This is a genomic window from Pseudomonas sp. MB-090624, assembly GCF_003205245.1.
Lineage (GTDB): Bacteria > Pseudomonadota > Gammaproteobacteria > Pseudomonadales > Pseudomonadaceae > Aquipseudomonas > Aquipseudomonas juntendi.
This window is the reverse complement of sequence record NZ_QJRK01000018.1, coordinates 1-102,308: the sequence shown is the minus strand read 5'-3', so window position 1 is coordinate 102,308 and position 102,308 is coordinate 1. Positions and strand designations below refer to the sequence as shown.

Below are 102,308 nucleotides of genomic sequence, written 5' to 3'. Positions count from 1 at the left end.
TGGCTAACACTTCCCCTTGCCGGGTGTGTAGAGGACTTTCACCTCCAAGTCACCCGCTCGGCTACCGCAACCAAACGGGTTGCGCTAACGCGCAACGCGCCATGCCTGGCGCACAACAAAAAAGCCCCGGCATTTCTGCCAGGGCTTCTTCTTGTAGCTTGCAGCTTACAACTTGCCGCTCAGCTTACGCCTGTACCACCGGGATCTTGGCGTTGGCAGCCGCTTCGCGGAACTCGGCGATCTGGTCGAAGCTCAGGTAGCGGTAGACGTCGGCAGCCATGCTGTCGATGTCTTTGGCGTACTGCATGTACTCTTCGACGGTCGGCAGCTTGCCGATGATCGAAGCCACGGCAGCCAGCTCGGCCGACGCCAGGTACACGTTGGTGGCGTCGCCCAGGCGGTTCGGGAAGTTACGGGTCGAGGTGGAGACCACGGTCGAACCGGTCTGCACACGTGCCTGGTTACCCATGCACAGCGAGCAGCCTGGCATTTCCATGCGTGCACCGGCCTTGCCGTAGATGCCGTAGTAGCCTTCTTCGGTCAGCTGGTGTGCGTCCATCTTGGTTGGCGGGGCCAGCCACAGACGGGTCGGAATACCGCCCTTGACCTTCTCCAGCAGCTTGCCGGCAGCGCGGAAGTGGCCGATGTTGGTCATGCACGAACCGATGAACACTTCGTCGATTTTCTCGCCCTGAACCGAGGACAGCAGGCGCGCGTCGTCTGGGTCGTTCGGCGCGCAGAGCACAGGCTCTTTGACGTCGGCCAGGTCGATCTCGATGATTTCGGCGTACTCGGCATCGGCGTCGGCCGACAGCAGCTCAGGCTTGGCCAGCCAGGCTTCCATGGCCTGGGCGCGGCGCTCGAGGGTACGGGCGTCGCCGTAACCTTCGCCGATCATCCAGCGCAGCAGGGTGATGTTGGACTTCAGGTACTCGGCGATGGCCTTTTCCGGCAGCTTGATGGTGCAGCCGGCAGCCGAGCGCTCGGCCGAAGCGTCGGACAGCTCGAAGGCTTGTTCGACAGTCAGTTCGTCCAGGCCTTCAATTTCCAGGATGCGGCCGGAGAAGGCGTTTTTCTTGCCTTTTTTCTCGACGGTCAGCAGGCCTTGCTTGATGGCGTAGTAAGGGATGGCATGGACCAGGTCACGCAGGGTGATGCCAGGCTGCAGCTTGCCCTTGAAGCGCACCAGGATCGACTCTGGCATGTCCAGCGGCATGACGCCGGTGGCCGCGGCGAACGCAACCAGGCCGGAACCGGCCGGGAACGAGATGCCGATCGGGAAGCGGGTGTGCGAGTCGCCGCCAGTACCCACGGTGTCGGGCATCAGCATGCGGTTCAGCCAGCTGTGGATGATGCCGTCGCCTGGGCGCAGCGACACGCCGCCACGGGTGCGGATGAAATCTGGCAGGGTGTGGTGGGTGGTGACGTCGATCGGCTTCGGATAAGCCGCGGTGTGGCAGAACGACTGCATCACCAGGTCAGCGGAGAAGCCCAGGCAAGCCAGGTCTTTCAGCTCGTCACGGGTCATCGGGCCGGTGGTGTCCTGGGAGCCGACGGTGGTCATCTTCGGTTCGCAGTAGGCACCTGGGCGCACGCCCTGGCCTTCAGGCAGGCCACACGCACGGCCGACCATTTTCTGGGCCAGGGTGAAGCCCTTGCCGCTGTCGGCTGGCTGCTCCGGCTTCTTGAACAGCTCGGATGGGCCTTGGCCCAGTTCGGCACGGGCTTTTTCGGTCAGGCCACGGCCGACGATCAGCGGGATACGGCCGCCAGCGCGCACTTCATCCAGCAGCACTTCGGTTTTCAGGGCGAAGGTGGTGACCAGCTCGTCGCTGCCATGGCGGCGCACTTCACCTTTGAACGGGTAGACGTCGATCACGTCGCCCATGGCCAGGTTGGTGCAGTCGAACTCGATCGGCAGGGCGCCGGCGTCTTCCATAGTGTTGTAGAAGATCGGGGCGATCTTGGTGCCGAAGCAGAAACCACCGGCGCGCTTGTTCGGCACGTACGGGATGTCGTCGCCGAAGAACCACAGCACCGAGTTGGTGGCGGATTTACGCGAGGAACCGGTACCGACCACGTCACCGACATAGGCAACCGGGTAGCCTTGGGCCTTGACCGCTTCGATCTGGGCGAGTGGGCCTACCGAACCCGGCTGCTGCGGCTCGATGCCGTCACGGGCCATTTTCAGCATGGCCAGGGCGTGCAGCGGGATGTCAGGGCGCGACCAGGCATCGGGTGCAGGGGACAGGTCGTCGGTGTTGGTCTCGCCAGGCACCTTGAACACGCTCAGGGTGTACTTGTCGGCGATGGCCGGGCGCGAGGTGAACCACTCGCCGGCAGCCCAGGATTCCAGCACGGCCTTGGCATTGGCGTTGCCAGCCTTGGCTTTTTCGGCCACATCGTGGAAGGCATCGAACATCAGCAAGGTGTGCTTGAGCTGTTCGGCCGCGACGGCGCCCAGTTCGGCGTCATCCAGCAGCGCGACCAGCGTTTCGATGTTGTAGCCGCCCTGCATGGTGCCCAGCAGTTCGGTGGCGTGCTTGCGGTCGATCAGCGGCGATTGGGTTTCGCCCTTGGCGACGGCAGAGAGGAAAGCAGCCTTGACATAGGCAGCTTCGTCGACCCCTGGCGGTACACGGTGGGTGATCAGTTCTACGAGGAAGGCTTCTTCGCCGGCCGGCGGGTTTTTCAGCAGCTCGACCAGGCCTGCGGTTTGTTCGGCGTTCAGCGGCTGGGGCACGATGCCCAGGGCGGCGCGCTCTTCGATGTGTTTGCGGTAGGCTTCAAGCACAGTTATTTCCCTCATCAGTGGTCCCTAAAGGGGGTCCGGGACGCTCATCCAGCATTCAATGCACCCATGCGCCGCCACGGCTTTTTGAGCCGCCCGGCCAGGGTCGCAAAGAATCCTTACGGAAGCTGCTTTCAAAGTTTTACGCCTGCAGAACGGGGTGCTGATGAGGGCTGGCGCGGGCATGCGAGGGATGCATGGCCCGGGCCAACGCCGTTCTACCGGATCAACTGTGCTCGTGACGCTTTGAAAACAGCTTCCTACGGACATTGTTGCCTGTGAAAAGGCGGGATGATTCTACGGCAAAAAAAGCCCGAAGGTAAGGCGCAGAACATCACTTTAACGAGTGACCCTGGTTAGACAAAGGGCTAACATGGGCGCGTGTTCCACCGCCATGCTGTTGTTTTTCATGTCCAACAACTCCATCAAGACCCCTTGCGTCGGCCTGTGCTCCACGGTGTATGGGGATACGGTTTGCCGCGGCTGCAAGCGCTTCCACCACGAAGTGATCCACTGGAACGGCTACGATGACGCGCAAAAGCGCGCTGTGTGGCTGCGCCTTGAGCAGTTGCTGGTGCAGGTCATGATGGCCAAGCTCGAGGTGTTCGACAAAAGCCTGTTGCGCCAGCAACTGGAGCAGCGCTCCATCCGCTTCGTCGACCAGCAGTCGGAATATTGCTGGGCGTACCAGCTGATCGCCCGCGGTGCGCGGATGATCCGTGATCTGGAAGCCTACGGCATGGTACTGCTGCCGGAATTCCGCGATTGGGAACTGCCGCAGTTGCGCGATGCCATCGACCGCGAATTCTTCCTTTTGTCCGAAGCGCACTACCAGCGTTACATCGCCCCTGCGTTTCTCGCCAGCTCGCTGGGCTAAGCGCTGGCATCAGCGCCTTCGCCGCGTTCACGCCTTGTTTGCATGGCCTGGGAGCGGGTTCCGGCTGCAAGCGGGCAACAGTACTCACTACTGTCTTCCTTTTCCGCCAGTGAAGAGGGCTCGACGGCATGTCCCACTACCAATTCCAACCTCAGAAAAGCTTCACTGCCAGGCTGTACTGGCAGCCACGCTTGAGCACGCAAGGGCAGGTTCAAGGCGTGCCCATCGGTGACACAGGTAATGGCGATTCGCCCTTTACCAGTGGTGGCTGGCTGCACGCCGGTGAAGACCATTACACCGACACGGTGGCACCGGCGTATGTGATCTCACGGCGCAAATTCCGCACGCTGTTCTGGTTCGGCTGCTACGAGACCGATGGTGAGTACGACTTCGAGATCCGCGCCGTGGGTGACGAAGACAGCCATCCGCACTGGCGGCGGCTCGGTCACCGCCTGGATGTCAGCCGCAACGGCTATCTGGCCCTGTACTCGGCCGCGCAGACAGTTGGCCATGACGCCCTGGCTGCCGGCACCATGCTCTGGCGCCTCGATGGCCTGGCGCCAGAGCAGCTTGCCGAAGGCGATGCGGTCAGCGACGTGAGCCTGGTTAGCCTGCATGGCAAGACGGTCAGGCGGCTGGTCGAGGACGGCTTTCCCTACCTCAGCGAGGTGCAAGGTGAAGCAGGCTACCTGCATTTGCAGGTGCTGAGCATAGGGGCCGCCTGACCCTGGCGGTGTTTCAGTCGCCGTAGTATTCGCACCCGCTGGTGCAGGTCTCGTGGATGCGGACTTTGGACAGCTCCGGCAGCAGCGGCTTGACCTGATCCCAGATCCACTTGGCGATTACCTCGCTGGTAGGGTTTTCCAGGCCGGGGATGTCGTTCAGGTAATTGTGGTCGAGCTGCTCGTAGATCGGCTTGAAAATGGCCTTCACCTCGGCGAAGTCACGGATCCAGCCGGTGTGCGGGTCCAGCGGGCCGGTCAGGTGCAGGCCGACCTTGAACGAGTGGCCGTGCAGGCGGCCGCATTTGTGCCCGGCAGGCACGTGGGGCAGCCGGTGGGCCGATTCGAATGTAAATTCCTTGAAGATTTCCACGCTGTCAGAACTCTGAGTGAATCAATAATGCGCGCAGTTTAACAGCATGACCGCTACAAGGCTTGCAGGCGTTCATGCAGCCGCCCGGTGGCGATCAGTTCCAGCAATTCGTCGCCCAGCCGCTGGCTTTCGGCAATGGCCTTGTACCAATAGCGTTTGCGCCCCGCGGCATCGCCCATGAAACGCTTGAAGTCGTTGCGGTCTGGCAACTTGCCGAAGGGCAGGGCGGCCAGATAGTGCGGTGAGGGCGTCATCAGCAACACGTTCTGCAGTCGCCTGGCATCGCCCTTGCGCCAGGGCAGCGCCTTGTCGAACCAGCCGGGTATGACCTTGTCGGTGAAGTGCGGGTACAGCACCAGGTCGTCGCCGTGGTAAGGCAGGTCGAGGTGGTAATCGAGCAAGCCGCCGTCGCGGTAAGTACCGGCGCCCGCTCCAGGAATATCCTTCACCCCCTGCATGACCATCGGGATCGAGCCCGAGGCGAGCAGGGCCTGGCGCAGGTTGGCCAGGTCCAGCGGCAGGCAGCGCGAAGGGAAGTCGGTCAAGGCATCGAGCGGCGGCGCGCTACGCCCGTCATGCAGGATGATGCGTTCGAAGTGGCGCGCCAGGCGTGCCCGGCCCAATAGATTGCTGGCGACCACCGAGCCCAGGCCGAGGCCCAGGCGGGCACGCTGGTCGTGGGCGAGCTGACCGTGGCTTTTCACCACCAGAATGTTCAGGCGATAGTGCGGGTTGGCCAGCAACTGGGCGTCGCGGCCCTGCAGCAGGTCATCGAGCATTGTTGCGCAACTGCGGCTGATTTCGGCCGGTGTTACCCCTTTGGCGAAGTCTTGCTCGGTATACAGTTCGCCAAGCCGGCGGATGCCGGCCACCGGGTCTTGCAGGCAGGCACTGGCGAACCGCCAGGCGCCGATCGAGGCGCCGATCAGCGCGCGTTGGCGCGGTGCCGACGGTAGCCACTCACCGAACAGGGCCAGGTCCAGGCCTTGGATGCCGAGTGGCTTCGGCCCGCCCGCTGCGCCTGGCAGCACACCCACATCGGCCGCCTGTAGCCCACGCTCGCGGATGTGCTGCAGGGCACGTTGGCCCGCCTTGAACGTGAGCGCAGGGTATTTGATGTGGATGGCGCTCATGACGGATCTCCTGGGTATCGAGCCGGTGATTATAAGGTTCGGTGAAGCGAATACTGCGTGCCGATGCAACGGCGCGGTGGAACATCACACGGCCCCGCAGGCTGCGCTATCATGCCGCCCGTTGCTTTCAGGTTGAATTAAGGACCGCCGGGTAATCTTAACCCCGTAGACAACTTGTACAGCTCTCAGGAGAGAAGCACGATGAAAACCTTGACTGCCCTGTTCACCGCCGCCGCCCTTGCCCTGGGCGCCAATGCCGCTTTCGCCAAGGATGTGCAGCCCGACGAAGTGGTCAAACTGGTAAACACCAAGACAATCAAGTCGCTGGACGAACTCAAGGCCACTGCCATGGCCAAGCACCCCGGCGCCACCGTTACCGATTCCGAGCTGGAAGACGAGTACGGCCGTTACATCTACAAAGTCGAGCTGCGCGATACCCAGAACGTGGAATGGGACGTGGCACTGGATGCCAAGACCGGTGAAGTGGTGAAGGACGAGCGAGACAACTGATGCGTCGCTTACCACGGCCAGCGCGCTACCTGGCGCTGGCGCTGCTGGCCGTGTGCTCGCTGGCAGCCGCCCGCGACCTCGACCAGGATGAAGCCCTGAAACTGCGGCAAAAGGGCGTCATCCTGCCACTCGAACAGTTGCTGGAAACCGCCCTGGGGCGTTACCCCGGGGCGCGTTTGCTGGAAGCCGAACTGGAAGAGGACGATGATCGCTACGAATATGAGGTGGAGCTGCTGACGCCTGCTGGCGTGGTTCGCGAAATCAAGCTTGACGCCAGCACCGGCGCCCTGCTCAAAGATGAGGAAGACGACTGAATGCGCCTGTTGCTTGTCGAGGACAACGTACCGCTGGCCGATGAGCTGATTGCCGGCTTGCAACGCCAGGGCTATGCCGTGGACTGGCTGGCCGATGGCCGTGACGCGGTGTACCAGGGCCAGAGCGAGCCTTATGACCTGATCATCCTCGACCTCGGCTTGCCGGGCATGCCGGGCCTGGAGGTGCTCGCCCAGTGGCGTGCCGCTGCGTTGGCCACGCCGGTGCTGATCCTGACCGCGCGCGGCTCTTGGGCCGAGCGTATCGAAGGGTTGAAGGCAGGGGCCGATGACTACCTGAGCAAGCCGTTTCACCCCGAGGAGTTGCAGTTGCGCATACAGGCGCTGTTGCGCCGTGCCCGCGGCCTGGCCAACCAGCCCAGGCTGGAAGCCGCCGGCTTGCATCTGGATGAAGGCCGCCAATGCGTGAGCCGCGACGGTGTAGATATCCAGCTGACCGCTGCCGAGTTTCGCTTGCTGCGCTACTTCATGCTGCACCCGCAGCAGATCCTGTCCAAAAGCCACTTGGCCGAACACCTGTACGACGGTGAAACCGAGCGTGACTCCAATGTATTGGAGGTGCACGTCAATCACTTGCGCCGCAAGCTGGGGCGCAGCGTGATCGAAACCCGTCGTGGGCAAGGTTACATCTACGCCGGGAGCGCCGAGTGAAGTCGATCCAGGCGCGTTTGAGCCTGGGCCTGGTCGCTGTGCTGGTGGTGGTAGGCGTGGTGCTGGCACAACTGACCCTGTGGTTGTTCGAAGCCGGCCTGCAACGCTACCTGGAAAACGGCCTGCGCAAGGAAAGCGAGAACCTGCTGGTGGCCCTGGTGCGGGGTCCGTCCGGCCTGCAGCTGGACGAGCGGCGTATCTCGGCGGCTTACCAGCGGCCGTTTTCCGGCTACTACTTCCGTATCGACTTCGACCAGGGCACCTGGCGTTCTCGTTCATTGTGGGACCTGGATATGCCCAAACCGGCGGCCCCAGGGCTTTCCGACAGCCATGAGCTGCGGCCGGAAGGGCAGCACCTGTTGGCACTGCGTGCCGACTACCGGCGCCTGGGGCAGGATATTTCCATCAGCGTGGCCCAGGACTATTCCCCGGTACGCCAGGGGTTCCGGCGCCTGCAACAGATCGGCCTGGGCATGGGCCTGGTGGCGCTGATCCTGGTGCTGGTGTTGCAGCGCATCACCGTCACCCGCTCGTTGCGGCCGCTGGAGCGGGCACGCCAGCAGATCGCCCAGCTGCAGCAGGGGCAGCGTTCGCAACTGGATGCCGAAGTCCCCAGCGAGCTGGCCCCGTTGGTGGGGCAGATCAACCATTTGCTCAGCCACACCGAAGACAGCCTGCGCCGTTCCCGCAATGCCCTGGGCAACCTTGGCCATGCGCTGAAAACACCGCTGGCGGTGCTGCTCAGCCTGGCGTCGAGCGAGCGCCTCAAGGATTTGCCGCAAGTCAGCGCGCAGATGCGTGAGCAACTGGAGCAGATCCAGCAACGCCTGGCCCGTGAGTTGAACCGGGCGCGCCTGGCCGGCGACGCCCTGCCAGGCGCGCAGTTCGATTGCGATGCCGAGTTGCCCGGCCTGCTCGAAACCCTGGGCATGATCCATGGCGAAGGTTTGCTGCTGGCCAGTGATGTGCCGCCCGGGCTGTCACTGCCATGGGACCGGGAAGACGTTCTGGAGCTGCTGGGCAACCTGCTGGACAACGCCTGCAAATGGGCTGACAGCGAAGTGCGCCTGGGGGCCGAGGCGGATGCCGAAGGGTATCGGCTGTGGGTCGATGATGATGGGCCGGGCATTCCCGAGGGGCAGCGCCAGCAGGTGCTGGGGCGCGGGTCGCGGCTGGACGAGCAGGTGGACGGGCACGGCCTGGGCTTGGGCATCGTGCGTGACATCGTGGAGGCCTGGGGAGGGCAGTTGGCGTTGCAGCAAAGCCCGTTGGGCGGGCTGCGGGTGAGCCTGAACCTGCCGCGCAAGGCCTAGTGGTCCCGAGCCGCGCCTGCGGCTGCGGCGGCCTGCTTTGCCGATAGGCACTGCAAAAAAATTGCAGTACAGGCGCATTTTTTTGAATTGGCCCAATCGCGCCGCGCTCGGCACAATGCCTTCACGAAACCGTGCGGTTTCCATCTCTCCATGGACGGAGCCCCTTGTGATATTGCCTGCGCAATACCAGGCCCAGGCAGCTGCCCTGGGCTTTCTTTTCAAACCGAAAAAAACACGACCCGATAGTTCAAATGCCTGTCTCGCGTTCCGAAAGTCGTCTGCTGCGGTTATTGCCGCCCGCCCTGAATATCCCCCCCAAAGAATGGTTGCGTGCCGGTATTGGCGCACTGCTTGGCTTGTTCCTCGCCGGCTGGCTGACCAGCATGGCCTACGGCCCGGGCATTGCTCTGCACTTGCTCGGCCCGTTGGCCGCGTCGGCGGTGCTGGTGTTCGCGGTGCACTCCGGCCCGTTGGCCCAGCCTTGGCCGGTGCTGGGCAGTTACGCCCTGGCAGGCGCTGTTGGCCTGGCCATGCGCCAGGGGTTCGGCCCCGAGTTGTGGGTAGCCGCCGTGGCGCTGGGGATCTCGATCCTGGTCATGTGCCTGCTGCGCTGCCTGCACCCCCCGGGTGGCGGGGTGGCCGTGAGTGCGGTACTGGCCGACCCGGGCCTGACCGCCCTGGGCGACCACCTGTTGCAACCGGTGTTGCTCAATGCACTGATCCTGGTAACGGTGGCAGTGCTCTACAACCGCCTGACGGGCGTGCGCTACCCCAAAGGCGCGGTAATCCGCAAGGACCTGCACCATACCCATGACCCACTGCCTACCGAGCGCGTTGGCGTGCGCAGCGAAGACCTGGACCATGCCCTCGAAGAGCTGGGCGAGTTCGTGGACGTCACCCGGGACGAACTGGAGCGCATTATCCTGGCCACCGAGCAGCATGCCTTGCAGCGCAGCCTGGGCGGCATCACCGCGGCGTCAGTGATGTCTCGCGATGTGCAATTCGCCAGCCCCGACACGACGTTGGAGCAGGCCTGGGCCATGCTGGCCAGCCATCATCTGAAAACACTGCCGGTGCTGCAGCACGGCAAACTGGTGGGCATTGTCAGCCTCAGCGATCTGGTTGGCCCGGCCATGCAGCGTGGCCGTTTCACCTGGCGCGGACTGTTTGGCCGCCCGCCCGTGCGCCTGGCCCAGGTGATGATGCAGCCAGTGGTCAGCGTCAGCAGCCAGCACCCGCTGGAGCGCCTGCTGCCGCTGCTGTGCGAACAAGGCCTGCATTGCCTGCCGGTGCTCGACGATGGGCGCCTGGTGGGGGTGATCACCCAGACCGATCTGATCGCCGGCCTCAAGCGCCAGTTGCTCAGCAAGGCCCAACAGGTTTCAGAGAACAGGGTCCCAGCGTTGTGACCAGTCGCTTGCGCCGGCGGCCACCAGCCGGCGCAGCACGCTGAATGCCTGTTGCAGGGCTTCGCTGTCGCGTTTGCGCGGGTAGACCAGATAGGTTGGGTAAGTGAATTCCGGCGCGTGCGGGACTCGCTCGAAAACCCCACTGTCGAGGTAGGCCTGGACCACCCGTGTGCGGAAGTAGCCACTACCGCCTTGGTCGAGAATGAACTGCAGCGCCAGTGGCCCGAGGTTGAAGCTCAGCGCCGGGCGCGCGCAGTCGGGCAAGGCCGCGTCATGCTGGCGGCGGAAGGCCTGGCCCCAGTCGATGTAGATATACGGCTCGGGCCGATCGACCCGGCGCACGCGGATCAGCTTTTCTTCCATCAACTGCTCGACCTGCAAACCCGGGCCATAGGTTGGCTGGTAGACCAGCGCAGCGTCCAGCAGGCCCATCTCGACCTTGCGCAGCAGCGCCTCGCCGTCGCTGACCTCGCTGCGGATCGCGTGGCTGGGCAGTTCGCGATGCAGGGCGCTGACCCAATCGAGCATCATCGGGTTGCCCAGGCTCACTTCACCGCCTACATGCAGCACCTGCTGGCAGCCCTCGGGCAGCGGCAGGTCACGGCGCGCCGCCTCCCAGGTCTGCACCAGCTGGTTGGCATAACTGACGAAAGCTTCGCCATCGCAGGTCAAGCTGGCGCCACTGCGGCTGCGCACGAACAACTGGCAACCCAACTGCTGTTCAAGGCGCTGCACCCGGGCGGTGATCGCCGTTTGCGAAACGAACAGGCGCTCGGCGGCAGCGACCAGGCTGCCGCAACGCACGATCTCCAGAAAGGTACGGGCCTGTTCGATATCCATGGGCTGCTCGGTGGCTTGAGGGGGGCCTATTCTAGGGGTTTTGCACCGAAATAGGGCGCATTGGCGCGTTATGCAAATTTGCAGGTCGGTTGTGACTTTAGTCGCCTGGCGAGGCGGGCGGTGCAGGCCATACTTCAGGTTCGCCCTTCAATAACAACAAAATCGGGTTCCTTTCGATATGAGCTACCAGCACAGCTACGCCCAGTCCATCTCCGACCCTGCCGCTTTCTGGGCGGAACAGGCCGCTCACCTGGCCTGGTATCAAAAACCTGCCCAGGTCTTGCAAAAGAACGCCGATGGCACCCACCGCTGGTTCGCCGATGGCCGGCTCAATAGCTGCTATCTGGCCCTCGATCACCAGATCGAGCAGGGCCGCGGCGAGCAATTGGCGCTGATCTACGATTCGCCGGTGACTGGCGTGCAGCAAACCTACACCTACCTGCAGTTACGCGACGAGGTGGCGCGCCTGGCCGGCTTGCTGCGTGAACTGGGCGTTAACAAAGGCGACGGCGTGATCATCTACATGCCCATGGTGCCGCAGGCGGCCATGGCCATGCTGGCCTGTGCGCGGATTGGGGCGGTGCACTCGGTGGTGTTCGGTGGCTTCGCCGCCAACGAGCTGGCCCTGCGCATCGATGACGCGCGGCCGGCGCTGCTGCTGACGGCTTCCTGCGGGCTGGAGTTCGACAAGGTGATCCCCTACAAGCCACTGGTCGACCGTGCGCTGCAACTGGCCAGGCACCAGCCGCGCTCGGTGCTGGTGCTGCAGCGGCCGCAGATGAAGGCCGATCTGCTGCCAGGGCGCGACCTGGATTGGCAGGTGGCGGTGCAAACTGCCAAGCCGGTTGAGCCGGTGGCGCTGGATGCCGGTGACCCGCTGTACATCATGTACACCTCGGGCACCACGGGCAAACCCAAGGGCATCGTCCGCGAAAACGGCGGCAACGCGGTGGCACTGTGTTACGCCATGCGCCATATCTACGGCATGCAAGCCGGTGATGTGTGGTGGGGCATTTCCGATGTGGGCTGGGTGGTGGGGCACTCGCTGATCGTCTACGGGCCGTTGATGAGCGGCTGCACCACGATATTCTACGAGGGCAAGCCGATTCGCACGCCAGACGCCGCTGCCTACTGGCGGGTGGTCGAGCAGTTTCGGGTCAATGCGCTGTTCTGTGCGCCCACGGCCATGCGTGCCATTCGCAAGGAGGACCCGCAGGGCGAGCGGGTGCGCAACCATGACCTCAGCTCGCTGCGCCACGTATTCCTGGCGGGTGAAAAGCTCGACTCGAGCACCCATCAGTGGCTGGAGCAGGTGAGTGGCAAGCCTGTGCACGACCATTGGTGGCAGACCGAGACCGGCTGGCCAGTCACCGCGCCCTGCGTAGGGCTGGAGGGCAGCGCGGCACGGCCGGGTTCGAGCAACCGCGCCGTGCCCGGCTATCACGTACGTGTGCTGGACGACGAAGGGCGCCTGCTGGGCCCCCACCAGCAGGGCTCGATCGTGATCGCCCTACCATTGCCGCCCGGTTGCAGCCAGACGCTGTGGGGCGACCACGCACGTTACCTGCAGGCCTATCTGCACAGCTACCCTGGCTACTACCACACGGGCGATGGCGGCTACCTGGACGATGATGGCTTCGTTTACATCATGGGGCGCACCGATGATGTGATCAACGTATCCGGGCATCGGCTTTCCACGGGGGAAATGGAAGACCTGGTGGCGCGCCACCCGGCGGTGGCCGAGTGCGCGGTGATTGGCGTGCATGACGAAATAAAGGGCCAGGTGCCGTTGGCGCTGGTGGTGCTCAAGGACGGCGAGGGCATTGCCGAGGCGCAGTTGCTGGTCGACCTGGTGGGCTGCGTGCGCGAGGAAATAGGCCCATTGGCGTGCTTCAACCGAGTGCGGCTGGTGAAGCGCCTGCCCAAGACCCGCTCCGGGAAGATCCTGCGGGCGGTGTTGCGCAAGATTGCCGATGGGCAGGACTACGTCCCGCCTTCGACCCTGGACGACCCGGCAGTGTTGGGGGAAATCGAGGTGCTGCTGGCTGATCTGCCCAGGGCGGTGTAGCCCTGCGGCCCGACCACCTGCAGCTGCCCCAGGCGGCTGCGGGTGCGCATCAGGTCGGCAAGCGGCCCACCCAGGCTTTCTTCCAGTGGTCGTTTGCCGATCACCGTCACCTGCCTGTCCTGGTCGTACAGCACATCCACCAGGTTGACGAAACGTTGTTGCGCCGCCAGGGAGCAGTCCGCCAGGTCCTCCAGCCCATCGATGACCCATTCGTCGTACTGCTCGGCCAGCACCAGGTAGTCGATCACCGCCGTGGCCTTTTCGCACAGGTCGTCGAAGCCGAGCACCACGCGCCGGCCCTCCACCGCAAGGGCGCGCAGTGGGCGCTTGTTCACGTCCAGCTGCACTGGCCGTGGCGCGGGTACCTGCAACGCCTGGCGCTGCGCGGCAGTGCCGGGCCATACATAATGCCCCTGGGTGAACCGCTGCTGCTCGCGGTTGGCCGGCAGGCTGCGAAAGTCGGTATCGCCACCGACTTCCAGGACCTCCATCGAGCTGTTGATCAGGCGGATCACTGGCAGGAAACGCTCATGGTACAGGGGGTTGGGCAGCAGCCCCTCAGGCGCGTAGTTGGACGTCACCAGCAAAAACACCCCGCGGCTGAACAAGGCATTGAACAGCCGGGTGAGCAGCATGGCATCGCCAATGTCATGTACATGGAATTCATCGAAACACAGCACCCGGCAATCGCCTATCAGCTCGTCCAGGGTCGCGCCCAGTGCGTCGTCCAGCGCCCGGTGGCGATGCATGCCTTGGTGCAGGCGGGCAAAAAAATCATGAAAGTGCAGGCGCTTCTTGGCTTCGACCGGTACGGCCTGATAGAAGCCGTCGAGCAGCCAGCTTTTGCCCCGGCCGACCGAGCCGTACAGGTACAGGCTACGCGGCTGGCCTTGCTCCAATTGTGCCAATTGCCTGGCCATGCAGTGGATCACCCGGCGCTGGCCATCGCTGAGCTGATAACCGCGGCTGTGCGCCTTGTCTTCGAACCAGGTGAGCAGTTCGCTCTGATGCGCGGCAGCGCCGCGCAGGCGTTGGCCAAGTTGGCGCAGCGGGGTAGGGATCCAGGCAGGCAAAAGCACAGCTCCTTGGGCATTGACGGGGCAGTGTGCAGCTTGCCCGAGGGCGGCGATTTTGACCAATAGAGAAATTGCGCGGCAATCATCACTTCTCGCGATAGGTGTCGCCGCCACGGCTGTCGCTGGGCTATGCCTTGCGTTCCAGCTGGCGCTCGATCATGTACTTCACCGCCAGGCGGCGCTCTTTCAGGTGGCGCAGGTCCTCGTCGACGAAATTGCCTGCCGAGATGGCCTCGGCGGCCAGTACCTGGTTGTCGATATCGACGTACTCATCCAGCAAGCGATCCAGTGCCTTGTCGGCCTGGCGACGTTGTTGAACGATCTCGCGTGGGTAGTGCAGGTCCTGGTAAAGGTCGTGAGAGACAGGCATGGGTTCCTCCTTGGTCAATGCAGATGGGTTATCTGATTTGAAGGGAGGAACGCGAATGTGTTGAAGCGAAGCGAGAAGAAAACGACGGATGGTAGGCGGCGGCGGCAGAAATGACTAAGCCGCTGTTTTTTGGCAATTTTTTTTCATCAGGGGGTTCACAGACCGAAACTTTGTTGTTAAAGTGCCGCGCATTCCAAGACAACACGCAGTTGTCACTCACTTGGAATTGTCAGAGCAGCTCACGCTGCATCCGATACAGGGGCGTCGCCAAGCGGTAAGGCAGCAGGTTTTGATCCTGCCATGCGTTGGTTCGAATCCAGCCGCCCCTGCCATTTCCCAGTTCCAAACGTAACTTGCCCGGTGCTTATTCTGATGAGCGTCGGGTTTTGTCGTTTCTGCGCGTGCGAAATGCCACACTCACTGTGGCCGCAGCGTTGCGTTGGCCCAGGGCCGCAAAGCGGCCCAGCCATTGGTCAGCCCTGGCGCACTGCCAGGCCGCCCAGCATCTCGTTGAGCACCCGCGCCAGTTCATCGGCTTGCACCGGTTTCTGCATCACCAGGCTGCCCGGCAATTCCAACCCTTGCAACTCCGCATAGCCGGTAAGAAACACCACCGGCAAGTGCGGGCGCCGTTCGCGGGCCGCCAAGGCCAGTTGCCCACCGTTGAATTCCGGCATGGCGAAATCGGTCAGCAGCAAGTCGATCTCGTCATCCAGCAACGCCAGTGCCTGTTCGCCGCTGTGCGCCTGGCGCACCTGGTAGCCGTACTGGCGCAGTACATCGCCGAGCATGTCACGTACCAGGTGGTCATCGTCCACCAGCAGTACGGTCCGGTTACGGCCGCTATCGTTGATCGAAAGGCTGAGCACGGCAGCTGCCGGTTCACTGACCGCGCGGTCTTTCACTGCTGGCAGGTATACCGCCACCTCGGTACCACGCCCTGGCTTGGTGTCGATGCGCACACCACCACCGGACTGTTTGGCGAAACCAAAGACCTGGGCCAGCCCAAGCCCTGAACCCTTGCCGATATCCTTGGTGGTGAAGAACGGCTCGAACACCTTGGCCACCACCTCTTCGCTCATGCCGCACCCGGTGTCGCGAATGCTCAGCATCACGTATTCGCCTCGCTCAGGGTCTTCCGGGCGCTGTGGGGGGTTGTCGATGCAGGTGTTGTGGGTCGCCAGGATCAACTGGCCGCCATCGGGCATGGCATCGCGGGCATTGATGGCCAGGTTGAGAATGATCATTTCAGTCTGGGTCGGGTCGGTCAGCGCCTGCCACAGGCTTGGGTCCAGGTCCAGGCGCACCGAGATATTGCCGCCCAAGGTGCGGCGTAATAGTTCCTCAAGGCCCGCCAGGGTGCGGTTGAGGTTCAGCGGTACCGGTTCCAGGCGCTGGCGACGGGAGAAGGCGAGCAATTGCGAGGTCAACTTGGCACCGCGCTCACCCGCTTCGCGAACATGCTTGAGGCGCGACCGGGCTTTGTCCAGGTCGCCCCGGGTCAGATCGCGCTCAAGGAAACTGGCACCGGTGAGGATCACGGTCAGCAGGTTGTTGAAGTCGTGCGCCACGCCGGCAGTCAGCTGGCCGACCGCTTCCAGGCGTTGCATCTGCTGCAAGGCGGCCTCGATGCGCTCGCGCTCATCGATCTGCTCGCGCGGCGGGCATTGGCTTCGGCCAGGCCCAGCGCGGTTTCGCGCTCGCTGGTGATGTCCCGGGCGACCACGTAAAGCAGGGTGTCTTCGGGGACCACGACCCACGACAGCCAGCGTTGCTGGCCACTGGCGTGAAGGATGCGGCCAACGAAACGCACGCTGGTACGGCCGTGCGCGAGCGCGGCCAGTTCGGTCAACAGCAGTTCCTGATCGCTGTCGGGCAACAGGTGCAACAGCGACGACTGGCTCAGGCGCTCGCGGGAAAAGCCCAGGCTGGCTTCCCAGGCGGGGTTCAGCGCCACCGGGGTGAGGTCCTTGTTCAGCACTGCCAGCAGATCCTGTGACAGCTCCCAGGCGCGGTCGCGTTCACGGGTACGGCGTTCCACCCGCTCGCCCAGCATCTCGTTGAGCTGGCGCAGTGCCTGGGTGGCCAGGCGCTGGGTGTTGATGTCTTGCAGCACGCCGGAAAAGCGCACGCACTGGCCGTTCACGAACTGGCTCTGGCCACTGCTGAGCAACCAGCGCGGCTCCTGGCCACTGGGTTGGGCAGTGCGAAATTCCACCCGGTATTGGCCACCGCTTTCGGGCAGCATGGCGTATTCGACGGCATTGCGCACCAGCGCAAGGTCGTCTGGGTAGATGCCGTCGTAGAACACCTGCATGGTCATTTCCATGCTGGCGGGCAGGCCGAACAGGGTCTTGCAGCGCTCGTCCCATATCAACGAGCCATCTTGCGGGCGCAGGTCCCAGGTGCCCATGCCTGCGGCGTCGATGGCGATGCGCGCCCGCGCCTCGACATCGACCAGTGCCTCCTCGGCGCGGCGCCGGCGCTGGCGCTCCTGCACTTCGGTCATTGCCCGGCGTACCGCCTTGGGCAGTAGCGGCAGGTTCTTCTTCAGCACATAGTCGGTAGCGCCCAGGCGGATCATTTCCACGGCATGCTCTTCGCCGTAGATCCCGGAGAGAAAAATGAACGGGGTATCGGCAGCCAGGCGCTGGGCGATGGCCAGCACCTCGGTGCCGGACGAGCCCGGCAGCACGCAGTCGCAAAGGATCAGGTCGTAGTGGTCCTGCTTCAGGGCATGCTCGACCCCCGTATGGTCGAATACCAGATGCGATTGCACATGCAGCCCGCTGCGCTCCAGGCGCATCAAGGTCAGCTCGGCGTCCATCGAGCTGTCTTCGACCATCAGTAGTTTCAACGGCGTTTGCGGCATCGTTGCGGCGGCCTCAATTGCTACCGCGACGGTTCAGCCGCAGCGAGCCAGGTGGTGGTTCATTCAGTACGGCCCAGAAGATGCCCAGGTCGGAAATGGCGGCGACGAATTCCTTGAATTCCACGGGTTTGACCACATACGCGTTCACCCCTAGCTCGTAGGCGCGCAGCAGGTCGGGCTCTTCGCGGGACGAGGTCAGCATGACCGTGGGGATACTACGCAGCTCGGCAGTGGCGCGCACTTCCTTGAGCACCTCCAGGCCGTCGACTTTGGGTAGCTTCAGGTCCAGCAGCATTACAGCAGGGTTGCCGTCATCACGATCGGCATAGGCGTTGCGGCGCAACAGGTAGTCCAGCGCCTCGGCACCGTCGCGCAGGACGATGACCTCGTTGGCCAACTGGCTACGCTCCAGAGCCAAAAGCGTCAACTCCAGGTCTCGTGGATTGTCTTCGACCAGCAGGATGGGTTTGAGCATGATTGTTCAGGTGCCTCGGGTAGTCGCGGGTTGGCGCGGTAGAGAAAAGTGGAAACTGGCGCCATGGTCGATCTGGCCCTCGGCCCAGACACGGCCATCATGGCGCTCGATGATACGGCGCACGCTTGCCAGGCCAATCCCTGTGCCTTCGAACTCTTCCATGCGGTGCAGGCGCTGGAATACCCCGAAAAGCTTGTTGGCGTAGGCCATGTCGAAGCCCACGCCGTTATCGCGGATACAGATTTCGGTTTCGTCCGGGTGTTGCTCGGCGCTGATCGAAATGCGCGCGGGCTCACGACCGCGGGTGTACTTGATGGCATTGGCGATCAGGTTGTGCAATGCCAGGTTGATGAATGCCGGGTCCCCGATCACCTTCGGCAGTGGCGCGATGTCCCAGATGATCTCGCGGCCTTGGTAATCGGGCGCCAGTTCGCTGCGGATAGCCTCGACCAGGGCGTTCAGGTCGACATCGGACATGCGCAGGGCAGAGCGGCCCATTTGCGAGAAGTTGAGCAGGTTGTCCACCAGGCTGCCGGCGAAATTGGCGGCTTCACCGATGTGCTGCAGGAAGCGCTGGCCACGCTCGCTCAACCCTGCGCCCTCGATTTCGCCGAGCAGCTCGGTATAGCCGGCAATGTGCCGCAGCGGCGCGCGCAGGTCGTGGGAAACGCTGTACGAAAACGCCTCGAGTTCCTTGTTGGAACGGCGCAGTTCACCGGCCAGCTGTGCCAACTCTTCGGCCTTGCGCAGCACAATGCCAAGCACTGCGGTGCGCAGCTCCTGTACGCCCTCGACCACCAGTGGCTCCCAAGGTGCGCAGTAGCCATGCAGTCGCTCCTGCCAGCGCTCGAAACTGTGCCGCGGGTCGAGGTTGCCCTGCGGCCCCACCTGCTTGGTCGGCTGGCCTGCCCAATTCACCGTGCGTACCTGTTCGGGGCGGAACCACAGCAGGTAGTGCGAATGGATCTGCGAAATCGCGACGGCCAGAACGCCACCGGCATGGTCTGCCAGCTCGGGCAACTCGTCGATGTCGCGGCGCACGTTGTCGGTGCAAAATACATGTTCGTCGCCACGTTGGCTCAGCCAGTGCACCAGCGCCGTGACCTGGGCGGTGGGTGGCGTCTGGCCGAACAGGTGGCAGCGCTCTGCCGAGATCACCGCGGCGCCCTGGGCGTCGGCAAAGGCCAACAGGACTTCGGGCACCTCGCGCAGGCCATCGCTGACGCTGTCATGGTCGGCCATGGACGAAATCATGCGGACAATGTGCTGGCGCAGTTCCAGGACCTTGCTGGTGCTGGCATGTGACTCGCGGGATTCGACCTGCAACGACAGCACGCTGGCCAGTAGCTCGCAGGCGGTGCGCGTACGCAAATCTACAGGCCTGGGTTGCTGATGGTGGCAAGAGATCAGCCCCCACAACTCGCCATCGGCCACGATCGACAGGGACATCGACGCCAGGGTACCCATGTTGCGCATGTATTGCAGGTGCACCGGTGAAACGCTGCGCAGTGTCGCAAAGCTCATGTCCAGCGCCTTGCCGGTACGCGGGTTGGCTGCCGGCAGCAGCGGCGAAGGCTGGTAGTTGGCGTCCTCGATCACACGGATACGGTTGACCCTGTACAGTTCGCGCGCCTGGCGCGGGATGTCCGAGGCCGGAAAGCACAACCCCAGGTAGCTTGGGTAGCCCGGGTCGGCGACCTCTGCCAGAACCTGGCCATTGCCTTCTGCATCGAAGCGGTAAGCCTTGATCCGGCCAAAACCGGTGATGCGCTTGAGTTGAACCACCGTTTGCTGCAGCAGCTCTTCAAGGCTGCCGGCCAGGTGCAGGGTGCTGACGAAGTTGCGCACCAGCGGGTAGTAATCGCCTTGCCCGGTGAGGTCGGACGGCAGCCGCGGTGGTTCGAGTTCGGCGATCAGCACCTGATCGTGACGGTGGGCCAGCAGGTGCAAGGCGGCGGTGTGCGGTGCCCCTTCGCACAGGTGCACATCACCAATGTGAAAGGGGAATACTTCGTCTTCGGGTAACCGCGAAAGGTGCATGCGCAAGTCGAACCCGCCACTGACCAGCTCGGCGAAATGGCAACCGATAAGCTCCCTGGCCGGCTTGCCCAGCCACTGTTCGACGTTTTCACTGGCCTGGAGTACCCGCAAGTCGGCTTCGTCGACGACCAGCAGGAAACCGTGGGGCTGGACGCTGCCGGGCACCTGGATCGGTTCCTGAGCGCAACGCTCCACGGCTTGGGCGAGCGTGCTATCTGCAGTCATCAATTGAAAGCTCCTGTCTTGTCGGTCCATGCTTGCCGCACGAGTTTGAGGCAGGATGATGGAGGTACACCTTATCAGAATATCGGCCCATTCGCCGGCTTCTGGCCATTTGAGGTCTGTGAATCACGATGGGTTCTGCCCCTTGCAGGTTTTTTTTCATCGAACGCTATCGCTTTGTTGCTAATACCAAAAAACGGTCGGTTGCAGCTTTTGGCGCCGTGCCTTGCTGCTAGGCTCAACTGAGCATAGAGCGATAAGGACAACAAGGTGAAGGAGCGCTTACTGGCCGGGTTGTTTGGCCTGTTACTGAGCAACGCTGGGGCAGCGGCAGACTTCCTGGTGGAGGTGCGGGTACTGGTGCAGCGCGGCTGCATTCTGGTCACCCAGGCCCGCGACGCGGGCGCGCAGGCTGCTGGGCGAATCGACCTGGGTGCTGCGCCGCGGCTGGATGGCCCGGCGGCACCGCTGGCCGGGGTGTTGCTGAGCCAGCGCCCCCCGCGCCTTGAGTGCAACCCCGACACGCCTTATCAAGTACAGGTCGACGGCGGCCAGCACGGCGGCACTGGCGACGTGCGTTACCTGGCCAGCGACGACGCCCCGGGCCGGCCTATTCCTTATCGGCTCTATCGCGACGCGGCCTGGCGCGAGCCACTGCCAGTGAACGTTGCGCAGGCGGCCCGGGTGCCCGATAGCGGCTCGGCCGAATTGCCGCTGTATGCGCGAATCGACACGCTGGCCTGGGTGCCGAAAGCCGGCCTGTACGCCGACCTGTTGAAAGTCACGGTCACTTGGTGAGGATGCTGCCATGCACAAGGACGCGCAGCCATGAACCGCACCTCGATCCTGCTGTTGACCCTGGGGCCTTTACTGGTACCAGGCGGTGCAGCGCATGGCAGCGCCACTGGCTTCATTCAGGCGCGGCTGGTGATCAGCGCCGCCTGCCAGATCAGCAGCAACGAAGCGCAACCGGCGACCCTGGCCAACCCGGGCTTGCTGGACTTCGGCGAGCGGGGCCCGAACTGGGACCAGCCGCTGCGTAGCCGGGTGGATGAAGCAGGCGGCGAGGGCAGCCTGCAAATCAGTTGCACCCCCGAAGTGCGTGCATTCAACGTGCGCATCAATGGTGGCATGCATGGCGACGACGGCATTCGCCGCCTCAGCAACGGCAGCCAGCTGATTCCTTATCAACTGGCACTCGACCCGGGCGGCAACAGCCGCTACGGCATTGGCCAGGCACGGGCCTTCACCATCAGCAGCACGCAACAGATACCGATCCCCATCTATGGCGTGGTTGTGGCGCAACCGCGCGCGCTGCCAGCCGGGCTGTACCGCGACACCCTCCGGGTGACCCTGGACTGGTAACCACGCAAGGAGACTCCGATGCGAACGACCCTTTCATGCTGCATCCTCGCCGGCCTGGGTTTGGCCCTGGCCACGCAGGCCCAGGCCGCCACGGTGACCGGGACCATCAACTCGACGCTGACCTTGACGGCGGCCTGCCAGGTCAATGGCAGCTCAGGCACCTCGGGGTTGAACTTCGGCTCGCTGGATTTCGGCACCCAGGATGCCTTGTTCACCACGGCCAACGCACAGGTGCTGGGTAGCGGTGGCGCGCTGAGCATCCTGTGCTCGGCGGGCACGGTGCCGGCGATTCGCGTGCGTGCAGGGTCGCATGACGGCCAATCGACCGGCGGCACCCGTGCACTGGCTGACGGCGCGGGGAATTTCGTGCCCTACGACTTCTATACCGACTCCGGGCGCACCACCGTGTTGGCCATCGATGGCACCATCACCCTGCCAACCAGTACCGGTGTGGCGCAAACCGTCAACCTGTACGGCCAGGCGCGTGGCAAGGCCGGGTTGCCGGCTGGGGTGTACACCGACACGGTAGCCGTCGAGTTGTCGTTCTGAGCCATGCGCCATTGGCTGACGGTGGGCCTGGCTGGCCTTGGTGCGCTACTGGCGGCGCCACTGGATGCGGCCACTACCAGCACCTTCACGGTCGCGGCGCAGGTCGCTGCCGGTTGCCTGGTGGTGGGCGGTGTCAGCCAGTATGGGGTGCTGAACTATGGCACCCAGTCGGCGTTGTCCACCAGCGTGCTCAGTACCTCACTGGGCGGCACCACGGTGACCTTCCAGTGCACCCCGGGTGTGGCGGTGAGCATGAGCCTGGGCGGTGGCCAGAACAGTACCAGCGGCACGCGCTATCTGAAGAACACCAGCGGCAGCCAGGTCCTGGCCTACCAGTTGTACCGGGATGCCGCCTACAGCCAGCCGTTGGGCATAGGGCAGAGCGCCACAGTGAGCTACAGCGACGCCACGGCGATCAAGCTGCCGGTGTATGGGCGGGTTCAGCTGACCGGTAAGCTGCCGGCAGGGACTTATACCGATGTTGTGCAAGTGATGGTGACCTGGTGAACGCCAGCGGCGCCAATGACCAGTGCTAAGGAGAGCTTGATGGCAGTAGGCGCGAAGTGGGCGCGAGGGCTGATCGGGTTGTGGTGGCTGGCCAGCCTGCCGGCTGGTGCAGCCACCTCGGTGTTGATCTGGCCGATCGACCCGGTGCTGGAGGCCGACCAGAAGGCCGGCGCACTGTGGCTGGAAAACCGCGGTACCGAGGCTGCCAACTTGCAGGTGCGGGTGTTTGCCTGGCACCAAGGGCGTTACCAGGAGCAGTTCCAGGCCCAGCGCGAGATCATCGGCAGCCCCCCGGTGGCCAATATTCCTCCTGGGCAGAAGCAATTGATCCGCCTGACCCGCACCGGCCCTTCACCTGCCGGCCAGGAAAAGGCCTATCGCATCATCATCGACGAAATTCCGCCGGCCATCCCGCTCGACAAGGCCGGCCCCGGCACCACGGCCGCCATTCGGCTGCAGATGCGCTATTCCGTACCGCTGTTCGTCTACGGCGAAGGGCTGTGGGGCAAGGCGGACCCCGAGGGCCGCCGCACCGCCGCCAGCGTGGGCAAGCCCCAGTTGAGCTGGCGGCCTGTCACGGTGCAGGGCAAGCCTTATGTGGAGCTGCGCAATACCGGCCCGGTGCATGCACGGCTGACCGACGTGGTGCTGCAGCAGGGCGGCCAGCGCAAGGCGCTGGTCGAAGGTTTGCTGGGCTATGTGCTGCCGGGCGCGAGTATGCGTTGGCCGGCACCCGTGGCGCCGAATACAGGCAGTGTGCTGCAAGGCCGGGTCAACGGCCAGGCCACGGCCGACACCCTACCCCAGGGGCAGTGAACCCGCACCAGAATGCAGCGCAGGGGCCAAGGAGGACCCGGCAATGGTTGGATACCGTGTGTGAAATGGCTAGCGCTAAGGTTGCGCTGCGGGTGCCTGCAGTTGGCCGTGCTTGGCCCAGCGCTGGCGCTGGCCGACGACCTGCCGCCGCCGCCCACGGAGCTGTCCGCCATCGCCGACGCCACGCTGTTCCTCGACCTGATGGTGAACCGCATGCCCAAGGCTGAGCTGGTGCCGGTGCAGCAGCGGGCCGGCCAGTTGTACCTGGACAGCGCCGTGTTGCGTGCGGCGGGCGTGACACTGCCCGGCGACCCGCAGGGCGAGGTCGCCCTCGACGCGGTGAGCGGGCTGCACGCCGATTACGACAGCCGGAACCTGCTGCTGTTGCTGCAGGTGCCGGCGGCCTGGTTGCCCGAGCAGCAGGTCGGCGATCGTAACCTGTACCCGCCCAGCGATGCGCGGAGCAGCTTCGGCGCGTTGTTCAACTACGACCTGTACCTGAACGACACCGATGACGGCGGCACCTACCTGGCGGCCTGGAACGAACTGCGCGTGTTCAACGGCTGGGGCACCTTCGCCAGCACCGGGCAATGGCGCCAATCGTTCAATGGCGCGCAGGCCGACCCGGCAAGGCGGGGCTTCCTGCGCTACGACACCACCTGGCGCTTCACCGACGAGCAGCGCCTGTTGACCTACGAGGCCGGCGATTTCGTTACCGGGGCACTGCCCTGGACCCGTTCGGTCCGGGTGGGCGGCGTGCAACTGTCGCGCGACTTCGCCGCGCGGCCGGACCTGGTCACTTACCCCTTGCCGGCCTTTGCCGGCGAAGCCGCGGTACCGACCTCGCTCGACCTGTTCATCAACGGCTACAAGGCCAGTTCCAACGAATTGCAGCCAGGCCCCTACACGCTGACCAACGTGCCGTTCATCAACGGCGCCGGCGAAGCAGTGGTGGTCACCACCGATGCCCTGGGCCGGCAGGTTTCCACCACCTTGCCGTTCTACGTCACCAGCAGCCTGTTGCAAAAAGGCCTGTCAGACTATTCGATAGCGGCCGGGAGCCTGAGGCGTGACTACGGTGTGCGGGACTTTGCCTACGGCGCGGGGGCGGCCAGCGCCAGCCTGCGCCATGGGGTAAGCGACACGTTCACCGTGGAAACCCACCTTGAAACCGCTGCCTCGCTGATGCTGGGTGGCCTGGGTGGCAACCTGCGGCTGGGCAACTTCGGTGTGCTCAATGCCGCGCTCGCGCAGAGCCGTTTCGACGGCGATCAGGGGCAGCAGGTCGCGCTGGGTTACCAATACAACAGCCAGCGCTTCGGTTTCAGCTACCAGCGCCTGCAACGGCGTGCCGACTATGCCGACCTGAGCCGGGTCGACACCCCGGACATACAGGCAAGCACACGCAGCGAGCAGGTCAGCCTCAGCCTCAACCTTGACAGGTACGGCAATGTCGGTGCCGGCTACTTTGACGTGCGCGCTGCAGACGGCACGCGTACCCGGCTGATCAACCTGAGCTACAGCAGGCCGTTGTCAGGCAGCAGCAGTGTGTACCTGTCGGCCAACCGCGAAATCGCTGGCGGGCAGTGGGCCGTGCAGGCGCAAATGGTGATTCCGTTCGACACCCATGGCACGCTGGCGCTAGGCCTGGAACGCAGCAACACCGGTGAAACCCTGCAGCGGGTCAATTACGGGCGCGCCGTGCCGGTAGGCAGCGGCGTGGGCTATAACCTCGGCTATGCCCAGGGGAGCGACCGCGATGCCTATCGCCAGGCCGATGTGACCTGGCGCTTGCAGTCGGTACAGCTACAGGCCGGCGTATATGGCAGCAGCGGCGCAACGACCCGCTGGGCCGATGCCAGTGGTTCGCTGGTATGGATGGATGGGCTGTTCGCCGCCAACCGGATCGACGACGCTTTCGTCGTGGTCAGTACCGACGGCTATGCCAATGTACCGGTGCGCTATGAAAACCAGGAGGTCGGCCGTACCGATGCCAGCGGCCACCTGCTGGTGCCGTACAGCAGTGGCTACTACCGCGGCAAGTACGAGATCGACCCCATGGACCTGCCGCCCGATGTGCTGGCGCCGAATGTGGAGCAGCGTGTGGCCGTGCGCCGCGGCAGTGGCTACCTGCTGGAGTTCCCGCTGAAACGGGTACTGGCGGCGAGCATCGAGCTGGTCGATGCCAGCCAGCAGCCGCTGAAGCTGGGCAGCCGGGTGACCCACGAGCAATCGGGCAGCCAGGCTGTGGTCGGTTGGGACGGGCTGGTGTACCTGGAGAACCTGTCGCCACGCAACCGCCTGCAGGTCGCGCTGGAGGGGGGCGGGCGCTGCCAGGTCGAGTTCGACTTCCCCGAAGCGCAAGGTTCGATCCCATTGCTTGGGCCGTTGGTGTGCCGATGATGGCCTGGCAGCGGGGCCTGCTGGCAAGCTTGCTGTGGTTGCCGATGGGGGCCGCCTGGGGGTTGTGCTCATCGGTGGCGACCCTGCCGGCCGCGTTCGGCAGCCTCAATTCCACGCAGGTGCGCACCACGGCACAGAACGCCTCGACCCTGAACTCGGGGTTGCAGTGCACAGGGTCGCTGCTGAGCGTGCTGAGCAACAGCGACCATTTCTATCTCACTATCACGTCGCCCAGCAGCGGCCTGGTAGGCCCGACGGGGGATGTGATTCCTTACACGGTGTACGGCGACAACACCACCAATTACCCGATTGCCCGCGGCGTGGCCTATGACTTCGCCCGTACCGGCATTCTCGACCTGTTGGGTTTGCTCGGCGGCACCACCCCCAAATCGGTGCCGCTGTACATGCGCACCCAGGTGGGTAGCAATGTCGCCGCTGGCCTGTACCAGGAAACCCTGACCATTGCCTGGAGCTGGGACTACTGTTCGGGCATTGGCTTGCTCGGCGCCTGCCTTGGGCGCGACATCGGTTCAGGCAGCAAGACCCTGACCGTGAGCCTGACAGTGACCAACGATTGCCAGATCACCACGCCCAACATCAACTTCGGCAGTGCCCCGGTGGTGGCAGGGTTCGCCACGGTCAGCCAGAGCCTGAGTGTGTCCTGCACCAAGGGCAGCAACTACACGGTTGGCCTGGACGACGGGCAGAACGTGGCCAATGGCAGGCGGCGCATGAAATCTACCACCAGCAATTACCTGGCATACGACATTTTCAAGGGTGCCGGTACGGTGCGGTGGGGCGCGGTCGGTGCGGCACGCCGCGCGAGCACTGATGCGGATGTGAACCCCGGTGCCGGTACCGGCACCGGCAGCCAGGTGTTCAACTACAACGCCAAGGTCTACACCGACCAGGCCACGCCGCCCGCGGCCAGCTATACCGACAGTGTGATCCTGGATGTGCAGTTTTGAAGGCATGCGCCAGCCGCGGGGTCAGCGCAAGTCGCCAAGCATGCCTGCCAGCGTCTCCAGCACGGCGCCGGCCAGTGCCTTGGAGCGCGCGCCCGACCAGCCGGTGGCGGCGTTGGGCGCATCATCATGGTCCTTGAATGGCATTTCCAGGGTCAGCGACAGGCAGTCGTACGCCATGCCCACCGCATTGCAGGCCAGGGTGGTGTTCGCCTGGCCAGGCTCGTCGCGGGTGTAGCCATGTACCGTCTGGAAGTCGCGGGTAAGGCTGCACAGGGTGCTGCGGAACTGCGCCTCGAGCTTTGCCAGCCGGGGTGTGTAGCCTGGGTTGCCCTCGCACGCCGCCGTGAATACATGGGGGATTTCTTCATCACCGTGCACGTCGATGAAGGCGTCCACACCATATTGCTTCATCTGCGCCTGGGCGAAGAACACTTCCGGGGTGAGTTCGACACTGGCGTCCTGCCAGGCACGGTTGAGGTCCTTGCCTTTGAAGTTGGTGCGCAGATGGCCAAGGAAGGCGCCGTCGGGGTTCATGTTGGGGATCAGGTACAGATCGGCTTTGCCCAGCAGTTGCTGGATCACCGTGTCGTTAGCCTGCAGGCGGTCTATCACGCCCTCCATGAACCATTCGGCCATGTGCTCGCCGGGGTGTTGCTGGGCGATCAGCCATAGCTTGCGCTTGCCCTCGGCACCATCACCCGCCCGTAGCAGGGGAATGTCCCGGCCTTGCACGCTGCGGCCGCTGGCCAGCAATTCGACACCGGGCAGTTGCCGGGCCCGCTCGATCAACTGGTTGTGGCGGGCGCGCGGGTATGGTTCGAAGTAGGCGAACCAGACCTGCGGCTGCTCAGCCTTGAGCTCGAACGAAAGCGCGCTGCCATCGAACTGGCTGGGTACCCGGAACCAGCGTTGCTGGTCGTAACTGGCAACGGCGTTGTAGCCGCTCCAGGCATGCTTGTACGAAGCGCCAGAGGCGTTGTCGAGGCTGAAGCGGTGGACCTGGCCCGGCGTCAGCCCGCTGACCCTGAAGTGGAACCACTGGTAATGGTCGCTGTGGGTGTCCGGGCGGATGGCCAGGCGCACCTGCGCCGGGTTGCTGGCATCCAGTACCTGGATATTGCCAGAATCGAAATCGCAGTCGATGTGCAGGGGGGACAGCGTTACGCTCATGGGCCGGGCTCCTTTGTGGGCATTGTTGTAGGCGTACTGTACACGGCTTGGCCGTGCAAAGTGGCGCTCGGTCCCATGCCCCCCTGCAGAGTGTCTCAGTCCCAATCAGGGGCAAGGCCCGGCGGGCTGACTTCACGGCCATTGCGTTCCAGCGTGGCGATGCGTGCCATGTCCTGGTCATCCAGCTTCAGGCTACGGGCCAACAGGTTGCTGGCCAGGTTCTCGCGCTGGGTCGACGAGGGGATCACCGCGTAGCCCAGTTGCAGGGCCCAGGCCAGGGCAACCTGGGCCACGGTGGCCTTGTGCTTGGTGGCGATCTCGGTCAGCACCGGGTCCTTCAGCACCTTGCCGTAGGCCAAGGTCATGTAGGACGTGACAGTGATGCCTTGCGCTTCGAGGTAGGCAGCGAGCTTGCTGTTCTGCAAGTACGGGCTGAGCTCGATCTGGTTGGTGGCGATTTCGCCTTTGCCCACCACCTCGATGGCTTGCTCGGTCAACGCGATATTGAAGTTCGACACCCCGATCTGGCGGGTCAGGCCCGCTTTCTTGACCTCGGCCAAGGCGGCCATGTAGGCGGGCAGGTCAACGCCGTTGCCCGGGGCTGGCCAGTGGATCAGCAACAGGTCCACGTAGTCGGTGCGCAGTTTTTTCAGGCTTTCCTTCAAGCTGTCTTGCAGCTTGTCATGGGCATAGTTGTCGACCCAGATCTTGGTGGTAATGAACAACTCACCGCGTGGTACACCGCTCTCGGCGATGGCCTGGCCGACCTCTGCTTCGTTCTTGTAGACCTGCGCGGTGTCGATGGCCCGGTAGCCCAGCTCGAGGGCGGCCTTGACCGAGTCGATGACCGTCTGGCCTGTGAGGCGAAAAGTACCGAGACCAAAAGATGGAATGCTCATGAGGTGGCTCCTGCTAGGTGAGGGAAGGGGCTGGAATTCAGCCAGGGGGTGCAGCCCCGTCCGTTGTTTGAGTGTGGAGCAGTGTGCAAGTTTGATGCGGTTTGATTAAGGCGGGGTTCGACCAAGGACATTTGATCCCCAGACAAAAGGGCGCAGGCGTGGGTGGGCTGGGAGGAAGCTGGGGCAGGGTTGAGCGGTACCGGCGGGTACAAATGAAACGGCCCGCCATTGCGGCGGGCCGTGGTGTTGCAGGTGGCAATCAGCGGCGACGGAACAGCGGCAGCGGCTCGTCGGTAGCGGCCTGGTAGGTCACCGAGAAGTCCTTGAGGCCCTGCAATGCGTCTTCCGGGTCCTTGTCGGCACGGATGGCGAATGCATCGAAACCGCAACGGGCCATGTAGAACAACTGGTCGCGCAGTACGTCACCAATGGCACGCAGCTCGCCCTTGAAGCCGTAGCGGTCACGCAGCAGGCGCGCATTGGAGTAGCTGCGCCCGTCGGTGAAGGCGGGGAAGTTCAAGGCGATGACCTGGAAGTACTGCACGTCTTCACCGATTTCTTCGGCTTCCTGGTCGCTGTCCAGCCACACGCCAAGGCCGCCGTCGCGGGCCTTGAGCACATGGGCATGGTCACGCCACATCTGCAGCGGAACGATGTAGTCGTCGCAGTTGGTCAGCTCGTCGAAAGCCGTTTCCTTGGGCAGCAGGTGCCAGGTTTCGTCGACGATCTGATTGTTCTTAATGATTCGCTGCATAGACGCGTTCCTTGAAGGGGTCGATACCGATACGCTGGTAGGTGTCGATGAAACGCTCTTCCTCGGTACGTTGCTCGACGTACACCGCGATCAGCTTTTCGATCACATCGGCCATGTCATCCTGGGCGAAGGACGGGCCGAGGATCTTGCCCAGGCTTGCGCCGCGTGCAGCGTTGCCGCCCAGCGACACCTGGTAGAACTCCTCACCTTTCTTGTCCACGCCGAGGATGCCGATGTGGCCCACGTGGTGGTGGCCGCAGGCGTTCATGCAGCCGGAAATGTTCAGGTCGATTTCGCCGATGTCGAACAGGTAGTCCAGGTCGTCGAAGCGGCGCTGGATGGACTCGGCAATCGGGATCGACTTGGCATTGGCCAGCGAGCAGTAATCACCGCCCGGGCAGCAGATGATGTCGGTCAGCAGGCCGATGTTCGGGGTGGCGAAGCCGCTTTCGCGCAATTCCAGCCACAGCGCGTGCAGTTGGCGCTGCTCAACATCGGCCAGGATGATGTTCTGCTCGTGCGAGGTACGCAGGAAGCCGAAGCTGTAGCGCTCGGCCAGGTCGGCCACGGCGTCCAGCTGCTTGTCGGTCAGGTCACCCGGGGCCACCCCGGTGGGTTTGAGCGACAGGGTAACGGCCACGTAACCCGGCCGCTTGTGAGCGCGGGTGTTGCGCGAGCGCCAGCGGGCGAAGCCAGGGTACTCAGCGTCCTGGGCGGCGAAGTCGACGTTGTCCAGGGCCAGGTATTCGGGGTCGACGAAGTGGCGCGATACCCGCTGCACTTCGGCTTCGGTCAGGGTAGTGCTGCCGCCACGCAGGTGGACCATTTCGGCCTCGACCTTTTCGGCGAACACTTCCGGGGTCAGGGCCTTGACCAGGATCTTGATCCGCGCCTTGTACTTGTTGTCACGGCGACCGTAACGGTTGTACACGCGCAGGATGGCGTCGAGGTAGCTGATCAGGTCTTGCCACGGCAGGAATTCGTTTATGAACGAGCCGACCACCGGGGTACGCCCCAGGCCGCCGCCTACCAATACGCGGAAGCCCAGCTCACCGGCCGCATTGCGCACCGGCTCCAGGCCGATATCGTGCACTTCGATGGCGGCACGGTCTTCCTGCGAGCCATTGATGGCAATCTTGAATTTGCGCGGCAGGAAGGCGAATTCCGGGTGGAAGGTGGTCCACTGGCGCACGATTTCGCACCATGGCCGCGGGTCGATGACCTCGTCTGCAGCAACCCCGGCGAACTGGTCGGTGGTGGTGTTGCGCAGGCAGTTGCCGCTGGTCTGGATCGCGTGCATCTGCACTTTGGCCAGCTCGGCAAGGATGTCCGGAACATCTTCCAGCGCCGGCCAGTTGTACTGCACGTTCTGCCGGGTGGAAATGTGGGCGTAGCCCTTGTCGTAGTCGCGGGCGATCTTGGCCAGGGTGCGAACCTGGGTGGCGTTCAGCTGGCCGTACGGCACGGCGACACGCAGCATCGGCGCGAAACGTTGGATGTATAGGCCGTTCTGCAGGCGCAGAGGGCGGAATTCTTCTTCGCTCAGCTCACCGGCCAGGTAGCGGCGGGTCTGATCACGGAACTGCTTGACGCGGTCCTCGATGATCCGCTGATCGTACTCGTCGTATACGTACATAAAAGTCCTGTCTCAGGCATGCAGCTATTCGCGCGCACGGCCGCGCACTCCGGTACGGAGCCGGGGAACGATAGCAGGTTGCGTTTATGCGCTAAAGTGATGTTTTTGCATATGAAAAGAACCAAATGGACTATGTGAGACTGACTGCCATTTGTGCCCAGTATACCGGCGCGGCGGGTATAATCCGCGGTTTGCGTTACAGGGATGCCAGCCTATGTTGAAGGCGTTGTGCCAAAGCATTTGTCTTGCCTTGCCGCTGGCGGCGAGCGCACAACCGGCTTCGGTGGTGTTCCTCAACCCGGGGCTGTCCAACGAGACGTTCTGGAACAGCTACAGCCGGTTCATGCAGGCCGCCGCCCAGGAGCTGGGCATGACCCTGCGCGTGCAATACACCGAGCGCAACCCCGACCAGGCGTTGACCCAGGCCAGGGCGATACTCACCGCGGCGCAGCGGCCCGATTACCTGGTGGTGGTCAACGAGCAATACGTGGCGCCGGAAATCCTGCGCCTGTCGCGCGGCACGGGGGTGAAGCTGCTGCTGGTGAACAATGGCCTCACGGCCAGCCAGGAGCGCAGTATCCTGGCCCAGCCCGACAAGTTCGCCGCGCCACTGGGCACACTGACCAGCAATGACGAACAGGCGGGTTTCGAGATGTTGCATCAGATGGTCGCGCAATTGCCACGTGGCCATGGCCCGGTGGAGTTGCTGGCGTTTGTCGGCGTCAAGACCACGCCGGCCTCGCAACTGCGCGAGCAGGGCATGCGCAGGGCGCTGGCCGATTTCCCCCAGGTGCGCTTGCGCCAGGTGGTATATGGCGGCTGGAGCCGACAGCGGGCCTACGAGCAGGCACAGCTGCTGCTGCAGCGTTACCCGAACATCGGCCTGGTGTGGTCGGCCAATGACGAAATGGCCTTCGGCGCCATGCAAGCTTTCCAGGAAGCCGGCCATACGCCGGGGCGTGACGTGCTGTTCGGTGCTGTGAACAGCTCGCCCGAGGCGCTGCGTGCACGCATCGACGGCCGCCTGAGCGTGCTGTTGGGTGGGCATTTCACCCTCGGTGGCTGGGCCATGGTGATGCTGCACGATGATGCCCAGGGGCTGGCGCTGGGCCGTGATGGCTTGGGTGTACACACGGCGCCGGTCATGCAGGTGATTGACCAGGCCAAGGCCAGGCGTTGGCTGAAACTGCTGGAGCGGGACGACTATGGCGTGGATTTTCAGCGTTACAGTGCCGAAGGGCGGCCTGCCAGTTACCAGTACCCGTTTTTGACGTCGCCGGTCGAATATTGAAAGACCCTGCTTGAGAGAAGGGCATTGCTCGTCTTAACTGCTGGTTGTGAAGTGCATTCCCATAACCACTACAAGAGGCAATGCAATGGGAAACTCAACCAAGGTCCGCAAAGCTGACAGCAGCGTCGATGCCTGGGCGATCCTCTGCCTGATCGTGCTGGTGGTCGTCACCGCCGTGTACTGGGTCAGCCACCAGTGACTTGAACCTTCCGACCGTGATGCAGCCACGGCGCCTGCGGCAGCCATTGCGCAGGCGTTGTGCTTTGCGGCCCCGTGATTAACGCGCGGAAAGGTGTAGCGCCAGTTGCACCAGGCCAATCAGCACGGCAATGAACACCAAGGTGAACAGTGTGCCCATGACGATGAAATGGCTTGCCTTGCCATGGGTGAAGTCGCGGGCGCGGTTCTTGCCGCTTTGCACGCCGAAGGCGGCGGCCAGGATGCTGTGCAGCATCTGCCAGAAGGTCGGCGGTTTGCCTTGGCTGGAATCGTCCATGGTGGCTCCTGAATAATCAGAGGCAATCAGGGACAGTGTAGGTGGGGTTTGCCACTGCCGTGCAACCCGTTCGCGACCTGAGCCCGCACCTGCCGAAGCAACCGGGCCCGGGCAGCCGCCCCCAGGTGTCGCGAAGGGCCGCAAGGCGGCCCCGGCAGACTCAGCTGTCGTAACCCAGGTTAGGGGCCAGCCAGCGCTCGCTGACGCTGACATCCTGGCCTTTACGCGCGCTGTAACACTCGATCTGGTCCTTGTCGACCTTGCCCACGGCAAAGTACTGCGCCTGCGGGTGGGCGAAGTACCAGCCACTGACCGCCGCGGCCGGGAACATCGCGAAGTGCTCGGTGAGGAACACGCCGCTTGGCCCGGTTTCGCCAATGGCCGTGCCATCGAGCAGGCGGAACAGGGTCTCTTTTTCGGTATGGTCCGGGCAGGCCGGGTAGCCCGGTGCCGGGCGGATGCCGCGGTACTGCTCCTTGATCAGCGCTTCGTTGTCCAGTTGCTCGTCGCGGGCATAACCCCAGTGTTCCTTGCGCACCTGTTCGTGCAGCCATTCGGCACAGGCTTCGGCCAGGCGGTCGGCCAGGGCCTTGACCATGATCGAGCTGTAGTCGTCGCCTTTGTCCTGATACGCCTTGGCCACTTCCTCGGCACCAATGCCGGCCGTGGTGATGAAGCCCCCCACGTAATCGGTCACGCCGCTGCCTTTGGGCGCGACGAAGTCGGCCAGCGACCAGTTGGCCTTGCCGTCCGGCTTGATGGTCTGCTGGCGCAGGTGGTGCAGGGTGGCCAGGGTCTGGCCATCTGCACCGTAGACTTCGATATCGTCATCGGCGACCTGGTTGGCCGGCCAGAAGCCGAACACCGCCCGGGCACTGATCAGCTTTTCGTCGATCAGCTTGTCGAGCATTTCGCGGGCATCGTTGTACAGCGCCGTGGCCGCTTCGCCGACCACCTCGTCGGTGAGGATGCGCGGGAACTTACCGGCCAGGTCCCAGGAAATGAAGAACGGTGTCCAGTCGATGTATTCGGCCAAGGTGCGCAGATCGATGTCTTCCAGCACCTTCACGCCGGTGAAGGAGGGTACCGCTGGCTGGTAGCCGGCCCAATCGTATTGCGGCTTGGCGGCGATGGCCTGGGCGTAGCTCAGGCGCTCGGTACGGGCACTGCGGTTGGCGGTGCGTTCGCGTACTTCCACGTACTCCTGGCGGGTCCGCTCGATGAAGCCTGGCTTGAGCTCCCTGGACAGCAGCTGGGTAGCCACGCCAACCGCGCGCGAGGCGTCGGTGACGTAGACCACGGCATCGTTGCTGTACTTCGGTTCGATCTTGACGGCGGTATGCGCCTTGGACGTCGTGGCGCCCCCGATCATCAGCGGCAGCGTGAAGCCCTGGCGCTGCATTTCGCGGGCAACGTGGACCATCTCGTCCAGCGACGGCGTGATCAGGCCGGAGAGGCCGATGATGTCGCACTTTTCGTCGCGAGCGGTTTGCAGAATTTTCTCGGCCGGCACCATCACGCCAAGGTCGACGATATCGTAACCGTTGCAGCCCAGCACCACGCCAACGATGTTCTTGCCGATGTCGTGCACGTCGCCTTTCACCGTGGCCATCAGGATCTTGCCTTTGGCTTCGGGCTTGTCACCTTTCTCGGCCTCGATGAAGGGGATCAGGTGCGCCACTGCCTGCTTCATCACCCGGGCCGACTTGACCACCTGGGGCAGGAACATCTTGCCCGCGCCGAACAGGTCCCCGACCACGTTCATGCCGTTCATCAGCGGGCCTTCGATCACTTCGATCGGGCGTGCGCACTGCTGGCGGCAGGCTTCGGTGTCCTCGACGATGAATGCGGTAATGCCCTTGACCAGCGCGTGCTCCAGGCGTTTTTCCACCGGCAGCGAGCGCCACTCTTCGTTTTCCACCTCTTTGGTGGCGCCGCCGCCGCGGTAGTCTTCGGCGATTGCCAGCAGGGCGTCGGTGCCGTGCGGGGTGCGGTTGAGCACCACGTCCTCGACCTTTTCGCGCAGCGCAGCGGGAATTTCGTCGTAGATTTCCAGCTGGCCGGCATTGACGATACCCATGGTCAGGCCGTTCTGGATCGCGTGGTAGAGGAATACCGAATGGATCGCCTCACGCACCGGGTTGTTGCCACGGAACGAGAACGACACGTTGGACACACCGCCCGAGCTCAGCGCATGCGGCAGGTGATCGCGAATGTAGGCACAGGCCTCGATGAAATCGACGGCGTAGTTGTTGTGCTCTTCGATACCGGTGGCGACGGCGAAGATGTTCGGGTCGAAGATGATGTCTTCCGGCGGGAAGCCCACTTCGTTGACCAGGATGTCGTAACTGCGCTGGCAGATTTCCTTCTTGCGCGCAGCCGTGTCGGCCTGGCCCACTTCGTCGAAGGCCATGACCACCACGGCGGCGCCGTAGCGTTTGCACAGGCGGGCATGGTGCTTGAACTGCTCCACGCCTTCTTTCATGGAAATGGAGTTGACGATGCCCTTGCCCTGGATGCACTTCAGGCCCGCCTCGATCACTTCCCACTTCGACGAGTCGATCATGATCGGCACGCGCGAGATGTCCGGTTCGCCAGCGATCAGGTTGAGGAAGCGGACCATGGCGGCCTGGGAGTCGAGCATCCCTTCGTCCATGTTGATGTCGATCACCTGGGCGCCGGCTTCGACCTGCTGCAGGGCGACTTCCAGGGCTTCGGTGTAGTTCTCTTCACGGATAAGCCGGGCGAACTTGGCGGAGCCGGTGATGTTGGTACGCTCGCCAACGTTCACGAACAGCGACTGGCGGTCGATGGTGAACGGCTCCAGGCCCGACAGGCGGCAGGCCTTGGCGATTTCCGGAATTTCGCGCGGCGGGTATTTGGCGACCGCTTCGGCAATCGCCTGGATGTGGCCCGGGGTGGTACCGCAGCAACCGCCGATGATGTTGAGGAACCCGCTGGCGGCGAACTCCTCGACCACCGCGGCCATTTCGGCAGGGCTTTCGTCGTATTCACCGAAGGCGTTGGGCAGGCCGGCGTTGGGGTGTGCCGAGACATGGGTGTCGGCCTTGGTCGACAGTTCTTCCAGGTACGGGCGCAGGTCCTTGGCGCCCAGGGCGCAGTTCAGGCCCACGGAAATCGGCTTGGCGTGGCGTACCGAGTTCCAGAACGCTTCGGTGGTCTGGCCCGACAGGGTGCGCCCGGAGGCATCGGTAATGGTGCCGGAGATCATGATCGGCAGTTCGATGCTGTCTTCCTCGAACACCTGTTGTACGGCGAAGATCGCCGCCTTGGCGTTGAGGGTGTCGAAGATGGTCTCGATCAGGATCAGGTCGGCGCCGCCTTCGATCAGGCCACGGGTGGCCTCCACATAGTTGACCACCAGCTCGTCGAAGGTGACGTTGCGGTAGCCAGGGTCGTTGACGTCCGGTGAAATCGAACAGGTGCGGCTGGTAGGGCCGAGCACGCCAGCAACGAAGCGCGGCTTATCGGGGGTTTCCAGCGTCTTGGCATCGGCCACTTGGCGGGCAATGCGCGCGCCTTCGACGTTCAGCTCGTACACCAGCGATTCCATGCCGTAGTCGGCCTGGGAGATTTGCGTGGCATTGAAGGTGTTGGTTTCGAGAATATCCGCGCCCGCATCCAGGTAGGCTTTCTCGATGGCAGCGATCACGTCTGGGCGGCTGAGCAGCAACAAATCGTTGTTACCCTTGACATCGCTTGGCCAATCGGCGAAACGCGTGCCACGATAGTCGTGTTCCTCGAGCCGGTAGCTTTGGATCATAGTGCCCATGCCGCCGTCGAGGATCAGGATGCGCTCTTTGAGGGCGTTCTGGAGTGCTTGGAGACGAGCGCTGCGGTCGGACATAGGAACTACCTGGTCGGGCGAATATCAGAAGGGGCCGAATCATAACAAAGCTGCGCGGTTTTTAGGTGCATCGCCCATTTCCATGAATTCTGCTCATGTTGGCCTAGCCGGTGAAAAACGGTGGCCAAGGACGACCAGGCAATAAATCGTGATGGCTTCAAGAACCAGGACTTTCCGCACATGGTGCAACGTATCCTTGCCGGCGCTTTCGCCCTGCTCCTCAGTGGCGCGGTGCTTGGGCAAGCTCCCCAGTCGAGCCCGGCCATATCCTACACCCGGGACATTCAACCCATCTTCACCGAGAAATGCGTGGCCTGCCACGCCTGCAACGATGCCGCCTGCCAACTGAAGCTGGAAAGCCCCGAAGGCGCAGTACGCGGGGCCAGCAAGGTTCCGGTGTACCAGGGCGAGCGCAGCCAGGCAGTGCCCACCACGCGGCTGTTCTACGACGCCCACAGCGAGAGCGAGTGGCGCAAGAAAGGCTTCTATTCGGTGCTCGACAACCAGGGCAGCCAGGCCGCGCTGATGGCGCGCATGCTCGAACTGGGGCACAAGACGCCACTCACGCCCAATGCCAAGGTGCCTGACGAGATCGTCCTGGGCCTGAACCGCAACAACATGTGCCCCTTGCCCCATGAGTTCGATGCCTACGCCGGCGCCCACCCCGGGGAAGGCATGCCGCTGGCCGTGACCGGGTTGACGGACCAGGAATACGACACCATGCGCCGCTGGCTGGCCGCCGGCGCGCCGGTCGAATACCAGCCGATCCAACCCAGCGCTGCCGAAGCCCGGCAAATCGCCGAATGGGAGGAGCTGCTCAACCGCCCAGGCTCCACCGAAGCGCTGGTTGGCCGCTGGCTGTACGAGCACCTGTTCCTGGCGCATATCTATTTTGCAGGGGGCGAGCAGGGCCACTTCTTCCAGTGGGTGCGCTCGCGCACGCCAAGCGGCCAGCCGGCTGACATCATCGCCACGCGGCGGCCCAACGACCCGCCCGGTACCGACTTCTATTACCGGTTGATCCCGGTGCAGGGCGTGATCGTGCACAAGACGCATATCACCTACCCAATGGGGCCGCAAAAGCTCAAGCGGGTAAAGCAGCTGTTCTATGCCGGTGACTGGCATGCCAGCGCGCTGCCCGGCTATGGCCCACGCCACCGCGCCAACCCGTTCGAAACCTTCGAGGCCATCCCGGCGGTGGCGCGCTACCAGTTCATGCTGGATAACGCCGAGTACTTCGTGCGCACCTTCATCCGCGGGCCTGTTTGCCGGGGCCAGATCGCCACCGACGTGATTCGCGACAACTTCTGGGCGTTGTTCCAGGAGCCCGCGCACGACCGCTACATCACCGATGCGCACTACCGCGGCGAAGCCACGCCGTTGCTGGCCATGCCAGGCCAGAACGACGACGTGGGCAGTGTGCTGAGCCTGTGGCACGCGTACCGCGACAAGCGCAACGCGTATGAAAAGCTGCGCCGGGAAGCCTATGCCGAGATGCCGGCCCCAGGCTGGGCGACGCTGTGGGCCGGTAACGACAATGCCCTGCTGAGCATTTTCCGTCATTTCGACAGCGCCTCGGTCACCAAGGGCCTGGTCGGCGATGTGCCCCTTACCGTCTGGCTGTTCGACTACCCGCTGCTCGAACGCACCTATTACCAGCTGGCAGTCAATTTCGATGTGTATGGCAACGTGTCCCACCAGTTGCAGACGCGCCTGTACTTCGACCTGATCCGCAACGGTGCCGAGGTCAATTTCCTGCGCCTGATGCCGGCAGACCAGCGCAAGGCGATTCTTGGCGACTGGTACCAGAACAGCGGCAAGGTCAAGATGTGGCTGGACTACGAGGACATCGACAGTGACACGCCGAGCGGTATCAAGCTTGACCCGCGCAACCCCACGCGCGACTTCGGCCTCAAGCTGTTGCAGCGCACCGGCAGCCTGAATGCCGCGCCCGACCCGATCAACCGCTGCCAGGGCGCCTTCTGCTCGCGGCCGCAAATGAGCGAAGAGTTCCGCAATGCCGAGCAGTCGCTCAGCCGCCTGGTCTCGCGCCCGGCGGCCGGGCTGAAGGTGATCAACCAGCTGCCCGAGGCGACGATGTTGCGCATCGAAGGGCAGGGCGGCCAGCGCCAGGTGTACAGCCTGCTACGCAACCGTGCGCACAGCAACGTGGCCTTCCTGCTTGGCGAGGCCTATCGCTACCAGCCTGGCCTGGACACCCTGACCCTGTACCCCGGTGTGCTCAGCAGTTACCCCAACTTCATGTTCAACATCCCGACCAAGGATGTGCCGGAATTCGTCGAGGACATGGAGGCCGCGAAGGACGATGCAGCTAAGTTCGAACGCATTGTCATGCGTTGGGGCGTGCGCCGCAGCCACCCCGAGTTCTGGCGTTACTTCCATGACCTGAACAGCTACATCAAGGAAACCGAGCCGGTCGAGGCCGGGGTGCTGGACATGAACCGCTACGAAAACCTCTGATCGGTTTGGCTGACCTTTCTGATACACCTGCGGTCGGAAAGTGTTAGGTGGCCTGTATCGGTGCTCATGCAGCCGATACGGGCCTCAATGCACCGAAAAGCGCAGGTTATTTCATGTTGTATTCGCTTCAGGCATTGCGGGCGTTCGCCGCTTGGGTGGTGGTCTGCCACCATTTCATGCAGATCTTCTTCGACTTCCATGCCACCGGCCCCGTCGGCCAATTGCTCACTGACCGGGGCGCTGTGGGCGTGGACATCTTCTTCGTGATCAGTGGGCTGGTTATCTACCTGTCGACCTGCGACAAGCCGGTCGAGCCCCGCCAGTTTCTGCTCAACCGGGTGCTGCGCATCGTTCCCGCCTACTGGTTCTATACGGCCCTAATGGCCTTGCTGTTGCTGGCGTTCAGCCAATGGATGCCGCACCAGGTGTTCAGTTGGCATCACCTGCTGCTGTCGCTGCTGTTCATCCCGGCGGAGAACCCCGGCGGTTACGGCCTGTATCCCACCTTGAACGTGGGCTGGACGCTGAACTTCGAAATGTTCTTCTACCTGCTGTTCGGCCTGGCTTTTCTTGTGCGCAAACGTCACCACCTGCTGCTGGTGGCTGGCGCCTTGCTGCTGGTCAGCGAGGTGCTGGGGCGGTTTGGCTTGCTCAGCCGCTTTTACAACAACGACATCATCTATGAGTTCTTGCTCGGCATCGGCCTTGGGGTCTTGTACCGCCATGGGCTGATCCGCCAGGGCCGGGTTCTGGCGTTGCTGCTGCTGGGGGCGGCAGGCCTGGCCATCTATCACCTCGATGCATCGCAGCGCTTGCTGCATTGGGGCGTGCCGAGCGCAATGATCGTGCTGGCCTTCATCGCTCTGGAACCGATGTTCAAAGGCAACCGGCTGCTCAAGGCGCTGGGCGACTGCTCGTATTCCGTGTACCTGATCCATGTGCTGGTGCTGTATGCCGGCTGGTTCGCCAGCCAGCGTTTGCAGTTGAATCCTTACTGGGTATTCGCGGTGTGCGTGCCGTCCATTGGACTAATGTCGTGGTTCAGCTATTGCTGGCTGGAACGTGGCCTGTACCGGCGCATGCAGGCGTGGCTGGCGGCGCCGCGAGGGGGCGAGCCGGCCTACGCGCTTTCCCGAGTCAAATACTAGGACTTTGTTCGATGCGCCGGTTGGCGTACACTTGGCGGCAAGTCTGTGAGGAACCTACATGAGCGCTATAACCATTACCGACGCCGCCCATGACTACCTGGCCGATCTGCTCTCCAAGCAGAACACGCCTGGCATCGGCATTCGTATTTTCATCACCCAGCCGGGCACCCAGTACGCCGAAACCTGCATCGCCTACTGCAAGCCGGGCGAAGAGAAGCCTGACGACACCGCCGTTGGCCTCAAGAGCTTTACCGCTTACCTGGATGCGGTCAGCGTGCCGTTCCTGGAAGATGCCCTGGTCGATTACGCCACCGACCGCATGGGTGGCCAGCTGACCATCAAGGCGCCGAACGCCAAGGTGCCGATGGTCAATGAAGACAGCCCGATCAACGAGCGTATCAACTACTACCTGCAGACCGAGATCAACCCTGGTCTGGCCAGCCATGGCGGCCAGGTCAGCCTGGTAGACGTAGTGGACGACGGCATTGCTGTGCTGCAGTTTGGCGGTGGTTGCCAAGGGTGCGGCCAGGCTGACGTAACTTTGAAAGAAGGCATCGAGCGCACCCTGCTCGAGCGTATCCCGGAGCTGAAGGGCGTGCGTGACGTGACTGACCACAGCCAGAAAGAAAACGCCTACTACTAAGCCTTCCGGCGGCTGCTGGGCTGCAGCCGCACCGTTGCCTTGGCGCATGCTTGCTGGGGCTGCGTTGCAGCCCGATCGCGACACGAGGCCGCGCCTGAACAGGCCGCTAAAGTCCGCGCACTTAGCAATAAAGTGTTACGTTTTCAAGCCCTGCGACAACAGGCCGCAGCCCGTATTTCAAGGGCTGCAGGCCTTACCTGCTCAGGTCGGGTAGAACCCCTCTGGGTGTCATGCCAGAATGCCCCGGTTTTTCGACCGGCCCGTCCCGAGGGCCGGCACCTTCCCTGTAAAGGATGGTTTCATGAATGATCTATATAGCCGGCGGGCAGTCGTCGCCGGCATGGGCGTTCTCGGGCTCGGCCTGCTGGCGGGCTGCAGCCCGGCGCGGGGGCTCGAGTTCAAGTACGGCAAGAACATGAGCAACGAGATCCTCGGGCGCAAGTTCAGCCTCAAGGACCCGCAAGGCAACGTGCGTACCCTGTCGAGCTTCTACGGCAGCATGCCCATGATTTTCTTCGGCTTCACCCAGTGCCCGGCGATCTGCCCGACCACGCTGGCGCGTGCGGCGCAGATCCGCAAGACGCTGCGCGGCCGCGACCGCGACCTGTTCCAGGTGGTGTTCATCACCCTGGACCCGGAGCGCGACACCCCCGAGGTGCTCGATGCCTACGTCAAGGCCTTTGACCCCACGTTCATCGCACTGACCGGCACCCCCGAAGAAATTGCCGCAGTAGCCAAGGAATTCAAGGTGTTCTACGAGAAAGTCCCGGCCGGGGACACCTACACCATTTCTCATTCGTCCACCAGCTACGTCTACGATACACGTGGCACCCTGCGCCTGAGCCTGGGCCATTCCCTGACAGCCAAGGAATGCGCCGAAGACCTGGTCACCCTGATGGAGATCTGCTGAATGTTGATGCAACCGATCAAACGCGGCTTGGCTGCCCTGGCCCTTGCCGGGCTGGCACTGCCGGCCCTCGCCCAGACCACTGTGAGTGAAGCCTGGGTGCGTGCCAGCGTGCCGCACCAGCAGTCCACCGGCGCATTCATGACCCTGACCGCCAGCAGCGACAGCAAGCTGGTGAGCGTGGCGTCGCCAGTTGCCAAGACCGTTCAGGTACACGAAATGACCATGAATGGCGATGTGATGGGCATGCGTGAGGTGAAGGCTGTCGAGCTACCAGCGGGCAAAGCCGTTACGCTGGACCCCAATGGCCTGCATGTGATGCTGATGGGTCTGAACGGCCAGGTCAAGGAAGGCGAGAAAGTACCGCTGAGCCTGACCATCGAAGACGCCAAAGGCGCCAAGGAAACCGTGGAAGTGCAGGCTGAAGTGCGCGCGCTCACCGCCGAGGCGGGCGGCGGCCACGACCACATGCACATGCAGCACTGACAGGTTCCAGCAAGGTAGCCTTGGCGCGCCGGTCAACTGCGAAACTTGGGCAGTGGCCGGTCGAGGGTCAGCGAGGTCAAGGTCTTGCGGACTTGCGCCTCATCGGCTTCCAGCGCCCGTAAACTCGCGCGAATCTTGCCTGCGGCGGGCACATCGCCCTGCCGGTCGATCCAGTCGGCAATCTCCTTGCACGCGCTACTCAGGCAGGCCTGGCGCTGGTTCATCAGCGACAGTAGGGTGGTGAGCTCTCTTTGGGACATGGCAGGATCCTCCGTTCAGCCCTGTTAGTGTAGCAGTGGCTAGGCGGCCTGCCTGTGGCGAGGTGCCACAGCTCAGCCTGGCCGGCAGGCGCTGCGATAGACGCCCGGCGGCACGCCGTAGGCCTGCTTGAACTGCCGGCTCAGATGGCTCTGGTCGGCAAAGCCCAGGTCGAACGCGACCTGCGACGCCACCAGGCCGTTTTTCAGCATTTCCCGTGCACGGGCCAGGCGCCGCTGTTTGAGCCAGGCGTGCGGCGGCAGGCCGGTAGCCTGGCGAAACACCCGGGCGAAGTGAAATGGCGACAGGTTGACCGCCGCTGCCAGCGCCTCCAGCGAAGGCGGGTCGGCCAGCCGGCTTTCCAGCAGTTCGCGCGCGCGGGCCACTGCCAGGGGCTCTTGGCCGGGGGCCGAAGGCGCCGCGCATTGCCCATGGCGCTGCACCAGCGCCAGCACCGCCTGGCGCCAGGCCGTCTGTTGCTGCAGGGCGCTGGCACCGGCTTCGGACAACTTGTGCAGTTGGCTGAATGCAACGGCCAGCGCCGGGTCTTGGATCACGCTGGCCTTGAAGCTGGGCATGCCGTGACGCCCCAGCTCCAGTTCCTCGAGCACCCCTGTGACCCGTTCATGGTCGGGGTAGAAACCGCGATAGCGCCAACCTGCTTCGTGAGCGGTGGCGCCGGTGTGCAGTTCGTCCGGATTGATGAGCACCATGCTGCCGACCGGGGCCAGGTGCTCGCTGCCGCGGTGCCAGAAACGCTGGGCGCCGGACTCGATCACGGTGAACACATAGCCCTCGTGAACGTGCGGGGCGAAGCGCTGCTGAACGTAACGCGCGTGCAGCATCTCGACGTCGCCTAGCGCTGGCGCCTGCCAAAGGTGTGTCTGCTCGCGCAGTGCCCCGCTCATGCCAGCCAACTGCGCAACAGGAAGAAGATCAACATGCTCACCAGCATGCTCAGCACTACGCTGCGGGTCAACAGCACCAAGGTGATGGCCGCCAGTGAGCCCAGCAGGTAGGGGTTGAGCAGGCTCAGTTCGAGCTGGTGCTCGGGCAGGAAAATGATGGGGCCGCAGATGGCCGTGAGCATGCCCGGCACGGCAAAGCCCAGAAATTGCCGCGCGTTGGAGCTAAGCCGTAAGGGCAGGCGTGGTTCCAGAAACGCGTAGCGGTTGAGAAACACGATGGCCCCCATGGCAAAAATCAGCACCCAGGTCATGTGCGTGCTCCGGCAAATTTCTGGCAGATGAAACCGGCGCTCATGCCCAGCAGCCCGGCGGCGACCAGCGCGGTCTCCCAGTGCCAGTAGCTGAACAAAACCGAGCAGAACAGCGACACGGCTACGCACGCCAGCGTGGCGAGGTTGCGCACCAGTGGCGCGATCAAGGCCACGAAGGTGGCGACGATGGAAAAGTCCAGCCCGTACTGGTCCAGGTGTGGAATGCTCTGGCCCAGCAGGATACCGGCCAGGGTGAACAGGTTCCAGGCAACGTAGAAGGTCAGGCCCACCCCTAATGCGTACCAGCGGTTGAACTGCTGCTGGTCGTACTGGCTGGTCAGGGCGAAGAATTCGTCGGTCAACAGAAAGCCCAGGCCCAGCCGCCAGCGCAGCGGCTGGTTGGACAGCACTGGGCGCATCGACAGGCCATATAGCAGGTGCTGTGAGGTCAACAGCAAAGTGGTCAGCAGTATCGATGCCAGGTTGGCGCCGCCCTTGAGCATGCCGATGGCCACCAGTTGCGCGGCGCCGGCAAAGACGATGGCCGACAGCCCTTGGCCCTGCCAAGGGCTTAGGTTGGCCTCGATGGCCATCGACCCGGCGAGCAGGCCCCAAGGGGCGACGGCAAGGGACAGCGGCAGGATGGCGATGGCGCCGTGGAGAAAGGCTTGGCGAGCAATGGTGGGCATGGTGTCTGCAATGCATTTACAGGGCAGGCCAGCATGCCAGACGGGCAGGGAGTTGGCTTGAACGATCTTGCTGGTCGACAGCGCTTTTGGCATGGGCGCCCGTAGTGCCCCCGGGCACCGGCTAGGGGTGCCGGGTCAGGTGTTGCTGCGCTGTCACGCAGCCATTGATGTCGACCGCCTTCTGCAGCAGGCTCAACCGGTGCTGTGGGTCCAGTTCGCTGAGCAGGCGGTACACCTCGGCCTGGTAGTCACGCTGGCGCCCCCACAGCATTTCCAGGCCTTGTGGCTGGTTGCGTCGGCAGGCCAGGTGGGTGGCAGGCTGCGGGTAATAGGGGGCGTACACGGTGGCCATGCTGGGGATGGCCTCCAGGGCTGTGCGGTAATCGCTACTGGCATTGTAGGGCTGGCACCAGGTGGCGATGGCCGGTGCGGGTGCGGCAAAGCCCTGCTTTAGGCTGGCTTCGAGCAACGGGCAGGCAGCTTCAGGGATCTGCGCCGCGGGAAGGTAGGTCATGTAGTACAGGGCCAACCGGTACTGGGCGACCGGGTGGCCCAGCTCGACCGACTTTTTCAACAGGGCCACCGCTGTAGGCAAGGTGTGAGCCATTGCCTGCCCCTGGCGGCTGAGCTCCGGGTCGGCGCCCAGCGACGTGCGCAGGGTGCTGCTGCCTTCTTCCTGATTGTCGGCCTGTTCCAGCAATGGCAACGCCTGGCGGTAGAGCAGGTCGGCATGCGGGTCGATATTAACCTCCAGCGCCTGGGCAGCCAGCGGCAGTAACGCAACCAGCAGCGCGGGCAGGCGCATGGCCAGGCTCACAGGTGAACCCCATGGGCGGCCAGGTAAGAGTGCACGGTTTCGACGGTCATGGCGGTCAAGCATTGCGCCTCGGGGAAATCGGAACGACCACGTATTCTAGCCAGCCAAGGGGCCTGGCCGAAAGGCCGCTGTGCAAATGTCAGACGAGTCTGATAGGGGTGACATTACGCAGGGCGTGTTTTTCCTGGGCCAGGCCCAGCTTGGCGGTGATCACCTTGGCCAAGGCATTGTTGCCCAGGTCGTTCAGGTGCAGGCGATCGATGAACAAATCTGCCCCGAACACGGGCGAGCTGCTGAGCATGCCGTTCATGTCGTAGCAGGGGACCGGATCGGCCTGGCTTTTGATGCGGCGGAAAAACGCCGAGTGCAGTTGGCTGTCGAACGCGCCGTCGAGCAGCCGGTCGAAGTTGCCCGGCTGCTGCTCCAGTGCCGCCAACATGGCCTGTTCACCGGCAGGCAGGGTTTCCCGGCACCAGGGCAGCAATGGCTGCAGGATGAAGGTCAGGGTGGCATGGCTGTCGGCCAGCAACCGGTCCCACTGCCGCAGCGTGCGGCCAATGGTGTCGGCGGCGCGAGCCAGGCGCTTCTCCGGGGCGGATAGCGGCCAACTGCCCACGGCTTCGGCTGGCGGCGGCGGCGCCAAGGCTTGACCAATGCGCCGCCACAACGATTGCCGGCGGGCGGCGGTGGCAGGCTGCAGGCCTTCGCTGAAGCTGTTGAGAAAGTCCTGGTAAGCCTTGCCATGGGCCGCTGCGGGGCTGGCGAGCACTTCGCACAGGGCTTCGTGGGCCAGGCTGTTCAGGCCGCTGAGCACGACCACGTGGCCGAGCTGGCCCAGGCGATGCTGGTGGGTCAGGAACAACAGCAGCTCCTGGCTGGCATTGAGCCCGCAACCGGCCAGGCTCAGCCAGACTTCGCCGGTGAGCATCGACAGGTGCGAGGCCACGGTGTGCTCGTCGGAGCTGGCGCCGATGCCCAGGGCTGTCGAGCCGCCCACCAGCAGGTTGATGCGCGAAGCGCCGCCGCGCTCGCCCGCAGAAAAGCGCTTGCCGGCGCAATGGCTGTAGCGCAGGCCCAGGGCATCGGTGTTGATGGTGCCGGAGCGGTAGCCGGATTCGTGCACATGCACGGTGTGTGGCGCGCGGCGGCTGCCGCGCAGCAGAAAGCGCTGGTAGTCCTGTGGCAGCGGCGAAGGAGGCGGGCTGGTGCGGGTGGGGTTCATGAATGCTCCTTCAATGGCGCCGTTGGGTGCACAGCAGTTTCAGGCCGCCAGTTCTTTCAGGTTGTACAGCAGGCCGCCTGCGGCGATCAGCAGCAGCGCCACGCCGGACGCCAGGCTGATGACCCGGTTGCTACGCTGCGAGGCGATCTTGCCGATGGCGAAGATGTACAGGCTGAGCACGGCAAAGTCGATGGCCACCCAGAGCAGCGACAGGACCACCATGCTTTTGCCGAACGACTCGGTGATCTGGATGAACTGCGGGAAGAAGGCGATGAAGAAGATGATGTCCTTCGGGTTGGAAATGCCCACCATGAACCCTTGCAGCAGCCCGCCACGGCCGGGCTTGGCCACCTCGTTCGGGGCCTCGTTCGAGGCCGCAGCAGCCGGCGCCTGCAGCGCCTCGCGCAGGGTACCCACGGCAATGTGGCCGATGAACAGGCAGCCCAGCAGGCTCATGATGTTGAGCCAGGTCTTGTCGATGGCCGCGCTGGTGAGGATGATCCAGGCGGCTGCGCCAATCAGCACCAGGGACGCCCAGTTGGTGCCGACGGCGGTGAACATGGCCTTGCGCGAGCCCGAAGCGGCCGCAGTGTTGACGATCAGTGCCACCACTGGGCCGGGCGTGGCGATCAGCAGCAGGACGGTGAGGGCATAAGTGGCGGTGAGTGCGGTATTCACGGTCAGTTCTCGATCAGGATGTCGGGTGTCGGCTGGTGTGCGGTGTGGGTATGAAACGGGCAGCGCGACGGGTTCAGCGAACCTGCCTCCTGCAGCTGGTACTGCTTCCATTCGTAGTTGTCGGCATCGCCAAAAGCGCCAAGGGTGTCGGGCACGACGCCATCGTTGTAGTGGTGTACCCGCTCGCGGATGCGCGCGCGGATGCGCCGGCCGCTTTCGCTGCGGGTGTCGGCCACTTCGTCGAAGTTTTCCCGGGGGTTGATGACGAAGGTGATGTGTTGGCCCAGGTTGCGGCTTTTCATGCGCTGGTGGCCGGGGAAGTTCATGTTGATGAACAAAGGCATGCCGGCGTAGCAGAACGACCAGCCGGTATCGGCGGGGTCGGTCGGTATGCCCTGTGGCCAGGGGTGGGGGTCGCGCGCATGCACCCCGCGCAGCACCTTCCAGGCCAGCGCCTGCTGTTCGCTCAGGCTGCTGTCGGCTGCCGTCTGCAGAAACACCACCAGTGGGCTGCCGATGCGCTGCCGGGGTGTGACAGGTGCGATGAGGCGCACATAATCGGCCAGGCCCTGTGCGATATCATCCGACAGTTGCTCGGCGCGTGCGAACAGGATGTAACAGGTTTCGCCGTTTACCGCCTTGCGGCCGAACAGGCACGGAAATTCGGGGTTGGCGAGAATGGTGCGAAATTGTTCTACGGTGGTGTACGTCCAGTGTTGCATGTCATGACCATGTTCAGCGGCGAGCTCTAGCGCATCCAGGCGATAGCAATTTCCATATCCCGTAAACATGATTTCCCCAGGCGTGAATTTAAATGAACGTTCCAGTCATATGCAGGCAGGATCTTGGTTATATTTGTTTTTTACCTGCATTTTCCGAGACGCACTTCACGTTGTAAAACGCGTGGAACTATGACCTACTATTAGTCTCACTCATGCTCGGGATATCGCCATGTCGGAACGCATCCAGGCCCTGCACGCATTGCGTGCCTTCGAGGTGGCGTCACGCTATGGCTCCTTCACCCGTGCGGCCGAAGAGCTTGCCTTGACCCAGGGTGCAGTCAGCCACCACATCAAGACCCTCGAAGCCATGTTTGGTTGCGACCTGTTCGAGCGCCGTGGGCCCAAGCTGAGCCTGACCGAGCATGGCCGTGTGCTGGCCCAGGAACTGAAAGTGGGCTTCAAGATCATCGAAAATGCCTGCGCGTTGTTGCGCCAGGACCGTTACGGGTTGCGCCTGAAGGCGCCTTCCACGCTGACCGTACGCTGGCTGCTGCGGGCGCTGGATGCGTTCAAGAAGCACGAAGACCACTGCAGCGTGCAGCTGTCGAGCGTGTGGATGGACATCGACAGCGTCGACTTCTATTCCGAGCCTTACGACTGCGCCATTCTTCTGGCCAGCGGGCGCTTCCCTGCCGACATCGACAGCTTCAAGCTGTTCGACGAGTGGCTGATACCAGTATGCCACCCCGATTACATGGCGCAAGCGCAGCCAGCCCTGAGCGACCTGCCGCAGTGCGAGTTCCTGCACCCTTCCCCCGACCGGCGCGACTGGCGGCGCTGGTTGGCGCGGATGGACGCGCTGCACATCAGTATCGACCAGGGGCAGGTATTCGACACGCTGGACCAGGGCATTTCGGCTGCCCAGCAGGGCCTGGGCATTTCGGTCGTCGACCTGGTACTGGCCAGTGCCGACCTGGCGGCCGGGCGCCTGGTTACGCCATTCAAGCATGCCGTGGCCACCGGCGACGGGTACTACATGACCTGGCTCAAGGCCAGCCCCAAGGCGCGGCAGATGCACAAGCTGCGTGACTTCCTGATGGGCCAGGTGCCGCCGCTGGCCTACAAGGATATCGACTACCTGTACGGTTGAGCCGTACTGCTTCGCGGTGGCAGAGCGCTGTGGCCAAAGTGCCTTGCAACGGCTGCGCGCATGCCAGCCAGCGGTTTAGAATGGCCGGCTTGTCATTTTGTTACCCGGAGCCTGCCCATGAGCAACCTGCAATTCCGCCAGCCCGTCATCACCGACGCCGAGCGCTGCTACCAGATTGAGGTGAGTGCCTACGAGGGCGACGAGGCGGCCACCCTGGAAAAGATCCGCACCCGTATCAGCCAGTACCCACAAGGCTTCCTGTTGCTCGAAGAGCAGGGCGGCATCGTGGGGTTCATCAACAGCGGCTGTGCCCATGCCGTGGTGATGGCTGACGAGGCGTTCAAAGAGTTGGTCGGGCATGACCCGCTGGCAGCCAATGTGGTGATCATGTCGGTGGTGGTGGACCCTGCGCACCAGGGCAAAGGCTACGCCAAGCGGCTGATGGATGAATTCATTGCGCGGACCAAGGCGCAAGGCAAGCGAACCATTCACCTGATGTGCAAGGAGCAGCATGTGGAGCTGTACCGCAAGATGGGCTACCAGTACGTGCGGCCTTCGCCCTCCGACCACGGCGGCATGGCCTGGCACGAAATGGTCATGGCCCTCTAGGCAACCGTGAGGCGGGCCTCAGCAGCCTGTGGCTGCTGAGGTTGCTGGGGTATCAGTACTCCCAGAAGATCCGCTGCAGCTCCTTGCTGTCCTGGGTCTTGGTCATTGCCACCATGGCCAGAATCCGCGCCTTCTGCGGGTTCAGGTCGTGTGCCACCACCCAGTCGTTCTTGTCATCTGGCTGTTCGGCGTTACGCAGCACGAGGCCACCCTGGTTGACGTGCGACGAGCGAATGATCTGCACACCCTCCTTGCGCAGTTCCTGCAGCGCCGGCACTACCCGTGAAGACACCGAGCCATTGCCGGTACCGGCGTGGATCAGCGCCTTGGCGCCATGTTGCGCCAACGCTTTGTAGGCGGTATCGGTCACGTTGCCATAGCCATAAGCAATGTCCACCTGTGGCAGGCTGCTGATCTGTTTGATGTCGAACTCGGAGTTGACCGTGTGACGCTTGGCCGGCAGGCGGAACCAGTACGACTTGCCTTCCACGACCATGCCCATTGGCCCCCAGGCGCTCTTGAACGCTTCTGTCTTGATGTTGACGGCCTTGCTCACGTCACGGCCAGACTGGATCTCGTCGTTCATGGTCACCAGCACGCCCTTGCCTCGCGACTGCTGGTCGCCGGCCACGGCCACTGCATTGTAGAGGTTGAGCATGCCGTCGGCGGACATGGCGGTGCCCGGGCGCATCGAGCCGACTACCACGATTGGCTTGTCGGTTTTCTCGACCAGGTTGAGGAAGTAGGCGGTTTCTTCCAGGGTGTCGGTACCGTGGGTGATGACGATACCGTCCACATCCTTGCTGTCGGCCAGTTCGGCGACGCGTTTGGCCAGCTTCAGCAGGTCATCGTTGCTGATGCTTTCCGAGGCGATCTGCATCACCTGCTCGCCGCGCACATTGGCGATGTCAGCGAGCTCCGGCACGCCGGCGATCAGCTTGTCCACCCCCAGCTTGGCAGCCTGGTAGGTGGCGCTGTTGGCGGCGCTGGCGCCAGCGCCGGCGATGGTGCCACCGGTGGCGAGGATGACCACGTTGGCCAGTTTCTGCCGGGTTTCGGCTTCCTTGGCCGAGGCGGCGGTGGGCAGGACCAGCAGCAGGGCGAGGGCGCTGGGGGCAAAGGTTTTCAGTGCGGCATTCATCGTTCTTGTGCTCTCTTCCAAATGAGATGGTTTTTGAATCGCGCAGCTTGCAAGGCATCTTTCATACCAGCTTGCGCGCGCAGTGGTGCAGGCATCGCTTTGTGTTGCAGTGCTGTGCGCAGCAGCCCCGAAACCACGGCCGCAGTGCAGGTCGGCGCAGGTGCAGCGCAGCCCGGCGCGACCCAGGGGGGCGTTGCGGGGGTAGTGTTCCATTCGAGAATCCGAACAGGCGTAGGAAAAGGTGTTCGGTTTTGCGGAAAGATTCTGGATAATCAGCGCCAACGGTTTCGGCCGCTGACCTGAAAAACGGATTTGACAAACCCTGGTACTGTTTCCATAGTTACGTACCGCAAACGTTTGCGATCCGATAAAAAAACAAGATTCGGAGTCATCGTCCATGAAACTGCCGTTCCCCGGTCGTCTGCTGGCCCTCGCTGTCGTTTCCTCACTCTCCCTTGCCTTGCCGTTTTCTGCCGCCCACGCCGAAGACAAGCCCAAGGTCGCCCTGGTCATGAAATCGCTGGCCAACGAGTTCTTCCGCACCATGGAAGACGGTGCCAAGGACTACCAGAAAAGCCACGCCGCTGAGTTCGATTTGATTGCCAACGGCATCAAGAACGAAACCGACACTGGCGAACAGATCCGCATCGTCGAGCAAATGGTCAACGCCGGCGCCAAGGCGCTGGTGATCGCGCCGGCCGATTCCAAGGCGTTGGTATCCGCGGTGAAGAAAGCCATGGACAAAGGCGTGGTGGTGATCAACATCGATAACCGCCTGGACCCCGACCTGCTCAAGAGCAAAGGCATCAGCGTGCCCTTCGTCGGCCCTGACAACCGCAAAGGCGCGCGTATGGTGGGCGAGTACCTGGCCCAACAGAAGCTCAAGGCCGGTGACCAGGTGGGCATCATCGAAGGGGTGCCAACCACCACCAACGCCCAGCAGCGCACTGCAGGCTTCAAGGACGCCATGGAAGCCGCCAAAATGAACATCGTCTCGGTCCAAAGCGGTAACTGGGAGATCGACAAAGGCAACGCCGTCGCCGCTTCCATGCTCAACGAATACCCCGACCTGAAGGCCCTGCTGGCCGGTAACGACAGCATGGCGCTGGGTGCGGTTTCGGCTGTGCGTGCCGCCGGCAAGGCGGGCCAGGTGCAAGTGGTCGGCTATGACAATATCAACGCCATCAAGCCCATGCTGGCCGATGGCCGCGTGCTCGCCACCCTTGACCAGGCCGCCAGCCAGCAAGCCGTATTCGGTATTCAGGCAGCATTGAAAATGGTCAAGGGCGAAAAGCCTGACGTGGATGCCGACAACGTCATCCAGACCCCAGTCAAGCTCGTTACCAAGTAGCCCCGACCCTGCCAGGAGAACCGGCCATGCCTGCATCGGCCAACGAAGTGGTGCTCGCTGCCAGCGGCCTTGGCAAGACCTACGCCCAGCCGGTGCTGGGTGAGGTCAGCCTGAACCTGCGGGCCGGCGAAGTGCTGGCCCTGACCGGCGAAAACGGTGCGGGCAAGAGCACGCTGTCCAAGTTGATCAGCGGCCTGGAAACCCCCACCACCGGGCACATGACCTACCGCGGCCAGGCCTACGCCCCCGCCAGCCGCAGCGAGGCCGAGCGCCTTGGCGTGCGCATGGTCATGCAGGAACTGAACCTGCTGCCAACCTTGACGGTGGCGGAAAACCTGTTTCTCGACAACCTGCCCAGCCGTTTTGGCTGGATCAACCACAAACGCCTGCGCCAGTTGGCCACGGCGGCCATGGCCAGGGTCGGGCTCGATGCCATCGACCCGGATACCCCGGTCGGCGAACTGGGTATCGGCCACCAGCAAATGGTCGAAATCGCCCGTAACCTGATCGGCGACTGCCACGTGCTGATCTTCGACGAACCCACCGCGATGCTGACCGCGCGTGAGGTTGAACTGTTATTTACCCAGATCGACCGCCTGCGCGCGCGCGGGGTGGCCATCGTGTACATCTCGCACCGCCTGGAAGAACTGCAGAGCGTCGCCCAGCGGATCGTCGTACTGCGCGACGGCAGGCAGGTGTGTGACGAGCCCATCCAGCGCTACAGCAGCGCCGAACTGGTCAACCTCATGGTGGGCCGCGAACTGGGCGAGCACATCGACCTGGGCCGGCGGCAGCTTGGCGCACCCTTGCTCAAGGTCGACCGGCTTACCCGCAGCGACAAGGTGCGCGAGGTATCTTTCGAGGTCAGGGCGGGGGAGATATTCGGCATCTCCGGCCTGATCGGGGCGGGCCGCACCGAGTTGTTGCGCCTGATCTACGGCGCCGACCGTGCTGACAGCGGCAGCATCGCATTGGGCCAGCCACCGCAGCCGGTGACCATCGATTCGCCCAAGGCGGCCGTGCGCGCAGGCATAGCCTTGATCACCGAAGACCGCAAAGGCGAGGGCCTGCTGCTGAGCCAGTCGATCAGCGCCAACATTGCCTTGGGCAACCTTGGCGCCGTGTCACGGGCCGGCGTGCTCGACGGCGAGGCGGAAAGGGCCTTGGCCGAGCGCCAGATCCAGGCCATGCGTATTCGCAGCGCCGGTGCGCAACAGGTGGTTGGCGAGCTGTCGGGTGGCAACCAGCAGAAGGTCGTGATCGGCCGGTGGCTGGAGCGCGACTGCCAGGTGCTGCTGTTCGACGAGCCCACCCGGGGCATCGATGTCGGTGCCAAGTTCGACATTTACGGCCTGCTTGCCGAGCTGGCACGCCAAGGCAAGGCCCTGGTGGTGGTGTCCAGCGACCTGCGCGAATTGATGTTGATCTGCGACCGCATCGCCGTGCTGTCTGCCGGCCGCCTGATCGACACCTTCGAGCGTGAGCACTGGACGCAGGATCAACTGTTGGCGGCAGCCTTTGCCGGTTATCAGAAACGTGACGCTCTGCTGCATGAGGCAGCCCCCAGGATGGACGTATGAAAACCACACCGCTCGACAGCCAAGGCGCCGCCGTGCGCCGCAACGGTTCCTATTACGGCCTGGGCACCTACCTGGGCCTGGCCGGCGCCTTGCTGGCGATGATCGTGCTGTTCTCGTTCCTCAGCAGCCACTTCTGGTCGTACAACACCTTCAGCACATTGGCCAACCAGATCCCGGACCTGATGGTACTGGCGGTCGGCATGACCTTCGTGCTGATCATCGGCGGTATCGACCTGTCGGTGGGGTCGGTGCTGGCCCTGGCCGCGTCGACGGTGAGCGTGGCGATGCTCGGTTGGGGCTGGGGCGTGCTACCCGCCGCGCTGCTGGGCATGGCCTTGGCTGCGCTGGCCGGCAGCATCACTGGCAGCGTGACCGTGGCCTGGCGCATCCCGTCGTTCATCGTCTCGCTCGGCGTGCTGGAAATGGCCCGTGGCCTGGCCTACCAGTTCACCGACTCGCGCACCGCCTATATCGGCGATGCCTATGCCTGGTTCTCCGACCCGGTCGCCTTTGGCATCTCGCCAGCGTTCATCATCGGCTTGCTGGTGATCGTGCTGGCCCACCTGGTGCTGACCCGCACAGTGTTCGGCCGCTACCTGATCGGCATCGGCACCAATGAAGAGGCCGTGCGCCTGGCAGGTATCGACCCACGGCCCTACAAAGTGCTGGTGTTCGCGCTGATGGGCTTGCTGGCCGGGCTGGCTGCGCTGTTCCAGATTTCCCGGTTGGAAGCGGCCGACCCGAATGCGGGCTCTGGCCTGGAACTGCAGGTCATTGCCGCCGTGGTGATCGGCGGCACCAGCCTGATGGGCGGGCGTGGCTCGGTCATCAGCACCTTCTTCGGCGTGCTGATCATTTCCGTGCTGGCCGCGGGGCTGGCGCAGATCGGTGCCAGCGAACCGACCAAGCGCATCATCACCGGGGCGGTGATCGTCATTGCCGTGGTGCTCGACACTTACCGTAGCCGGCGTGCAGGCCGGCGGAACTGACAACATGGCAACCATCAAAGATGTCGCGGCATTGGCGGGTATTTCCTATACCACGGTGTCCCATGTATTGAACAAGACCCGACCGGTCAGCGAGCAGGTGCGGCAGAAAGTGGAGGCCGCGATTGTCGAACTCGACTACGTGCCCAGTGCCGTGGCGCGTTCGCTGAAGGCTCGTAGCACGGCGACCATCGGGCTGTTGGTGCCCAGCAGCGTGAACCCTTACTTTGCCGAGCTGGCGCGGGGCATCGAGGATGCCTGTGAACGCAACGGCTATTGCGTGATTCTGTGCAACTCCGACGACAACCCGCAAAAGCAGCGCAGCTACCTGCGCGTGTTACTGGAAAAGCGCATCGACGGGCTGGTGGTGGCGTCGGTGGGCGAGGACAGCGACCTGCTGCAGAGCCTGGCCGGCGTACGTACGCCCATGGTGGTCGTCGACCGCGAGCTGGAAGGGGTGGACGCTGACCTGGTGCGCATCGACCATGAGCACGGCGCTTACCTGGCGACCCAGCACCTGCTGGCCCTGGGGCACCGCGACATCGCCTACATCGGTGGCCCCGCCGATACCGGGGTAACCCAGCTGCGCCTGCGCGGCTTTCATCGGGCCATGGCCGGGGCGCAGGCGCCGGTGCACAGTGACCGTGTGCTGCACTGCGACTTCACCAGCCCGGGCGGCCATGCCGCCGCTGCGCAAGTGTTGCACGGGCGGCGCCCTACGGCCATTTTTGCGGGCAACGACATGATCGGTTTCGGCGTGCTGCGCGCTGCCGCCGAACGCAATATCAACGTGCCCGGCGAACTGTCGGTGATCGGCTTCGACGACATCGAGCTCAGCCGCTACGTGTACCCGCCGTTGACCACCGTGGGCCAGTCGATCCGCGAACTGGGCGAGAGCGCTGCCTCGCTGTTGCTGGCGCGCATCGGCACACCCCGGCAAGGCATGGCCGAGCAGCGCATCGTCGCCCCGCGCATTGTCTTGCGCGAATCCACCGGGCCGCGCCCGGACCTGTTCAACGATTACCGCTAACGCTAAGGAACTGTCATGAATGCCAAGGTTGTGGTGGTCGGCAGCCTCAACATGGACCTGGTGGTCCGCGCCCAGCGCTTGCCTCGCGCCGGCGAAACCCTGCCCGGCGAACGTTTTTTCACGGTGCCGGGCGGCAAGGGGGCCAACCAGGCCGTAGCGGCTGCGCGCCTGGGCGCCAGCGTGGCGATGATTGGCAATGTCGGCGATGACGATTATGGCCGCCAGTTGCACCAGGCATTGTCCGCAGAAGGCATCGACTGCCAGGGCGTCAGTACCTGCCCCGGCGTGTCCAGCGGTGTAGCCCTGATCACCGTGGATGCCGCCAGCCAGAATTGCATTGTCATCATCCCCGGCGGCAACGGCCTGCTGACGCCGCAGTCGGTGCAGCACTTCGAGGCGTTGTTGCAGGCTGCGCAGGTGGTCATCTGCCAGTTGGAGGTGCCGGTCGACACGGTGGCCTGGACGCTGAGGCGGGCGCGTGAACTGGGCAAGCAGGTGATCCTCAACCCGGCGCCTGCCACCGGCCCGTTGCCTGCGCAATGGTTCGCGTTCATTGATTACCTCACCCCCAATGAAAGCGAGGCCGAAGCGCTGACCGGCATTGCGGTGACCGACCAGGCGAGCGCGCAGCTTGCCGCAGAGCGCTTGCTGCAGGCGGGGGCGGGCAAGGTGATCGTCACGCTGGGCGCGCAAGGGGCGTTGCTGGTAACGCCCGAGGGGCACCAGCATTACCCCGCACCGGTGGTGCAGCCGCTGGACACCACTGCTGCTGGCGACACCTTCATTGGCGGCTTCGCTGCAGGCCTGGTGCGTGGTTTGGAGGAGGGCGAGGCCATCGCCTTCGGTCAGCGTGCTGCGGCGCTGTCGGTGACACGCGCTGGCGCGCAGCCATCAATCCCTTACCTGGCGGAGCTGGTGCCATGAAGAAAACCCCGCTGCTGAACGTTGCCCTGTCGCGCACCATCGCCGGCATGGGCCATGGCGATATCCTGGTGATCGGCGATGCGGGCCTGCCGGTGCCGCCAGGCGTGGAAATGATCGACCTGGCGATCACCCCTGGCTTGCCGGACTTCGCCAGTGTGTTGCGCGCCGTGCTGAGCGAGCTTCAGGTGGAGCGGCATGTGCTGGCCGAGGAAATGCAGAAAGTGGTGCCGCCAGCGCTGGTCGAGCTCGAGCGTCTCAAGGGCAAGCTGGGCAAGCGCGAATGGCTTAGCCATGAAGCATTCAAGGTGCTGTCGCGCAGTGCGCGCGCGGTGGTGCGTACCGGTGAGTGCCAGCCCTACAGCAATATCGCGCTGGTTTCCGGCGTCACGTTCTGAGCCGTTGACCAGCCGCCGGTGCCACCCGGCGCGTCGGCCGTTATTCACCAAAGGCAACAGGAGTGCCATTCCATGCTCAAGCCCTGGCTTCAAGGACTCGCTTCATGCTCACTGCCACCAGCTTGCAGGCTGCCCCCATCGACCTGATCATCGACACCGACCCCGGTGCCGACGACGTGGTCGCCTTGTTCCTGGCCCTGGCCTCGCCAGAAGAACTCAATATTCGCGCCATCACCACCGTGGCCGGCAATGTGCGCCTGGATAAAACCTCCCGCAACGCCCGCCTGGCGCGCGAATGGGCTGGCCGCGAAGACATCCCGGTTTACGCGGGGGCCGGCCGCCCGCTGGTGCGCGCACCTGTCTATGCCGCAGAAGTGCACGGCGAAGAAGGCCTGGCCGGCGTTCAAGTGCATGAGCCGAAGGCCCCGCTGGCCGCCGGCAACGCCGTGCAGTACCTGGTAGACACCTTGGCGGCCGCCAAGCCGCACAGCATCACCGTGGCCATGCTCGGCCCACAGACCAACCTGGCCCTGGCGCTGATCCAGCGCCCGGAGATTGCCACGGGCATCAAGGAGGTGGTGGTCATGGGCGGCGCCCACTTCAACGGCGGCAACATCACCCCAGCGGCAGAATTCAACCTCTACGCCGACCCCCATGCAGCTCAGGTGGTTCTGGCCAGCGGGGTGCAACTGACCTATCTACCGCTGGACGTCACCCACAAGCTGCTGACCAGCGACGCCCGGCTGCAGCAGTTGGCCGCGGTGAATACACAAGCCAGCAAGCGGGTGGTGGACATTCTCAACGTGTACATCAAGCACGACATGGCGTTGTACGGCATGCCCGGCGGTCCGGTGCATGACGCCAGCGTCATTGCCTACTTGCTCAAGCCCGAACTGTTCAGCGGCCGGCGCATTCACCTGAGCATCGACAGCCGCGAAGGCCCGACCTTTGGTCAGACCGTCGCTGACTGGTACGGCGTGCTCAAGCAGCCGGCCAATGTGCTGTGGGTGGAACAGGGTGACGCCCAAGGCCTGTTCGACCTGCTTAGCGCCCGGTTGGCGCGGCTGCAATAGCTGCGTGCGGGGCGTAGCGCTCCAGCACCTGCTCGATGAAGCTGCGTGCTGCCTCGGGGCCGCGGTCGCGCACCAGCAGGTCGATGCCGATCAACAGCAACTCCTCTGGTGTGCCAGGGCTGTACGCACTCTGGCCCTCGGCCCACTTGACCTTGATATCGGCATCGATGGTGTGGCTGCTCATGAAAAGCTCTCGCTAGGGGCCCGGAACGAAGGGGTGAACACCTGACCCTGGTGTTCGATGGAGGCGGGATGCACTCCACTTCTTGCAGCAAATCATGGCTTTGCGCCAGTGACCGTGCGCGCTAAGCATATGGCAAACGCAGCGGGTTGTGCAAAATCCGGTCACGATTGCTTTTCCCCCTCATTGATCGAGTTCAGGCAGACTTGACCGGTTTTGCAACAAATGATGAGCGGAACTGTCGGATCAGACATTCCCATACCGATTTAGGAGGCTTCATGTTCCGTACCCGTGCTTACCTGGCAACCCTGGCGATGGCTGCTGTCCTGGCTGGTTGCAGCACTGGTGGCGATGCTGGTGGTAATGCCGGTGGGGCTGCACCGGCTGCGCCGGCCGGCAACGACGGCCGCTGCGATGCCAGCGGCGCAGACTTTGCCATGGGCAAGCAGGCCAGTGCCGAGTTGCTGGAGCAGGCGCGCAAGGCCAGTGGTTCGCAAATAGCGCGTATTCTCAAGCCGCACGACGTGGTAACCCTGGAGTACCGGTCCGAGCGCTTGAACCTTAACGTCAATGAGCAGGGTGTGGTCAACCGCGTCAACTGCGGCTGATTCAGCTACCCCCGGCCCCTGGGGCGCGCCCAAAAAAAACCCGCCACAAGGGCGGGTTTTTTACAGCTATCCGAATTACTCCGGACGAACCTGTGCAGCCTGCATGCCTTTCTGGCCGCGCTCGGCGACGAAGGAAACAGTCTGGCCTTCTTTCAGGCTCTTGAAGCCGTCAGATTCGATGGCTTTGAAGTGAACGAACAGGTCGTCGCCGCCGCCTGCTGGGGTGATGAAGCCGTAGCCTTTCTCATCATTGAACCATTTGACGGTGCCTTGTTGGCGATTGGACATGGGTGAATCTCCAGAACATTTAGTTTTTTCGGTGGTGCAATGCGGCCGAGGCTACGGAGCACGGGACGTATCATAGTCCATTTCTGCGCATCTAGCGCCTTTTACCTTCGCCGGATATTGATCCAGCTCAAAGATTTACCGGCCGCCTTTGGCTTTAAGGTTTCAGCCCTTTGGTGCGCAGGCCTGTTTCACAACCGTTTGCGCTTTCTGCATCAGCTTGGCGTCCACGCCATCCTTGCTGTCCAGGTCGGCAATTTCGGCATCGGTGAAGTTCTTCTTGATGGCTTGGGCGCCACAGTCGCAGTGTTTCTTCGCAGTTGCAGCATCAACGCCCTGGCCGCTGGCCACCTGCGTGCACTGGGCCATGTAGCCGGCCTCTTTCCCCGGTGGGAAGTTGCCAGCGTTCGCGGCTACCGGCAGCAGCAGGGCAGCAGTGGCCGCCAGGGCCAGAAGAGACGGAACTCGCATAACCAGTTACTCCTTGGGTTAAGGTCTCATCAAGAGTAGGTTGCTTCCCAAAGTCTGATAGGGCTTTTTCCGGGTTAGTTCACCCCAACCCCGTAATTTCCAAATATTTCTGCCTGCGGCGCAACCCGCGTGCTAGCATGCTCGGCTTGTGTTCGCGCCTTTGCCTGGCGCAGCCATTTTTCTTTCCAGTCACTCTGGTTCGTCCCTCGCAAGCCGAAAGGCTTCTGCCACTGTGAGGCAGGCTTCCTTTGCAGGAAGGCAGGTCGGATCTTGTACTGGCTCATCCCAACCCACGTGACCTTTGGTAGGGGTCACCACTAGGAGAGGAGGCGCCATGCCCGTTATTACTCTTCCCGATGGCAGTCAGCGTTCGTTTGATCACGCCGTATCCGTAGCCGATGTCGCCGCATCCATTGGTGCAGGCCTCGCCAAGGCCACCGTGGCCGGCAAGGTCGACGGCAAGCTGGTCGACGCCTGCGACCTGATCAGCCACGACGCCACACTGCAGATCATCACCCCTAAAGATGCAGAGGGACTGGAGATCATCCGCCACTCGTGCGCCCATTTGGTTGGCCACGCGGTGAAGCAGCTGTACCCGACCGCCAAGATGGTGATCGGCCCGGTGATCGACGAAGGCTTCTATTACGACATCGCCTACGAGCGCCCCTTCACCCCTGAAGACCTGGCCGCCATCGAAAAGCGCATGATGGAGCTGATCGACAAAGACTACGACGTGGTCAAGAAGGTCACCCCGCGCGCCGAAGTCATCGACGTATTCACCGCCCGTGGCGAAGACTACAAGCTGCGCCTGGTCGAAGACATGCCGGACGAACAGGCCATGGGCCTGTACTACCACGAAGAATACGTTGACATGTGCCGTGGCCCGCACGTGCCCAACACCCGCTTCCTCAAGGCTTTCAAGCTGACCAAGCTGTCCGGCGCCTACTGGCGTGGCGATGCCAAGAACGAGCAGTTGCAGCGCGTGTACGGCACCGCCTGGGCGGACAAGAAGCAGCTGGCAGCCTACATCCAGCGCATCGAAGAAGCCGAAAAACGCGACCACCGCAAGATCGGCAAGCAGCTCGACCTGTTCCACCTGCAGGAAGAAGCCCCGGGCATGGTGTTCTGGCACGCCAACGGCTGGACCGTCTACCAGGTGCTCGAGCAGTACATGCGTGGCGTGCAGCGCGAAAACGGCTACCAGGAAATCAAGACCCCGCAGGTTGTCGACCGTATTCTGTGGGAGCGTTCCGGCCACTGGTCCAACTACGCCGAGAACATGTTCACCACTTCGTCGGAAAGCCGCGACTACGCGGTAAAACCGATGAACTGCCCGTGCCACGTGCAGGTGTTCAACCAGGGCCTGAAAAGCTACCGCGACCTGCCGCTGCGCCTGGCCGAGTTCGGTGCCTGCCACCGTAACGAGCCATCCGGTGCCCTGCACGGCATCATGCGCGTACGTGGCTTCGTACAGGACGACGCGCACATCTTCTGCACCGAAGAACAGGTGAAGAAAGAAGCAGCCGACTTCATCAAGCTGACCCTGGACGTGTACAAGGACTTCGGCTTCAGCGACATTGCCATGAAGCTGTCCACCCGCCCGGCCAAGCGTGTCGGTTCCGAAGAGCTGTGGGACCGTGCCGAGGGTGCACTGGCCGACGCCCTCAACGAATCCGGCCTGGAGTGGGAATACCAGCCAGGCGAAGGTGCCTTCTACGGTCCGAAGATCGAGTTCACCCTGCGTGACTGCCTTGGCCGTAACTGGCAGTGCGGTACCCTGCAGTACGATCCGAACCTGCCAGAGCGCCTGGATGCCAGCTACATCGCCGAAGACAACAGCCGCGTGCGCCCGGTGATGCTGCACCGCGCCATCCTCGGCTCGTTCGAGCGCTTCATCGGCATGCTGATCGAGCACTACGCTGGCGTGTTCCCGGCCTGGCTCGCACCGACCCAGGCGGTGATCATGAACATCACCGACAAACAGGCCGATTTCGCCCTTCAGGTGGAGAAATCTCTGAACGGTAGCGGTTTCCGTGCCAAGTCGGACTTGAGAAATGAGAAGATCGGCTTTAAAATCCGCGAGCATACTTTGCTCAAGGTCCCGTACCTTTTGGTTATAGGGGACCGCGAAGTCGAAACGCAAACCGTCGCTGTGCGCACTCGCGAAGGTGCTGACCTGGGCTCCATGCCCGTCGCCCAGTTCGTTGAGCTGCTGAATCAAGCGGTTTCCCGGCGTGGTCGCCAAGAATCGGAGTAATGACTATTAAGCGTGAAATGAGAAACGATAAGCGTGCTGTACCGAAGGCCCCGATCAACGAGAATATCTCGGCCCGCGAGGTTCGGTTAATTGGCGCAGACGGCGAGCAAGTTGGCATCGTCTCGATTGATGAAGCGCTGCGTATCGCTGATGAAGCGAAGCTGGACCTGGTAGAAATCTCTGCAGACGCAGTACCACCTGTCTGCAAGGTAATGGACTACGGCAAGCACCTCTTCGAGAAGAAGAAGCAGGCTAACGAAGCCAAGAAAAACCAGAAACAGATCCAGATCAAAGAAATCAAGTTTCGTCCAGGGACGGAGGATGGGGATTACCAGGTAAAACTACGCAACCTGGTACGTTTCCTTACCGATGGGGACAAGGCCAAGATCTCTCTGAGATTCCGCGGCCGTGAGATGGCCCACCAGGAGCTGGGCATGGAGCTGTTGAAGCGGGTCGAAGCCGACCTCGCCGAATACGGCACCGTTGAGCAGCATCCTAAGATGGAAGGACGCCAGCTTATGATGGTCATCGCCCCCAAGAAAAAGAAATAATCTCCCGGGCACGGCAGGCCTGATGATTATGTGTAATTTTATCGAATGCGGAGTTCCAACATGCCAAAAATGAAAACCAAGAGCGGTGCTGCGAAGCGCTTCCTGAAGACTGCTTCGGGCTTCAAGCACAAGCACGCTTTCAAGAGCCACATCCTGACCAAAATGTCGACCAAGCGTAAGCGTCAACTGCGCGGTGCCAGCTTGCTGCACCCGTCCGACGTGGCGAAAGTCGAGCGCATGCTGCGCGTACGTTAATTCTGGTTAAGATAGAGGAAGTTACTCATGGCTCGTGTTAAGCGCGGCGTTATCGCTCGTAAGCGTCACAAAAAAATTCTGAAGCTGGCTAAAGGTTACTACGGTGCACGTTCGCGCGTATTCCGTGTAGCCAAGCAAGCGGTCATCAAGGCTGGCCAATACGCCTACCGCGACCGTCGCCAGAAGAAGCGTCAGTTCCGCGCACTGTGGATCGCTCGTATCAACGCCGGTGCCCGCACCAACGGTCTGTCCTACAGCCGTCTGATTGCTGGCCTGAAAAAGGCTTCGATCGAAATCGACCGTAAGGTTCTGGCCGATCTGGCAGTGAACGAAAAAGCGGCGTTTGCTGCGATTGTCGAGAAAGCTAAAGCCGTTCTGGCTTAAGTACCCGCGACAATCACCCGGCGGCGCTCGCGGCGCCGGGCATTGAACGTCATCGATAGGGGAAGAGCCTTCAAAGCTCTTCCCCTATTTTCGTATCTGGAGTCTGTACATGGAAAACCTGGATGCGCTGGTCTCCCAAGCCCTAGAGGCCGTGGAGCGCGCTGAAGACATCACTACCCTGGAACAGATCCGGGTTAACTATCTCGGCAAGAAAGGCGAGCTGACCCAGGTGATGAAGACCCTGGGCAACCTGCCAGCCGAAGAGCGGCCGAAAGTCGGCGCGCTGATCAATGACGCCAAAGAGCGCGTTACCGTTGTGCTCAATGCCCGCAAGGCTGCCTTTGAAGAAGCCGAACTCAGCGCTCGCCTGGCTGCCGAATGCATTGACGTCACCCTGCCAGGCCGTGGCCAGGCCACCGGTGGCCTGCACCCGATCACCCGTACCCTCGAGCGCATCGAGCAGTTCTTCACCCACATTGGCTACGGCATTGCCGAAGGCCCTGAGGTGGAAGACGACTACCACAACTTCGAAGCGCTCAACATCCCCGGCCACCACCCGGCCCGGGCGATGCACGACACCTTCTACTTCAATGCCAACATGCTGCTGCGTACCCACACCTCGCCGGTGCAGGTGCGGACCATGGAGTCCACCCAGCCGCCCATCCGCATTGTCTGCCCGGGCCGCGTTTATCGCTGCGACTCGGATATCACCCACTCGCCGATGTTCCACCAGGTCGAAGGCCTGCTGATCGACCGCGACATCAACTTCGCCGACCTCAAGGGCACCATCGAAGAGTTCCTGCGCGTGTTCTTCGAGAAAGAACTGGCGGTGCGTTTCCGCCCATCGTTCTTCCCCTTCACCGAGCCGTCCGCCGAAGTCGATATCCAGTGCGTGATGTGCTCCGGCAACGGCTGCCGGGTGTGCAAGCAAACCGGCTGGCTGGAAGTGATGGGTTGCGGCATGGTGCACCCGAACGTGCTGCGCATGTCTGGCATCGACCCGGAAGAGTTCCAGGGCTTCGCCTTTGGCATGGGGGCCGAGCGCCTGGCCATGCTGCGCTATGGCGTCAACGATTTGCGTCTGTTCTTCGACAACGACCTGCGGTTCCTGGCGCAATTCCGCTAGGCCCAATCGACGCAACTTTCAGGAGAACAGCATGAAATTCAGTGAACAGTGGCTGCGCGGTTGGGTAAACCCGCAAGTCTCTCGTGACGAACTGGTTGCCCGCCTGTCCATGGCCGGCCTTGAAGTCGACAGCGTTACCCCCGCTGCCGGCCAGTTCAGCGGCATCGTGGTAGGCGAGATCCTGGCCACCGAACAACACCCGGACGCCGACAAGCTGCGCGTGTGCCAGGTAACCAACGGCCAGGAAACCTTCCAGGTCGTGTGCGGCGCCCCTAACGCCCGCCCAGGCATCAAGGTGCCATTCGCCATGATCGGCGCCGAGCTGTCTGGCGACTTCAAGATCAAGAAGGCCAAGCTGCGTGGCGTCGAGTCCTTCGGCATGCTGTGCTCGGCTGCCGAGCTGGAAATCAGCGAAGAAAACGACGGCCTGCTGGAACTGGCAGCCGACGCCCCGGTAGGCGAGAACATTCGTACCTACCTGAGCCTGGACGACGCCAGCATCGAAATCGGCCTTACGCCGAACCGCGGTGACTGCCTGTCCATCGCCGGCCTGGCGCGTGACGTCAGCGCCCTGTACGACACCCCGGTGACTCGCCCGGTAGTGCCGGCCGTACCACCGGCCCACGACGAAGTGCGCCCGGTTGAAGTCAGCGCCCCGGCTGCTTGCCCGCGCTACCTGGGCCGCGTTATCCGTAACGTCGACCTGAGCAAGCCAACCCCGTTGTGGATGGTAGAGCGCCTGCGCCGCAGCGACGTGCGTAGCATCGACGCCGCCGTAGACGTCACCAACTACGTGATGCTCGAACTCGGCCAGCCGATGCACGCCTTCGACTTGGCAGAAATCAACGGCGGTATTCGCGTACGCATGGCCGAAGAGGGCGAAAAGCTCGTTCTGCTCGACGGCCAGGAAGTGGCCCTGCGCGCCGACACCCTGGTGATCGCTGACCACACCCGTGCCTTGGCCATCGCCGGCGTCATGGGTGGCGAGCACAGCGGTGTAAACACCGAAAAAACCCGCGACCTGTTCCTGGAAAGTGCCTTCTTCGAGCCGATTTCGGTTGCCGGTAAAGCCCGTTCCTACGGCCTGCACACCGACGCCTCGCACCGCTACGAGCGCGGCGTCGACTCGCACCTGGCCCGCGAAGCCATGGAACGCGCCACCCAGCTGCTGCTGGACATTGTCGGCGGCGAAGCCGGCCCGGTCGTCGAAGCCGTCAGCGAGCAGCACCTGCCGCAGGTGGCCCCGGTTACCCTGCGCGCCGAACGCATCACCCAGATGCTTGGCATGGAAATGGACCCAGCCCAGGTCGAGCAACTGCTCAACGCCCTGGAACTGACCACCAGCAAGGCAGCCGAAGGGGAGTGGACCGTCACCGTGCCAAGCCACCGCTTCGACATCAGCCTGGAAGTGGACCTGATCGAAGAACTGGCCCGCCTGTACGGCTACAACAACCTGCCGGTCCGCTACCCGCAAGCGCGCCTGGCGCCACAGGGCAAGCCGGAAACCCGCGGCGACCTACCGACCCTGCGCCGCCTGCTGGTTGCCCGCGGTTACCAGGAAGCCATCACCTACAGCTTCATCGACCCGAAACTGTTCGAACTGTTCAGCCCGGGCGTAGAGCCGCTGCTGCTGGCCAACCCCATTTCCAGCGACATGGCCGCCATGCGTGCTTCGCTGTGGCCGGGCCTGGTCAAAGCCCTGCAGCACAACCTGAACCGCCAGCAAGACCGCGTGCGCCTGTTCGAAAGCGGCCTGCGTTTCGTCGGCCAGCTGGGTGACCTGCAACAGCAGCCCATGATCGCTGGCGTGGTCACCGGCAGCCGCCTGCCAGAAGGCTGGGCCAACGGCCGCGACGGCGTCGATTTCTTCGACGTTAAAGCCGACGTGGAAGCCTTGCTGGGTTATTCCGGTGCCCTGAGCGACTTCACCTTCAGCGCCGGCAAGCACCCAGCCCTGCACCCGGGCCAGACCGCCGCCATCGAGCGCGACGGCAAACTGGTCGGTTACCTCGGCGCCATCCACCCAGAGCTGGCCAAAGCCCTGGACCTGGACCGTCCGGTGTTCCTGTTCGAGCTGGTGCTGGGCGACGTGGTCGAAGGCCGCCTGCCGAAATTCAGCGAACTGTCCAAGTTCCCGGAAACCCGTCGTGACCTGGCCTTGATCGCCGGTCGTGACGTGGCAGCCAGTGCGGTGCTTGAATTAATTCGTGACAATGCAGGCGAATGGCTCACAGACCTCAGGCTGTTTGATGTCTACCAGGGTAAAGGTATTGATCCTGATAGAAAAAGCCTGGCAGTCGGCTTGACCTGGCAGCATCCATCGCGCACTCTTAACGACGATGAGGTGAACACTACCCTGCAAAACATCCTCACCTCGCTCGAACAAAGGTTGAACACCACGTTAAGGAAATAACGGCATGGGTGCTCTGACGAAAGCTGAGATGGCCGAAAGGCTGTACGAGGAGCTGGGGCTTAACAAGCGTGAGGCCAAGGAGCTGGTCGAGCTGTTTTTCGAAGAAATTCGGCACGCACTTGAAGAGAACGAGCAGGTCAAGCTGTCCGGTTTCGGCAACTTCGACCTTCGCGACAAACGCCAGCGGCCGGGCCGCAACCCCAAAACCGGGGAAGAAATCCCGATCACCGCACGGCGCGTCGTCACCTTTCGTCCAGGGCAGAAGTTGAAGGCCCGGGTTGAGGCCTATGCTGGAACCAAGCCATAACGACGAACTGCCCCCCATACCGGGCAAACGCTACTTCACCATTGGTGAAGTGAGCGAGTTGTGTGCCGTAAAGCCACACGTGCTGCGGTATTGGGAGCAGGAGTTCGACCAGCTCAACCCTGTGAAGCGGCGGGGCAACCGGCGGTATTATCAGCGGCAAGACGTGCTGATGATCCGGCAGATTCGCGCGCTGCTGTATGAGCAGGGGTTCACCATTGGCGGGGCGCGGTTGCGGCTCTCCAGTGATGAGGCTAAAGATGATTCGAGCCAGTACAAGCAGCTGATTCGGCAGATGATTGTCGAATTGGAGGATGTGCTGGTCGTGTTGAAGAAGTGAGCTTGTGCTTATCTGGTGAGTGAAAATTTTTTTGAGAAAAAGCTTTCATTTATCAGAGGGTTAGGGTACATTCTTCAACGTTCTCGGCAGTATTGAGAACATGCTTCAAGCCCAGTCGGGGCGTAGCGCAGCCCGGTAGCGCACTTGCATGGGGTGCAAGGGGTCGAGTGTTCGAATCACTCCGTCCCGACCATTATTGAAACGAAAAAGCCCAGTCGGTGACGATTGGGCTTTTTCGTTTGCGGAACAATGTATCCCTGCACAGCGATCTGGTAAGCCGGGGATCTGAGTCCACATCCGTTAGATATCAGCGTATTGCTAAATTAAAATGTGCGGTCAAGTTGACGGCATGCGCTGTGTCACCAACCGACCCCGGACAACGTTTTAACGATAAGTCGTGGGCGGTGGTGCACCGCAAGCGGGACATGACTCTAGGTATTGAGGAGTTGAAAGGTATGCTACGCGGGCGATGGGTCAACGATTCGGTGTAGATAAGAATGCGGGCAACGACTTAATCGATAACCCTACGGAGGACTCTGCACCCAGCTTCTCCGGCTAGGCCGTAATGTCGGATCGCCTTCGAGACCGGTAGTTGATGTTGGTCTCGAAGACATTCGTGGAGGACTTGGTCAGTCAGCGCATCATTCCCAGCTCGGCGTCATCCATAAGCGCTTTGGCCAAAGCGCATAGATAGTGCGAAGCCCATATCAGCTGCGGTTTGTCTTCCATCAAACCGTCCAAGGTCATATCCCGTGCATAACCCATCAGTTCCGAGGCTTGCTCACGGGCGCTCTGACACGGGATGCCAGCTTCGATGCGGAAGAGGGGATGGGTCTGATTCGTACCTTGGTAAAAGGTAGTTTTGCCAACGGTGAATCTGGTTTCTTCTGTAGACATTGTTCAATCTCCCCGAAATCTCAAGTAACTGGGCTGGCCTTATTGCCAACAAACTACACAGCTGTTCACAAGCGCCAAGGCCTGTGACATAGGTCAGTTAACTGCCGGGACTTGGCTTGCCACTGATGGATCATGCCCAGGCGGCACAATCAGTTAGGCCTCAGTGCGAAGTGCTGGGCTCGGTAGGCACCTGCAGCTGAGCCAACGCGGACTCAAGCAAAGCGCGCAGCGTCTCCAATTCATGCATCGAGGTCATCATCAGAATCGAGACAGGCGACTTGGGCTGCAGCAGTATTGCTTGATGCACAACGGTCGCCGCGCACAGCGCGTACTCCGATGCCTGGATCAAGGTGTCTTCAAGGCAGAGAGTTTTGTGTGGTGGATCTGGAACGATCTTGAGCATGCTGTAACTCCAACGTCGAAAAGTGGAGCTACCTCAACCTTGCTGTCAAACAAGAGGGTGGCAGCTGTACGCGGGTTGACAGACCGAGACGTTGGCACTCGGCGCACCAGAGGGTGCCCGCACGTACAGCCACCATAAAAGTGTGCACATGAGGACAACGTCAGCGGTCTGTCAAAACCGGTCGCTGAATTGGCAGCGACCAGCCGAGACTAGAACCCACATTGACCATGCGCAATGAAAATCAGGCGCAGCGAGTATCTTTGGGAAATGCCCTACAAGGAAGTTCTTTTTTCTGATGCTTTCCCCGCATTTACCGTCAATTTTCGCAGTGTTCACTGCTCTGCCAACCCAACAAACCTCTCGAAAAGCAAACCGCCCACCCATCCCTGTATCCAGTCATGTCCCGATGATGGCAAACGGTCACCATGGACTTTCGCCCTCGACTCCCCCGAAACTGCCCCCATCGCACCCAGACCAAGGCAGGTCATGACCAACCTCAAGCGCGCCACCTCCCTCCTGCTGTTGCTGGCCACAGCCTCACTCACCGCGTGCCTCCCCTGGAAACGCGAACGCGCCGCTTATGCGGACCTATGCGAATCCGAGTTCCAGTTCAAAGTGCCAGGCCCGCAGGGCGAAACCACGCTCTACCTGGAAACCTACCTCTACGACCACGCGGCACAGTGGGGTGAAAAGCGTTACGAGCAAGGCCTGCACGTGCAGTACCCAGGCGAGGAATACCCGCGGCCAGAATTTTTCGTTCAGATGATCGCTTACAACAAAGACCGCCAGCGCCCGTCCACCGACTCAAAACGTGGTGAACCGCCGATTCCGGTGCTGTACGACAGCCGCCAGGCCTACATCATTTTTGAAGACGGCTCGCGCCTGAATGCGCGGCCCGAGGTTTACGTAGGCCTCAACGATGTCTACGACTATCCCTCAGTGAATGAGCGGGCTGCCAGGCCGTCCCCGTACGACATCAACAGCGATGAAGTGCACCGGATGATTCCCAAGCTCACCAACAACAAGCGCTACGGCTCGGCGTATGTAATCTTCCAGACGGACAAGCTGAACGCTGACTCCAAGTGGACCATTCACCTGGGCAGCTTGCAGGTGCAGGGGCGCACAGTGGCGATTCCGCCACTGCAGTTGTGTTATCACCCGGCAAAGAAATGGATCGGCATCGAGCCGCTGATGAAGCCGTGAACCTTCGGCTAGGTTGGCTTGGTGATGTATTGCTGGGGCGAACGGGGAAATTTTGTCAGGAGTGCTGATTTTTTCTTGAGTTTGGCATTGCTGAACGGGGCTGGCGAGCAGGGGACCGCTTTGCGGTCCGGTCGCGACGCAAGGCCGCTTGTGTCTTGAGAGAGGATTAGCATCTGGAGTGAGAGCGGTGAATGACAAGCTGAATGCCGCAGGTGCCTAGAGCACGAGTATGAGCAGAAGCTGTCATGCACCGTTCCACTTTGGCGAGAGCCCGGACAGTTGGATGCGGCTCTGATCTCGAATCACAAGCGTGGGCCAAGTCAAAGTCCTCTCACAGTGTTGAGTTCAGGAGGGTTTGGTGATGGCGCCCTTCCTGGGTATCGATGTTTGCTGTCTTTCACTCGATGCGCTGGTGCGGCCACAGGGCATGAAAATTCATGTGAGCAATGATCCGGCAGGCTTTGAGGAACTGCAACGGAGCCTCAGTGGGCACAGCATCTGGCGCGTTTTGCTGGAGGCTACCGGCAGTTACGAGCGAGATGACGACCTGAGGCGCTTGAGGCAGGCGCAGTCCACCGTTGTGACCGACTTCCTGAAGGCCGACCTTAAGCACTTCGAATCGCAGATCAAGCGGGTTGAGCAAGAAATCGCTCAGCAAACGGAAAAGCTGAATGATAAACGGGTTGCTCAGCTGGTTCAGGTCAAAGGCATTGGGATGGTGACGGCGGGCAAGCTTGTAACGCTGCTGCCAGAACTGGGGCGTGTTGAGTCCAGAGAAAGCCTCATTGGTTGGGGTGGCGCCCCTCAACCACGACAGCGGAAAGTCCGTAGGCAAACGCTCTATTTCAGGAGGGCGGTTTGAGGCCCGGCGACCAGTTACATGTCATGCCTTGTGGCGATGAAGTACAACCCAGCGCTCAAGGCCCGTTATGAGGCGCTGCGCGCACGCGGGAAACTTGCCAAGGTCGCTATCGTGGCCTGCATGCGGATCTTCCTGGTGCGACTCAATGCCATGCTCAGGACTGGCGAGCCTTGGCTGCATCTAGTGTTGCCTCAGCCGAAGAGGGCGTAGACCAACAGCCAAAATGCAGGACTCGACGATTACACGATTCCTGTGGGAGCGGGCGTGCCCGCGAACACCGGCGCAGCCGGTGCCAGACACCGCGTCGCCTGCTTCGCGGTCAAGCCCGCTCCCACAATGAATCGCGCAGGCTTTTCAAATTTTGGGAAAGATAGTTGCTCCTACAGTAGAGCGTGCGTGCTTCATGGCGGTGTCTGAGGGGAGGGCGCGTAAGGCAACCAGCCATTGGTTCACCGGCTGATCGCCTCAGGCGGGGGCGCAGAGGCCGCTTGAGTAAGGGGGCAGATCAGGTCGCTTTCGGTGGAACGTCGATGTCTGTTTGCGCCACGTTGTTCAGGTAGTTCGTCAACGTCAGCAGCGAGACCTGCGCGATGACGTCGACGATTTTTGCATCGTCCAACCCTGCTTCCCGTGCGTTCGAGAGATGCTCGTCACTCACTTGGCCGCGGTTGAGCGTGATAGCCCGAGCGAGTGCAGCGACTGCATTCAGCGTGCCGGCCCGCGCTGCCAGAAGGTCATCAGCGCTCAGTCCGGTCTTCCCACCGAAGAAGCTGTGAGCCGCAACGCAATAGTCGCATCCGTTAACTTCAGAAGCCGCCAGTGCCGCCACTTCACGTTCGGCCGGTGTGAGGCTGTTCTTGCTCAGCGCTTGTGACAGCGCGAGATAGCCTGCCAAGGCTGCTGGCGAGTGAGCCAGGGTAGCGAAAGCGTTGGGGAGGAAACCCAAGCCTTTTTCAATGCCCTGAAGGGCAGTGCGCGCAGCGGCTGGCGCTTGGTCAAGGGACAAAGCTGCAATTCGGGTCATGATTTTGCTTCCTTCCAGGTTGTTCGAGGCGTGCCTGTTCAGGCCACAGGGATAGGGTTGTCGACCAGCGCCTGGTTGAACTGGTTGATCAGTTCGTGCTCGTTGGGCCCTTGGTTGGCGCGCAGTGGCACGACGCGTTCAACCAGTACTTCGGTTGTTGCTGCCTCCAGTTTTTCAAGGGTTTCCTGGATAAAGTCGTCCAGCGGCATGGCGCGTTCATCACCACTTTTGTGGATCAGATCGGTGTCGACCCACGGCGGTGCGATTTCCAGCACCTTGACGCTGGTCTCGCGCAGGGCAAAACGTTGCGACAGCGAGTAGGAGTGAATCGCGGCCTTGGTCGCCGAGTAGAGGGCTGTCGCCGCCAGTGGCAGATAGGCCAGCACCGAACTGTTGTTGATGATGTAGGCATCAGGCTGGCGCTTGAGGTGTTCGACAAACGCGGCGCTAACACGCACCGGGCCCAACAGGTTGGTCTGCAGCAGCCCTACAGCCTGCTCATCGTCAAGATCGCCAGAGCCAGGGTTGTCGAAAGGCATGATGCCGGCGTTGTTGATGATGACGTTCAGCGAGGGATGGCGACGGATAACCTCCTGTGCCACATCCTTGATTTGCTGGGGGTCATTGATATCCAGCAGAACGGTGTCGATTCCGGGATGGGCGCTGGCGATTTCATCCAGCAACGATTGGCGTCGGCCCGCGATGATGACCTTGTTTCCACGCTGGTGGAACGCTTCGGCCAGCGCGCGGCCGATGCCCGAGGTACCGCCAGTGATGAAGAGGGTATTGGCGCTGGTTTTCATGATTTGTTTCCTTTCAATGGAGTGATCAAACGCCATAACGCGGGGCGAGTTTGTTGCTGGAGAGGTGTCCGAACAGCGCCGTGCGGCTGCTTTCGTACCGCTCGAAATGCTGTATGTCCTGCATGGCCGGGATGGAGATCAGCACACCGCTGTCGAAGTCTTGAAGGGCGCCACTTACCAGGTCGCTTGCCGACATCACGATGTTGGGATCAAGGTTCTCGACGGGCAGCCCCCCGATCTCCCAGAAGTCGGTAGCCGTAGCGCCTGGCAACACCGCCTGAACCTTGATCCCCTGTTCTGCCAGCTCTTTGTGCAGTGACTGTGTGAAGGCCGTGACGTACGCTTTGCTTGCGCCGTACACGCCATTGAGCATTTCCGGTGCCAGGCTGACGATCGATGAGATATTGATGATCGCGCCCTGTTGGCGAGCGATGAAGCCTGGAACTGCGGCGTAGGTCAGCCGAGTGAGTGCAGTAACGTTGAGGCTGATCATCTCGGCCATGCGCTCGACGTCGCTGTCCAGCAAACGGGTGTGTGTGCCGATGCCGGCGTTGTTGACCAACAGGTTGATGCTGGCGTCTTCGCGCAATTTACGTTCCACCCGCGCCTGGTCCGCTGCGTTGGCCAGGTCAGCGGGGAAGACTTCAACGCTCTGCTGAGTCTGGTTGGTGATGCGGCTGGCAAGCGCGTTCAGGCGGTCACGATTGCGGGCGACCAGTACCAGGTCATAGCCACGTCGGGCCAGGCGGTCTGCAAATATGGCGCCGATGCCGGTGGATGCGCCTGTGATCAGGGCGGTGCCTTTGTAGTCCTGGGTCATGGTCCAGCTCCGTTGGTTGGGTGTGGAGCCATGATGCAAAAAAACAGATTTGTCTTAAATGACGCTTATAGTCATGTTTTAGGGCATTGCTAATGGAGCGGGGTCATGCATCGAATCGGCTACTTGGTCACAGACGGATTTCAGGTCATGTCACTGGCCACCCAGGCGGTTTTCGAGTTCGCAAACCTGGTCGCGGGCGAGCCTGTGTACCGGATCCAGAACTATTCGGTATCGGGCGGGATCATTCGGTCCTCCCTGGGCATGCACATCGACACGCTGGCACTGGATGCCCCAGGGCTTGCAGATAGCTGGATGATCACAGGAACACTCACGCCGCTTACGCCACCCGCTGCCGAGGTGCTGTCGAGCGTGCAGGGGTTTGCCCAGAGCGCCAGGCGCATCGCGGGCATCTGCACCGGCGCTTTCGTCCTGGCTCAAGCAGGTGTGCTCGATAACCGGCGCGCGACTACCCACTGGGCCTATGCCAAAGCGCTTCAAAGCATGCACCCGAGCATTGAGGTGGAAGAGGATCGGATCTTCATTGTGGACGGCCCTGTCTGGACCTCTGCGGGAATGACCGCAGGTCTGGACATGGCATTGGGGATGGTGGAGAAGGATTTGGGGGCGGAGGTTGCCAAATCGGTAGCTCATAGGCTCGTCATGCACCAGCGTCGGTCGGGGGGGCAATCCCAGCACTCTGAGTTGCTTGCCCTGGCGCCCAAGTCTGATCGCATTCAAAGCGCTCTGGACTATGCAAGCAAGCATTTGAACAGGGCGTTGAGTGTTGAAGAGCTCGCAGAGGTTGCGCACCTGAGCCCAAGGCAATTCACCCGGGTGTTCACCGCCGAAACCGGGCAGTCCCCTGCAAAAGCGGTGGAAAGCCTACGGCTGGAGGCCGCTCGGCTAATGATCGAACAGAGTCGCCACAGCCTGGACACGGTGGCAAGGGAAACCGGGTTCAGGGACCGTCGACACATGCGTGAGGTATTTATCCGAGGTTTTGGTGTGCCCCCGCAAGCCGTGCGCCGCGATGCGAGGCGGATCGGATAGGCACGCCACCTGAACGATGTGATTTGGCCGCGATCCAATGTCCAGGGCCGGGTCTGGCTTCATCGCCAGCAAGCGCATGCTGCACAGGCCACGAGCTCTCCAGCCGCAGCTCGTAAGTGTTGGCCGAATGGATAGGTGTTGTGTCAGTTCTGCCACCCTGATTTCCCTTCGATTTCCATATACTTTCACTGTTGTTTTCAAGATATTTCAGCCAAATTGGCGCCAGGCGTTAAGGTGTTCCGTGACTGCAAATCCGACCGATGTGAAGCTTGGCGAGTTACTGCTGGCAGATGTTCTCAACGCTCCGGGCGTTTGGGTAGAGCCGCCTAATGTCCGCAGGGGAGGTGAGAGCGGTGTGTTGCGGGTGGAGCTGGGTGGGCTGACGTTCTATAAAAAGCAGCAAGTCGGGCATGTCTATCGAAGCCTGCGTCACCCTTTCGGCCACCCAACCGTTGCACGCGAGGCAAAGGCTGTGCGTGCTGCCACAGCGCTGGGGGTTGGTACGCCCGAGCTTGTGTACAGCCATATTCATAAACACCAGGGAGAGTGGCAGGCCGTCATGGTCACGGCGGCGCTGGAGGGCTACGTGTCGCTCGAAGACTTCCGTGCCCGGCAGCTGGAAAAAACGCTAGGGCATCATCGCTATCTCGAAATTCTTGAAGCCTATGGCCGAGCACTTGGCAAGCTGAATCTCGGAAAATGGCAGCACGGTTGCTTGTATCTGAAACATGTCTTCGTCGATTTCAGGGCGCCAGGCGTGGCTGTCGCCTTGCTAGACCTGGAAAAGGCCAGAAAGCGCTTCAGCGCCAAACAGGCCGCCCGCCATGACTTGCGGCAGGTCAAGCGTCGGTCAGGCTGGGATAGCGAAGAGTGGGGGGCGTTCTGTCGGGGCTACAGGCATTCGTTCGGCAAAAAAGCCGATGTGTTGCTGTGACGGCCCGTTGTGCTCCATGACCTGCCCACCCATCCAGCATGGATGGAAAGCCAGTAGCGACTTCCCTGGTTGCATAGTACGGTCCGCCTTCAACAACCCCCCGGTGCGTTGTCGCCAATCCCACGGACCGGGACTCTCATGACCTGGGAGGTCGAATGGAAGTCGCTCGAAAGATCAGCCAACAAGCATTGGATAACGCTCTGGTAGCCTTCGCCCGCTACAAAATCGGAGAAATCAAAATCTTCGACCTGGAACAGGCGATGAGCTTCGAAGCGGGCGAAGCCCTATCCGAAAGCGGTCTGGTCCAGTTCACAATCGCCAAGATGGCGTCTGGCCGGTATCGCATCAGCGATGAAGGGGAGAACGCCATCACACAGGCTGGCCGGGATCGCCTCGAAGCGATCCGCGGCAGATCCTAGCCTATTCAGCGTCGATACGGCCGCAGTGGTGTACTGCGGTCGTTAGCGCCTGTCTCTCAGGTTCAGCCAAACTGCAAGACTGATGGTCGACACTGCCTTTTACTCATTCGACACCAAAGCCATTGTGTTTCTTGCAGGCAAAAGAAAGCCCGCTGCTAGTCGGGCTAGAGGTGTTTCACATGGGGATGGCTAGATTGTCCCTCTGCAAGCGTGAAAATGAGGTGAAAATAACGTGCTCAGCCTGTGATTTGTGCCGTTCAGGGTGAACGAGTCGTCACCGAATTGAGTCTTCAGGAAGCAAGTCTCTATTGGCTGCAACGATACGGACATGGACCTACTGACGAGCTGAGTGTGTGTATGCGGGACAAGAAGGCGCGCGGAGCCAAGATCAAAGACAGGGCAACGGTCCTCTGCCTGCGCAGTGGCAGGATCTTGCTGGTACGGAAAAAAAGCGGGAAGTGGAACTTCCCCGGCGGCGCTATAGAACCGGGCGAGTCGCCTGTTGCAGCGGCTGCGCGGGAGCTGCAAGAGGAAACGTCCATTGAAGGCCACGGTCTCTTTCACCTGTGCACCCTTCAGCTGGGGTCAACCATTCACCATGTGTTCACTACGCATGTCGATGATCAGGAAAAACCGGTGGCTCGCAATGAGATCGTGGCCTGCAAATGGGTGCTCAGAGACAAGCTGAGCCCAGCCATTCTCAATGCTACGGCGGCTGAGCTGCTATCAAGCCAACTGCCTGCGTTGACCGCTTAGTTGCTTCAGCGCAGCGGCATCGCGCCTGGTCTCATCTTTCTCACATCTTGCTCATCATTGGCCTCCAGCAGGTTGCCAGGGCTGAGCGTGCACGCAGCTAAATAATTGCAGCACATACGCACGCTCGGCGGTCGATCCAGTTAGATCGGTTTAATCCCAAAGTAGGGTAAGCCGCACGGCTTGGGGTACAGCCAATTTCGATCGCTGGAGGCGCTATGCGGATGAGGGGTAACGTGTATTGGGCGTGGGTCGACCCTGCGCTGAACCATCGCAGCCATGAAGAGACCCTGGCAGACGGCAGCCGGATAGATGTACAGGTCAGGCTTTCGCGCAGCGGGACCACGCAGATGTTCCTGGGGGTGTATGCCCGTTCTGGGATGGCATTGCACGAAGAGGCCTACGACTGCTGGCCGAAGCGCTCATTGGTTCGTGCCTTGGCATGGGGCAGCATGCGTGCGCGGCAGATAGCCGAAACAGGGGTGTCTGCCGTGCCCCCCAAGGCCGCCCTGCAATAAGCACCCGGCGGCCTTCTGCCTTAGCTGGTCGGGTCCTGCCCCAATACTTTGCTCAGCGCCACGCGGGCATCCTCAAGCTGGACCAGCGAGGCATGGCGTGCACCGAGTGCGTCGCCATTCTGGATGGCGGTCAAAATGGCCTTGTGCCGGGGCAGGGCGAGTTGGTCGAAGTTTGGCCGCTGGTTGGAATAGCGCACCGATTCGCGCAGGGCCATGGACAACATGTTGCACAGGTAGGCCAGCAGGTCATTGTGGGTGGCGTCGGCGATGCGTGCGTGGAAGTCCAGGTCCGGTTGCAGCCGCTCTTCATGGGTGCGCGCGGCCTCCATGCGTTGATACGCATCGCTGATCGACTGCACATCTTCGGCCGTAGCGTTGGTGGCGGCCAGCGCGGCGGCAGCGGGCTCGATGACCCAGCGTACGCTGGACAAGGTATTGAAAAAGTCCTTCTGCGGCGTGGCCTGCATCAGCCAGTGCAGCACGTCTGGGTCAAGCATGTGCCAGTCATGGCGCGGCCGCACCAGGGTACCGACCCGGGGGCGGGCTTCGACCAGGCCTTTGGCAGTCAGCGCACGCATCGCTTCGCGGAACACGGGCCGACTGATCGCGTAGCTTTCGCACAGGCTGGCCTCGTTGGGCAGCTTCTGCCCGGGCGCGAGTTGGCCAGAGACGATCTGCAGGCCGAGGTCCTGTACCAGAGTGGTGTGCATGCTCTTGCGCGTGGAGGGCTGGCGGTAGTTCATGGGGGGCGCGGGTGGTCCTTCAAGCGGGGGGAGCATCATAACATCAGTGAATGGGCGGCGGCCTTTTGGCGAGGTCGCAGCAGTTTGGCTTGGTTCGGCGGGAAACAGCGTGGTGGGTGGAACGGGCTTCGCCGGTGTTCGCGGCTGAGCCCGCTCCTTCATTGCGGGGTGCGGCTGGTCAGTGGGAGTGCTTGGGCACCGCTGCCCCTCGGCACCCGACCAGGAAGTCGAAATCGCAGCCTTCATCGGCCTGCATCACATGGTCCAGGTACAGCTTGGCATACCCGCCGGTGATCAACTGCGGCGGGGCTTGCAGGTCGGCCAGCCGGCCGGCCAGTTCCTCGGCGCTGATATCCAGGTGCAGCCGGCCCTCCTTGCAGTCCAGTTCGATCCAGTCACCTTCCCGCACTGCGGCCAATGGCCCGCCTGCTGCGGCCTCGGGCGCCACATGGAGTACCACGGTGCCGTAGGCAGTGCCGCTCATGCGTGCGTCCGAAATACGCACCATGTCGGTTATGCCCTGGGCCAGCAACTTCGCCGGCAGGCCCATGTTGCCGACTTCGGCCATGCCCGGGTAGCCCTTGGGCCCACAGTACTTCATCACCAGTACCGAATTGGCGTCTACATCCAGTTCAGGGTCGTTGATGCGTGCCTTGTAGTCTTCGAAATTTTCGAACACCACGGCGCGGCCACGGTGCTGCATCAGCGCCGGGGTGGCGGCTGACGGTTTGAGCACCGCGCCCTTGGGCGCCAGGTTGCCACGCAAGATGCAGATACCGCCATCGGCCACCAGTGGGTTGGCCAGCGGGCGTATCACTGCTTCGTCATATAACGGCGCGGCCTGGCAGTTGGCCCACAGGCTGTTGCCGTTGGCCGTCAGCGCGCCGGGGTTGGGCAGCAGGCCATGTTCGCCCAGGCGGCGGATGACCGCGGGCAAACCACCGGCGTAATAGAACTCTTCCATCAGGAAGCGGCCCGATGGCTGCAGGTCGACCAAGGTCGGTGTCCCGCGGCCAACGCGGGTCCAGTCTTCCAGTTGCAGGTCTACGCCAATGCGCCCGGCAATCGCCTTCAGGTGGATAACGGCGTTGGTCGAGCCGCCGATGGCGGCGTTGACGCGAATCGCGTTCTCGAAGGCTTCGCGGGTGAGGATTTTCGACAGGCGCAGGTCTTCGCGAACCATATCGACAATGCGCATGCCGGAAAGGTGGGCAAGGACATAGCGGCGGGCATCCACTGCCGGGATGGCGGCATTGTGGGGCAGGGAGGTGCCCAGCGCTTCGGCCATGCAAGCCATGGTCGAGGCGGTGCCCATGGTGTTGCAGGTGCCCGCCGAGCGCGACATGCCAGCTTCGGCGGAAAGGAACTCGTTGAGGTCGATCTGGCCGGCCTTGTAGGCCTCGTGCATCTGCCAGACGATGGTGCCGGCGCCAATGTCCTTGCCCTTGTGCTTGCCGTTGAGCATCGGCCCGCCGGTCACCACGATCGCCGGCACGTCGCAGCTGGCAGCGCCCATCAGCAGCGCCGGGGTGGTCTTGTCGCAGCCTGTCAGCAGCACCACGGCGTCCACCGGGTTGCCGCGGATCGCTTCCTCCACATCCATGCTCGCCAGGTTGCGGGTGAGCATGGCGGTGGGGCGCAGGTTGGACTCGCCGCTGGAAAACACCGGGAACTCCACCGGGAAGCCGCCAGCCTCCAGCACGCCTTTTTTCACATGCTCGGCAATTTTGCGGAAATGCGCGTTACACGGCGTCAACTCCGACCAGGTGTTGCAGATGCCGATGATCGGCTTGCCCTGGAATTCATGGTCCGGGATGCCCTGGTTCTTCATCCAGCTGCGGTACATGAAGCCGTTCTTGTCGGCGGTTCCGAACCATTGGGCAGAGCGCAGGGGGCGTTTGGCGTCAGACATATCGGGAGACCTTATTAGTATTACTATTCGTCGTTTATTGCCTAACTGTACTGCGTGAAATCGCGCATGTGAAGGCTTGTTGTTCCAAATAGTATTACTATATGATCCTGTCGCCAGGTTAGCGGTCTGCCAAAAAGCCCCGGCCGGGTGCTGTGCTCATTACAAGAACAATTGGAGACATCGCCATGATTCAGGAGCAGCGGCTTGTCCGCCTGATCACACTGAAACTCATCCCTTTTCTGGTTCTGCTTTACCTGGTGGCCTACGTCGATCGTTCGGCGGTGGGCTTTGCCAAGCTGCACATGGGCGCCGACATCGGCCTGGGTGACGCAGCCTATGGCCTGGGTGCCGGGCTGTTCTTCATCGGCTATTTTCTGTTCGAAGTGCCGAGCAACCTGCTGCTCGACCGCTTTGGCGCGCGGCGCTGGTTCGCCCGCATCCTGGTGACGTGGGGTGCAATTACCATCGGCATGGCCTTCGTGACCGGGCCCAATGGCTTCTACGTGATGCGCTTCTTGCTTGGCGCCGCCGAGGCGGGCTTCTTTCCGGGGGTGCTGTACTACATAACCCAGTGGTACCCGGTGCGGCACCGCGGCAAGATCCTGGGCTTTTTCATCCTCTCGCAGCCCCTGGCCATGCTGATCACCGGGCCGCTTTCCGGCGCGCTGCTGGGGCTGGAAGGCAGCTACGGCCTGCATGGCTGGCAGTGGCTGTTCATCTGCATCGGCACCCCGGCGGTGCTGCTCGCCTGGCCTACCTTGCGCCTGCTGCCGGACGGGCCTGCCCAGGTGCGCTGGCTCAGCGAGGCACAACGCAGTTGGCTGCAGGAGCAACTGGCCAACGACCTGCGTGATTTTGGCCAGACCCGCCATGGCAACCCGCTGCATGCGCTCAAGGACGGCCGCGTACTGTTGCTGGCGCTGTTCTACCTGCCGGTCACCTTGAGCATCTATGGCCTCGGCTTGTGGCTGCCAACGCTGATCCACCAGTTTGGCGGCAGCGATCTGGTCACGGGTTTCGTTTCGGCGGTGCCGTACCTGTTCGGCATCATCGGCCTGTTGATCATGCCCCGCAGCTCTGACCGCCTAAACGACCGCTACGGGCACCTGGGCCTGCTGTGTGCGCTGGGCGCCATAGGCCTGTTCCTCAGTGCCTGGCTGACGGTGCCGGTGCTGCAGTTGGCCGCGCTGTGCGTGGTGGCGTTTGCCCTGTTTTCCTGCACGGCCATCTTCTGGACGCTGCCTGGGCGGTTCTTTTCAGGTGCCAGCGCAGCCGCAGGCATCGCCCTGATCAACTCGATCGGCAACCTTGGCGGCTACCTGGGGCCGTTCGGTATCGGCGCGCTCAAGGAACACACCGGGCAATTGTCTTCGGGGCTGTATTTCCTTGCCCTGGTGATGCTGTTCGGCGTGCTGCTCACCGGCGTCGTCTACAACCGCCTGGAGCGTCGCCAACGCCTGGCTTCCACGCGGGCCGCCGAAGGCGCCCGCTGAACTTTGCAACCGACAAGCGAGCACATCAACCATGCGACTGATTCAATTCGAAAGCGCCGCCGGCGCGCGCCATGTGGGCGTGGTGGAAGGCGAGTACGCCCTTGAAGTGCGGGGCGTCAGCAGCACCCGTGAGCTGGCCTTGCAGGCCGTTGCCGCCGGCCGCGATCTGGCCAGTGAAGTCCGGGCCGCTGGGCTGGGTGAGCGGCACGACTACCTGGCCTTGCTGGCCCAGGGCCGTGTGCTGCCACCTTTGGACCACCCGGACCCGGCGCACTGCCTGGTCACCGGTACCGGCCTGACCCACCTGGGCAGCGCCGCCACCCGCGACAAAATGCACCAGCAACAGGCCGAAGGTACCTTGACCGATAGCATGCGCATGTTCCAGTGGGGCCTGGCGGGCGGGCGGCCGCCAGCGGGTGAGGAGGGTGCGCAGCCGGAGTGGTTCTACAAGGGCGACGGCGCGATCGTGGTGCGCCCCGGCGCCGACCTGCCGCTGCCGGCCTTTGCCGAAGACGCCGGCGAGGAGCCTGAGCTGGTCGGGCTGTACCTGATCGGCCCGGGCAATACCCCGTACCGGCTTGGCTACGCCTTGGGCAACGAGTTTTCCGACCATGTGCTGGAGCGGCGCAACTACCTGTACCTGGCGCATTCCAAGCTGCGCGCCTGCAGTTTCGGCCCGGAGCTTCGCCTGGGAGCGTTGCCAGCGCACCTCGAAGGCACCAGCCGCATTCTGCGCGATGGCCAGGTGCTGTGGAGCAAGCCGTTCCTGTCCGGCGAGCAGAACATGTGCCACAGCTTCGAGAACCTGGAGTACCACCACTTCAAATACAGCCAGTTCCTGCGCCCTGGCGATGTGCATGTGCACTATTTCGGCACCGCCACACTGTCGTTCGCCGACGGCGTGCAGGCCCGACCGGGCGATACCTTCGAAATCAGCCTCGACGCCTTTGGCCAGCCGCTGCGCAACGGCATTGCCGCAGCGCCCGGGCAGGTTCGCCCGGGGCTGGTGAAAAGCCTGTGAGGGCCAGGCCTTCTTTCTTGTTACAGGAGTCAACCATGTCTGCAAGCAATTTCATTGGCGGCCAGCGCAGCGCTGCTGGCAGCGTTCACCTGCAAAGCCTCGATGCGCGCACCGGCGAAGCCTTGCCGGGGGTCTTCACCCAGGCCACCCCTGGCGAGGTGGCCGCCGCTGCCGAGGCGGCCGAAGCGGCATTCGTCGAATACAACGGCATGGCGCCCGAGCGTCGCGCGCAGTTTCTCGATGCCATTGCCGACCAGCTGGACGCGTTGGGCGATAGCTTCATCGCCACGGTGTGCCGCGAAACGGCCTTGCCTGCTGCGCGCATCCAGGGCGAGCGCGGCCGAACCAGCAATCAGCTGCGCCTGTTCGCCAAGGTACTGCGCCGCGGCGATTACCTGGCGGCGCGCATCGACCGTGCCCAGCCACAGCGCCAGCCACTGCCACGCCCGGACTTGCGCCAGTACCGCACCGGCGTAGGGCCGGTAGCCGTGTTCGGTGCCAGCAACTTCCCCCTGGCGTTCTCCACTGCCGGCGGCGACACCGCAGCAGCGCTGGCCGCTGGCTGCCCGGTGGTGGTCAAGGCGCACAGCGGCCATATGGCCACGGCCGCGCAGGTGGGCGAGGCTATCGAGCGGGCGGCGCAGGCGACCGGCGTGCCTGCCGGGGTGTTCAACATGATCTACGGTAGCGGTGTGGGTGAAGCGTTGGTGCGCCACCCGGCCATCCAGGCGGTGGGGTTCACCGGTTCGCTCAAGGGCGGGCGTGCCCTGTGTGACCTGGCGGCAGCACGCCCCCAGCCGATTCCGGTGTTCGCCGAAATGAGCAGCATCAACCCCGTGCTGGTCTTGCCCGCGGCGTTGCGCGCGCGCGGCGGGCAGGTGGCCGAGGCGCTGGCGGCTTCGGTGGTGCTGGGCTGTGGGCAGTTCTGCACCAACCCCGGGCTGGTCATTGGCATTGCCGGTGAGGCATTCACCGCCTTCACTGCGGCGCTGGCTGCGCAACTGGCCGACCAGCCCGCGCAAACCATGCTCAATACCGGCACCTTGCGCAGCTATGCCAGCGGCGTGCAGCGCCTGCACCAGCACCCAGGCGTGCGCCACCTGGCCGGTGCCGAGCAGGTTGGCGACCAGGCCCGGGCGCAGCTGTTCCAGGCCGATGCGAGCCTGCTGTTGAACGGTGACGAACTGCTGCAGGAAGAAGTGTTCGGGCCTGCCACGGTGCTGGTCGAAGTCGCCGACGAAGCCGAGCTGCGCCGCGCCGTGCAAGCGTTGTACGGGCAGCTCACCGCCACCCTGATCGCCGAGCCGCAAGACCTCCAGCAGTTCGCCACGCTGGTGCCGCTGCTGCAGCGCAAGGCAGGGCGCCTGCTGCTCAACGGTTACCCCACCGGTGTCGAAGTGTGCGAAGCGATGGTGCATGGTGGGCCCTACCCGGCTACCTCCGATGCCCGCGGCACCTCGGTCGGCACCTTGGCCATCGACCGCTTCCTGCGCCCGGTGTGCTTCCAGGACTACCCCGATGCGCTGCTGCCCGATGCGTTGAAAAATGCCAACCCGCTGGGGCTGCAGCGCTTGGTCGACGGCCAGCACAGCCGTGAGGCATTGAGCTGATGCAGGCTTGAGCATGGCGGCAGCCCAGGCCTTGAAGGCCGTACGGCGCCGAGCGGGGGAGTTTGTTGCCAAATGTGTGATTTCCTTCACGCACTCGGCGTCAAGAATGCGACCCCCGCCGTCGTCGAGGGGGACTGAACCAGGGCCCGCCATGCAAACGCTGTTGAACGAGATCCTTGAACAAGTACGCCCCTTGATCGGCACGGGCAAAGTTGCCGATTACATTCCTGCGCTGGCCGACGTGCCGGCCCAGCAACTGGGCATCGCCGTCTACAGCAACGATGGCAGTCACTACTGTGCAGGCGACGCCCTGGAACCGTTCTCGGTGCAGAGCATTTCCAAGGTGTTCAGCCTGGTTCAGGCGATAGGCCATTCGGGTGAAGCGATCTGGGAGCGGCTTGGCCATGAGCCGTCCGGCCAGCCATTCAACTCGCTGGTGCAGCTGGAGTTCGAGCGCGGGCGCCCGCGCAACCCGTTCATCAACGCAGGGGCTCTGGTCATCTGCGACATCAACCAGTCGCGCTTCGCTGCGCCAACCTTGTCGATGCGCGATTTCGTCCGGCGCCTGTCCGGTAACCCGCACATCCAGATCGACACCCGCGTCGCCGATTCGGAGTATCAGTTCCGCGCGCGCAATGCGGCCATGGCTTACCTGATGCAGTCGTTTGGCAACTTCCACAACGAGGTGGAAACGGTGCTGCGCAGTTACTTCAGCTACTGCGCACTGCGCATGAACTGCCTGGACCTGGCGCGGGCATTCTGCTTTCTGGCCAACGACGGCTTTTGCAAGCACAGCGGTCAGCAAATTCTCAGCCGTCGCCAGACCCAGCAGGTGAACTCGATCATGGCCACCAGTGGCCTGTATGACGAGGCAGGCAACTTCGCCTACAGGGTGGGGTTGCCGGGCAAGAGTGGCGTGGGCGGCGGTATCGTCGCCATCGTACCGGGGCAGTTCAGCGTGTGCGTGTGGTCGCCGGAGCTGAACGCGGCGGGCAACTCGCTGGCCGGCATGGCCGCGCTGGAGTTGCTGAGCGCACGCATTGGCTGGTCGGTGTTCTGAATACCAGGCTGGCCTGGCGCGTGGTCGCTTGCCCCAGCCGGGTTCGGCCAACCTGATTGAACGTTTCAGCACCATGGGCCGTCGGTATTGCATGTCTTATGCAATGGAGGTAGCCCATGAAATACCGCGCACTCGGCAACACTGGCCTGCTGGTTTCGGAACTGGTGGTTGGCACAGTCCCGTTCGGCGGCCGTGGCGCATTCGAAAAAACCGGTAGCGTGGATGTCGACCAGGCACGGCGCATGTTCGACATGGCCTTCGATGCTGGCGTCAATCTGGTGGACACGGCCGACTTGTACTCGCACGGCCTTGCCGAAGAAATCGTTGGCCAGGCGCTGGCACAGCGGCGCCAGTCGATCATCCTCGCGACCAAGGCGCGCAGCCCGATGGGCGACAACCCCAACGACAGCGGGGCGTCGCGTTACCACTTGATTCGCGCCTGCGAGGCCAGCCTCAAGCGCCTGGGTACCGACCATATCGACCTGTACCAGGTACACAACTGGGATGGCGTGACGCCGGTGGAGGAAACCCTGGCGGCCTTGGACCACCTGGTGCAGAGCGGGAAGATCCGCTACTTCGGCACGTCCAACTACACTGCCTGGCAAATGATGAAAACCCTCGGCAGCGCGCGCGTGAATGGCTGGCAGCAGCCGGTATCGCAGCAAATCTACTACACCCCGGAGGCGCGCGAAGCCGAGTACGAATTGCTGCCCATGGCCATCGACCAAGGGGTTGCAACCTTGGTGTGGGGGCCCTTGGGCGAGGGGTTGCTGACCGGCAAGGTGCGGCGCGGGCAGCAGGCCCCCAAGGGCACCCGCCAGGGCAATGACTGGCCAGAACCCTACGTGCATGATCGCGAGCGGGCCTATGACATCATCGAAGCCTTGATCACCATCGGCCAGCGCCATGGCTGCTCGCCGGCACGGGTATGCCTGGCCTGGCTCAAGGACCGCCCAGGCATCACCAGCGTGATCACGGCGGGGCGCAGCTTCGAGCAACTGCATGACAATTTGCAGGCGACCGAGCTGGTGCTCTTGCCAGAAGACCTGGAACAGATGGAACAGGTCACGCGGATCGCGCCCCAGTATCCCTACTGGCACCGGATCGCGGCCGAAATGGACCGCATCGACCCTGCCGAGGCGCCATTCATCGCCTTGCACCGCAAAACGATGCAGCGCCAGCAACCGTGACGAGTGCAGGTAATCGTTCAGCCACCATCGAAGAGGACACGCCCATGGCCGAGCAGCAGAAAGACCAGCAAACCCAAGTGCCAGCCCATTCCACGGAAGAGGAGAAGGCCCGGTTGAAAGACAAGAACAAGGACGGCATTCCGCCGGGCGCCGAGTAATCGCAGGGCAGTGCCAACCTGGTGGTCGTTTGGCCCAATGGGCCAGGCGGCCGCTATTTACCTGAATTTATTTCTGCCCGACCGGTCAGGTATTGAGTCCTTGTTCAATCAAGAGGTTCTTATGCACGCCTACACGGTCCGCTATCAACTCAATGGCCAGCCTTGCACACACACCTTCGAACTCGAACAGCCCGAGCTTGCCCTGCACCAGGCAGCGCTACACCTGATGGTGCTGCACTTCGGCGACGGCGAGAACAGTTTGCTGATGCCGCCGGCCGATGCCAGCCCGGACGAAGTCCTGGCGCAGGCCAAGGTAATGGGGCTGACCCAAATCGACGTGGCGTGACGAAGGCCAACGGGTGAGCCCGCCACCCCTTGGCGTGGCAGGCTTAACGTCAGCGCCGCCGTAATGCGGCGGCCAGCCCTAGGGTCAGCACCACGGCACTGGCGATTGCCGCGCCGATGGCAGCCGCGGCGCCCCAGGCTTGCAGCAGTGCTGCCAATACCAGGTAGAACGCGATCACCCCCACCGCGCCAATCGCATTGCCCCGCACCATCGCGGCCATCCCGGGCCGGCCATTCTGTACGTAGGCAAACACGACCAGCGGCCATGCGATTACCGGTATCGGTGCCAGCATGCCGCTGGTTGCCGGGCCCAGCCAGTCGGCCAGGCTTGTGGTCAGCATCAGCAGGCTGGTCGCCGCCACCATGCGCAGCGGTATTTCCCAGTATCGGTGCTTGGGGCGGGCCAGCATGTCCGGGCTGGGCTCGCGGCCACTGGCGCATATCAGCACCCCGATCAGAACCAGCGCTACGGCCACCGACAGGTGCAGGTTGCCCCAGTGGGTAAATGCGTAAGCCACCAGGCCGTAGGCCAGCAACGCCAGCAGCACGGCGGGTACCAGCGCTGCCCGGCGGGTGCTCCACATGAAGCAGCAGTACGTCGCCTGCACCGCCACCAGGCCGCCCAGTGCGCCAGGCACTGCAGCTACAGCAAAGGTGCTGCCCTGTTCCAGGCACAGGAAGGTCATGACCAGTGCCGAGGTAATGGGCATGCCGGACAACAGCCCGCCCAGCAGGCCGCCCCATCGGCGCGACGCCAGGGAAATGGCCCACATCAGCAAAGGGGTGACGATTAGCTTCAGGTACAACAGCGTCATTGCGCGAATGGGCCCAGGCCCAGCTCGGTGTGGGTGGCCAGAGGCTGCAGCAGCATGCAATCGTTCCTTGTGCGTGGGGGCAAGCCTGCGAGCATGCGGCGGCGCAAGGGCCGGGGTCAAGGCTGTGGCGTGCCTGCAAGGTCATGCCGCGCGGGCCGGGCCTGCGGCGCGAAGCGGCTCACCACGGGATCCGCTGGCCGTCCCACCCCCAGAAGCTGCCACTGTCGGCTGGGCCTGTCCGGCCTACCAGGTCGATCACGCACTGGGCGGCAAACGCCGGCTCGAACAACTTGCCCGGCGGCACATTGCTTTGGAACGGCCGCGACAGCGCGGTATCGGTGGTGCCGGGGTGCAGCGCCAATACCGTAGCCGCCGGGTTCAGGCGTTGCAGCTCGATACTTGCCGTGTGCAACAGCTGGTTCAGCGCCGCCTTGCTCGCGCGGTAGCTGTACCAGCCGCCCAGGCGGTTGTCGCCGATCGAGCCCACCCGCGCCGACAGTGCGGCAAAGGTGGCCGGCTGCTGGCGCAGCAGGGGTAGCAGGTGCTTGAGCAGCAGAATAGGGGCGAAGGCATTGGTCACGAAGCTGGCCTGCAACCCGGCCAGGTCCAGCTGGGCCAGGGATTTTTCCGCCCTGGCGCCTTGCTGGTGCAGAATGCCCAGCGTGCTCACCACCAGGTGCAGGTGCTTGCAGCCAGCGCTGATCGTGCAGGCCAGCGCAGCAAGGGCCGCCTCGTCGCGTGCATCGCAATCCACCAGCCTCAGGCGTTGGCCGTGTACGGCCGTCAGCGCAAGCAATGCGCTGCTACGGCTGGCGCTGCGCGATACCGCCCACACCAGGTCGATATCGTCGCGGGCCAGCAAGGCCTGGCACAGTGCCAGGCCGATGCCTTGGCTGGCGCCGCCTATCAGGGCATTGGCTTGCCCGGTCAATCCAGGGATCAGGTGCATGGGGCGCCCTCGGCACTGCGGGGTACTCCCAATGAGTACACCGGGTCATTGCAGATCATGCGCTACCGGCAGCAGCACCGCGATAGCGCGGTTCACAGGTTTTACGCCTGGTAGATCTTGGTCAACAAGCGCAGTAATTGCTCGCGCTCCTCGTCATTCAATGCCGCGGTCGCTTCCCGGTCGCTGTCGCTGGCGATCTGCTTCAACTCCTTGAGCAGTACTTCACCGGCCTTGCTGAGAAAAATCCCGTACGAGCGCTTGTCCGGTTTGCAGCGCACCCGTACGGCCAGGGCGCGTTCTTCCAGCTTGTTCAACAGCGGTACCACCTGGGGTGGCTCGATGGCCAGCGAGCGGGCCAGGTCCGCCTGCATCAGCCCTGGGTTCTGCTCGATCACCGCCAGTGCCGAAAATTGCGCCGGGCGCAGATCATGGGCAGCCAGCCGGCCGATAAAGTTCTGAAACAACTTCAACTGGGCACGGCGAAGGGCATAACCGATCAAGTCTTCAAGCACGACATCCGCCCCGGAAACGGCGGTGGCAGCGGTATCGGTGGTGCGGGCAGACCTTCCCATCGGGTGAATGGCTCCTGGGGCATGGGTAATAAAGTTACCTAGTTTGCCTGCCTTGGCAGGATCCGGCTAGAGGAGGGCTGGTGAAAAAGAACGGGGGCTGAGGTGCTGCAAAGGATAATTTTCATAATAGTTAATTGACATAACTAATTTGCTCCCTTAGCTTGAAGGCATCACCCCGAACAACAAGAGTGCAGAACCATGAGCAAATACGCAGGCCGTTGGGCTACCGTGAAAGTCGAGCTGGAGTCGGGCATTGCCTGGGTCACCCTCAATCGGCCAGAAAAACGCAACGCCATGAGCCCCACCCTGAACCGGGAAATGATCGACGTGCTGGAAACCCTGGAGCAGGACGCCGAGGCTGGCGTACTGGTCCTGACCGGTGCCGGGGAGTCGTGGACGGCCGGCATGGACCTCAAGGAGTACTTCCGCGAGGTAGACGCCGGGCCGGAAATCCTTCAGGAAAAAATCCGCCGCGATGCATCGCAGTGGCAGTGGAAGCTGCTGCGCATGTACGCCAAACCGACCATCGCCATGGTCAACGGCTGGTGTTTCGGCGGCGGTTTCAGCCCGCTGGTGGCCTGCGACCTGGCCATCTGTGCCGACGAAGCCACGTTCGGCCTGTCGGAAATCAACTGGGGCATCCCACCCGGCAACCTGGTCAGCAAGGCCATGGCCGACACCGTGGGCCACCGTCAGTCGCTGTACTACATCATGACCGGCAAGACCTTCGGTGGGGCAAAGGCGGCCGAAATGGGCCTGGTGAACGAAAGCGTGCCGTTGGCGCAACTGCGCGAAACCACCCGCGACCTGGCGCTGAACCTGCTGGAGAAAAACCCGGTGGTGCTGCGTGCCGCCAAGAACGGCTTCAAGCGTTGCCGCGAACTGACCTGGGAGCAGAACGAAGACTACCTGTACGCCAAGCTCGACCAGTCCCGCCTGCTGGACACCGAAGGGGGGCGCGAGCAGGGCATGAAGCAGTTCCTCGACGACAAGAGCATCAAGCCAGGCCTGCAGGCTTACAAGCGTTGAGTGCCAGCGGGCCGCGCCGCCCCTGGCGGCAGCCCGCGAATAGTGCCCATGAATACAACAAGAGGAATGAGCATGTTGCAGGTGCCTTTGCTGATTGGCGGGCGGTCGTGCCCCGCCAGCGATGGACGAACCTTCGAGCGACGCAACCCGGTCAGTGGTGAAGTGGTATCGCAGGTGGCCGCGGCTTCGCTGGCCGATGCCGATGCTGCCGTGGCAGCCGCCAGCGCGGCATTCCCGGCGTGGGCAGCACTGGCGCCCAGTGAGCGACGTGGCCGCCTGCTGGCCGGCGCAGACCTGCTGCAGGCGCGCGCCGGCGAGTTCATCGCTGCGGCCGGTGAAACCGGGGCGATGGCCAACTGGTACGCCTTCAATGTGAAGCTGGCGGCCAACATGCTGCGTGAAGCCGCCGCCATGACCACGCAGGTCACCGGCGAGGTGATCCCTTCCGATGTGCCTGGCAGTTTCGCCATGGCCTTGCGCGCACCGTGCGGGGTGGTGCTGGGTATCGCGCCCTGGAATGCCCCGGTCATTCTGGCCACGCGCGCCATCGCCATGCCCCTGGCGTGCGGCAATACCGTGGTGCTGAAGGCGTCGGAGCAGAGCCCGGCCGTGCACCGGTTGATCGGCCAGGTGCTTCAGGATGCGGGGCTGGGCGACGGCGTGGTCAACGTCATCAGCAACGCCCCGGAGGATGCGCCAGCGGTGGTCGAACGCCTGATTGCCAACCCCGCTGTGCGGCGGGTGAATTTTACCGGCTCCACCCAGGTGGGGCGCATCGTCGGCGAGTTGGCCGCACGCCACCTGAAACCGGCCTTGCTGGAGTTGGGCGGCAAGGCGCCATTGCTGGTGCTGCACGACGCCGACCTGGACGCCGCGGTCGAAGCGGCGGCCTTTGGCGCCTACTTCAACCAGGGCCAGATCTGCATGTCCACCGAGCGCTTGCTGGCCGATAGCCGCATCGCCGATACCTTTGTCGACAAGTTGGCAGTCAAGGTCAGCGGGCTTCGTGCCGGCGACCCCAGGGCCAGCGACTCGGTGCTCGGTTCGCTGGTCAGCAGTGCGGCGGGCGAACGCATCAAGGCGCTGATCGACGATGCCGTGGCCAAGGGCGCTCGCCTGGTCTGCGGCGGCCAGCTGGACGGCAGCATCCTGCAGCCGACCTTGCTCGACCATGTCGACAGCAGCATGCGCCTGTACCGCGAAGAGTCGTTCGGGCCGGTGGCTGTAGTGCTGCGCGCCGAAGGTGACGAGGCCTTGCTGCAACTGGCCAACGATTCGGAGTTTGGCCTGTCTTCAGCCATTTTCAGCCGGGACACCAGCCGGGCGCTGGCCCTGGCCCAGCGCGTGGAATCGGGTATCTGCCACATCAACGGGCCGACCGTGCACGATGAAGCGCAAATGCCCTTCGGCGGGGTGAAGGCCAGCGGCTATGGCAGCTTCGGCAGCCGCACGGCCATCGACCAGTTCACCCAGTTGCGCTGGGTCACCCTGCAACAGGGCCCCCGGCATTACCCCATCTGAGCAACACGCAACGGGCCGCCCCGGGCAATGCCCGGCGGCGGCAGCCTGTACAACAAGAACAAGGAGCAACCTGCGTGAATACCCAACCCCGCCTGCGGTCATGCGACCCTGGCCAACCGCCGCGCTACCGGCAGGTGTCCATTGGGCACCCACAAGTGCAGGTCAGTGAAACCGACGGTGTGCTGCGCATGCTGGCGCTGGAGCCGTTGGCGCCTTTGCCGGCGCGCCTGCTCGACCGCCTGCTGCACTGGGCGCGCGTGCGCCCGCACACCACCTTCATCGCCGCGCGCGAGCCTGGCGGTGGCTGGCGTGAAGTCAGCTATGCGCAGATGCTCGACCAGGTACGTACCATCGCTGCCCACTTGCTGGGGTTCGGCCTTGGCGCCGAACGGCCGCTGGTACTGTTTTCCGGCAATGACATCGAGCACCTGCAGCTTGCCCTGGGGGCCATGTATGCCGGCATTCCTTACTGCCCGGTGTCGCCTGCCTACGCACTGCTGTCGCAGGACTTCGCCAAGCTGCGCCACGTTTGCGAGGTGCTGACCCCTGGCCTGGTGTTCGCCACCGACAGCCAGCCGTTCCAGCGTGCCTTCGATGCCGTGCTGGATGAATCGGTGCCGGTGGTCAGCGTGCATGGCCAGCCGCCACGCCGCCGCCATTTCAGTTTCGCCAGCCTGCTGCAGCCCTGTGACCTGGCGCCGGCAGACGCTGCGTTCGCCGCCACCGGGCCCGATACCATTGCCAAGTTCCTGTTCACCTCGGGTTCCACCAAGCTGCCCAAGGCGGTGATCACCACCCAGCGCATGCTCTGCGCCAACCAGCAGATGCTGCTGCAGACCTTCCCGGTGTTTGCCGAAGAGCCGCCGGTGCTGGTCGACTGGCTGCCCTGGAACCACACCTTCGGCGGCAGCCACAACCTGGGCATCGTCCTGTACAACGGCGGCAGTTTCTATCTGGACGCCGGCAAGCCGACTCCGCAAGGCTTCGCGGAAACCTTGCGCAACCTGCGCGAGATTTCGCCCACGGCCTACCTCACCGTACCCAGGGGCTGGGAAGAGCTGGCCAAGGCGCTGGAGCAGGACGCCCAGCTGCGCGAGGTGTTCTTCGCCCGCATGAAGCTGTTCTTCTTTGCCGCAGCGGGGCTTTCGCAAAGCGTTTGGGACCGCCTGGACCGTATCGCCGAGCAGCACTGCGGCGAGCGTATCCGCATGATGGCGGGCCTGGGCATGACCGAGGCGGCGCCGTCCTGCACCTTTACCACCGGGCCGCTGTCGATGGCCGGCTACGTCGGCTTGCCGGCACCGGGTTGTGAAGTGAAGCTGGTGCCCCAGGCCGACAAGCTCGAAGCGCGTTTTCGCGGCCCGCATATCATGCCGGGCTACTGGCGCTCGCCGCAGCAGACCGCCGAGGTGTTCGACGAGGAGGGCTTCTACTGCTCGGGCGATGCCCTGAAACTCGCGGATCCGCAACAGCCGGAGCAGGGCCTGATGTTCGACGGCCGCATCGCCGAGGACTTCAAGCTGTCGTCGGGTGTATTCGTCAGTGTCGGGCCACTGCGCAACCGTGCGGTGCTGGAAGGCTCGCCCTATGTGCAGGACGTCGTGGTCGCGGCGCCCGACCGCGAGTGCCTGGGCATGCTGGTGTTCCCGCGGCTACCCGAGTGCCGGCAATTGGCGGGGCTTGGGGCAGAGGCCAGCGACGCCCAGGTGCTGGGCAGCGACGCGGTGCGCCAGTGGTTTGCCAACTGGCTGACGCACCTGAACCGGGACGCCCAAGGCAACGCCAGCCGCATCGAATGGTTGGCCTTGCTTGAAGAGCCACCCTCGATCGACGCGGGCGAAATCACCGACAAGGGCTCGATCAACCAACGTGCGGTGTTGCAGCGGCGCGCTGCCCTGGTCGAGGCGCTGTATCGGCGCGAAGCCCCGGGCCAGTTGCACGCACAGGCGCGGCCATGAGCGGCGGGCTGTGCACCGTGTTCGACGACGTTGCCATCGTCGATATGGTGCGCACCCCTTGGGTTGACCTTGGGGGGGCGCTGGCAACCGTTTCACCCATTGACCTGGCCATCAAGGCCGGGCGGGCGGTGCTGGCGCGTGCCGGTACCGATCCGCAGGCCGTGGGCAGCGTGCTGGCCGGCAGCATGGCCCAGGCCAGCTTCGATGCCTATTTCCTGCCAAGGCATGTCGGCCTTTACTGTGGCGTGCCGCTGGCTGTGCCGGCCTTGGCGGTACAGCGCATCTGTGGCACGGGGCTCGAGCTGTTGCGCCAGGCTGCCGAGCAACTGCGCAGCGGGGCGCCGCAGGTGTTGTGCGTAGGTGCCGAATCCATGTCACGCAACCCGATCGCGGCCTATGAACACCGGGGCGGCTTCCGCCTGGGGGCGCCGGTCGGGTTCAAGGACTTCCTCTGGGAGGCGTTGTACGACCCGGCTGCCGATGTGGACATGATCGGCACCGCAGACAACCTGGCCCGTGAGCATGGCCTGGCGCGGGAAACCGTGGATGCCTGGGCCTTGCGCAGCCATCAGCGCGCGTTACAGGCCCAGCAGGCCGGTTGGTTCGCTGAGGAAATCGTCAGCATCAGCAGCGAAAGCTTCTTCGCCGAAGGCTACCAGCCACGCGGTATCGAACTGCCACGCGGGCTCGCCGAAGTCAGCCACGACAGCCACCCACGGCCCACCGATGCTGCCGCGCTGGCGCGGCTGCGTACCGTGCACCCTGGTGGGGTACAAACCGCAGGCAACAGTTGCGCGGTGGCCGATGGGGCGGCGGCGGCAGTGGTGGCGCCCTACGCCAGTTGCACGCGACCGCCCCTGGCGAAACTGTTGATGGCCACGGCGGTGGGCGTATCGCCGCACACCATGGGTATCGGGCCGGTGCCGGCCATCGAGCTGCTACTGCGCCGCAGCGGCTTGCGCGCAGACCAGGTAGACCGCTTCGAAATCAACGAAGCGCAAGCCGCGCAGGTGGTGGCGGTGGCCCAGGCGCTACAGCTCGATGTGGCAAAGCTCAACGTTCACGGTGGCGCCATTGCCCTCGGGCACCCGCTGGCCGCCACCGGGTTGCGGCTGGTGCACACACTGGCTCGGCAACTGCAGCAGGGCAACCTGCGCTATGGGGTGGCTGCTGCGTGCATTGGCGGCGGCCAAGGCATGGCGCTGCTCATCGAAAACCCCCGTTTCACTGCCTGAACAAGAGGTGTTCCATGGCCTGGAAGGCCCCCCTGCTGGACATGCAATTCGTGCTGCAACATTGGCTCCAGGCTGACGAGGCCTGGCAGGCAATGCCGCCTCATGCCGACCTGGACCTGGACCTGGCGTGGCAGGTGCTGGAACAAGCCGCCCGCTTCACTGAACAGGTGCTGGTGCCGCTGAACGCCACAGGTGATCGCCAGGGTTGCCGTATGGAGGCGGGGCAGGTGCGGACCCCGCACGGTTTCCCGGCCGCCTACCGGGCTTATGTCGAGGCAGGGTGGCCGGCACTGGCCTGTGCCCCGCAGTTCGGCGGCCAAGGGTTGCCGCTGGTGCTCGACGCTGCGCTGCAGGAAATGCTCTTCGCCAGCAACCATGCCTGGGCCATGTACACCGGTATCGCCCATGGCGCGTATCAATGCCTGCAGGTGCATGCCAGCGAACAACTGCAGGCACGCTACCTGCCCGGTATCGTCAGTGGCGAGATTCTGCCCACCATGTGCCTGACCGAGCCCCAGGCCGGCAGCGACCTGGGCCTGTTGCGCTGCCGCGCCGAGCCGTTGGGCGACGGCCGTTATGCCATCACGGGCAACAAGCTGTTCATCTCCGGCGGCGACCACGACCTGACCCGCCAAATCGTGCACCTGGTGCTGGCGCGGCTGCCGGGCGCGCCGGCCGGCAGCCGCGGTCTGTCGCTGCTGCTGGTCCCCAAATGGCTGGAAGACGGTCAGCCTAATGCGGTGCAGTGCGAAGGCCTGGAGCACAAGCTGGGTATCCGCGGTAGCGCCACCTGTGCATTGCGTTTCGAAGCGGCCAGTGGCTGGTTGGTGGGGCAGGCGCACGGCGGCCTGGCGGCGATGTTCGTGATGATGAATTCGGCCCGGCTGCACGTTGGCTTGCAAGGGCTGGCGCACGCCGAAGCCGCCTGGCAATGTGCCCGGGAATACGCCATGGCGCGTAGGCAGATGAATGCGCCCGGGCAGCCCAAGGGCCAAGCCGACCCCATTCACTTGCACCCCGCCATGCGCCGGGTGCTGCTTGAGCTGCGGGTGCGCAGCGAAGGTATGCGCGCACTGGGCTACTGGGCGGCGCACTGGCTGGATGTGGCCGCAGCGGCCACTGACCCCGGGCAACGGGCCAAGGCGGCGACGCTGGCGGCGCTGCTGACACCGGTCATCAAGGCTGCCTTCACCGAGCAAGGTTTCACCCTGGCCAGCAAGGCCCTGCAGGTGTTCGGCGGTTATGGCTACACCTGTGAGTTCAGTATCGAGCAAACGCTGCGCGACAGCCGCATCGCCATGATCTACGAAGGCACCAACGAGGTGCAGGCCAACGACCTGCTGCTGCGCAAGGTGCTGGGTGACGGCGGGGCGGGCATGGCACTGCTGCTGGGCGAACTGCGTAAAGAAGCCGGCACCGGCATGGCAGCTGCGGTTCTGCAGAAGGTATGTGCGGTGCTGCAAGGGCTACTTGCCGAGGTTATGGCCAAGGCGGCCGCTGACCCTGAGTACCCGTACCGCGCGGCCGGCGACTTCCTGCAACTGTGTGCCACGGCGTTGCAGGCGTTTGCCTGGGCGCGCACCGAGCGTTGCCTGCAGGCCTTGCCGGTGGACGCGCCACTGCGCCTGCAAAAGCAGGAAAGCATCGGCTTTTTCTGCAACTACCTGATGCTCGATTTCGACCGCCAGGTAGCGGCCGTGGTGGCGGCCGCTGCCCCGTTGCCCAGCATTACCGCACCGTTCTGAAGCCCACGTGTGAAGTGGCCATGAACACCGGCTGAGGTTGCCGCGCCGAAGGCCGGTAGCGCAGGCAGCGGTCTGCCGAACACAGGTGCGAACCGCCCTTGATCACTGCCACTTTCACGCCGGGGTCGGCGGGGTCGTGGCTGTCGTCCAGGCTTGGCCCGGGCGGGTCCAGGCCAGCGTCGCGCTGCGGCGCATGGCCTGGGCGGTAACCCGTGCGGGTCAACTCCCAGACATTGCCCCCGGCATCGAACAGGCCAAAGCCGTTGGCCGGGAAACAGCCCACCGGCGAAGTGCCGGTGAAACCGTCGGTGGCGGCGTTGTGGTACGGAAACTGGCCCTGCCAGGTATTGGCCATGGCTTTGCCCTTGGGCAGTTCGGTCATGCCCCAGCTGAAGTCGGCATCCTGCAGGCCGCCGCGCATTGCATATTCCAGCTGGGCCTCGCTGGGCAGCTTGCGCCCAGCCCAGCGCGCGTAGGCCTGCGCATCCTCCAGTGCCACTTGCACCACCGGGTGGTTATCCAGCCCTTGCAAGTCGCTGCCCGGGCCTTGCGGGTGGCGCCAGCTTGCCCCGGGCACGAACTGCCAACCCGGGCGCAGCACATCCGGCCCTTGCTTGAACACCATTGCCCCCGGCACGCGCAGGTGCTGGGGCAGGCTGGGGTCGTCGGCCTTGTCGATCCCCCGCTCGGCATGGGTGAGGTAGCCGGTCGCCGCGACAAAGCGCGCGAACTGGGCATTGGTGACCGGGTGTACATCGATCCAGAACGCCGACACTTGCGCCAGGTGGGCGGGGCCCTCCTCGTCGTAGTAGCGGTCCGAGCCGAAACTGAACTTGCCGCCGGGCAGTTGCACCATGCCGTCCCGCCAGGGGCCTTCACGGGGGGTGGGTACACCGCCATAGCCATCACACAGCAGCGCCGGGGCCGCCGCTTGCGGCCAGGCGCTGTAGCCAATGGCGAGCAAACCGGCGGCGAGCAGTGCGCAGCCGGCTGCACGCCCGATCATTGCTTGCTGGCCACCGCCGGGCTCGCCACTCTGGCAGGGCTGGCGGGGCGGCCTTCGGCATCGATCACGATATTGCTGCGCTGGGCGTAGGCCTTCCAGTCGCGCAGCATCTGTGCCACTTGCTCGGGGTGCGCAGCGGCGATGTCGTGGTGCTCACCTGGGTCTTTGCGCAGGTCGTACAGGTGCCACGCCGGTTTGCCGTCGGTGGCATCCCACAGCAGCTTCATCGGGCCTTTGCGCAGCGAAGCACTGCCGTTGATTTCCCAGCCCAGAGCTTCGTCACCGGCATGGATGAGCGTGTCGTCGCCTTGCAGGTAGTTCAGTGCCGAACTGCCCTGCGGCGGCACGATATCGCGGTCGCGGTACTTGATGCCGGGCATCGGCGCACCGGCCAGTTGCAGCAGGGTGGGCATGATGTCGCGCACGCTGGCCAGCGCTTCGCTGCGCCCCGCTTTGATCGTGGCCGGGTAGTAGACAAAGGCCGGCACGCGGATGCCGCCCTGGTAGGTGGTCATCTTGTAGCGGCGGCTGGGCAAGGCGCTGACCTGGGCCCAGGCCGAGCCGATCATCAGGAACGAGTCGCGTCGGCCGTAGTTGTCCAGGCGGTTGTCGAAGTGCTGGCTGATCCACGTCGGGTCCACCCGTGAGGCGTTCTCCGGGCCATTGTCGGACATGAACAGGATCAGCGTATTTTCCAGTTCGCCCCGCTGGCGCAGGTGCGCTACCAGCCTGCCCACCTCGGCATCCAGGGCGCTGACCATGGCGGCGTAGACCTCCATGGTGCGCGCCGATTGGCGTTGCTGCTCGGCGCTGAGCGACGCCCAGCTCGGCACCCCTTCCAGTTGTGGGTCCAGCGGGAAGTCTGCCGGCACCAGGCCGGCCTTGCGCTGGCGCTCCAGGCGCTGTTGGGCGATGGCCTCGTAGCCCTGGTCATAGCGGCCGCGGTATTGCGCCAGGTACTGGTCCGGTGCCTGCAGCGGCCAGTGCGGCGCGGTATAGGCGGCGAAGGCGAAGAACGGTTTGTTGCCAGGGTTGGGCTGGTCAATGGCGCCGATCAGGCGGTCGGTGAACCAGGTGCTGGAGTAGAAGTCGCTGGGCACCGCGATGGGTTCACCGTTGTGCAGGAAGGTTGCGCTGTAGTTCGGCAGCAAGTCCATGTTGGCTTGCTTGAAGTGCGCGGCGCCGCCTTCGAGCAGCACGTAGGCCTGGTCGAACCCGCGGTTCTGCGGCTGTTGCGCAGGCTGCATGCCCAAATGCCATTTGCCGGAAATGAAGGTCCGGTAGCCGGCATCGTGCAGCAGCTCGGCAAGGGTGGCGACATTGCCTGCCAGCACACCCTCGTAGCCGGGGCGCACTTCAGTGCCAGGCGGCAGGCGCTTGCGTGCCTCGGCCATCATGCCCAACCCGGCCAGGTGCGGGTCGTTGCCGGACATCAGCATCGCCCGGGTCGGGGAGCAACTGGGCGCGGCATGAAAGTCCAGCATCAGGCGGCCGTCGGCCAGCAGGCTGTCCAGGTTGGGGGTCTGAATTTCGCTGCCCAGTGCTGACAGGTCAGAGAACCCGAGGTCGTCAGCCACGATGAGCAGAATGTTTGGTTGTTTAACGATAGGGGCGGCCATGGCTTGGCTGGTGCCGAGCATCAGCAGGCAGAGCGCAGCAAGGGATTTTAGGCAGTTCATTGGGGTGCTCTTGTTGTTTTGGTAGGTAAAGGGCGGTGCTTACCCGCAGGTTAGACACCACGCAGCGTCGATATTAGCGGCCGGGGCCGGGTTTGCGCAGGCGGTTGGCGCATAAGCGTTCGATCAGCGAACGCTTATGCGCCCAGGCCCCTTGTCGGCGGCATTTAACCATTGACGGCAATATGGTTAACAAAAATAATAGTTAACAGAGTTATCCAATTTTATAAAAACAAGTAAAGGAAACTTCTGATGACCAAGCCGTTGAACCGGGCATGGGTGCCCGTTGTGCTGCTTTCGCTATGCCAGTACACGTATGCCGCGAACCCGCTGGAAGAGAGCCGGCCAGGCCGGCCCGGCGCGCCGCGCTGGGTCGAGGACTACCGCTTCCTCGATGACCCCGCCAAGGCCAGCGACCCGTTCGATGGGCTGCGCTACCACCGGTTGTCCGAGTCCGCCTGGCTGCAGCTCGGCGCGGAGGCCCGCTACCGTGCCGATGCCTTGGACCAACCCTTCTTCGGTTTGCGGGGCCTGAAAGACGACTCCTACCTGCTGCAACGCTTGCAGGCGCATGCGGACCTGCACCTGTTCGATGACAAGCTGCGCACGTTCTTGCAGGTGGAAAACACCCGCGCCTTCGGCAAGGACCTTTATTCGCCCAACGACGAAGGCCGCAACGAAATCCGTCAGGCGTTCATCGACTTCAATCATGACTTTGCCGCAGGCCGGTACACCACCCGCGTCGGTCGTCAGGAAATGGCCTACGGCGATCAGGTCTTCGTCACCTACCGAGACGCGCCGAACCTGCGCCTGAGCTTCGATGGCGTGCGCGCCAGCCTCAACCTCAAGCGCGGCTACAAGCTCGATGCCTTCGCCGTCAGGCCACTGAAAACCGGTGAGGACAGCTGGGATGACGGCAGCAACAACGCGGTGAAGTTCTATGGGCTCTACGGCACGTTGCCGCTGACCCCCAGCTGGAACATGGACCTGTTCGGCTTTGGCCTGCAGACCGACGCGCGCAGCCTGGCTGGCGAGGTCGGCGAGGAGCAGCGCTACACCTTCGGCACTCGCCTGTTCGGCCGCTATCAAGCGCTCGACTGGAGCTGGAACCTGGCTGGCCAGCGGGGCCACCTGGGCGGCGCATCGATCCGCGCCTGGGCGCTGTCGAGTGACAGTGGCTATACCTTCGCCCACCCCTGGCAACCCCGCCTGGGGCTGCGCGTCGATGCTGCCAGCGGCGATGGCGAGCCTGGCGATGGCAAGGTCGGTACCTTCGACCCGCTGTTCCCGCGCAACGGCGTGTATGGCGAAGCCAGCCTGACCACCTTGAGCAACTTGATCGTGGTCGGGCCCACGTTCGGGTTCTCGCCTTCGCGCACGGTGCGTTTCGAGCCGGCCGTGCTGGCGGTGTGGAAGCAACGCGAAGAGGACGGGGTGTACATGCCGGGCATGAGCATGCTGGCCAACACCCGGGGAACCGGGCGCCATGTCGGCACTATCTACCGGGCCAACGCCCGTTGGCTGGCCACACCCAATCTCACGCTGGACCTGGACCTCAAGTACTACGACGTTGGCGCTGGCATCAAGGAGGCCGGCGGCGATGATTCTTCGATCGTTTCCTTGCGTGCCACATTCAGGCTTTGACTTCACGACCCATAACAACAACAGGGGCCACACATGAGTCATTCATCCAAAGCTGCAAGCAAGCCGGTGCTCACCATCGGCCTGTGTTTTCTGGTGGCGTTGCTTGAGGGCCTGGATCTTCAGGCCACCGGCGTCGCCGCACCGCACATGGCCAAGGAATTCGCGCTGACCTCGGCGATGCTCGGCTGGGTATTCAGCGCCGGGTTGCTTGGGCTGTTGCCGGGCGCGTTCATTGGCGGCTGGCTGGCCGACAGGCTGGGCCGAAAAGCGGTGTTGATCGTCGCGGTATTGCTGTTTGGTGGTTTTTCGCTTGGCACTGCGCATGCCGACAGCTACAGCACGCTGTTGATCGCACGGCTGGTGACAGGGTTGGGGCTTGGTGCAGCGCTGCCGATCCTGATCGCCCTGGCCAGCGAGGCCGCGCCGGAGCACCTGCGCAGTACGGCGGTGAGTGTGACCTACTGCGGCGTGCCGCTGGGTGGGGCGATCGCTTCGGTGATCGGCATGGCCGGGTTGGGTGAAGACTGGCGAGTGGTGTTCTACGTGGGCGGTATTGCGCCGATCATGATTGCCCTGGTGCTGATGCTGTGGCTGAAAGAGTCCCAGGCGTTTCGCGCCCTGCCTGCTGCCAGCGCGGGTGATGCGGGGTTGCTGACCCCGCTGTTCGGGCCGGGGCAGGTCAGCCGCACGCTGCTGCTCTGGCTGGCGTGTTTCTTCACCCTGACTGTGCTGTACATGCTCCTGAACTGGTTGCCGTCGTTGTTGATGGGCCAGGGTTACAGCCGGCCGCAGGCGGGTGCGGTGCAGATCCTGTTCAACCTTGGCGGCGCAGCAGGCTCGTTCCTGACCGGGCGCATGATGGACCGCGGGCATGCCGGGCGTGCGGTGTTCATCGCCTACGCCGGGATGCTGGCCTCGCTGGCTGGGCTGGGGCTGTCGAGCAGTTTTGCGCTGATGCTGGTGGCGGGCTTTACCGCCGGTTATTGCGCCATTGGCGGGCAACTGGTGCTGTATGCCTTGGCACCCACGCTGTACCCCACCCACGTGCGCGCCACAGGCGTTGGCGCGTCTGTGGCCGTGGGCCGGCTGGGCTCGATGGCCGGGCCGTTGGCTGCCGGGCAAATCCTGGCGGCGGGGGCGGGGGTAGGGGGCTTGCTGCTGGCGGCCTCACCCGGCCTGGTGGTGGCCGCGTTGGCAGCGCGCGCGTTGCTGGGGCAGCGTAAACGTGCAGCTCTGCCTGCTGCGGCGCAGAACGCCGCGCCGTAGGCCGGCCTGTAGTGCAGGGGCCGCTTTGCGGCCCATCGCAGGCAAGCCAGCTCCCACAGGGATCGCCTCAGGGCTGACAGGTGTTTGTCAGAAGATATGCAGCGCCTGTGAGATCGAGCGCCGCCCGCGCGGCGCAATCGCGAGCTGCGCTCGCTCCTACGTTTGTTTCGGGCCAATTATTCCTGTGGGATTCG

The 102,308-nt window shown here is 63.1% G+C and carries 96 protein-coding genes, 2 tRNA genes and 2 pseudogenes; 61 read left to right on the top strand and 39 right to left on the bottom strand.

Going from position 1 to position 102,308, the window contains the following annotated elements; genetic code table 11:
• Positions 1-184: 184 nt before the first annotated feature.
• Positions 185-2,794, bottom strand: a complete 2,610-nt coding sequence (gene acnB, locus DMX12_RS12190) for a bifunctional aconitate hydratase 2/2-methylisocitrate dehydratase (RefSeq protein ID WP_029888008.1) — start codon at positions 2,792-2,794, stop codon at positions 185-187.
• Between the two features lie 406 nt (positions 2,795-3,200).
• Between acnB and DMX12_RS12185 the strand changes: the two genes are divergently transcribed.
• On the top strand, positions 3,201-3,668 hold the full coding sequence (locus DMX12_RS12185; RefSeq protein WP_161892253.1) for a DUF1289 domain-containing protein: 468 nt from the start codon (positions 3,201-3,203) through the stop codon (positions 3,666-3,668).
• A 128-nt stretch (positions 3,669-3,796) separates the two neighbouring features.
• Positions 3,797-4,393 (top strand): hypothetical protein, encoded by a 597-nt coding sequence (locus DMX12_RS12180; protein ID WP_110677771.1) that lies wholly within the window; start codon positions 3,797-3,799, stop codon positions 4,391-4,393.
• 13 nt (positions 4,394-4,406) lie between these two features.
• Here DMX12_RS12180 and queD read toward each other — a convergent pair whose 3' ends face one another.
• Both queD and DMX12_RS12170 read right to left on the bottom strand, forming a co-directional pair.
• Entirely contained in the window at positions 4,407-4,763 is a 357-nt protein-coding gene (gene queD, locus DMX12_RS12175; protein WP_009685940.1) for a 6-carboxytetrahydropterin synthase QueD, read from the bottom strand.
• Between the two features lie 53 nt (positions 4,764-4,816).
• On the bottom strand, positions 4,817-5,896 hold the full coding sequence (locus DMX12_RS12170) for a patatin-like phospholipase family protein (protein ID WP_110677769.1): 1,080 nt from the start codon (positions 5,894-5,896) through the stop codon (positions 4,817-4,819).
• A 201-nt stretch (positions 5,897-6,097) separates the two neighbouring features.
• On the opposite strand from DMX12_RS12170, the gene DMX12_RS12165 reads away from it, so the two are divergent.
• From DMX12_RS12165 to DMX12_RS12145, 5 genes are all read left to right on the top strand, one after another.
• Positions 6,098-6,406 (top strand): PepSY domain-containing protein, encoded by a 309-nt coding sequence (locus tag DMX12_RS12165; protein ID WP_110677767.1) that lies wholly within the window; start codon positions 6,098-6,100, stop codon positions 6,404-6,406.
• Entirely contained in the window at positions 6,406-6,720 is a 315-nt protein-coding gene (locus DMX12_RS12160; RefSeq protein ID WP_009685937.1) for a PepSY domain-containing protein, read from the top strand. Before DMX12_RS12165 ends, DMX12_RS12160 begins: the two co-directional genes overlap by 1 nt.
• On the top strand, positions 6,721-7,389 hold the full coding sequence (locus DMX12_RS12155) for a response regulator transcription factor (protein ID WP_009685936.1): 669 nt from the start codon (positions 6,721-6,723) through the stop codon (positions 7,387-7,389). It begins immediately after the preceding gene.
• Entirely contained in the window at positions 7,386-8,702 is a 1,317-nt protein-coding gene (locus DMX12_RS12150; RefSeq protein WP_009685935.1) for a sensor histidine kinase, read from the top strand. Before DMX12_RS12155 ends, DMX12_RS12150 begins: the two co-directional genes overlap by 4 nt.
• Positions 8,703-8,953: 251 nt before the next feature.
• The gene (locus DMX12_RS12145) at positions 8,954-10,111 is read left to right on the top strand and encodes an HPP family protein (protein WP_110677765.1); all 1,158 of its coding nucleotides are present in this window, start codon (positions 8,954-8,956) and stop codon (positions 10,109-10,111) included.
• Here DMX12_RS12145 and DMX12_RS12140 read toward each other — a convergent pair.
• The gene (locus DMX12_RS12140) at positions 10,085-10,951 is read right to left on the bottom strand and encodes a LysR family transcriptional regulator (RefSeq protein ID WP_009685932.1); all 867 of its coding nucleotides are present in this window, start codon (positions 10,949-10,951) and stop codon (positions 10,085-10,087) included. The genes DMX12_RS12145 and DMX12_RS12140 overlap by 27 nt on opposite strands.
• A 178-nt stretch (positions 10,952-11,129) precedes the next feature.
• On the opposite strand from DMX12_RS12140, the gene DMX12_RS12135 reads away from it, so the two are divergent.
• Positions 11,130-13,019: a propionyl-CoA synthetase gene (locus tag DMX12_RS12135; RefSeq protein ID WP_110677763.1), complete on the top strand. Its 1,890-nt coding sequence runs from the start codon at positions 11,130-11,132 to the stop codon at positions 13,017-13,019.
• A 5-nt stretch (positions 13,020-13,024) separates the two neighbouring features.
• On the opposite strand, the pseudogene zapE reads toward DMX12_RS12135, so the two are convergent.
• Together zapE and DMX12_RS12125 are read right to left on the bottom strand one after the other, a co-directional pair.
• Positions 13,025-14,092, bottom strand: a pseudogene (gene zapE, locus DMX12_RS12130) (cell division protein ZapE); the annotation flags it as partial.
• Positions 14,093-14,222: 130 nt separating this feature from the next.
• Entirely contained in the window at positions 14,223-14,465 is a 243-nt protein-coding gene (locus tag DMX12_RS12125) for a DUF465 domain-containing protein (protein WP_009685928.1), read from the bottom strand.
• A 257-nt stretch (positions 14,466-14,722) separates the two neighbouring features.
• On the opposite strand from DMX12_RS12125, the gene DMX12_RS12120 reads away from it, so the two are divergent.
• Positions 14,723-14,797: transfer RNA gene (locus DMX12_RS12120), tRNA-Gln, on the top strand.
• Positions 14,798-14,938: 141 nt separating this feature from the next.
• Here DMX12_RS12120 and DMX12_RS12115 read toward each other — a convergent pair.
• The 3 genes and pseudogenes from DMX12_RS12115 to DMX12_RS12105 form a co-directional block, all read right to left on the bottom strand.
• Positions 14,939-17,337, bottom strand: a pseudogene (locus DMX12_RS12115) (response regulator).
• Positions 17,338-17,350: 13 nt separating this feature from the next.
• Positions 17,351-17,812: a response regulator gene (locus DMX12_RS12110; protein WP_009685925.1), complete on the bottom strand. Its 462-nt coding sequence runs from the start codon at positions 17,810-17,812 to the stop codon at positions 17,351-17,353.
• 6 nt (positions 17,813-17,818) lie between these two features.
• Positions 17,819-20,077: an ATP-binding protein gene (locus tag DMX12_RS12105; protein WP_110677761.1), complete on the bottom strand. Its 2,259-nt coding sequence runs from the start codon at positions 20,075-20,077 to the stop codon at positions 17,819-17,821.
• 267 nt (positions 20,078-20,344) lie between these two features.
• On the opposite strand from DMX12_RS12105, the gene DMX12_RS12100 reads away from it, so the two are divergent.
• From DMX12_RS12100 to DMX12_RS12070, 7 genes are all read left to right on the top strand, one after another.
• Positions 20,345-20,872, top strand: coding sequence for a spore coat U domain-containing protein (locus DMX12_RS12100; RefSeq protein WP_110677759.1), 528 nt, complete (start codon positions 20,345-20,347; stop codon positions 20,870-20,872).
• Between the two features lie 30 nt (positions 20,873-20,902).
• The gene (locus DMX12_RS12095; RefSeq protein ID WP_054913375.1) at positions 20,903-21,439 is read left to right on the top strand and encodes a spore coat U domain-containing protein; all 537 of its coding nucleotides are present in this window, start codon (positions 20,903-20,905) and stop codon (positions 21,437-21,439) included.
• An 18-nt stretch (positions 21,440-21,457) separates the two neighbouring features.
• Positions 21,458-21,988, top strand: coding sequence for a spore coat U domain-containing protein (locus DMX12_RS12090; protein WP_110677757.1), 531 nt, complete (start codon positions 21,458-21,460; stop codon positions 21,986-21,988).
• A 3-nt stretch (positions 21,989-21,991) separates the two neighbouring features.
• The gene (locus DMX12_RS12085; protein WP_009685919.1) at positions 21,992-22,495 is read left to right on the top strand and encodes a spore coat U domain-containing protein; all 504 of its coding nucleotides are present in this window, start codon (positions 21,992-21,994) and stop codon (positions 22,493-22,495) included.
• A 39-nt stretch (positions 22,496-22,534) separates the two neighbouring features.
• A complete protein-coding gene (locus DMX12_RS12080; RefSeq protein ID WP_110677755.1) occupies positions 22,535-23,311 on the top strand; it encodes a molecular chaperone in 777 nt (258 codons plus the stop codon).
• Between the two features lie 108 nt (positions 23,312-23,419).
• Complete coding sequence (locus tag DMX12_RS12075) at positions 23,420-25,714, top strand: fimbria/pilus outer membrane usher protein (RefSeq protein WP_197879453.1); 2,295 nt, start codon at positions 23,420-23,422, stop codon at positions 25,712-25,714.
• Complete coding sequence (locus tag DMX12_RS12070) at positions 25,711-26,682, top strand: spore coat U domain-containing protein (protein WP_110677751.1); 972 nt, start codon at positions 25,711-25,713, stop codon at positions 26,680-26,682. Before DMX12_RS12075 ends, DMX12_RS12070 begins: the two co-directional genes overlap by 4 nt.
• Positions 26,683-26,703: 21 nt before the next feature.
• Here DMX12_RS12070 and DMX12_RS12065 read toward each other — a convergent pair whose 3' ends face one another.
• The 4 genes from DMX12_RS12065 to DMX12_RS12050 form a co-directional block, all read right to left on the bottom strand.
• Positions 26,704-27,852 (bottom strand): M14-type cytosolic carboxypeptidase, encoded by a 1,149-nt coding sequence (locus tag DMX12_RS12065; RefSeq protein ID WP_110677749.1) that lies wholly within the window; start codon positions 27,850-27,852, stop codon positions 26,704-26,706.
• 95 nt (positions 27,853-27,947) lie between these two features.
• Positions 27,948-28,751, bottom strand: coding sequence for a 2,5-didehydrogluconate reductase DkgB (gene dkgB, locus DMX12_RS12060; RefSeq protein WP_110677747.1), 804 nt, complete (start codon positions 28,749-28,751; stop codon positions 27,948-27,950).
• A 259-nt stretch (positions 28,752-29,010) separates the two neighbouring features.
• Positions 29,011-29,505: a DUF934 domain-containing protein gene (locus DMX12_RS12055; protein WP_029886967.1), complete on the bottom strand. Its 495-nt coding sequence runs from the start codon at positions 29,503-29,505 to the stop codon at positions 29,011-29,013.
• Positions 29,489-31,141 (bottom strand): nitrite/sulfite reductase, encoded by a 1,653-nt coding sequence (locus DMX12_RS12050; protein WP_009685912.1) that lies wholly within the window; start codon positions 31,139-31,141, stop codon positions 29,489-29,491. The genes DMX12_RS12055 and DMX12_RS12050 overlap by 17 nt, the downstream gene beginning before the upstream one ends.
• 214 nt (positions 31,142-31,355) lie before the next feature.
• Here DMX12_RS12050 and DMX12_RS12045 point away from each other — a divergent pair, with 214 nt between their 5' ends.
• Positions 31,356-32,432, top strand: coding sequence for an ABC transporter substrate-binding protein (locus DMX12_RS12045; protein WP_110677745.1), 1,077 nt, complete (start codon positions 31,356-31,358; stop codon positions 32,430-32,432).
• Positions 32,433-32,709: 277 nt separating this feature from the next.
• Here DMX12_RS12045 and DMX12_RS12040 read toward each other — a convergent pair whose 3' ends face one another.
• Positions 32,710-32,928 (bottom strand): DUF2970 domain-containing protein, encoded by a 219-nt coding sequence (locus tag DMX12_RS12040; RefSeq protein WP_110677742.1) that lies wholly within the window; start codon positions 32,926-32,928, stop codon positions 32,710-32,712.
• Between the two features lie 160 nt (positions 32,929-33,088).
• Positions 33,089-36,796, bottom strand: a complete 3,708-nt coding sequence (gene metH, locus DMX12_RS12035) for a methionine synthase (RefSeq protein ID WP_009685909.1) — start codon at positions 36,794-36,796, stop codon at positions 33,089-33,091.
• A 180-nt stretch (positions 36,797-36,976) separates the two neighbouring features.
• Between metH and DMX12_RS12030 the strand changes: the two genes are divergently transcribed.
• The 5 genes from DMX12_RS12030 to DMX12_RS12010 all read left to right on the top strand — a co-directional run bounded on the left by DMX12_RS12030 (position 36,977) and on the right by DMX12_RS12010 (position 42,461).
• Complete coding sequence (locus DMX12_RS12030) at positions 36,977-39,277, top strand: fatty acid cis/trans isomerase (protein ID WP_110677740.1); 2,301 nt, start codon at positions 36,977-36,979, stop codon at positions 39,275-39,277.
• A gap of 113 nt (positions 39,278-39,390) precedes the next feature.
• On the top strand, positions 39,391-40,425 hold the full coding sequence (locus DMX12_RS12025; protein WP_009685907.1) for an acyltransferase: 1,035 nt from the start codon (positions 39,391-39,393) through the stop codon (positions 40,423-40,425).
• Positions 40,426-40,483: 58 nt separating this feature from the next.
• A complete protein-coding gene (gene nfuA, locus DMX12_RS12020; RefSeq protein ID WP_003250416.1) occupies positions 40,484-41,068 on the top strand; it encodes a Fe-S biogenesis protein NfuA in 585 nt (194 codons plus the stop codon).
• A 301-nt stretch (positions 41,069-41,369) separates the two neighbouring features.
• Positions 41,370-41,978, top strand: coding sequence for an SCO family protein (locus DMX12_RS12015; RefSeq protein WP_009685906.1), 609 nt, complete (start codon positions 41,370-41,372; stop codon positions 41,976-41,978).
• A complete protein-coding gene (locus DMX12_RS12010) occupies positions 41,979-42,461 on the top strand; it encodes a copper chaperone PCu(A)C (RefSeq protein WP_029884912.1) in 483 nt (160 codons plus the stop codon). It abuts the gene before it with no gap.
• 32 nt (positions 42,462-42,493) lie between these two features.
• On the opposite strand, the gene DMX12_RS12005 is transcribed toward DMX12_RS12010, so the two are convergent.
• The 8 genes from DMX12_RS12005 to DMX12_RS11970 all read right to left on the bottom strand — a co-directional run bounded on the left by DMX12_RS12005 (position 42,494) and on the right by DMX12_RS11970 (position 48,135).
• Entirely contained in the window at positions 42,494-42,721 is a 228-nt protein-coding gene (locus DMX12_RS12005; RefSeq protein ID WP_029884913.1) for a hypothetical protein, read from the bottom strand.
• A gap of 72 nt (positions 42,722-42,793) precedes the next feature.
• Positions 42,794-43,627, bottom strand: a complete 834-nt coding sequence (locus DMX12_RS12000; RefSeq protein WP_110677738.1) for an AraC family transcriptional regulator — start codon at positions 43,625-43,627, stop codon at positions 42,794-42,796.
• Positions 43,624-43,938 (bottom strand): AzlD domain-containing protein, encoded by a 315-nt coding sequence (locus DMX12_RS11995; RefSeq protein WP_009685903.1) that lies wholly within the window; start codon positions 43,936-43,938, stop codon positions 43,624-43,626. The genes DMX12_RS12000 and DMX12_RS11995 overlap by 4 nt, the downstream gene beginning before the upstream one ends.
• A complete protein-coding gene (locus DMX12_RS11990; protein WP_029884915.1) occupies positions 43,935-44,627 on the bottom strand; it encodes an AzlC family ABC transporter permease in 693 nt (230 codons plus the stop codon). Before DMX12_RS11990 ends, DMX12_RS11995 begins: the two co-directional genes overlap by 4 nt.
• Positions 44,628-44,748: 121 nt before the next feature.
• The gene (locus DMX12_RS11985; RefSeq protein WP_029884916.1) at positions 44,749-45,444 is read right to left on the bottom strand and encodes a hypothetical protein; all 696 of its coding nucleotides are present in this window, start codon (positions 45,442-45,444) and stop codon (positions 44,749-44,751) included.
• A gap of 139 nt (positions 45,445-45,583) precedes the next feature.
• Entirely contained in the window at positions 45,584-46,666 is a 1,083-nt protein-coding gene (locus tag DMX12_RS11980; RefSeq protein ID WP_110677736.1) for a hypothetical protein, read from the bottom strand.
• Between the two features lie 39 nt (positions 46,667-46,705).
• Entirely contained in the window at positions 46,706-47,344 is a 639-nt protein-coding gene (locus DMX12_RS11975; protein ID WP_110677734.1) for a LysE family translocator, read from the bottom strand.
• Positions 47,345-47,346: 2 nt separating this feature from the next.
• The gene (locus DMX12_RS11970; protein ID WP_110677733.1) at positions 47,347-48,135 is read right to left on the bottom strand and encodes a YqcI/YcgG family protein; all 789 of its coding nucleotides are present in this window, start codon (positions 48,133-48,135) and stop codon (positions 47,347-47,349) included.
• A 160-nt stretch (positions 48,136-48,295) separates the two neighbouring features.
• Between DMX12_RS11970 and DMX12_RS11965 the strand changes: the two genes are divergently transcribed.
• Complete coding sequence (locus tag DMX12_RS11965) at positions 48,296-49,216, top strand: LysR substrate-binding domain-containing protein (protein ID WP_029884919.1); 921 nt, start codon at positions 48,296-48,298, stop codon at positions 49,214-49,216.
• A gap of 117 nt (positions 49,217-49,333) precedes the next feature.
• On the top strand, positions 49,334-49,825 hold the full coding sequence (locus tag DMX12_RS11960) for a GNAT family N-acetyltransferase (protein WP_110677731.1): 492 nt from the start codon (positions 49,334-49,336) through the stop codon (positions 49,823-49,825).
• 52 nt (positions 49,826-49,877) lie between these two features.
• On the opposite strand, the gene DMX12_RS11955 is transcribed toward DMX12_RS11960, so the two are convergent.
• Positions 49,878-50,966 (bottom strand): asparaginase, encoded by a 1,089-nt coding sequence (locus DMX12_RS11955; protein WP_009685895.1) that lies wholly within the window; start codon positions 50,964-50,966, stop codon positions 49,878-49,880.
• A gap of 397 nt (positions 50,967-51,363) precedes the next feature.
• On the opposite strand from DMX12_RS11955, the gene DMX12_RS11950 reads away from it, so the two are divergent.
• The 7 genes from DMX12_RS11950 (at position 51,364) to DMX12_RS11920 (ending at position 58,305) form a co-directional block, all read left to right on the top strand.
• On the top strand, positions 51,364-52,317 hold the full coding sequence (locus tag DMX12_RS11950) for a sugar ABC transporter substrate-binding protein (RefSeq protein ID WP_009685894.1): 954 nt from the start codon (positions 51,364-51,366) through the stop codon (positions 52,315-52,317).
• Positions 52,318-52,343: 26 nt separating this feature from the next.
• Positions 52,344-53,897, top strand: coding sequence for a sugar ABC transporter ATP-binding protein (locus DMX12_RS11945; protein WP_110677729.1), 1,554 nt, complete (start codon positions 52,344-52,346; stop codon positions 53,895-53,897).
• Entirely contained in the window at positions 53,894-54,886 is a 993-nt protein-coding gene (locus DMX12_RS11940; RefSeq protein WP_110677727.1) for an ABC transporter permease, read from the top strand. Before DMX12_RS11945 ends, DMX12_RS11940 begins: the two co-directional genes overlap by 4 nt.
• A gap of 4 nt (positions 54,887-54,890) precedes the next feature.
• A complete protein-coding gene (locus DMX12_RS11935) occupies positions 54,891-55,913 on the top strand; it encodes a LacI family DNA-binding transcriptional regulator (RefSeq protein WP_110677725.1) in 1,023 nt (340 codons plus the stop codon).
• A 15-nt stretch (positions 55,914-55,928) separates the two neighbouring features.
• Positions 55,929-56,837 (top strand): ribokinase, encoded by a 909-nt coding sequence (gene rbsK, locus DMX12_RS11930; protein WP_110677722.1) that lies wholly within the window; start codon positions 55,929-55,931, stop codon positions 56,835-56,837.
• Positions 56,834-57,232 carry a D-ribose pyranase gene (rbsD, locus tag DMX12_RS11925; protein WP_009685887.1) on the top strand — a complete coding sequence of 133 codons (399 nt, stop codon included), beginning with the start codon at positions 56,834-56,836 and terminating at the stop codon, positions 57,230-57,232. Before rbsK ends, rbsD begins: the two co-directional genes overlap by 4 nt.
• Positions 57,233-57,336: 104 nt before the next feature.
• On the top strand, positions 57,337-58,305 hold the full coding sequence (locus DMX12_RS11920) for a nucleoside hydrolase (protein ID WP_110677720.1): 969 nt from the start codon (positions 57,337-57,339) through the stop codon (positions 58,303-58,305).
• On the opposite strand, the gene DMX12_RS11915 is transcribed toward DMX12_RS11920, so the two are convergent.
• Complete coding sequence (locus DMX12_RS11915; protein WP_009685885.1) at positions 58,277-58,489, bottom strand: hypothetical protein; 213 nt, start codon at positions 58,487-58,489, stop codon at positions 58,277-58,279. The genes DMX12_RS11920 and DMX12_RS11915 overlap by 29 nt on opposite strands.
• A 275-nt stretch (positions 58,490-58,764) precedes the next feature.
• Between DMX12_RS11915 and DMX12_RS11910 the strand changes: the two genes are divergently transcribed.
• Positions 58,765-59,094 (top strand): I78 family peptidase inhibitor, encoded by a 330-nt coding sequence (locus DMX12_RS11910; RefSeq protein ID WP_009685884.1) that lies wholly within the window; start codon positions 58,765-58,767, stop codon positions 59,092-59,094.
• 75 nt (positions 59,095-59,169) lie between these two features.
• On the opposite strand, the gene DMX12_RS11905 is transcribed toward DMX12_RS11910, so the two are convergent.
• Both DMX12_RS11905 and DMX12_RS11900 read right to left on the bottom strand, forming a co-directional pair.
• Positions 59,170-59,382, bottom strand: a complete 213-nt coding sequence (locus DMX12_RS11905; RefSeq protein ID WP_003250656.1) for a cold-shock protein — start codon at positions 59,380-59,382, stop codon at positions 59,170-59,172.
• Between the two features lie 162 nt (positions 59,383-59,544).
• Positions 59,545-59,850 (bottom strand): hypothetical protein, encoded by a 306-nt coding sequence (locus tag DMX12_RS11900; protein WP_009685883.1) that lies wholly within the window; start codon positions 59,848-59,850, stop codon positions 59,545-59,547.
• A 334-nt stretch (positions 59,851-60,184) separates the two neighbouring features.
• Between DMX12_RS11900 and thrS the strand changes: the two genes are divergently transcribed.
• The 9 genes from thrS to DMX12_RS11855 all read left to right on the top strand — a co-directional run bounded on the left by thrS (position 60,185) and on the right by DMX12_RS11855 (position 67,673).
• Positions 60,185-62,107, top strand: coding sequence for a threonine--tRNA ligase (gene thrS, locus DMX12_RS11895; RefSeq protein ID WP_009685881.1), 1,923 nt, complete (start codon positions 60,185-60,187; stop codon positions 62,105-62,107).
• A complete protein-coding gene (gene infC / locus DMX12_RS11890) occupies positions 62,107-62,658 on the top strand; it encodes a translation initiation factor IF-3 (RefSeq protein WP_012052879.1) in 552 nt (183 codons plus the stop codon). Before thrS ends, infC begins: the two co-directional genes overlap by 1 nt.
• 60 nt (positions 62,659-62,718) lie before the next feature.
• A complete protein-coding gene (gene rpmI / locus DMX12_RS11885; protein ID WP_003250667.1) occupies positions 62,719-62,913 on the top strand; it encodes a 50S ribosomal protein L35 in 195 nt (64 codons plus the stop codon).
• A gap of 27 nt (positions 62,914-62,940) precedes the next feature.
• The gene (gene rplT / locus DMX12_RS11880; protein WP_003250671.1) at positions 62,941-63,297 is read left to right on the top strand and encodes a 50S ribosomal protein L20; all 357 of its coding nucleotides are present in this window, start codon (positions 62,941-62,943) and stop codon (positions 63,295-63,297) included.
• A 109-nt stretch (positions 63,298-63,406) separates the two neighbouring features.
• On the top strand, positions 63,407-64,423 hold the full coding sequence (pheS, locus tag DMX12_RS11875) for a phenylalanine--tRNA ligase subunit alpha (protein WP_009685880.1): 1,017 nt from the start codon (positions 63,407-63,409) through the stop codon (positions 64,421-64,423).
• A gap of 31 nt (positions 64,424-64,454) precedes the next feature.
• Positions 64,455-66,836, top strand: a complete 2,382-nt coding sequence (pheT, locus tag DMX12_RS11870; RefSeq protein ID WP_029884927.1) for a phenylalanine--tRNA ligase subunit beta — start codon at positions 64,455-64,457, stop codon at positions 66,834-66,836.
• A gap of 4 nt (positions 66,837-66,840) precedes the next feature.
• Entirely contained in the window at positions 66,841-67,143 is a 303-nt protein-coding gene (ihfA, locus tag DMX12_RS11865) for an integration host factor subunit alpha (protein WP_003250679.1), read from the top strand.
• Positions 67,124-67,480: a MerR family transcriptional regulator gene (locus DMX12_RS11860; RefSeq protein ID WP_009685877.1), complete on the top strand. Its 357-nt coding sequence runs from the start codon at positions 67,124-67,126 to the stop codon at positions 67,478-67,480. Before ihfA ends, DMX12_RS11860 begins: the two co-directional genes overlap by 20 nt.
• 116 nt (positions 67,481-67,596) lie before the next feature.
• Positions 67,597-67,673, top strand: a tRNA-Pro gene (locus tag DMX12_RS11855).
• A 440-nt stretch (positions 67,674-68,113) separates the two neighbouring features.
• Here DMX12_RS11855 and DMX12_RS11845 read toward each other — a convergent pair.
• Entirely contained in the window at positions 68,114-68,377 is a 264-nt protein-coding gene (locus DMX12_RS11845) for a DUF3077 domain-containing protein (RefSeq protein WP_110677718.1), read from the bottom strand.
• A 160-nt stretch (positions 68,378-68,537) separates the two neighbouring features.
• Positions 68,538-68,780 (bottom strand): hypothetical protein, encoded by a 243-nt coding sequence (locus DMX12_RS11840; RefSeq protein ID WP_110677716.1) that lies wholly within the window; start codon positions 68,778-68,780, stop codon positions 68,538-68,540.
• 486 nt (positions 68,781-69,266) lie between these two features.
• Between DMX12_RS11840 and DMX12_RS11835 the strand changes: the two genes are divergently transcribed.
• Entirely contained in the window at positions 69,267-69,983 is a 717-nt protein-coding gene (locus tag DMX12_RS11835) for a hypothetical protein (protein ID WP_009685871.1), read from the top strand.
• A 361-nt stretch (positions 69,984-70,344) separates the two neighbouring features.
• Positions 70,345-70,845 carry a hypothetical protein gene (locus DMX12_RS11830; RefSeq protein ID WP_232108539.1) on the top strand — a complete coding sequence of 167 codons (501 nt, stop codon included), beginning with the start codon at positions 70,345-70,347 and terminating at the stop codon, positions 70,843-70,845.
• Between the two features lie 505 nt (positions 70,846-71,350).
• Here DMX12_RS11830 and DMX12_RS11825 read toward each other — a convergent pair.
• The 3 genes from DMX12_RS11825 to DMX12_RS11815 are packed head-to-tail and all read right to left on the bottom strand — an operon-like array spanning position 71,351 to position 73,492.
• Positions 71,351-71,869 (bottom strand): carboxymuconolactone decarboxylase family protein, encoded by a 519-nt coding sequence (locus DMX12_RS11825; RefSeq protein ID WP_110677714.1) that lies wholly within the window; start codon positions 71,867-71,869, stop codon positions 71,351-71,353.
• A gap of 38 nt (positions 71,870-71,907) precedes the next feature.
• A complete protein-coding gene (locus DMX12_RS11820; protein ID WP_110677712.1) occupies positions 71,908-72,672 on the bottom strand; it encodes an SDR family oxidoreductase in 765 nt (254 codons plus the stop codon).
• Positions 72,673-72,697: 25 nt separating this feature from the next.
• Positions 72,698-73,492: an SDR family oxidoreductase gene (locus DMX12_RS11815; protein WP_110677710.1), complete on the bottom strand. Its 795-nt coding sequence runs from the start codon at positions 73,490-73,492 to the stop codon at positions 72,698-72,700.
• Positions 73,493-73,597: 105 nt separating this feature from the next.
• Between DMX12_RS11815 and DMX12_RS11810 the strand changes: the two genes are divergently transcribed.
• The 5 genes from DMX12_RS11810 to DMX12_RS11790 all read left to right on the top strand — a co-directional run bounded on the left by DMX12_RS11810 (position 73,598) and on the right by DMX12_RS11790 (position 77,166).
• Entirely contained in the window at positions 73,598-74,542 is a 945-nt protein-coding gene (locus DMX12_RS11810; protein ID WP_110677708.1) for a GlxA family transcriptional regulator, read from the top strand.
• 241 nt (positions 74,543-74,783) lie between these two features.
• Positions 74,784-75,476, top strand: coding sequence for a lipopolysaccharide kinase InaA family protein (locus tag DMX12_RS11805; protein ID WP_255326929.1), 693 nt, complete (start codon positions 74,784-74,786; stop codon positions 75,474-75,476).
• A gap of 155 nt (positions 75,477-75,631) precedes the next feature.
• A complete protein-coding gene (locus DMX12_RS11800) occupies positions 75,632-75,895 on the top strand; it encodes a hypothetical protein (RefSeq protein WP_009685869.1) in 264 nt (87 codons plus the stop codon).
• Positions 75,896-76,252: 357 nt separating this feature from the next.
• Positions 76,253-76,651 carry an NUDIX domain-containing protein gene (locus DMX12_RS11795; protein ID WP_110677704.1) on the top strand — a complete coding sequence of 133 codons (399 nt, stop codon included), beginning with the start codon at positions 76,253-76,255 and terminating at the stop codon, positions 76,649-76,651.
• 215 nt (positions 76,652-76,866) lie between these two features.
• Positions 76,867-77,166 carry a hypothetical protein gene (locus DMX12_RS11790; protein ID WP_029884935.1) on the top strand — a complete coding sequence of 100 codons (300 nt, stop codon included), beginning with the start codon at positions 76,867-76,869 and terminating at the stop codon, positions 77,164-77,166.
• A gap of 20 nt (positions 77,167-77,186) precedes the next feature.
• Here DMX12_RS11790 and DMX12_RS11785 read toward each other — a convergent pair whose 3' ends face one another.
• Both DMX12_RS11785 and DMX12_RS11780 read right to left on the bottom strand, forming a co-directional pair.
• Positions 77,187-77,909 (bottom strand): FadR/GntR family transcriptional regulator, encoded by a 723-nt coding sequence (locus tag DMX12_RS11785; RefSeq protein WP_110677702.1) that lies wholly within the window; start codon positions 77,907-77,909, stop codon positions 77,187-77,189.
• A gap of 178 nt (positions 77,910-78,087) precedes the next feature.
• Positions 78,088-79,821, bottom strand: a complete 1,734-nt coding sequence (locus DMX12_RS11780) for an IlvD/Edd family dehydratase (protein WP_110677700.1) — start codon at positions 79,819-79,821, stop codon at positions 78,088-78,090.
• A gap of 185 nt (positions 79,822-80,006) precedes the next feature.
• Between DMX12_RS11780 and DMX12_RS11775 the strand changes: the two genes are divergently transcribed.
• The 6 genes from DMX12_RS11775 (at position 80,007) to DMX12_RS11750 (ending at position 86,699) form a co-directional block, all read left to right on the top strand.
• On the top strand, positions 80,007-81,314 hold the full coding sequence (locus DMX12_RS11775) for an MFS transporter (protein WP_009685862.1): 1,308 nt from the start codon (positions 80,007-80,009) through the stop codon (positions 81,312-81,314).
• 31 nt (positions 81,315-81,345) lie between these two features.
• The gene (gene araD1 / locus DMX12_RS11770; RefSeq protein WP_110677698.1) at positions 81,346-82,335 is read left to right on the top strand and encodes an AraD1 family protein; all 990 of its coding nucleotides are present in this window, start codon (positions 81,346-81,348) and stop codon (positions 82,333-82,335) included.
• Between the two features lie 35 nt (positions 82,336-82,370).
• On the top strand, positions 82,371-83,945 hold the full coding sequence (locus DMX12_RS11765; RefSeq protein ID WP_110677696.1) for an aldehyde dehydrogenase (NADP(+)): 1,575 nt from the start codon (positions 82,371-82,373) through the stop codon (positions 83,943-83,945).
• A 151-nt stretch (positions 83,946-84,096) separates the two neighbouring features.
• The gene (glsB, locus tag DMX12_RS11760; RefSeq protein WP_009685859.1) at positions 84,097-85,005 is read left to right on the top strand and encodes a glutaminase B; all 909 of its coding nucleotides are present in this window, start codon (positions 84,097-84,099) and stop codon (positions 85,003-85,005) included.
• 116 nt (positions 85,006-85,121) lie between these two features.
• Entirely contained in the window at positions 85,122-86,195 is a 1,074-nt protein-coding gene (locus DMX12_RS11755) for an aldo/keto reductase (RefSeq protein ID WP_110677695.1), read from the top strand.
• Between the two features lie 279 nt (positions 86,196-86,474).
• The gene (locus DMX12_RS11750; RefSeq protein ID WP_110677693.1) at positions 86,475-86,699 is read left to right on the top strand and encodes a hypothetical protein; all 225 of its coding nucleotides are present in this window, start codon (positions 86,475-86,477) and stop codon (positions 86,697-86,699) included.
• Between the two features lie 49 nt (positions 86,700-86,748).
• On the opposite strand, the gene DMX12_RS11745 is transcribed toward DMX12_RS11750, so the two are convergent.
• From DMX12_RS11745 to DMX12_RS11735, 3 genes are all read right to left on the bottom strand, one after another.
• Entirely contained in the window at positions 86,749-87,513 is a 765-nt protein-coding gene (locus tag DMX12_RS11745) for a hypothetical protein (RefSeq protein ID WP_110677691.1), read from the bottom strand.
• A gap of 178 nt (positions 87,514-87,691) precedes the next feature.
• Complete coding sequence (locus tag DMX12_RS11740) at positions 87,692-88,462, bottom strand: SDR family NAD(P)-dependent oxidoreductase (RefSeq protein WP_110677689.1); 771 nt, start codon at positions 88,460-88,462, stop codon at positions 87,692-87,694.
• A 101-nt stretch (positions 88,463-88,563) separates the two neighbouring features.
• Entirely contained in the window at positions 88,564-89,034 is a 471-nt protein-coding gene (locus tag DMX12_RS11735; protein WP_009685853.1) for a MarR family winged helix-turn-helix transcriptional regulator, read from the bottom strand.
• A 198-nt stretch (positions 89,035-89,232) separates the two neighbouring features.
• Between DMX12_RS11735 and DMX12_RS11730 the strand changes: the two genes are divergently transcribed.
• The 5 genes from DMX12_RS11730 (at position 89,233) to DMX12_RS11710 (ending at position 96,522) form a co-directional block, all read left to right on the top strand.
• The gene (locus DMX12_RS11730; RefSeq protein ID WP_110677687.1) at positions 89,233-90,063 is read left to right on the top strand and encodes a p-hydroxycinnamoyl CoA hydratase/lyase; all 831 of its coding nucleotides are present in this window, start codon (positions 89,233-89,235) and stop codon (positions 90,061-90,063) included.
• Between the two features lie 72 nt (positions 90,064-90,135).
• The gene (locus tag DMX12_RS11725; protein WP_110677685.1) at positions 90,136-91,584 is read left to right on the top strand and encodes an aldehyde dehydrogenase; all 1,449 of its coding nucleotides are present in this window, start codon (positions 90,136-90,138) and stop codon (positions 91,582-91,584) included.
• Positions 91,585-91,658: 74 nt separating this feature from the next.
• Positions 91,659-93,542, top strand: a complete 1,884-nt coding sequence (locus DMX12_RS11720; RefSeq protein WP_110677683.1) for a feruloyl-CoA synthase — start codon at positions 91,659-91,661, stop codon at positions 93,540-93,542.
• Entirely contained in the window at positions 93,539-94,777 is a 1,239-nt protein-coding gene (locus DMX12_RS11715) for a thiolase family protein (protein WP_110677682.1), read from the top strand. Before DMX12_RS11720 ends, DMX12_RS11715 begins: the two co-directional genes overlap by 4 nt.
• Positions 94,778-94,791: 14 nt before the next feature.
• Positions 94,792-96,522: an acyl-CoA dehydrogenase family protein gene (locus DMX12_RS11710; RefSeq protein ID WP_110677680.1), complete on the top strand. Its 1,731-nt coding sequence runs from the start codon at positions 94,792-94,794 to the stop codon at positions 96,520-96,522.
• Here the strand turns inward: DMX12_RS11710 and DMX12_RS11705 are convergent.
• Entirely contained in the window at positions 96,506-97,528 is a 1,023-nt protein-coding gene (locus DMX12_RS11705; protein ID WP_110677678.1) for a formylglycine-generating enzyme family protein, read from the bottom strand. The genes DMX12_RS11710 and DMX12_RS11705 overlap by 17 nt on opposite strands.
• Complete coding sequence (locus DMX12_RS11700; RefSeq protein WP_110677676.1) at positions 97,525-99,207, bottom strand: arylsulfatase; 1,683 nt, start codon at positions 99,205-99,207, stop codon at positions 97,525-97,527. The genes DMX12_RS11705 and DMX12_RS11700 overlap by 4 nt, the downstream gene beginning before the upstream one ends.
• Positions 99,208-99,456: 249 nt before the next feature.
• Here DMX12_RS11700 and DMX12_RS11695 point away from each other — a divergent pair, with 249 nt between their 5' ends.
• Both DMX12_RS11695 and mhpT read left to right on the top strand, forming a co-directional pair.
• The gene (locus DMX12_RS11695) at positions 99,457-100,848 is read left to right on the top strand and encodes an alginate export family protein (RefSeq protein WP_110677674.1); all 1,392 of its coding nucleotides are present in this window, start codon (positions 99,457-99,459) and stop codon (positions 100,846-100,848) included.
• Positions 100,849-100,881: 33 nt separating this feature from the next.
• Positions 100,882-102,114, top strand: coding sequence for a 3-(3-hydroxy-phenyl)propionate transporter MhpT (mhpT, locus tag DMX12_RS11690; protein ID WP_110677672.1), 1,233 nt, complete (start codon positions 100,882-100,884; stop codon positions 102,112-102,114).
• Positions 102,115-102,308 lie beyond the last annotated feature (194 nt).

Excerpts from the sequence above, each read along its gene's own strand:
- DMX12_RS11810 (WP_110677708.1), top strand. The coding sequence starts at position 73,598 with ATGCATCGAATCGGCTACTTGGTCACAGACGGATTTCAGGTCATGTCA.
- pheS (WP_009685880.1), top strand. The coding sequence starts at position 63,407 with ATGGAAAACCTGGATGCGCTGGTCTCCCAAGCCCTAGAGGCCGTGGAG.
- DMX12_RS12050 (WP_009685912.1), bottom strand. The coding sequence starts at position 31,141 with ATGTACGTATACGACGAGTACGATCAGCGGATCATCGAGGACCGCGTC.
- DMX12_RS12070 (WP_110677751.1), top strand. The coding sequence starts at position 25,711 with ATGATGGCCTGGCAGCGGGGCCTGCTGGCAAGCTTGCTGTGGTTGCCG.
- mhpT (WP_110677672.1), top strand. The coding sequence starts at position 100,882 with ATGAGTCATTCATCCAAAGCTGCAAGCAAGCCGGTGCTCACCATCGGC.
- DMX12_RS12095 (WP_054913375.1), top strand. The coding sequence starts at position 20,903 with ATGAACCGCACCTCGATCCTGCTGTTGACCCTGGGGCCTTTACTGGTA.
- DMX12_RS11745 (WP_110677691.1), bottom strand. The coding sequence starts at position 87,513 with ATGACGCTGTTGTACCTGAAGCTAATCGTCACCCCTTTGCTGATGTGG.
- DMX12_RS11775 (WP_009685862.1), top strand. The coding sequence starts at position 80,007 with ATGATTCAGGAGCAGCGGCTTGTCCGCCTGATCACACTGAAACTCATC.
- DMX12_RS11820 (WP_110677712.1), bottom strand. The coding sequence starts at position 72,672 with ATGAAAACCAGCGCCAATACCCTCTTCATCACTGGCGGTACCTCGGGC.
- DMX12_RS12080 (WP_110677755.1), top strand. The coding sequence starts at position 22,535 with ATGGCAGTAGGCGCGAAGTGGGCGCGAGGGCTGATCGGGTTGTGGTGG.
- DMX12_RS11715 (WP_110677682.1), top strand. The coding sequence starts at position 93,539 with ATGAGCGGCGGGCTGTGCACCGTGTTCGACGACGTTGCCATCGTCGAT.
- DMX12_RS12055 (WP_029886967.1), bottom strand. The coding sequence starts at position 29,505 with ATGCAGCGAATCATTAAGAACAATCAGATCGTCGACGAAACCTGGCAC.
- DMX12_RS12000 (WP_110677738.1), bottom strand. The coding sequence starts at position 43,627 with ATGAGCGGGGCACTGCGCGAGCAGACACACCTTTGGCAGGCGCCAGCG.
- dkgB (WP_110677747.1), bottom strand. The coding sequence starts at position 28,751 with ATGAGCATTCCATCTTTTGGTCTCGGTACTTTTCGCCTCACAGGCCAG.
- DMX12_RS11795 (WP_110677704.1), top strand. The coding sequence starts at position 76,253 with ATGCGGGACAAGAAGGCGCGCGGAGCCAAGATCAAAGACAGGGCAACG.
- DMX12_RS11845 (WP_110677718.1), bottom strand. The coding sequence starts at position 68,377 with ATGTCTACAGAAGAAACCAGATTCACCGTTGGCAAAACTACCTTTTAC.
- DMX12_RS11700 (WP_110677676.1), bottom strand. The coding sequence starts at position 99,207 with ATGAACTGCCTAAAATCCCTTGCTGCGCTCTGCCTGCTGATGCTCGGC.
- rbsD (WP_009685887.1), top strand. The coding sequence starts at position 56,834 with ATGAAGAAAACCCCGCTGCTGAACGTTGCCCTGTCGCGCACCATCGCC.
- DMX12_RS12160 (WP_009685937.1), top strand. The coding sequence starts at position 6,406 with ATGCGTCGCTTACCACGGCCAGCGCGCTACCTGGCGCTGGCGCTGCTG.
- DMX12_RS11835 (WP_009685871.1), top strand. The coding sequence starts at position 69,267 with ATGACCAACCTCAAGCGCGCCACCTCCCTCCTGCTGTTGCTGGCCACA.
- infC (WP_012052879.1), top strand. The coding sequence starts at position 62,107 with ATGACTATTAAGCGTGAAATGAGAAACGATAAGCGTGCTGTACCGAAG.
- DMX12_RS11945 (WP_110677729.1), top strand. The coding sequence starts at position 52,344 with ATGCCTGCATCGGCCAACGAAGTGGTGCTCGCTGCCAGCGGCCTTGGC.
- DMX12_RS12045 (WP_110677745.1), top strand. The coding sequence starts at position 31,356 with ATGTTGAAGGCGTTGTGCCAAAGCATTTGTCTTGCCTTGCCGCTGGCG.
- DMX12_RS12135 (WP_110677763.1), top strand. The coding sequence starts at position 11,130 with ATGAGCTACCAGCACAGCTACGCCCAGTCCATCTCCGACCCTGCCGCT.
- DMX12_RS12180 (WP_110677771.1), top strand. The coding sequence starts at position 3,797 with ATGTCCCACTACCAATTCCAACCTCAGAAAAGCTTCACTGCCAGGCTG.
- rbsK (WP_110677722.1), top strand. The coding sequence starts at position 55,929 with ATGAATGCCAAGGTTGTGGTGGTCGGCAGCCTCAACATGGACCTGGTG.
- DMX12_RS12015 (WP_009685906.1), top strand. The coding sequence starts at position 41,370 with ATGAATGATCTATATAGCCGGCGGGCAGTCGTCGCCGGCATGGGCGTT.
- araD1 (WP_110677698.1), top strand. The coding sequence starts at position 81,346 with ATGCGACTGATTCAATTCGAAAGCGCCGCCGGCGCGCGCCATGTGGGC.
- DMX12_RS11735 (WP_009685853.1), bottom strand. The coding sequence starts at position 89,034 with ATGGGAAGGTCTGCCCGCACCACCGATACCGCTGCCACCGCCGTTTCC.
- DMX12_RS11905 (WP_003250656.1), bottom strand. The coding sequence starts at position 59,382 with ATGTCCAATCGCCAACAAGGCACCGTCAAATGGTTCAATGATGAGAAA.
- thrS (WP_009685881.1), top strand. The coding sequence starts at position 60,185 with ATGCCCGTTATTACTCTTCCCGATGGCAGTCAGCGTTCGTTTGATCAC.
- DMX12_RS11730 (WP_110677687.1), top strand. The coding sequence starts at position 89,233 with ATGAGCAAATACGCAGGCCGTTGGGCTACCGTGAAAGTCGAGCTGGAG.
- metH (WP_009685909.1), bottom strand. The coding sequence starts at position 36,796 with ATGTCCGACCGCAGCGCTCGTCTCCAAGCACTCCAGAACGCCCTCAAA.
- DMX12_RS11980 (WP_110677736.1), bottom strand. The coding sequence starts at position 46,666 with ATGAACCCCACCCGCACCAGCCCGCCTCCTTCGCCGCTGCCACAGGAC.
- DMX12_RS11970 (WP_110677733.1), bottom strand. The coding sequence starts at position 48,135 with ATGTTTACGGGATATGGAAATTGCTATCGCCTGGATGCGCTAGAGCTC.
- DMX12_RS11755 (WP_110677695.1), top strand. The coding sequence starts at position 85,122 with ATGAAATACCGCGCACTCGGCAACACTGGCCTGCTGGTTTCGGAACTG.
- DMX12_RS11915 (WP_009685885.1), bottom strand. The coding sequence starts at position 58,489 with ATGAGCAGCCACACCATCGATGCCGATATCAAGGTCAAGTGGGCCGAG.
- DMX12_RS11960 (WP_110677731.1), top strand. The coding sequence starts at position 49,334 with ATGAGCAACCTGCAATTCCGCCAGCCCGTCATCACCGACGCCGAGCGC.
- DMX12_RS12005 (WP_029884913.1), bottom strand. The coding sequence starts at position 42,721 with ATGTCCCAAAGAGAGCTCACCACCCTACTGTCGCTGATGAACCAGCGC.
- rpmI (WP_003250667.1), top strand. The coding sequence starts at position 62,719 with ATGCCAAAAATGAAAACCAAGAGCGGTGCTGCGAAGCGCTTCCTGAAG.
- DMX12_RS11860 (WP_009685877.1), top strand. The coding sequence starts at position 67,124 with ATGCTGGAACCAAGCCATAACGACGAACTGCCCCCCATACCGGGCAAA.
- pheT (WP_029884927.1), top strand. The coding sequence starts at position 64,455 with ATGAAATTCAGTGAACAGTGGCTGCGCGGTTGGGTAAACCCGCAAGTC.
- rplT (WP_003250671.1), top strand. The coding sequence starts at position 62,941 with ATGGCTCGTGTTAAGCGCGGCGTTATCGCTCGTAAGCGTCACAAAAAA.
- DMX12_RS11750 (WP_110677693.1), top strand. The coding sequence starts at position 86,475 with ATGCACGCCTACACGGTCCGCTATCAACTCAATGGCCAGCCTTGCACA.
- DMX12_RS12065 (WP_110677749.1), bottom strand. The coding sequence starts at position 27,852 with ATGAGCGTAACGCTGTCCCCCCTGCACATCGACTGCGATTTCGATTCT.
- DMX12_RS11940 (WP_110677727.1), top strand. The coding sequence starts at position 53,894 with ATGAAAACCACACCGCTCGACAGCCAAGGCGCCGCCGTGCGCCGCAAC.
- DMX12_RS12105 (WP_110677761.1), bottom strand. The coding sequence starts at position 20,077 with ATGACTGCAGATAGCACGCTCGCCCAAGCCGTGGAGCGTTGCGCTCAG.
- DMX12_RS11785 (WP_110677702.1), bottom strand. The coding sequence starts at position 77,909 with ATGAACTACCGCCAGCCCTCCACGCGCAAGAGCATGCACACCACTCTG.
- ihfA (WP_003250679.1), top strand. The coding sequence starts at position 66,841 with ATGGGTGCTCTGACGAAAGCTGAGATGGCCGAAAGGCTGTACGAGGAG.
- DMX12_RS11695 (WP_110677674.1), top strand. The coding sequence starts at position 99,457 with ATGACCAAGCCGTTGAACCGGGCATGGGTGCCCGTTGTGCTGCTTTCG.
- DMX12_RS12090 (WP_110677757.1), top strand. The coding sequence starts at position 21,458 with ATGCGAACGACCCTTTCATGCTGCATCCTCGCCGGCCTGGGTTTGGCC.
- DMX12_RS11825 (WP_110677714.1), bottom strand. The coding sequence starts at position 71,869 with ATGACCCGAATTGCAGCTTTGTCCCTTGACCAAGCGCCAGCCGCTGCG.
- DMX12_RS11815 (WP_110677710.1), bottom strand. The coding sequence starts at position 73,492 with ATGACCCAGGACTACAAAGGCACCGCCCTGATCACAGGCGCATCCACC.
- DMX12_RS11725 (WP_110677685.1), top strand. The coding sequence starts at position 90,136 with ATGTTGCAGGTGCCTTTGCTGATTGGCGGGCGGTCGTGCCCCGCCAGC.
- DMX12_RS12165 (WP_110677767.1), top strand. The coding sequence starts at position 6,098 with ATGAAAACCTTGACTGCCCTGTTCACCGCCGCCGCCCTTGCCCTGGGC.
- DMX12_RS11830 (WP_232108539.1), top strand. The coding sequence starts at position 70,345 with ATGGCGCCCTTCCTGGGTATCGATGTTTGCTGTCTTTCACTCGATGCG.
- DMX12_RS11710 (WP_110677680.1), top strand. The coding sequence starts at position 94,792 with ATGGCCTGGAAGGCCCCCCTGCTGGACATGCAATTCGTGCTGCAACAT.
- DMX12_RS11910 (WP_009685884.1), top strand. The coding sequence starts at position 58,765 with ATGTTCCGTACCCGTGCTTACCTGGCAACCCTGGCGATGGCTGCTGTC.
- DMX12_RS12170 (WP_110677769.1), bottom strand. The coding sequence starts at position 5,896 with ATGAGCGCCATCCACATCAAATACCCTGCGCTCACGTTCAAGGCGGGC.
- DMX12_RS11965 (WP_029884919.1), top strand. The coding sequence starts at position 48,296 with ATGTCGGAACGCATCCAGGCCCTGCACGCATTGCGTGCCTTCGAGGTG.
- DMX12_RS11920 (WP_110677720.1), top strand. The coding sequence starts at position 57,337 with ATGCTCACTGCCACCAGCTTGCAGGCTGCCCCCATCGACCTGATCATC.
- DMX12_RS11840 (WP_110677716.1), bottom strand. The coding sequence starts at position 68,780 with ATGCTCAAGATCGTTCCAGATCCACCACACAAAACTCTCTGCCTTGAA.
- DMX12_RS11780 (WP_110677700.1), bottom strand. The coding sequence starts at position 79,821 with ATGTCTGACGCCAAACGCCCCCTGCGCTCTGCCCAATGGTTCGGAACC.
- DMX12_RS12145 (WP_110677765.1), top strand. The coding sequence starts at position 8,954 with ATGCCTGTCTCGCGTTCCGAAAGTCGTCTGCTGCGGTTATTGCCGCCC.
- DMX12_RS12155 (WP_009685936.1), top strand. The coding sequence starts at position 6,721 with ATGCGCCTGTTGCTTGTCGAGGACAACGTACCGCTGGCCGATGAGCTG.
- DMX12_RS11800 (WP_009685869.1), top strand. The coding sequence starts at position 75,632 with ATGGAAGTCGCTCGAAAGATCAGCCAACAAGCATTGGATAACGCTCTG.
- glsB (WP_009685859.1), top strand. The coding sequence starts at position 84,097 with ATGCAAACGCTGTTGAACGAGATCCTTGAACAAGTACGCCCCTTGATC.
- DMX12_RS12125 (WP_009685928.1), bottom strand. The coding sequence starts at position 14,465 with ATGCCTGTCTCTCACGACCTTTACCAGGACCTGCACTACCCACGCGAG.
- DMX12_RS12030 (WP_110677740.1), top strand. The coding sequence starts at position 36,977 with ATGGTGCAACGTATCCTTGCCGGCGCTTTCGCCCTGCTCCTCAGTGGC.
- DMX12_RS11935 (WP_110677725.1), top strand. The coding sequence starts at position 54,891 with ATGGCAACCATCAAAGATGTCGCGGCATTGGCGGGTATTTCCTATACC.
- DMX12_RS12185 (WP_161892253.1), top strand. The coding sequence starts at position 3,201 with ATGTCCAACAACTCCATCAAGACCCCTTGCGTCGGCCTGTGCTCCACG.
- nfuA (WP_003250416.1), top strand. The coding sequence starts at position 40,484 with ATGAGCGCTATAACCATTACCGACGCCGCCCATGACTACCTGGCCGAT.
- DMX12_RS11955 (WP_009685895.1), bottom strand. The coding sequence starts at position 50,966 with ATGAATGCCGCACTGAAAACCTTTGCCCCCAGCGCCCTCGCCCTGCTG.
- DMX12_RS12085 (WP_009685919.1), top strand. The coding sequence starts at position 21,992 with ATGCGCCATTGGCTGACGGTGGGCCTGGCTGGCCTTGGTGCGCTACTG.
- DMX12_RS11790 (WP_029884935.1), top strand. The coding sequence starts at position 76,867 with ATGCGGATGAGGGGTAACGTGTATTGGGCGTGGGTCGACCCTGCGCTG.
- DMX12_RS11950 (WP_009685894.1), top strand. The coding sequence starts at position 51,364 with ATGAAACTGCCGTTCCCCGGTCGTCTGCTGGCCCTCGCTGTCGTTTCC.
- DMX12_RS11995 (WP_009685903.1), bottom strand. The coding sequence starts at position 43,938 with ATGACCTGGGTGCTGATTTTTGCCATGGGGGCCATCGTGTTTCTCAAC.
- DMX12_RS12010 (WP_029884912.1), top strand. The coding sequence starts at position 41,979 with ATGTTGATGCAACCGATCAAACGCGGCTTGGCTGCCCTGGCCCTTGCC.
- DMX12_RS12040 (WP_110677742.1), bottom strand. The coding sequence starts at position 32,928 with ATGGACGATTCCAGCCAAGGCAAACCGCCGACCTTCTGGCAGATGCTG.
- DMX12_RS12025 (WP_009685907.1), top strand. The coding sequence starts at position 39,391 with ATGTTGTATTCGCTTCAGGCATTGCGGGCGTTCGCCGCTTGGGTGGTG.
- DMX12_RS12110 (WP_009685925.1), bottom strand. The coding sequence starts at position 17,812 with ATGCTCAAACCCATCCTGCTGGTCGAAGACAATCCACGAGACCTGGAG.
- DMX12_RS12140 (WP_009685932.1), bottom strand. The coding sequence starts at position 10,951 with ATGGATATCGAACAGGCCCGTACCTTTCTGGAGATCGTGCGTTGCGGC.
- DMX12_RS11900 (WP_009685883.1), bottom strand. The coding sequence starts at position 59,850 with ATGCGAGTTCCGTCTCTTCTGGCCCTGGCGGCCACTGCTGCCCTGCTG.
- DMX12_RS11740 (WP_110677689.1), bottom strand. The coding sequence starts at position 88,462 with ATGCACCTGATCCCTGGATTGACCGGGCAAGCCAATGCCCTGATAGGC.
- DMX12_RS11705 (WP_110677678.1), bottom strand. The coding sequence starts at position 97,528 with ATGATCGGGCGTGCAGCCGGCTGCGCACTGCTCGCCGCCGGTTTGCTC.
- DMX12_RS11765 (WP_110677696.1), top strand. The coding sequence starts at position 82,371 with ATGTCTGCAAGCAATTTCATTGGCGGCCAGCGCAGCGCTGCTGGCAGC.
- DMX12_RS11990 (WP_029884915.1), bottom strand. The coding sequence starts at position 44,627 with ATGCCCACCATTGCTCGCCAAGCCTTTCTCCACGGCGCCATCGCCATC.